The following is a 100,775-nucleotide window of genomic DNA, read 5'->3' as shown; positions in this document are numbered from 1 at the left end:
ATCGGCGCTTTTGGTGGAAGGGGTGGGGCGAGGTCTCCCACGGTCTGTACTGTTACAGCAGTCAGATGCGAACTGTTCGTCCCACCACCCCTTCAAGTCTAACCATACAAGCGAGCTTGCTCGCGAAGACTGACGCTGAGTCACCGCAGAAAATAGCTGAATGCTCCAGCCTCTTCGTGAGCAAGCTCACTCCCACGAGTGCAGTGGTGTACCTGAGATGTTGAGTCAGCCCAGATCCTGTGGGAGCGAGCTTGCTCGCGAAGACTGATGCTGAGTCACCACAGACAATAGCTGAATGCCCACAGATCTTAGTGAGCAACCTCTTCCCAACAAAAAGCGCAGCTAACTCTCAGGCTGCAAGCGGGCATTTCGAGATCAGCTGAACTGCGAGGCCAGTTCGCGCAACAGCACTTCGGCCTCCAGCACTTTCTTCACGACGTCCTGAGCTTTCTCGCGAGAGAGCTTCAGGCGCTCGAGCAGTTCGTCCGGAATACCTTCCAGAGGGCCGGAGCCGATGCCTTCCTTGCGCAGCAGCCTCACCGCCAGGCATACCAGGTTTGCATACTTGTGATGCTCACCTGCGTAGTGCGGGTCGTGCTGAAAGCGCAGGGCGATGACCAGCTCCTCCGGCATGTCCCAGTTGCGCATCAGCCAGGAGCCGATCTGCTCGCGGCTGATGCCCAGCAGATGCTGTTCGACATAGCTGTGATGCAGGTGCGGATTGACTTCGATCTGGCGGCAGATCAGCGAAAAGTGCGGCGGAAACACATGCGCCAGCAGCAGATAACCGAAGTTGTGCAGCAAACCGGCGAGGTAGGTCAGGCCACTTTCCGGGCGCTCGGCACGGGGCATCGCGCGGGTCAGGCCTTCGATGATCGCAGCCGTGTAGATCGACTGCTGCCAGTAAGGCGTCGCCTGCTGCGGATGATCCTTGGGCAACGCCAGGGTTTTGCCCAGCGCCAGACCGAGCGCCAGATTGATCACCAGATCAAAACCCAGCACGCGAACGATGGCGTCTTCCACCGAACGGATTTTGCCGGCTGAACCGTAATACGGAGAGGCCGCCCAGCTCACCACCTGGGCCGCCAATGCCGGATCGGTTTCGACTACGCCGGTGATGTCGTCGATGGTCGCGTCCGGGTCGACACGCAGCTTGATAATCTTCTGCGCCGTGTCGGCCAGCGGCGGGATTTCCACCGTGGACTCCAGGCGCTGCTGAATGCGTCGGGCGGTGAAGTTCTGAACGGCTTTGGTGATCTCCTCGCGGTCGTCATCGGGACGCGTGAGGTTAGGGGTGACCGACGTCACCGGTTCGCCAAAGCGGGCAGCGCTTGCCTTGGTCAACAGCGTTTTGAAATCCTCGCTGCTGATTTCCAGCAAGAGGCCCGGCTCGCCGGAGTCGATCAGCACGGCAGGGCCAGACAGAATTCGCTCCTCATACAGACAAGGCGAGCTGGTCAGTGCAGGCAGGCCGGGCAACGTGCCGAGCTTGTGTTTTTGCAGCATGAGCTCAAGCGACTCTTTCGGAACCGCTTTCAATTTGCGGCCGGTCAACTCGGTGATGCGGTTGAGGTCCAGCAATTGGTTTTGCGGAAACAGGATAAACAGCGCGCCAACGGAGTCATCGACCAGAATGGCCTGAACCTTCTGGGCAGGCGGCAGAGACTCATCGTCAGTTACTTCACGGAAGTTGAGTTTGCCCAGCAACTGCCGAATGACAGAAGGGCAGTGTGGGCTTGTGTCGATGTGGGCAACTTCTGTCATGGCCTGTATCCAGATTCCTACAATCGCTGAAGTATAACCAGCTTAGTTGTTATAGAGGTGAGACACCCTGTTATTGCGTTGACTGCTTCACACTTGCCCGTATTGCTGGCCATGGCGCAACCAGCGTTCCAGCAGGGGACTGACATGGTGCGGCCAGCGTTCAAGCAGTGCCTGGGCCGCGTCCCTGACCGCAGGCAGCAAATCTGCATCGCGCATCAGGTCAGCAACCTTGAACTGCAGCAGCCCTGTCTGACGCGTGCCGAGCATCTCGCCTGGCCCACGCAGCTCCAGATCTTTTTCAGCGATGACGAAGCCGTCGTTGGTTTCACGCATGATGCCCAGCCGCTGACGACCGATCTGCGAAAGTGGCGGGTGGTACAGCAGCACGCAATGGCTGGCCGCGCTGCCCCGGCCGACCCGACCGCGCAATTGATGCAGCTGCGCCAGGCCCAGGCGTTCCGGGTTTTCGATGATCATCAGGCTGGCATTGGGAACGTCCACGCCGACCTCGATCACCGTCGTTGCAATCAGCAGATTCAGATTGCCCTGCTTGAACTCGGCCATGACGGCGGCTTTTTCGGCGGGCTTCATGCGCCCGTGAATCAGGCCGACCTTGAGCTCGCCCAGCGCGCTGGTCAGTTCCTCGAACGTGGTTTCAGCGGCCTGGCATGTCAGCTCCTCGGACTCCTCGATCAGCGTGCACACCCAGTACGCCTGCCGGCCTTCGGCGCACGCATTGCGTACACGCTCGACGACTTCGATCCGTCGGCTGTCGACCACCAACACGGTGTTCACCGGCGTACGCCCAGGTGGCAGTTCGTCCAGGATCGACGTGTCGAGGTCGGCGTAGGCGCTCATCGCCAGCGTGCGTGGAATGGGGGTGGCGGTCATGATCAATTGGTGTGGGCACATCGAGCCGCCGACGCCTTTCTTGCGCAGGGCCAGACGTTGCTGAACACCGAAACGGTGCTGTTCGTCGATGATGACCAGCGCGAGATTCCTGAACTGCACTTCGTCCTGGAACAGCGCGTGGGTGCCGACCACCATCGGTGTGCCGCCGGCAATCTGCGCCAGGGATGCCGCCCGCGCCTTGCCCTTGAGTTTGCCCGCGAGCCAGGCCGTCTCTATGCCGAGAGGCTCCAGCCAGCGGGTGAAATTGATGAAATGCTGCTCGGCAAGAATCTCCGTGGGCGCCATCAGTGCAACCTGATAGCCAGCCTCCAGCGCCTGCAACGCCGCGAGTGCTGCAACGACCGTTTTGCCAGCGCCTACGTCGCCCTGAATCAGCCGCAGCATCGGCTCGTTCTGACTGAGGTCGTAGGCGATCTCATTGCCGACGCGCTGCTGCGCACCTGTGGGCGGGAATCCGAGGTTGGCGAGGAATTGCTTCGGCAGGCGTTTCGCCGGAGGCAATGCAGGCGCGCGTTGCGAGCGCAGGCTTTCACGCAGGCGTTGCTGGGAAAGCTGGTGCGTCAGCAACTCTTCAAATGCCAGTCGGTGCTGCGCCCAGTGATGGCCCAGCGCGAGCTCTTCGACGTCAGCATCGGCAGGCGGGTTGTGCAGGTAATGAATGGCCTCAGCCAGGGGCGCGAGTTGATAGTCGCGCGCCAGCTCATCCGGCAGCCAGTCAGGCAGGCTTTTCGGGCCGAGCATCGACAGGCTCTGCTGACACAATTGCCGCAGGCGCTGCTGGGTGAGGCCTTCGGTCGTGGGATAGATCGGTGTCAGCGTCTGCTCGACAGCCACCGGCTCATCGCCGGTGATCGCGCGGTATTCAGGGTGATAGATCTCAAGCCCCGAAGCGCCGGGCCGGGCTTCGCCGTAACAGCGCACATGGGTACCGCGCTTGAGGCCGTCCTTCTGCGCGTTGCTGAAGTGGTAAAAGCGCAGGCTCAACACGCCGGTGCCGTCGCCGATCCTGACCAGCAAACTGCGGCGCTTGCCCATCACCACGTCGGCGCCGCTGACCACGCCCTCGACCACCGCGTCCTGGCCCGGGCGCAATTCGCCGATGGGCACGACGCGAGTCCTGTCCTGATAACGCAACGGCAGGTGAAACAGCACGTCTTGAATGTTCTCAAGACCGACTTTCGCCAGCTTTTCAGCCATTGCCTCACCGACGCCTTTTAGCGCCGTGACCGAGACATGAGACAGCTCCGTCATACCGTCCCTTAACTCGCTTCAGCCTGAGCTTTCGGACGAGCGACGGAACACAGACGAATCGAATCAGCGAGGATTTCGATGGCTTTCGGACGCGGGAAGCTGGCACGCCAGGCGATTGCCACAGTGCGGAATGGTACTGGCGGCGACAGCGGACGGACTTCGATCACGCCGGGTGCGTAGTGATGGCTGTCGACAGCGGACATCGGCAGGATGGAAATACCCAGTCCTGAAGCGACCATGTGCCGAATGGTTTCCAGCGAGCTGGACTCCACCGTGGTGTGCTTGGCAGCATCGCCGCCCTTAACCAGCGTCGGACAGGCTTCGAGCACCTGATCGCGGAAGCAATGACCTTCGCCCAGCAACAGCAGGCTCTTGTCGTTCAGTGCCGAGGCATCAATGGTCTTTTTCTGGGTCCATGGATGATCGGCAGGCATCAGTACGTAGAACGGCTCGTCGTACAGTGACAGCGTCAGGACATCAGCCTCGTTGAACGGCAGGGCGATGATGATCGCGTCGAGCTCGCCATTGCGCAGCTTGTCGCGCAGCACGTGGGTGAAGTTTTCCTCGATGTACAACGGCATCTGCGGGGCGACCCGGTGCAGTTGGGGAATCAGGTGAGGAAAAAGATACGGGCCGACGGTGTAGATCGCGCCGACTTTAAGCGGCGCGGTCAGCTGGTTCTTGCCGGTCTGGGCCAGTTCACGAATGCCTTGGGCCTGTTCGAGGACTTTCTGCGCCTGAGCCACGATGCCCTCGCCAACCGGGGTCAGACGTACGGCACTCTTGCTGCGCTCGAAAATCAGCACACCGAGTTCATCTTCCAGCTTCTTGACGCCCACCGACAAGGTCGGCTGGCTGACGTGACAGCGTTCAGCGGCATGGCCGAAATGCTGCTCTTGAGCGAGGGTAACGATGTAGCGCAATTCTGTGAGGGTCATAACGTGCGTCCATGAAGTTGCGGCCCCAGCATAGCGGGTGCAATCGATAGACGCACGTTATCAACCCGTCGCGGCTGACAAAATTCTGGTTTCAGCGTTTATCCAGGGAATAAACGAAGGGAGCGACCACTTCCAGCGACCCGTTCTTCAGCAATTCCGGCGGCGGCTTGGGCAATGGCTGCGCGCGGCGGATCATTTCCAGCGTCGCTCGATCCAGTGATGCGCTGCCCGAGCCTCCGGCCAGTTCATAGGACAACACGCGGCCTTCGCCATCGACTACGAAGCGCAGACGACTGGTGCCCTGCATGCCCCGACGTCGAGCATCTTCCGGGTACCGCTTGAACTTGCTCAGGTGACTCAGCAATTCACCCTGCCAAGTAGGTAATGCATTGCTTGGCGGCGTGGGCGGAGCAGGTTGCGGCGACGCTGACTTCTCCGGCTTGGCGTTGGACGGCGGGGCGTCCAGCGGCTTGTCGTCGGCTGGCTTTTCTTCCTTCGGCGGCTCGACCTTTTTCACAGGTTTTGGCGGCTGTGGTTTGGGCTTGGGCTTGACCGGCTTGGGTACGGCGATCTCGGCCTTGGGCGCTTCGGCGACTGGCGGAATCGGCAGTTGTTCTTCAGGCGCAGGCGGCTGCGGCGGTTGCACGACTTTTGGCGGTGGCGGCGGGGCGGGCTCGGGAGCAGGCGCCAGCTCGACCATCATCGCGGCCGGCGGCAGCTCGATGGCCTGCGAGGAGGGCCAGCGCAATGCGACGACAATCGCCACGGCATGGACCGCCAGCACCAACAACAGGCTACCGCTATAGCGCGTCAGCTTTTGGCGCGTATTGATCATTTCTTGCCGACCGTCTCGAGACCCACCAGGCCCACCTTAAGGTAGCCAGCGCCGCGCAGGGCGTTCATGACGTCCATCAGGTCGCCGTAGTCGACGCCCTTGTCGGCCTGGAAGAAGATCGTGGTGTCTTTCTTGCCTTTGGTCTTGGCATCCAGCACCTGACCGATCTGCTCGCGGGCCACTTTTTCATCGCCCAGGTACAGGCTCTGGTCGGCTTTCACGCTCAGGAAAATCGGCTTCTCGGGTCGAGGCACCGGCTTGGCGGTAGAGGCAGGCAGGTCAACTTTGATGTCTACGGTTGCCAGCGGGGCGGCAACCATGAAGATGATCAGCAGGACCAGCATGACGTCGATGAACGGCGTCACGTTGATTTCGTGGTTCTCGGCGAGCTCGTCGTCGCCTTCCTTCAAATGCAGGCCCATGGTTTACCCCATCTTTACCATGTGCGGCGATTGGCTGCGCTCGACCGCAGGCTGGTGATCCAGATCGCGACTGACCAGCAATAGAACCTGCGCCGAAGCGTCGGACACTTGCGCCTTGTAGCCGGCAATGGAGCGGGCGAAGACGTTGTAGATGACGACGGCGGGAATCGCGGCAACCAGACCCAGTGCGGTGGCCAGCAAGGCCTCGGCGATGCCCGGCGCCACGACAGCCAGGTTGGTGGTCTGGGTTTTGGCTATGCCGATAAAGCTGTTCATGATCCCCCATACGGTGCCAAACAGGCCCACAAACGGCGCAGTCGAGCCGATGGTGGCCAACACGCCGGTGCCCATGCTCATGTTGCGGCCGCAGGCGGCGACCAGGCGTTCAAGGCGGAAAGCGACGCGCTCCTTGATGCCTTCCCGTTCGCGGGTGTTGACCGACAGGCGCATCTCTTCCAGTGCGTCGTGCACCAGCAAATGGGAAAGGGTGCCTTCTTTCTTCGACCCTGCGCTGGCTTCGTCCAGGTTGCGTGCACGTTTCAGCGCAGCGATTTCGCTCCGCAGACGACGCTTGGCGCCCAGCAGTTCGAAGCCCTTGGCGATCCAGATGGTCCAGGTAATGACCGATGCGATGGCCAGACCGATCATCACGGCTTTGACGATGATGTCCGCGTTCTTGTACATACCCCAGGGCGAGAGGTCGTGGGACATGCCCAGGCTGTTATCTTCCGCAGCGGCATCAAGCGACTCAGCCGGAGCAGATGCCGGGGTCAGTTCTTGAACGCCTGGCGTTGTCGCAGGGTCAACCGGAGTGGCGGTTGGCGCCTCGGCCTGTACGGCGGGCTTTTGTACGGGAGCGTTGGAGTCGGCGAGCGCTATGGGCGTCAACATCAGGCTGAACAGCAGCGCGGCAATGGCGCGTCCTGCGCGTGGCAGACCTCGGTTGGCAATGGACGAAGCGGGGGTTTGAATAGATGTCATGCTGGCCCGACCTGATATGAAAATAGGTGTTCGTTCTGAGAGCGTCACGCTGGCGCGAGGCGAGCGGAGGAGAACAAAGGGCCGTCATTATTGCAAGTAATTCTTGTTAACAAAAGTAAGAGCGTCTCTTTTTTCATGAGAATGCGTCCCAATGGTCGGTTTTACAGCCCGCTTTACAGGCTTAAATTCAACAAGTGATGTGGAGATTGGACATGTCAGCACCATCCGTTTTGATTGCTGGATGTGGCGATATCGGGAGCCGACTGGCCTCCCAACTTATGCCCGATGACTGGACCGTGTACGGCCTGCGCCGCTCGGTAGAGAAACTGCCCAGCGGCGTGCTAGGCGTCAGCGGCGATCTTTTCGACCCCCGCATTCCCGCTCACTGGCCGGAAGGGCGACTGGATTACCTGGTCTACTGCGCCACACCTACTGACCGGGATGAGGCGGGTTACCGCGCGGCTTATGTCGAAGGCCTTCGGCACGTGCTGGGCTGGAGCGAGCGCAGCGGACAGAGGCCGAAGCGGATGTTGTTCGTGTCCAGCAGCAGCGTCTATGGCCAGCAGCACGGCGAGTGGGTTGATGAAACGTCGCCTGTCGAAGCGACCGGGTACTCAGGCCAGGTCATGCGCGAAGCTGAACAAGTGGCGTTGGACAGCGGTGTGCCAGCTACCATCGTCAGGCTGACCGGGATTTACGGCCCGGGACGCAGTGATCTGATGAACCGTGTACGTCAGGGCTACAGTGTTGCAACTGATCCGCCCCTGTATGGCAACCGTATTCATGCTGATGACGCGGCCGGGCTGCTGGCGTTTTTGCTGCGTGCGGCTGCAGACGATGTAGCGCTGGAAGACTGTTATATCGGCGTTGACGATGCGCCCGCGCCGCTGGCCGAAGTGGTCGACTGGATGCGTCAGCGTCTGGGCGTCACAGAGTGGTCGGATGAGCACAACGTGCGCCGCGCCGGCAGCAAGCGCTGTAGCAACGCCCGCGCCAAAGCGCTGGGCTGGACGCTGCGTTATGCGACTTATAAAGAAGGGTATGAGGCGATGCTGGCAGACCAGCCGAACTAGCTCGCTTTGGCGCCGATTGGTAGGACCGGCTTTAGCCGGGAAGGCGTCAGGTTAACAACCGGAAAATTGAGGTTGTATGGACTGGCCTCTTCCCGGCTGAAGCCGGTCCTACCCTGCGTATGCGATAGTCAGTTCTTCTCAAGCACCCAGCGCTTCTCGCCCGGGCGCAGGTCAGGCATTTCAGTTGCCTGGGCGTTGTTCACCGCCTGGAACAACTCCAGCTGTTTGCCGTTGCGAACGAAAATCCACGGGTTACCGCGCTCGTTCTTCTCCAGCCACATGCTGTCGTATTCACCGCTCATGGCCGCGCAGTCGCCGGCCAGGCACAGTGCGTAGCGATCATTACCTGGCAGGCCGCTGACGCTGCCGTCTGGCAGGAATTCAACCGTGCTGCCCTGACCGTCGCCATTGACGATGGTCCACTTGCCACCAAGGTAGGCGGTGTAGAGCGCGCGCTCAAAGCTGGTGCCGGGTTGCGCGCCGGCCGGTGGGGCTTCTTTCGGCGAGCGGAAATGCTGCTCAGGCCCGGTGTCGCTGGCGCGTTGCACCAGCTCATCGCCCTTGATGGTCAGCTCATCAGACGCATTGCCGTAGAAGTCGACGCGCAGCTTGCCGTCGGCATTGCTGGCGATCTTGCCTTCACTCAGCTCGAAGCCGTTTGAAGCAGTGGCTTGTCCGGCCTTGGTGTTGATGTTCCATTCCAGATTCGGGCCGTAGGCCAGCAGCGCCTGACGCAGGTTGCCGCCTTGGGCTGCCGCGTCGATGGCCGCCTGGTTGATCCAGGTGCCGTCCGGGCTTTTGTCGGAGTGGCTGGCGCAGCCGCTGAGCAGTGCGACCAGCAGCGAGAGGGCAAACGCAACGCGCATGGGCGGAGTCCTTCCTTTTCTGAGGAGGCGGAGCGTGCTTGTGCTCCGCACCGGGATTTACTCGATGACCAGAATGGCGTCCATTTCGACTTGAGCGCCACGCGGCAGCGCAGCCACGCCAATGGCGGCGCGCGCCGGGTACGGCTGTTCGAAATATTTGCCCATGATCTCGTTGACCTTGGCGAAGTGGCTCAGGTCAGTGAGGAAGATATTCAGCTTGACGATGTCCTTGAACGAACCGCCTGCGGCTTCGGCCACCGCCTTCAGGTTTTCGAAGACCTGAACGGTCTGTGCTTCGAAGCCTTCGACCAGTTCCATGGTCTTCGGGTCCAGCGGAATCTGGCCCGACATGTAGACGGTGTTGCCCGCTTTGATTGCCTGGGAGTAGGTGCCGATGGCGGCGGGGGCTTTGTCGCTGGAGATGACGGTCTTGCTCATGAAAAACTCCTGTTTGCGGTTTGACTACGCGCGCATACGGGTGATGCGGATCACGCCGGCCAGGGCGCGCAGTTTCTTGATCACACGGGCCAGATGCACGCGGTCGTGCACGCTGACCACCAGTTGGACCACGCTGATGCGACCATCGCGTTCATCCATACTGATTTTTTCGATGTTGCCGTCCGCGGCGTTGACGCTGCTGGCAAGCAAGGCGATCAGGCCACGCTGGTGTTCCAGTTCGACGCGCAACTCAACGTTGAATTCGCCGGTGACGTCTTTGGCCCAGGACAGCTGAATGCACTTCTCGGGGTTGTGGCGGATTTCCGCGATGTTCCGACAGTTGTCCAGGTGCACGACCATGCCTTTGCCCGCGGACAGATGCCCGACGATCGGGTCGCCTGGAATCGGCGTGCAGCACTTGGCGTAGCTGAGGACGAGGCCCTCGGTGCCACGAATAGCCAGTGGACCTTCTGCGTTTGGCAGTTGATCGCCTTCACTGGCCAGCAATCGGCGAGCGACCACGTAAGCCATGCGGTTACCCAGGCCAATGTCTTCGAGCAGGTCTTCGATGACCTCGACCCGGTACTCGGCAAGGATCAGGCGCACCCGTTCGGCCGGAATTTTTTCCAGCGTGCTGTCGAAACCGTTGAGTACTTTGTTCAGCAGGCGTTCGCCGAGATTGATCGACTCCGATCGGCGCTGTAGTTTGAGCGCATGACGGATGTGCGTACGGGCCTTGCCGGTCACGACAAAGTTGAGCCAGGCCGGATTCGGACGTGCTCCCGGCGCACTCACAATCTCGACGGTCGAGCCGCTTTGCAGCGGTTCGGACAGCGGCGCCAGCCGGCGATTGATCCGGCAGGCGATGCAGCTGTTGCCAACGTCGGTGTGCACGGCATATGCGAAGTCCACCGCTGTGGAGCCTTTCGGCAGCTCCATGATTCGGCCCTTGGGCGTGAACACGTAGACCTCGTCCGGGAACAGGTCAATCTTCACACTTTCGATGAATTCCAGCGAGTTACCCGCACGCTGCTGCATTTCCAGCACGCCCTTGACCCACTGACGGGCCCGCGCGTGGGTGCTTTTCGGCTGTTCATCGCCAGATGATTTGTACAGCCAGTGCGCGGCGATGCCGTTGTTGGCCATCTCTTCCATTTCGCGGGTACGAATCTGGATTTCGATGGGCACGCCGTGCATCCCGAACAGGGTGGTGTGCAGCGATTGATAGCCGTTGGCTTTCGGGATCGCGATGTAATCCTTGAAGCGGCCGGGCAGCGGCTTGTACAAATTATGCACAGCGCCGAGCACGCGATAGCAGGTGTCGACCTTGTCAACGATGATCCTGAACGCGTAGACGTCCATGATCTCGTTGAAGGCTCGGCGCTTGCCGCGCATCTTTTTGTAGATGCCATACAGGTGCTTCTGACGACCGCTGACTTCGCCTTCGATGCCGTCAACGGCGAGGCAGTGGCTCAGCGACTCTTCGATTTTGTTGACCAGTTCCTTGCGGTTGCCGCGCGCGCGCTTGACCGCCTGGCCAATGCGCGAAGAGCGCATCGGGTACATCGCCTTGAAACCCAGGTCTTCGAATTCGATGCGCACGCTGTGCATGCCAAGACGATTGGCGATAGGGGCGTAGATTTCGAGGGTTTCTTTGGCGATGCGACGGCGCTTCTCTCCGGAAAGGACTTCCAGCGTGCGCATGTTGTGCAGGCGGTCGGCGAGCTTGACCAGAATCACACGGATGTCCCGCGCCATGGCCATCGCCATCTTCTGGAAGTTCTCGGCCTGAGCTTCGGCTTTGGTCTCGAAGTTCATCTGGGTCAGTTTGCTGACCCCGTCGACCAATTCGGCCACCGTTTCGCCAAACTGTGCGCAGAGCGCTTCTTTGGCGATGCCGGTGTCTTCGATCACGTCATGCAGCATGGCGGCCATCAGGCTCTGATGGTCCATGTGCATGTCGGCAAGAATATTGGCCACCGCCAGCGGATGCGTGACGTAGGCTTCGCCGCTGCGACGGCGTTGGCCGTCGTGGGCTTGTTCGGCGTAGAAGTACGCCCGGCGGACCAGATTGACCTGGTCTGCGCCGAGGTAGGTCGCGAGGCGATCGGCGAGGGCGTCTATGCTCGGCAAGATAAATCTCCTTGCCGAAGGCTGTGACCCTGCGCCTTGCTACGTCGACCAGGCATAGGCTTAGACGGCCTCGCTGGACTCGTCCTCGAATGCCGCGAACAGTGGTTCATCTTCAACGATTTCGGCTTCTGCGATAACAGCGTAATCCATCAGGCCTGCAGCGATTTCACGCAGGGCCACTACGGTAGGCTTGTCGTTTTCCCATGCCAGCTTTGGCTCTTTGCCACCGGTCGCCAGTTGACGCGAGCGCTTGGTGGCGAGCATGACCAGCTCAAAACGGTTATCTACATGTTCCAGGCAGTCTTCAACGGTCACGCGGGCCATGGGTATTCCTCGTAGCAAATGCGATATGCGCGGTGCCCGAATGGGCGAGCGGACTCGACAGTCTAAAAAATCACCAGCGTTTAGGGAAGCGCTGATTTCAATAGCCCGGTTTTGCCGGGCAAAAACCGATCAGGCCAACAGTTGCGACAACAGCTGACTATGACGCTGCTGTTGGTGCTCCTGGCTCAGCAAATTGGCGCGGAAGATCGCTTTCAGGTCTTCGAGCGCCGTGGCGAAATCGTCGTTGATCACAATGTAATCGTATTCGGCGTAGTGACTCATCTCGCTGACCGCCTCGCGCATGCGGCCCTCGATGATCTCGTCGCTGTCCTGGCCCCGGTTGGTCAAACGCTGGCGCAGCGCCTGCTGGGTCGGCGGCAGAATGAAGATCGAGCGGGCGTGGGGCATCAGTTTGCGAACCTGCTCTGCACCTTGCCAGTCGATCTCCAGAATCAGGTCATGACCTTCGTCCAGCGTCTGCTGCAAACGGCTTTGTGACGTCCCGTACATGTTGCCGAAGACCTCCGCCTGTTCGAGAAAATCGCCATGCTCGATCATGCGCACGAACTCGGCGCGGTCGACGAAGTGGTAATTCACGCCGTCCACTTCTCCCGGACGCATGGCCCGCGTGGTGTGGGACACCGACACGCGAATCTGCGGCTGAGCGTTGATCAGGGCGTTGACCAGGCTGGTCTTGCCCGCGCCCGATGGGGCGGAAATGATGTACAGGGTGCCGGTGCTGTGGGTCATGTCGGAGGTGGCCTTACTCAATGTTCTGCACTTGTTCGCGCATCTGCTCGATCAACACTTTGAGGTTGACGGCAGCTTGCGTGCTTCGAGGATCAAAGGCTTTGGAGCCCAGGGTGTTGGCTTCGCGGTTGAGCTCTTGCATCAGAAAATCCAGCCGACGCCCGGCTTGTCCGCCGGCTTTGAGCACGCGGCGAACCTCGGTGACGTGCGTGCTCAGGCGGTCGAGTTCTTCGGCGACGTCGCTTTTTTGCGCCAGCAGGACCATTTCCTGTTCCAGACGCTGCGGATCGAGCTCGGCCTTCATGTCGGCAAAGCGATCGAGCACCTTCTGGCGCTGGGCGGCGAGCATCTGCGGCACGAGCGTACGCAAGGTCGCGACTTCAGTCTTGATCGCGGTAAGCCGTTCGTCGAGAAGCCTGGCCAGATCGGCGCCTTCGCGGGCGCGCCCGGCCTTGAGTTCTTCAAGGGCTTCGTTGAACAAGGCCAGGGCATCATTGTTGAGCGCTTGCGGATCGGCAGCGTCGGCCACCAGCACACCGGGCCAGGCCAGCACTTCAAGCGGGTTCAGCGCAGCAGGTTGTTTGATCAGGCTGGCAACGATCTCCGCAGCCGCGACCAGTTGCCCTGCGCGCTCGCGATCAACCTGCAGCGGTTTGCCTGCGGTTTCTTCAGTAAAACGCAGGGTGCATTCGATTTTGCCCCGGGAAAGGCCCTGGCGCAGCGCTTCACGTACAGCGCCTTCGAGGTCACGGAAGGATTCCGGCAGGCGCAAATGGGGTTCGAGGTAACGGTGATTGACCGAGCGCATTTCCCAGCTCAGCGTGCCTTGTGGGCCGGCTCGTTCAGCGCGGGCAAAAGCCGTCATGCTGTGCACCATGGGAAGTACCTCTATAAATTCAGGCGTTTGCGGATAGCCGGTCCGGGATGAATCCCCGGCAAAGTGTCGTGGGGAAACGACTGGCTATAAAGGCGCAGGATTGTAGCTCAGTGCAGGGTGTGCGCCCAAATGTGGCATTGTCGCAAGCGATGCGCGGCGTCGTGATCCTGCTGTCCGGCAGTGCCCTTCAGCGGCGTTGGTTGTGAGCGATGTGTCATTAGATGTCCCAAGCCGTGCCTGCACCTCTATAATGCAGGCCAGTTTTCCGTCTCCCAGTACAGGTATCCCAGATGAAACGTCCAAGTGGTCGCGCTGCCGATCAGCTTCGCCCGATCCGCATCACCCGCAACTACACCAAGCACGCCGAGGGTTCTGTGCTGGTCGAGTTCGGTGATACCAAGGTGATCTGCACCGTCAGCGTTGAAAACGGCGTTCCGCGTTTTCTCAAGGGGCAGGGCCAGGGCTGGTTGACGGCTGAGTACGGCATGCTGCCTCGCGCAACGGGCGAGCGTAACCAGCGCGAAGCCAGCCGTGGCAAGCAGGGCGGCCGTACCCTCGAAATCCAGCGCCTGATCGGCCGCTCGCTGCGTGCGGCACTGGACATGTCCAAGCTGGGTGAAATCACCTTGTATGTCGACTGCGACGTGATCCAGGCAGACGGCGGGACACGCACTGCGTCGATCACCGGCTCCATGGTTGCGCTGATCGATGCACTCAAATCGATCAAAAAGCGTGGCGGCCTGAAGGGTGGCGATCCGCTGAAGCAGATGATCGCAGCCGTATCGGTGGGCATGTATCAGGGCGAGCCGGTCCTGGACCTGGATTATCTTGAAGACTCTGCGGCCGAGACCGACCTCAACGTGGTCATGACCAATGCGGGCGGTTTCATCGAAGTGCAGGGCACTGCCGAGGGCGCGCCGTTCCAGCCTGAAGACTTGAACGCGATGCTGGCACTGGCTCAAAAAGGCATGAACGAAATCTTCGAACTGCAGCAGGCGGCACTGGCCGACTGATCGGTTTCTACCTCAGAACACCATGTCAGAGCACTACATCAAAACAGGGAAAGCATGATGATCGAGAGTCAGTCGCCGTTGCCAACGCCGAGTAAAGAAGTCCGTCAGTGGGCAATGCTGTGCCACTTCGCGGCGTTCTTCGGCCTGATCTTCCCGTTCGGCAATTTGCTCGGGCCGCTGATCGTCTGGCAGCTCAAGAAAGAAGTCGACCCGTACATCGATGCCCAGGGCAAGGAAGCCCTCAATTTTCAGATCACCGTCGCCATCGCCGCGATGATCTGTTTTTTGCTGATGGTGGTGATTATCGGCTTTCCGCTGTTGATGCTGGTGGGCGTCGGCGCGCTGGTGCTGACGATCATCGCGGGCGTCAAGGTCAATGACGGCGTCGTCTACCGCTATCCGTTTACCTGGCGGTTGATCAAGTAAGACTTCACGGGGATCGGGCAAATGCCTGATCTGCGGACAAACAAAAGCCGACTTCACGTCGGCTTTTTTTGAGCAACTGAACGTCAGATGGTGAGCGTCCAGTCGTAATCCACGATCAGCGGCGCGTGTTGCGAGAAGCGCGGCTGGCGTGGAAGGCGCGCACTGCGTACGAAACGACGCAGGCCCGGGGTCAGCAGTTGATAATCGAAGCGCCAGCCCAGGTTGAGCATCTCGGCCTGTTCGTTATCCGGCCACCAGCTGTACTGATCGCCTTCACGGCTGACTTCGCGCAGGGCATCGACGTAACCCATGTTGCCAACGATCTCGTCCATCCATGCACGCTCTGGTGCCAGGAAGCCCGGAGATTGCTGGCTGTCACGCCAGTTCTTGATGTCCAGCTTCTGTTGCGCCACATACAACGAGCCACAGTAAATGTACTCGCGACGTTTGCGCCGCTGCTTGTCGAGGTACTTGCCGAAATCGTCCATGAGCTTGAATTTCTGATTCAAGTCTTCATCGCCGTTCATTCCGGAAGGAAGCAGCAAGGTAGCGATACTGACTTTGTCGAAATCTGCCTGCAGGTAACGCCCGTAACGGTCAGCCGTCTCGAAACCAAGACCGTTGATAACTGCCTTCGGCTGCAGCCGCGAGTAAAGCGCCACGCCACCCTGGGCAGGCACTTCGGCTTCGCAGGCATATAGGAAGTAGCCGTCCAGTTGGAAGGCTGGGTCGTCCAGTTCAAAGGCGGAGGCGCGGGTGTCCTGAAGGCAGATGACGTCGGCATTCTGGGCTTGCAGCCAACTGAGCAAACCACGCTCGACTGCAGCCTGAATACCATTAACGTTCACACTGATGATCCGCATAAATGGCCCCAAAAATCACGTGCGTGTATGATACCCGAGCTCTACCTAATTAGCTAAATCCGTGGTATTCGGGGCTTTTTTCATGCAGGCGTATCAACGCGATTTCATTCGTTTTGCCATCGATCGCGGAGTTTTGCGCTTCGGTGAGTTCACATTGAAGTCTGGGCGCACCAGTCCTTACTTCTTCAATGCCGGTCTTTTCAACAGTGGTTCGGCCCTCGCCCAACTGGGTAAGTTCTACGCCGCTGCCGTTGTTGAAAGCGGTATCTCCTTCGATGTTCTGTTCGGCCCGGCCTACAAGGGTATTCCCCTTGCAGCGGCGACTGCCGTGGCGCTGGCCGACCATCACAGCCTCGACCTACCCTGGTGCTTCAACCGCAAAGAGGCCAAGGCCCATGGCGAAGGCGGCAGCCTGGTGGGCGCGCCGCTGACCGGAAATGTGCTGATCATCGATGACGTAATAACTGCAGGTACCGCGATTCGCGAAGTCATGCAGATCATTCAGGCCCAGGGCGCGAACGCTGCCGGCGTGCTGATCGCGTTGAACCGCCAGGAGCGCGGCAATGGCGAGCTGTCTGCCATTCAGGAAGTCGAGCGTGATTTCGGCATTCCGGTGGTGAGCATCGTTTCGTTGAATCAGGTGCTGGAATTCCTGGCCGACGATCCTCAGCTCAAGCAGCACTTGCCTGCCGTCGAGGCTTACCGGGCTCAATACGGAATCTGAGCCTCCAAAAGGATGCGGTTTATGCTCAAGCTGGGCACGTTGGGTTTTTGTCTGTCGCTGGGTTTGGGTTGCATCGCGAGTGTTCAAGCGGACGACGCCCCGGGCATCGTGCTGTATCGCTACGTCGACAATCGCGGCGTGACCGTGCTCGATCGCCAGGGCGTGCCCCCGGAGTACGTCGGCAAGGGTTATGAAGTGCTGAATCAGCGCGGTCGCGTGGTGCAGACGATACCGCCTGCACCTTCGGCCGATGAACTGCGCGATGCCCAGGCGGCCAAGCTGCAGTCCGACGCCGATGCGCATCTGCTTCGGCTGTACACCAGCGTCGAAGACGTCGACCGAGCGAAGAATCGTCGGCTCGCTGAACTCGACGGCTTGATCATCGTGGCTCAAGGCAACATTCAGAACCTCGTCACGCAGCAGGGCGCACTTCAGACGCAGGCGGCTGATCAGGAGCGGGCAGGGCATCCTGTGCCCAAGACGCTGCTCGATCAGATGGACGACCTGCGCGATCAGCAGCAGAACCTGAAAGTCGACATCCTGCGCTATCAGACTGCGCGAACCCAGGCCGAAACCGAGTTCGCGCAAGATCGTGCGCGGTTGCAGAAGCTTTTGGGCCGCTAGCCTGCGCGCCCTCGCTTCGGATCAGACGATCAGCACCGGGACAGTCTCAAGCTGCATGTCGAGCGCAGCGGCAAGCCGATGATTGCCGTTGACCACCGGATAGGCGCCGTTTTCCAGCTCCCTGACGTGAATAGGCGGCAGGTATTGCCCCTCGGTAATGCCTGACTTGATGTCGTCCAGCCGCTTCTGAATCAACTCTCCTCGACCGGGATTCAGGCGCTGTGGGGCGACCTGCATGACATTAGCCTGAAGTGCAGGGTCTACACGCCATGTTTTCAGGGTGGCATGGTTATAAAACCTGAAAACGCTCACCCGCAAGTTGGTGAGGGCGTCCAGATATACCCCGTCGTACACATCATGGAGCGCGATGCTTTTGCTGCCGTTGGCGGTTTCGTAGATAAACAGCGGCGTTCCGTCCTCCATAGCTTCTCTGATGGCAGTAAGCTGCTCTGGCGTTGCACTGATGCCATTGACCTTCATCACGTCTGCCAGATCAGTAGTGGCATCGATCGCAGGGCCCAGCGTGCCGCTATTGGGTCCCGCGATGGGGTTTTTCATCGCGCCTCGGCCAGACAGGGGATAGCCCGGCCTGCCGTTGATGCGTTGCAGTGAATTCCCCATGGCTCGTCGCGCGATCAGCCGTGGGCCATATGCGCACCCCGAGGTAATCAGGTAATAGGCGCCCTGCGTGCGAGACACAGCGTTGGAGATTCTGCGCACAGGCACATTCTCAATGTCCCCGACTTTGGCGAGGACATCCATGGTGCTCGTGCCGTGCCATTGCGTGGGCGTTGTGATGGTGGGGATGCCAGAGACGTGGCGCAGGCCCTGGCTTATGCCTGCTGTTGACCTGGCGATGCCGTGCATTCGACGAGCCAGGGCATGAAAGGCGTTCATATTGAACGCCTTTGAAGCGAGCAGCTTGCCGATGGCCCCAGGCATGAAAGTGCTGGAAGCGCGTGTCGCTCGATACACATGAGCAGAGCTCAGAAATACGGCGGGCATCAACTGCGCGAATGTCGGCAGGGCCCGCATAACACTCAGCTTGCCCGCATTGAATGCCAGTCTGATTGCACCTCGTAAAAGCCTCAATGCCGGGATGCCGAAAGTGAGCGCGTCCAGCGTACAGGCAACGGCGGGTGACTCATCCGTCGCAATCGCATTGGTGCAGGCGAGCCCTGGAACGAACAGTTCAAGACTGCGCAAGAGTGGAGGGTAGTTGCTGGCCACCTCTTCCGATGCTGTCTGATGGCGGTGATAGAGGTAGGCGTCATGGGAGTAAAAAAACAGGTGGGTTGTCGCTACCTCGAATGAAAGGTCCTTCAGGCGTGCCGATGTCAAGGCAATGCCTGCATCGTCGGGCAGGGCGGCGAGCGGGGCGAGCTCGGCGACCATTTCGCTGATGACCACAGAGGTTTTGCCGGGTTGTGGCTTGGTAAGGTTGGCGTAGGCGTCCCAGTCGATACCCACGGCATTTCCGGACACGATTTCCAGCGCTGAGGGCAGTGCTGAAGGAAAGGGATGCGCGCGCCGGGTAGGAATTGCCAAACGGGTATGACGTACGGCAACGCCCACGAGAGGGAAAAGCTCGTAGTAAAAAGTGCTTTCCCGGTCCGCACATTCGAGGATAAAACCGTAGCGACCCCGCTTACGTTCTCTGTCTTGTGGCTCTTCGAAGCCTGCGAGCTTCCCCGTGGATGTGCGCACCGTATGAATCTTCACCCTCCCGCAGTGAAGCGCTCTTCGATCCTCGGCGGGCAACTGCGCCAGCAGCTCCTCGATGATAAATGCGTAGGCGGCTTTTGCTCGCGCTTCATAGAACCGGTATTGCGCTTCAAACATCCTCGGAATATCGATGCCGATAAGCGGGGTCGAGATCCTGTCAAACCCACCTCTGACTGGCGCTCGAGGCGTGACAGGTTTGAACGTGTCGGTCCCGTTCACCATTTCTCCCGCTGAAAAAACGTCCAGCAAGTAAAAACGAGAAGCGTCGCTTGAAGGGTCACTGCGCAATAAATGCTCAAGTCGCCTGCTGAAGGCGGCGGGATACATGAGCATTTTTTTGATGTCGTCGGCCTCGGCGCCAAAAATGTCGCGAAGCTTGCCCATCGCTAGTCGAACGCGATCAGGTACCTCACGGGTCATTCCCTCGGCCGCCTCCAACGCATTGGCAATGTAACCGTCCAGGGCGGCCGCTGCCGCGTCCATCTCCGACAGCGAAAAGTCGTGAGTGCCCTCACTGCGCGATAGTCCATTGGCGGTCGCCCACGTCAGGCTGGGAAGTGCGCGGGTGGTGGCAATCAAGGTCAGCTCTTCATAGCTCGCCTCCTTGCTCAAGTTCATGGGCAACTGAATCACTTCTTCGAACGTGAGCGTCGATGCCAACGCTGGAGCAAGCGTATTGCCGAGTGATACGCCATGAACGAAATTCACCCACGCCGCCGTGCCGTATCGCAGGTCTTCATCGATGCCCTCCACCACGAAGTCAGGAATGGCAGGCGAAAGGATGTACAGCGCCAGCTCAGGGGTGGCGGTCTTTGCTGCGAGCGCGTTGAGCAGCCGTGTCTGACGCTGCCGGTAGGTCAGGCCCCAATTCTGCGGCCCCTCCAGATCACAACCCGCAACGTGTCCTGGCCTTTGGTACTCGGGGAGATTGAGCTCCAGCATGAGCGCCGCCCATACCAGTTGCTGGCGAATGACCGGGGCGGTGACCTCACCATCCTCGCCGCCGTACCATTCCAGCGCTTTGAGCAGTTGACCGGCGAGCGTCTCGGCCGGCGCAGAGCTGAGCATCGAGTCGAGGACGATGCTCAGGGATTTTTGCGTTGGCCTGGCAGCGTTGGCGCCTGGCTTCAAGACGGCCAAATGGGGGGCTGCGAGGAGCGACAGCAGCGTCTGCGTACCTTGGGTGTCGTTCGGCTGTGGCGTGTTTTGCAACAGGAAACGCCCGACCGTGTCGTTGATGCTGACCAGATCCCCGGTCGTCAACAAAGCGTCGACCTGATGAGGCAGCGTCATGAGTCGGGCAGGCTCTACGGTGCTACTCACGCGTGAAGTGGCGGGTAAAAGCAACCATCTCTGGCTGCCGGCGAGGTAGGTCGGGTGCCAGCCGCGTAGAACCTGCTCCCGGTTCGCTGGCGCCGCGGCGCTTTCGTCCATCCCGTGATCAGGCGCCCGAGGTGCCACAAGGTTGAAGCGGAAGTTGTCGGTATCGAATTCCACTTCGTACGTGCGGCCGTCGAGTTCGATGAACAGCAGGCCGTCGACGTTGTAAACGCCACTGAATGGCGCGACGTCCTCAAGCGCGTCGTGCCCGGTCAGCGACTGCGCGCTGACGTAGGGCTCCAACACATCTGCCGGGGGCGCCAGCTCTACATTCGGCTGCTCGCCGGGCAAAAGGAGTTCCAATGAGGGTTCTGGCTGAACGGGTGGCGGGGTATTGCGATGCAGCGTGGACATAAGAGGTCTCGAAATAATGAGCGAGACCTACGGTGTTCAGTTCCTGAGGGTGTGACTGTCATCAGATGGCGCTTTAGCCGGTCGGATAAATCTGAAGCCTGTGTGGGCGCCACTAAAACCTGGCCGTAAAAAAGCCCTGACCGGCAGTGGGCCGGGCGGGGCTCTTTACAGCGGCAATCAGTGACGCTTGCGATTGCTGATCAAGGTGCCAACGCCGGTATCGGTAAAGATCTCCAGCAGCACGGCATTCGGCACACGGCCGTCGATGATGTGCGAGGTGTTCACGCCGCCCTGAACCGCTTCCAGTGCGCAACGGATCTTTGGGAGCATCCCGCCGTAAATAGTGCCGTCGGCGATCAGGCCATTGACCTGCTCGGTGGTCAGGCCGGTCAGCACCTTGCCTTCCTTGTCCATCAGGCCGGCGATGTTGGTCAGCAGCATCAGCTTTTCGGCCTTCAGGGCTTCAGCGACTTTGCCTGCGACCAGATCGGCGTTGATGTTGTAGGACTCGCCATCCGCGCCTACGCCAATGGGCGCAATCACCGGAATGAAATCGCCCTTCACCAGCATGTTCAGCAGGTCGGTGTTGATGCCGACAACTTCACCCACATGGCCGATGTCGATGATTTCCGGCTTGAGCATGTCCGGGGTCTGACGCGTGACGTTCATCTTCTTCGCACGAATCAGCTGCGCGTCTTTACCGGTCAGGCCGATGGCGCTGCCACCGTGGCGGTTGATCAGGTTGACGATGTCCTTGTTGACCTGGCCGCCCAGCACCATTTCCACCACGTCCATGGTTTCGGCGTCGGTCACGCGCATGCCGTCGATGAAATGGCTTTCGATGGACAGGCGCTTGAGCAGGTCGCCAATCTGAGGGCCACCGCCGTGAACCACGACCGGGTTGATACCCACCGCCTTCATCAGCACGATGTCGCGGGCGAAGCCGGTTTTCAGCTCGTCGCTCTCCATGGCGTTGCCGCCGTATTTGATGACAAGCGTCTTGCCAACAAAACGTCGGATGTAGGGCAACGCTTCGGAAAGGACCTTGGCGGCATTGGCTGCGGCATCATGTTCGAGGGTCATTTGGGCTCCACTCAAAATTGGGTCAAAAAGGAAGTTCTAGATCCGGTGCTACGTGTTTCAACTGGGTGTGGAAGACGTCCTTGATCCGCTGCAGCTCAAGCTCGGTTTCGGCCTCGAAGCGTAATACCAGCATGGGCGTGGTATTGGAAGCGCGAACCAGGCCCCAGCCTTTCGGATAATCGACCCGCACACCATCGATGCTGGTGAGGTTGGCGTTGCCCCATTGGGCGTCGCGCTCCAGCGCTTCCATGATGCTGAACTTGCGGGTCTCGGTGACTTTGATATTGATCTCGGGCGTGGACAGATCGTTTGGAAAGGTCTGGAAAAGCTCCTCGGCGCTGAATTTTTCCTGACTGAGGATTTCCAGCAGACGCGCTGCGCTGTAGATGCCGTCGTCGAAACCGAACCAGCGCTCCTTGAAGAAGATGTGTCCGCTCATCTCGCCTGCCAACAGTGCGCCGCTTTCCTTCATCTTCTTCTTGATCAGTGAATGACCCGTCTTCCACATAACCGGGCGGCCGCCGTATTCGTGGATCAACGGTATCAGGCGCCGCGTGCACTTGACGTCGAAGATCACGTCAGCGCCGGGATTGCGCTTGACCACATCCCGGGCAAACAGCATCAGCAGGCGGTCAGGGTAGATGATGGTGCCGGTATTGGTGACAACACCGACACGATCGGCATCACCGTCGAAGGCCAGTCCCAGATCGGCGCCGGTTTCCCGGACCTTGGCGATCAGGTCCTGAAGGTTCTCCGGCTTGCCCGGATCAGGGTGATGGTTGGGGAAATTGCCGTCGACCTCGCAATACAGCGGGATGACTTCGCAATTCAGCGCTTCGATCAATTGCGGGGCGATAACGCCACCTACACCGTTGCCGCAATCCACCACGACCTTCATACGCCGCGCGAGCACCACATCGCCAATGATCTCGCTGGCGTAACGGTCGAGGATATTGACCTTGATGATGCTGCCTTTGGCGGACGGCAGGTCGTTGGCCTTGATGCGTTCGTGCAGTGCCTGAATCTGCTCGTCTGCCAGCGTATCGCCGGCAATGACGATCTTGAAGCCGTTGTAATCCTTCGGGTTGTGGCTGCCCGTCAACATGACGCCGGTTTTCCCCGCCAGTACGTGGGTGGCGTAGTACAGCGCCGGCGTGGGCACCAGACCGATGTCGCTGACGTGGCAGCCACTGTCATGCAGCCCCTTGATCAAGTCCGCGACCAGCTCAGGCCCCGAGAGTCGACCGTCGCGGCCTACCGAAACATGCGGCTCGCCCTGCGAGAGACTTTCCGCACCGACGGCCCGGCCGATCCAGTAGGCGGTCTCGGCGTTCAGCGTATCGCCGACGATTCCGCGAATGTCATAAGCGCGGAAAATCGTCTCGGGAAATGGCGGGGCGATGGAAGCGTTGCTGCTCATGGCGCGGGATGGATCCGACTGCGGGGAGTCAGGGTGGTCATCGATCAGGTCGAGGTCGAGGATATCGGTGTCCTGGAACAGAGGGTCGGTCAGGTGGTCATCTTCTGACACAACCGGAAGGAGCGGTGCGGCGCCGTGCGGCGGTGTCCCGGCTGGCTGACCCTGTTCTGTCGACCCTGCTGACGCTGGATTATTGCGCAGCGAGAACCGCGCCATGCTCTGAGCGAGCCCGTTCAACGCGGGCAGGCTCAAGCTGAAGGCCTTGACGGCCTTGCCTCCGGAGAGTTCTTGCAGCAGTTGCTCAAGCTGCCGCGCGTCGGCAGCAACCCGGCGCTTGAGCGCACTCTCGTTCAGATACAACCCCAACAGCATCGCCCCGGCGGCAACCAGCAAGGCGAGCAGCAGCATCAGCCAGGGCGTCGAGCCTTGCAGCGCGGGGCCGGCCGCAAAGGTCAGTTTCCAGTTGGGGTAGCCGGTGGAAAATTCTTGTGGACGGCTGCCGTCGTCTTCGCCGCGCGTGAGAAAATTCTGCGCGGTGGCGTTACCAAACTGCTGAACGAGTACCACCTGACCCGCATCGGCGGGTGTCTCGGGGAGTGCATTGATCAGCCGCTGTGGGTTGAACGCCAGCAACAGGGTGCCGGTGATCGGCGCGTCTGGCGCCGTGCGCAAGGGCGCGGCGCTGTAGATCAGCCATGTGTCGCCGACCTTGCGCGCTTCGGGCGCAGGCGTTTCACCCTTGCCGGCCTTGGCCAGCATGTCCAGCGTGGCGAAGCTGATCGGCAGCGCGCTTTGGGTGTCTACGCTGTTGAATCCCACAGGGTTGAGCCGTGCGCCTACCACGCCGTCTCGATAACGCAATTGAGTCTGCGCGCTCTCGATGACCGACGAATTGTTGCTCAACAGGGCCTGGCTCAGCGCGGCGTCCATCGCGGCGGCCTGGGTGTCGGCGTTGATCTGGCGCAGGGCCTTGTTGACGGCCCCGGCTTGCGCGCTGCCCCACGCCTGAACCAACTGCTCCTGTTGCTGCGGCTGGCTTTGAATGGCAAGCCACACCAGCACCATTGCCGCGAGCAGGCCGATGAGCGAAGGAATGAGGCCGGGACTTGCCAGGCTCAGATTGGCGTCTTTGCCGGCCGGGGCACTTGTTTCCGGAACGGGGGTCGCTTTGGCTGTGCGTTTGATGCCTTTCAAACTAACTCTCCCTGCTGGGTCGTCCGGACGCGTTCTTGTTGTTTTCGCACCGCTCAAAGCCCGTCAGGCCAAAAGCGATGCGTTAGCCAAAGTGAGTATTTGTGACAGGATCAATGGCTGCCGGAGTGGCCGAAGCCGCCTGCGCCGCGCTGACTCTCGTCAAAGTCTTGGACGATTTCAAAGTGCGCCTGCACCACCGGCACCAGTACAAGCTGAGCCAGACGCTCGCCGATGGAGATCTTGAAAGCGGTCTGGCCACGGTTCCAGCAGGAGACCATCAGTTCGCCTTGATAATCGGAGTCGATCAGGCCCACCAGGTTGCCCAGCACGATGCCGTGTTTATGCCCCAGGCCCGAGCGCGGCAGAATCAGTGCAGCCAGGCCAGGGTCTGCGATGTATATCGACAGCCCGGTAGGAATCAGGAGGGTCTGACCCGGTTCGAGCAAAGTGTCTTCTTTCAGCATGGCGCGCAGGTCGAGGCCGGCCGAGCCAGAAGTGGCGTAAGCGGGAAGCGGGAATTCGCTGCCAATGCGAGGGTCGAGGATCTTGGCTTGTAGAGCGTGCATTTGTGATTAAACCTGGTTCATGCGATCGGCGATAAAAGTCACCAGCTGCCGCGCGATCTTGGCTTTGCTGGTCTGGGCGAAGAGCGTCGCTTGCAACGCTCGGTCGATCACGCTGCAGGCGTTTTCTTCGCTGTTGAAGCCAATGCTGGGATTGGCGACGTCATTGGCGACGATCAAATCAAGGTTCTTGTCTTTGAGCTTGCGTGCGGCGTAATCGAGCAGGTGTTCGGTTTCGGCCGCGAAGCCGACGCTGAACGGGCGATCCGGGCGCTGTGCAATGCTGGCGAGAATGTCCGGGTTACGGACCATCTGCAGCAGAAGACCATCACCGGTGGTGGGATCTTTCTTCAATTTCTGTGTGGCGACGACTTCCGGCCGGTAGTCCGCAACGGCTGCCGAGGCGATGAAGAGATCGCAAGGCATGGCATCTTCGCAGGCGGCGAGCATGTCCCGGGCACTGACAACGTCGATGCGCGACACCCGGTCAGGCGTCTGCAGGTTCACCGGGCCGGTGATCAGGGTGACCCGCGCGCCCGCTTCGGCAGCGGCTTCGGCCAAGGCGAAACCCATTTTTCCGGAGCTGTGGTTGGTGATATAGCGAACCGGATCGATGTTTTCCTGGGTAGGGCCGGCAGTGATCAGCACATGCTTGCCGGTCAGCGTCAGGCGTTGGAAACAATCGGCGGCAGATTGCGCCAGATCATTGGGTTCGAGCATGCGCCCGTAGCCCACATCACCACAGGCCTGACTGCCGCTGGCCGGGCCAAACATGCGAAAGCCGCGCTGTTCGAGCAGTTGCAGATTGGCCTGCACGGAGGGGTCGCGCCACATGGCCTGATTCATCGCGGGCGCGACGGCGACGATAGCGTCGGTCGCCAGCACCACGGTGGTCAGCAAATCGTTGGCAATGCCTTGGGCCAGACGGGCCATGAGGTCGGCGGTGCCCGGTGCGATAAGAATCATGTCGGCCCACTTGGCCAGCTCGATATGACCCATGGCGGCTTCCGCTGCGGGGTCGAGCAAATCCAGGTGGACGGGGTGGCCGGACAGGGCCTGCATGGTCAGCGGGGTGATGAATTCAGCGCCGCCTTTGGTCATGACGACGCGGACTTCCGCACCGTGGTCGCGCAAACGGCGGACCAGTTCGGCGCTCTTGTAGGCCGCGATGCCACCGCCGACGCCGAGAACGATGCGTTTTCGATACAGCCGCTGCATAGGCCTGCCTTTAGGTCGGTTAACACGCGGCAATCATTACGCCTCCCCAGGCCTGACTGTCGCGCAAAAAAGAGCGGCTAAGATAGCACAGCGACCGCACGGGAACAGCGGCGCCACATACAGGGAGCTGCTATGAGTATTCGCGATTGGCCGGCGGCAGAGCGTCCGCGGGAGAAGCTGCTGGAGCGGGGGGCGTCGAGTCTGTCGGACGCCGAATTGCTGGCGATTTTCTTGCGCACGGGCGTGTCGGGGAGAAGCGCCGTAGACCTGGCCCGACACCTTTTGCATCAGTTCGGCAGCCTGCGTGCGCTGCTCGAAGCCAACCTGACTGCATTCAGCAGCGAGCTGGGTCTGGGACCCGCCAAGTTCGCGCAGTTGCAGGCTGTCATGGAAATGGCCCGGCGCAACATGGGCGAGGATTTGAAGCGCGATTCTGTACTGGAAAACCCGACGCAGGTGCGTCGCTACCTCAAGGCGCTGTTACGGCACGAGCCCCATGAAGTCTTTGGTTGCCTGTTTCTGGACAGCAAGAACCGGGTTCAGACGTTCGAAGTGCTGTTTCACGGCTCGATCAACACGGCGCATGTCCACGCGCGGCAGGTGGTCAAGCGGGCACTGGCCCACAACTCGGCAGGCTTGATCCTTTGTCACAACCACCCCTCCGGCGTCAAAGACGCCAGCGAAGCCGATATCGACCTGACGCGGCATCTGAAACAGGCGCTGGCGCTGGTGGACGTGGTGGTGCTGGATCACTTGATCATCGGCGACGGCGATCCGCTGTCGATGGTTGAGTATGGGTTGATGTAGCGGCCAGGACTGGCTAATCACAGAGATTCTGGGGCTGGACACCGAACGAATGTAGGACCGGCTTTAGCCGGGAAAGCGTCGGTATTCACACCGCAAAATCGACGGTGTGCAGACGGGCCTCTTCCCGGCTGAAGCCGGTCCTACTAAGCATCGCGTGCATCCAGCGGGGGAGCGTATGAGCCCAGTTCCCGATCTCCCGCGAATTACTTCACGGTCACCTTTGAGAAATCCTGACGACCAAACGGGCTCACGCTATAACCCTCGACATTCTTGCGCAGCAGCGCATAGGCAGTTGGATGCGCAAGCGGCAGCCACAATGCCTGCTTCTGGATCTGCTCTTGAGCCTGGTGATACAGCTTGCTGCGTTGCGCCTGATCGGTCACCGCCTTGCCCTGGCTGATCAGCTTGTCCAGCCCCTCATCGCAGTAGCGCGCGAAGTTGGTGCCGGATTTGACCGCGGCGCAGGAGAACTGCGGCGTCAGGAAGTTATCCGGGTCGCCGTTATCCCCCGACCAGCCCATGAACAGCAGGTCGTGCTCGCCGGTCTTGGCGCGGCGGATCAGCTCGCCCCATTCAATAACTTTGATTTCCGCCTTGATCCCCACTGCGGCCAGATCGTTCTGCAGCAACTGCGCGCCGGCGTTCGGGTTGGGATTGAGCAAGCTGCCCGACGGCCGAGTCCAGATCGTCGTCTTGAAGCCGTCTTTCAGACCGGCCTTGGTCAGCAGTTCCTTTGCCTTCGCCACATCATGCTTGTAGCCAGGCAGGTCGCTGGCGTAGCCCCAGGTATTAGGCGGATACGGACCATTGGCCGGGCGCGCCGAGCCTTCGAATACCGCTTTCAGGTAAGTATCTTTGTCGAATGCCAGGTTGATCGCCTGACGCACTTCCGGTTTGTCCAGTGGCGGATGCTGGCTGTTGATCGCCAGGAAAGCGGTCATGAAGGCGTCAGTCTTTTCGACCTTCAGGTTCGAATCCTTGCCGGCTTCAGCAACATCCATCGGCTTGGGCGACAGGGCAACCTGGCACTCATTGCGGCGAATACGTTGCAGGCGAACATTGGCGTCCGGCGTAATCGCGTAGATCAACGCATCAACGGCCGGTTTCCCGGCGAAGTAATCCGGGTTCGCCTCGTAACGCACCACCGAGTCTTTCTGGAAGCGCTTGAAGATAAAAGGCCCGGTGCCAATCGGCTGGCTGTTAAGCTTCTCCGGCGTACCGGCCTTCAACAGCTGCGCGGTGTACTCCGCGGAATAAATAGAAGCGAAGCCCATGCTGAGCGTCGCCAGAAAGGTCGCATCCGGGTGGTCCAGGGTGATGCGCACTGTGGTGGCATCGGTCGCTTCGACTTTCTTGATCAGCGACGGCCATTGCATGGATTGCGCGTGGGGGAAGCCCTGCACAGCGACCTTATTCCACGGATTGGCCGGATCGAGCATGCGCTGGAAGCTGAACACCACGTCGTCAGCGTTGAGTTCGCGCGTGGGGGTGAAATAGTCGGTGTGATGGAATTTCACGCCGGCGCGAAGTTTGAAGTCGTAGGTCAGCCCGTCCGGCGACACACTCCAGCTCTGCGCCAGGCTCGGAACCAGCTTGGCGTCCTTGGCGTCATAGTCCACCAGGCGGTTCATCAGCACGTCGGCCGAGGCGTTGGTGGTGGTCAGCGAGTTGTACTGCACCACGTCAAAGCCTTCGGGGCTGGCTTCCGTGCAGACGCTCAGCGTCGTTGCCGCCTGGGCCAGCAGTGGTGTGGACAGGGACGCGAGCAACAGGGGTAGAACGGCTAGGCGCATGGCGATTTTCCTTTCAGAGAGAGCCCATCTGCCGGCGCAGTCTGGAGAGTCAGTAACCCTAGACCATCGATTGGCGCAGAACAATCGCTGCGGCGCGACGAGTGGTATATTTCCCGCCGCGCCTAACGCCGCTGGCGTTGCCGGGTGAAAGCCCTGGCTTTGTGACAGGCAATTCGTGGTTTGTGTTGTTGCACCGGGGGCTTTCTGGTATAAAGCAGCGCTCTTTTCTAGGGGCCCGCTGCCTTCACCTTAGGTGTGGCCGGTAAGACCCCTGAAGAAACGCGGCGCCTGGCGCCAAATGACTGAGAGATTAAGCGGCCAACCCATGCCGGGTTGGGCATGTGGTTTTAGAGGGCTGAGGCATGTCGAGAGTATGTCAAGTTACCGGTAAGGGTCCGGTAACCGGGAATAACATTTCCCACGCAAACAACAAAACCCGTCGTCGTTTCCTGCCAAACCTGCAGCATCACCGCTTCTGGGTTGAAGAAGAGAAACGCTTCGTACGTCTGCGCGTATCTGCTAAAGGCATGCGTATCATCGACAAGCGTGGTATCACGGTTGTTCTGGCCGAAATCCGCCGTGCTGGCGCGAAGGTCTAAGGGAGAAAATCATGCGTGAATTGATCCGTTTGGTGTCGACCGCTAACACCGGCCACTTCTACACCACCGACAAGAACAAGCGCACGACTCCGGACAAAATCGAAATTAAAAAATTCGATCCGGTTGTTCGTAAGCACGTGATCTACAAAGAAGCCAAAATCAAGTAATTGATTTCTGCCTCTTACAAAAAAGCCCGCAGCGATGCGGGCTTTTTTGTGGGTGAAATAAGGTGGGTCAACTAACAATCAGGCCTTCTGTTCAAACACCACATAGATCTTGCGGCAGGCCTCCAGCACCTCCCACGTGCCTGTGAACCCTGCAGGAATCACGAAGCGGTCACCCGCGCGCAGGGTTTTCGACTTGCCTGCTTCGTCACGGATGACCGAGACGCCCTGCACGATTTCACAGTACTCATGCTCGGTGTAATTTACCTTCCACTGACCGACTTCCCCTTCCCAGACGCCTGCATTCAGCTGCCCGCACGGGCTGTTGTAATGGTCGTAAACCGTCTGGTTCGGCTCGCCCTTGAGGATCTTTTCAGCAGCAGGGGTGAAACGCTCCGCTGCGGTAGTGGCTTCGCTGAAGTCGACGATGCTTTCGATGCTCATATCTGATTCCTGAAAGTAGGCGCTGCGTGATTGTTGCTTGCCGAGGGCCGGATGGAAAGCACAAGCAAGCCCGAACAGCTGTTGAATAAAATGCACGATCCGGCCAGATTTAGCCCGCTTCTGTCCAATATATTGGAAATCCGTCCAATGCTGGTTTAGGGTGGCGAATGCCTTCGGCCGATCCGATGACGCGTCAGGCCCTGCCCTGAAGCCCGATTCGAGTGCGAAGACGTGCCTATTTCATAAGAGGAGGACGTTTCATGACCACCCTGACTCATGCTGACTGGGAACAACGCGCCCAGGATCTGAAAATCGAAGGCCGTGCTTTCATCAACGGTGAATACACAGACGCCGCATCCGGCTCGACGTTCGACTGCATCAGTCCGGTCGATGGCCGCTTCCTCGCCCACGTCGCCAGCTGTGACGCCGCCGACGCGCAGCGCGCCGTTGAAAATGCCCGGGCTACGTTCAATTCCGGCGTCTGGTCGCGATTGGCGCCGGCCAAGCGCAAGGCAGCCATGCTTCGTCTGGCCGAGCTGATCAACGAGAACGTCGAAGAGCTGGCGCTGCTCGAAACCCTCGACATGGGCAAGCCGATCAGCGACTCCTATGGCATCGACATTCCCGGCTCCGCCCAGGCGTTGAGCTGGAGCGGCGAGGCCATCGACAAGCTGTACGACGAAGTGGCGCCGACCCCGCACGATCAATTGGGCTTGGTGACTCGTGAACCAATTGGCGTAGTGGCGGCCATCGTGCCGTGGAATTTCCCGCTGTTGATGGCGTCCTGGAAGCTGGGCCCTGCGCTGTCGAGCGGCAACTCGGTGATCCTCAAACCGTCGGAAAAATCCCCGCTGACCGCGATCCGCGTCGCCCAGCTCGCCATCGAAGCCGGTATTCCGGCTGGCGTGCTGAACGTGCTGCCGGGTTACGGCCACACCGTCGGTAAAGCGCTGGCGCTGCACATGGACGTCGACACGGCTGTGTTCACCGGTTCGACGAAGATTGCCAAGCAGTTGCTGATCTACTCCGGCGAATCGAACATGAAGCGCGTCTGGCTGGAAGCCGGCGGCAAGAGCCCGAACATCGTCTTCGCCGACGCGCCAGATCTGCAGGCTGCGGCGGAATCTGCGGCCAGCGCCATCGCCTTCAATCAGGGCGAAGTCTGCACGGCCGGCTCCCGTCTGTTGGTCGAGCGCTCAATCAAGGACAAATTCCTGCCGATGGTGATCGAAGCGCTGAAAGCCTGGAAGCCGGGCAACCCGCTTGATCCGGCAACCACCGTTGGCGCGCTGGTCGATACCCAGCAGATGAACACCGTACTGTCGTACATCGAAGCCGGCCACACCGACGGCGCCAAGCTCGTCGTCGGCGGCAAGCGCATTCTGCAAGAGACAGGTGGGACCTACGTTGAGCCGACGATCTTCGACGGCGTGACCAACGCGATGAAGATCGCTCAGGAAGAGATCTTCGGGCCAGTGCTCTCTGTGCTGACCTTCGATACCGCTGAAGAAGCCATTCAGATTGCCAACGACACGCCTTACGGCCTGGCCGCGGCGGTGTGGACGGCTGACTTGTCCAAGGCGCATCTGACCGCGAAGGCGTTGCGCGCTGGCAGCGTGTGGGTCAATCAGTACGATGGCGGCGACATGACTGCGCCGTTTGGTGGCTTTAAGCAGTCCGGCAACGGGCGAGACAAGTCGCTGCACGCGTTCGATAAATACACCGAGCTGAAAGCGACCTGGATCAAGCTGTAAGAGGCCGCGCGCGCTTCAACACTCAGTCGCTGTAAAAACCAACGCAGCCGGGCTTTCATCAAAGCCCGGCTGTTTTGTTTCGTCCTTTTGAGCCACAGGAGCGTGGTGATGCGTTGGGGTACTTATTTCGCTGTGCTGGCGTCGGTATTGAGCGTCGGTCTGGCGCTGGGCGTGAGCATGCCGCTGGTGTCCCTGCGGCTGGAGGCTTGGGGTTACGGTGCGTTTGCCATTGGCGTCATGGCTGCGATGCCGGCCATTGGCGTGCTGCTGGGTGCCAGCCTTGCCAGCCGGCTCGCTTCAAGACTCGGCACCGCCAACCTGATGCGGCTGTGCCTGTGGGCCGGGTCATTTTCAGTGGGTTTACTGGCGTTACTGCCCAATTACTGGATCTGGCTGGTATTGAGGCTGATGCTCGGGACGATCCTGACCATCGTCTTCGTGCTCGGCGAGAGCTGGATCAACCAGTTGGTGATCGAACGGCTGCGCGGCAAGCTGGTGGCGCTGTACGGCAGTTCCTACGCATTGAGTCAGCTGGGCGGGCCGGTGCTGCTGGGTTTCATTGGCACGGAAGCAGATTACGGGTTCTGGGTCGGGACCCTGTTGCTGGCGGTATCGCCGTTTCTATTGCTGGGCAGAACAGGCGCGCCGAGCGCGGAATCCAGCCATGTGACGCTGCGCGATCTCGGCGGCTTCTGTCGGAGTTTGCCGGCCATTGCGTGGGCCATCGCTTTATTCGCCGGGTTTGAAGCGATGATTCTGACCCTGCTGCCGGTGTATTGCCTGCAGCAAGGCTTCACGCCTGAAATCGCCTTGGCAATGGTCAGCACTGTGGTGGTGGGTGATGCGCTTCTGCAACTGCCGATTGGTGCGCTGGCCGACAGGGTCTCGCGTCGGCGGCTGTTTTCCGGGTGTGCGCTGGTGCTGATGGTGTCGAGCCTGGCGATCCCGCTGCTGGTCGACACAATCGCCATCTGGCCGCTGTGGGTACTGTTCGGCGCCAGTGCGGGCGGGTTGTTCACGCTGTCGCTGATTTTGATTGGCGAGCGCTACCGCGATGACGCTTTGGTGCGCGCCAATGCCCACGTCGCCCAGCTGTGGGGGATCGGTTGCCTGCTCGGCCCCTTGGCGGCAGGCGCTGGCAGCCAGTGGGTCAGCGGTCAGGCGCTGCCGTTGCTGATGGCGGCGGGGGCGCTGGGGTTGGTCATCCTGTCCCAGCGCCCCAAGGCCTTTGGAGCGCAGGCGGTGGCGGCTTAAAGCATCTTTTCCAGGCCGACCGCCGTGCTGAACCAGGCGTTCATCCGGCGCCACCAGTCGCCAGGCTCTTTGGACAGCGTGTGGATTTTGCCGTTGTCCTCGGTCACCCACACCAGCCGGTTGTTTTCCAGCTTGACCTGATAGCTGATGGCCGGCGCCATACCCTGAAGCGCCAGCTCGCGCAGGTATTCGGTCAGCTCGGGGCTGTCGACCAGCACGCCGACTTCGGTGTTCCACAGCACTGACCGTGGGTCGAAATTGAACGAACCCACGAACATCTTCTGCCGATCAAAGATCATCGCCTTGCTGTGCAGGCTCGATTCCGAGCCGCCCTTGATCAGGTTTGTGTGCAGAAATGCAGGTCCGCTGCCCTTGGCGTTGCTCGGATCGCCTGGCTGGCGGCGCAGTTCGAACAGCTTCACGCCGTGCTCCAGCAGTGCTCGGCGGTAGGGCGCGTAACCGCCGTGTACCGCCGGCACGTCGGTGGCCTCCAGCGAATTCGTCAGCAGGTTCACCGACACGCCTTTGTCCGAGAGTCCGGTCAGGTACACCAAGCCTTCCTGCCCGGGCACGAAGTAGGCTGAGATCAGCATCAGTTCCTTGTGCACGCCGCCCAGATCAGGACTCAATTGAGTCGCCAGCAGCAGATGCGGGTCGGGCTCGCCCCGTGACAGCACCTTGGTCGGCGCGTCCCACAACGCCTGGTTGTGCGCCCAGATCAGCTCATTGAGCCAGGTCTTCATGCGCGGGTGAGTCCGATAGTCCATCAGCCGTTCATACAGGGCCTTCTTCTCAACGTGGGCCTGATCCAGCGACTCGGCCAGCAGAGCGCGCGCTTTGGTCAGATCCTTACGATCGGGTGGCCAGTAGAGGAAGTCGTTGATCGGCTTGCTGAGCGCGCTGTTCCAGTACTGATCGAAGCTGTGACCCAGCTGTTCCGCCACCGGGCCCACGCTGAGCATGTCGATGTCGGTGAAATTCAGATTGGGTTCGGCGTCGAAATACTCGTCACCCAGATTGCGCCCGCCGACGATGGCCACGGCGCCGTCGGCCAGCCACAACTTGTTGTGCATGCGGCGATGCTGCTGGGACAGATTGAACAGCCGGCCCAGGTTACGGGTGGCGCCCATGCTGCGGCCCAGATTGAGCGGATTGAACAGGCGGATTTGAATGTTCGGGTGCGCAGCGAGTGTGGCGATGACTTCATCCAGCCCGTCGCTGGTGGTGTCGTCCAGCAGGATGCGCACGCGAACGCCGCGATCGGCAGCTTTGAGCAATTCGTCAACCAGTGCCCGCGTGCTCAGGCCGTCGTGAACGATGTAGTACTGTAGATCCAGGCTGGTTTTGGCGTTGCGAATCAGCTCGGCGCGGGCCATGAAGGCTTCGGTGCTGTTGGGCAGCAGGCGGAAGCCCGAACGGCCCTCGTGAGGCGCCGCCTGGGCCATGATCGAGCGGCCGAATGAAGACTGCGCCGCCGGCAGCGCCTGACTCGGTCCGTCAGGAGCGGGCGTGTGCGCACAACCGCTGAGGCCGAGGGCGAGAGCCAGGAGGAGGGGCACCGCCCGTAAGTTCGTCAACGCGGTCATCCGAAAATCAGTCATGGCGATATGACCGCGCTTTCTCCTAAAGGTTAAAAGCCGCAAAAGGTTAAAAGCTTCAAAAGGTTTAGCTGCAAAGGTCATGCAGGGTCGGTCCGCTGCATGAGCAGCGCCGTGGCAGCGCCGACCTTGCGCACCGCTTCCTCGATTTGCGCGGTCGGCTTGGCGGCGAAGTTCATGCGCAGGCAGTTTCTGTATTTGCCGGACGCCGAAAATATGCTGCCCACGGCGATCTGTACGCCTTGCCCCTGCAAGGCGCGGTTCAGGCGCAAGGAGTCGAAGTCTTCCGGCAGCTCGATCCACAGCATGAACCCGCCCTGGGGACGACTCACACGGGTGCCTTCCGGGAAGTAACGCGTGACCCAGCCGGTCATCAGGTCGCGACTGCGTTGGTACTGGCCGCGCATCCGGCGCATGTGCGGCTCGTAGTGCCCGGCCTTGAGAAAATCGGAAATCGCCAGTTGTGGCTGAGTCGCAGTGGAACCGGTGCTGATGTATTTCATGTGCAGCGCGCGATCAAGGTATCGGCCGGGCGCGACCCAACCGACGCGCAGGCCCGGCGCCAAGGTCTTGGAAAACGAGCTGCAGAGCAGGACGCGGCCGTCTTCGTCGAAGGATTTGATCGTGCGCGGGCGAGGGTAGGTGTAGGCCAGATCGCCATACACATCGTCTTCGATGATCGCCACATCGAAGCGTTGCGCCAGGGTCAGCAGTGCGCGTTTACGGTCCTCCGGCATGATGTAGCCCAGCGGGTTGTTGCAGCTCGGCGTCAGCTGTATGGCTTTGATCGGCCACTGTTCCAGCGCCAGCTCCAATGCGTCGAGGCTGATGCCGGTGAGCGGGTCGGTGGGGATTTCCAGGGCTTTCATGCCCAGCCCCTTGAGCGCCTGCATGGCGCCGTGAAAGCTGGGCGAGTCGACTGCGACGATGTCGCCCGGCTGGCACACCGAACGGATGCAGATGGCCAGTGCTTCCTGTGCGCCGGTGGTGATCACCAGATCGTCCGGATCGATGTTGGTGCCGGAATCCAGCAGCAGCCGCGCGACTTGCTCCCTCAGGCAGCGCCGACCGTGGATGTTGTCGTAATACAGCCCGGGCATGTCGGAGCGACGGCTGATTCTGCCCAGCGCCTGGGTCAGTGGCCGTAAGGTCGGGCTGGTGACGTCGGGCATGCCGCGACCCAGCTGAACCACGTCAGGGCTGGGTGCGGCTCGTGCCAGTTCCAGCACTTGATCCCACTGAGAGATTTCCACCGGGCGCTGGGCGGGGCGGCCTATCGCAGGCAGGGCGGGCGTCTTGCGGCCAGCCGGCACGAAATACCCGGACTTGGGCCGTGGCAGCGCGAGCCCGTTGTCTTCCAGCAATCGATACGCCTGCTGCACGGTGCTCAGGCTGACGCCGTGCTCAAGACTCAACGCACGCACCGAGGGCAGCCGGTCGCCGGGGCGATAAAAGCCGTTTTCGATGCGCGTGCCGAGCAATTCGGCGAGGTTGACGTAGAGGGTCATGGCGTACTCCCACAAGGTGATGCGATCGGTAGACCGATACAGATGTTGGGAAAATACAGCATTCAGCGCGAGAGGAAACCGATCTGTATGCAAAGAATAATAATTCTTTGGATCTGTAATGGTTTTCCATACAGACACATCATGAATCCACTCGAAACCCACCCTGAGGTGTCTGGAAATGAGCGGAATAAGTGATGTTCGGTTAACGCTGTATGCCGGTGAGCTGGTCCGGGAGCAGGACGGGAGCTCGCGCATTAGTGCGCCGGAAGGATTAGGGATATGGGGGCTGTTTCAGCATCGCCTGGCCAGTCGGCGCGCGTTATTAAAACTGACTGACGAGCAGTTGAAGGATATTGGCTTGAGCAGCGAGCAGGCGCGCCATGAAGGCCTCAAGCCGTTCTGGCGCGAATGAGGGCTGTGACGCAGTCAGCCTCACAGCGGCGAGTTTCGTTACACCAGTTCTTTGAAGCGGTGCCACAACATCCCCAGCGCCAATAGCGGCGAGCGCAAATGTTTACCGCCGGGGAAGGTGATGTGGGGGACTTTAGCAAAGAGCTCGAACCCGCCGCTGTGTTGGCCGCTGATGGCCTCAGCCAGCAACTTGCCCGCCAGATGCGTCGCGTTCAACCCGTGCCCCGCGTACGCCTGGGCGTAGAACACGTTTGGATGCGTGTGCAGTCGCCCGATCTGCGGCAAGCGATTGGCGCCGATGCCGATCATCCCGCCCCACTGAAAATCGATCTTCACGTCTTTGAGCTGAGGGAACACCTTGAGCATCTTCGGCTGCATGTACGCTGCAATGTCGCTCGGGTCGCGGCCTGAATAGTGACAGGCGCCGCCGAACAGCAAGCGTCGATCAGCCGACAGCCGAAAATAATCCACCGCCACACGCTGATCGCACATCGCGGTGTTGCGCGGAATCAGCTGGCTGGCGAGTTCTTCGCTCAGTGGCTCGGTGGCGATGACGTAACTGCCGGCGGGCAAGACCTTGCCGCTCAACTCCCCATCGAGCTCGTTGAGATACGCATTGCAGCCCAGCACCAGCGTGCTGGCGCGCACCCGCCCGTGGGCTGTATGAATGTTGACCTCTGTCCCGTATTCCAGCCGCGTCGCTGCCGAGTGTTCGAACACCTGCACGCCCAGTGACTGAGCGATGGCGGCTTCTGCCAGCGCCAGGTTCAGCGGATGCAGATGGCCCGAGCCCATGTCCAGCATCGCGCCGGCATAGTTGGGTGAGCCGATGACGCTGCTGAGGTTGCCCGCTTCAATCAGTTCAAGCGCGTGTCGGTAACCCAGGCTGCGCAGCTCTTCGGCGTCTTTGGCAAAGCCCTCGAATTCCTTGGGTTTGTTCGCCAGATCGCAGTAGCCCCAGGTCAGGTCGCAGTCGATCTGGTATTTGCTGACGCGCTCGCGGACGATTTCCACCGCTTCGAGGCCCATCAGCTTGAGCTGACGAACGCCGTCCTCGCCGATGACATTGCTGAACTGGTCCACGTCATGGCCGACGCCGCGGATCAACTGCCCGCCATTACGACCGCTCGCGCCCCAGCCGATCTTGTGTGCTTCCAGCAGCACCACCTTCAAGCCGCGTTCAGCCAGCTCGATCGCCGTGTTCAGCCCGGAAAACCCGCCACCGATGATGCAGACGTCGGTTTTGATCTCGCCGTGCAGGGCAGGGTGGTCAGGCTGAGCATGGCGGGTGGCGGCGTAGTAAGAGGCCGCGTGATCAGACAATCCGGGCTGGGGAGACCGAGCATTCATGTTGAATATCCCGAGAACACTGTTTGGAAAATTTTACGGAGGGTAGCGGGGTGAATGAATCCGGGCAAGAAAATGCCAGCGGACGATCACCCGGGTGTAAGTCCCGGAGGCGCTGGGGCACAATCAGCACCTTTCACAGGGGAAACTGCCGCGATGGGCTGCAACAGCGAGAAAATCCGCGATCTGCGGCGGCAGATTCCGTCGTTCGAATGCGTCCCGGGTTGCCACGATTGCTGTGGGCCGGTGACCACGTCGTCCGAAGAGATGTCGCGCTTGCCGCGCAAGACACCAGCCGAGCAGGAAGCGGCGCTCAACGAGCTGAACTGCGTACACCTGGGGCCCAATGGCTGCACCGTGTATGACGAACGGCCGCTGATTTGTCGCCTGTTCGGCACCACGAAAACCCTGCCATGCCCCAACGGTCGCCGCCCTGAGGTCCTGATTCACCCGCGCGCCGAGAAGCAGGTGCATGAGTTCATCGCCTCTACGCGGCAGGTCCTGGTGTAACGACGCCAGATGCCATCAATCTACTGCTAGTGTTCACTCCGGAATCGGCAGGCACAAACTTTCCTTCACCTCTTCCATCACGATGTAGCTCTTGGACTCCCGCACGTGGGGCAGCTTGAGCAGGATATCCCCCAGCAGCTTGCGGTACGACGCCATCTCGGAAATCCGCGCTTTCACCAGATAGTCGAAATCCCCTGACACCAGATGGCATTCCAGCACATGGGGCAGTTTGAGCACCGCGCGGCGGAATTCTTCAAAGGTGTCACCGGACTTGTAGTCCAGGCTGATCTCGACAAACACCAACAAGCTGGCTTTGAGGTTCTGCGGATTGAGGCGGGCGTTGTAGCCCATGATGATGCCTTCACGCTCCAGACGCCGGACCCGCTCCGTACACGGCGTGGTAGACAGCCCGACGCGTTCGCCCAGTTCGGTGAAGGAGATCCGGCCGTCGTTTTGCAGGATGCGCAGGATATTGCGGTCGATCTTGTCCAGCTCGCGTTTGGACTGGTGCTGGGTACGCATCGAAGAGCCCTCTGCCAAAGCGTCGGTTGCCGAGAAGAAATGCCGAATATAGGCGTTTATATAGTCAAAAGCACTGCTCACGCCTTTTTATACTGCGCACATCCTTGCTTAAAACTTGAAAACGTCAGCGGATATCCGCGATGAGGGAATCAACATGCGCGTTCTGGTCCTTGGAAGTGGCGTAATCGGTACCACCAGTGCGTATTACCTGGCGCGTGCGGGCTTCGAGGTGACGGTCGTTGACCGTCAGCCGGCCGCGGCCATGGAAACCAGTTTCGCCAACGCCGGGCAGGTGTCGCCGGGTTACGCCTCGCCATGGGCGGCGCCGGGTGTGCCGCTCAAGGCGCTTAAATGGTTGCTGCAGCGCCATGCGCCGCTGGCGATCAAGGCAACGGCCGATATCGATCAATACCTGTGGATGGCGCAGATGCTGCGCAACTGCACCCAGAACCGTTATGCGGTGAACAAAGAGCGCATGGTTCGCCTCTCCGAATACAGCCGCGACTGCCTTGATGAGCTGCGTGCCGAGACCGGCATTGCCTACGAAGGCCGCAGCCTGGGCACGACCCAGCTGTTCCGCACTCAGGAGCAACTGGACAACGCCGCCAAGGACATCGCCGTACTCGAACAGGCCGGCGTGCCCTATGAAGTGCTCGACCGTGAAGGCATTGCCCGGGTCGAGCCAGCCCTGGCCAGCGTCAGCAATATCCTCAGTGGGGCACTGCGTCTTCCGAACGATCAGACCGGCGACTGCCAGCTGTTCACCACGCGTCTGGCCGAAATGTGCGTGAAGCTGGGGGTTGAGTTCCGCTTCGGCCAGTCCATCGAGTCTATTGATTTCGCCGGCGACACCATCAAGGGCGTGCGCATCAACGGCACGCTCGAAACCGCTGACCGCTACGTGCTGGCGCTTGGCAGCTACTCGCCGCAACTGCTCAAGCCCCTCGGCATCAAGGCGCCGGTTTATCCGCTCAAGGGCTACTCGCTGACGGTGCCGATCACCGACCCAGCGATGGCGCCGACTTCGACCATTCTCGACGAGACCTACAAGGTCGCGATTACCCGCTTCGACAATCGTATTCGTGTGGGCGGGATGGCCGAGATCGCCGGTTTCGACCTGTCGCTTAATCCTCGTCGCCGCGAGACCCTGGAGATGATCGTCAACGACCTTTATCCTCACGGCGGCGACCTGCAGCAGGCCAGCTTCTGGACCGGTCTGCGCCCGACCACGCCGGACGGAACGCCGATCGTCGGCGCAACGCCTTACCGCAATCTGTTCCTCAACACCGGCCACGGCACGTTGGGTTGGACGATGGCCTGCGGTTCAGGCAGATTGCTGGCTGACCTGATCGCGCGCAAAACGCCGCAGATCAGCGCTGAAGGCCTCGATATTTCCCGTTACGGCAGTTCCAAGGAGATCGCAAAACATGTCCATTCAGCGCCAGCTCACCAATGAGCGCATGAGCCAGTTGGTCGTCCATAACGGCACCGTTTATCTTGCCGGGCAAGTGGCTGACGACATGGCAGCGGGGATTGAGCAGCAGACCCGCGAGACGCTTCACAGCATTGAGCGATTGCTGGACCTGGCCGGTACCGACAAAACCCGCATTTTGTCGGTGACGATCTACCTGAAAGACATCGATGCACACTTTGCCGGCATGAACAGCGTCTGGGACACCTGGCTGCCGAGGGGCCTTGCCCCTGCGCGTGCAACGGTTGAAGCCAAGCTGTGCGAGCCTGAGATTCTGGTTGAACTGTCGGTGGTTGCGGCGCTGCCGTAGTTCACCCACCTATATCCATCTATTGACCAACAAGAAGCCCCAGCATGCGTCCAGCCCGCGCCCTTATCGACCTTCAGGCCTTGCGCCACAACTACCAACTGGCGCGCGACACCGCTGGCGCCAAGGCGCTTGCTGTTATCAAGGCGGACGCCTACGGCCACGGCGCGGTGCAGGTTGCGCAGGCGCTGGAATCCGAGGCCGATGGTTTTGCCGTGGCGTGCATTGAAGAAGCGCTGGAGCTGCGTCAGGCCGGGATCAAAGCCCCGATTCTGCTGCTGGAGGGTTTTTTCGAGGCCGACGAACTGGCGCTGATCGTCGAGCATGATTTCTGGTGCGTGGTGCATTCCCTCTGGCAGCTCGATGCCATCGAGCAAACCGCCCTCGGCAAGCCGCTGAACGTGTGGCTGAAGATGGATTCGGGCATGCACCGCGTTGGCATTCACCCGGCGGATTTTCAGGCGGCCCATCAGCGGCTGCTGAACAGCGGCAAGGCCGCGAAGATTGTCTTGATGACCCACTTCGCCCGCGCCGACGAACTCGACAGCGCGCGCACCGATGAGCAAGTAGCCATTTTTCAATCGGCCCGTGCCGGTCTGACCGCCGAACTCAGCCTGCGCAATTCCCCAGCCGTCATGGGCTGGCCCAGCGTGCCGAGTGACTGGGTGCGTCCGGGCATCATGCTCTACGGCGCGACGCCGTTTGATCAGCCGCAATCGGTCGCCGATCGTTTGCAGCCGGTCATGACCCTGGAATCCCGCGTCATCTGCGTGCGTGACCTGCCCGTCGGTGAGCCAGTGGGCTACGGCGGTACATTCGTCGCCGAGCGAAACATGCGCATCGGTGTGGTCGCGATGGGCTATGCCGACGGCTATCCGCGGCAGGCGCCTACCGGTACCCCCGTGATGGTCGACGGTCAGCGCAGCCAGTTGCTCGGGCGTGTGTCGATGGACATGCTCTGTGTCGACCTCACCGACGTGCCGGGCGCAGGGCTGGGCAGCCGCGTCGAGCTGTGGGGCAAGAACATCCACATCAGCGACCTTGCGTCCAGCGCGGGCATGATTCCGTACCAGATTCTGTGCAATCTGAAACGCGTGCCAAGGCTCTATTCCAAGGCCTGACGGCCGCTCGCCAATCCTCGGCAAATCACCCCTTCGCGGCCTGTGATGGCCGCCAGTCCCTTTGCTGATCCGGCCATGGGCTCAAGTGTTGTAAATACTGAACGCTGTTGCCATGATGGCGGCCACTTGACCCAACTTGATCATCAGGAGGACTCCCGCATTGGACGTCGGTGAACGACTGCAATCCATTCGTAAACTCAAAGGTCTGTCCCAGCGTGAACTCGCCAAACGAGCGGGCGTGACCAACAGCACCATCTCCATGATCGAGAAGAACAGCGTCAGCCCCTCGATCAGCTCCCTGCGCAAGGTGCTGGGCGGCATACCGATGTCCATGGTGGAGTTCTTTTCCGAAGAGCTCGAACCCGAAAATCCGACCCAAGTGGTCTATAAAGCCAGCGAACTGATCGATATCTCGGACGGTGCCGTGACCATGAAACTGGTCGGCAAATCCCATCCGAGCCGCGCCATTGCGTTCCTTTCCGAAGTCTACCCGCCGGGTGCCGACACTGGCGTCGAGATGCTCGTGCACGAGGGCGAGGAGACCGGGATTCTGGTCGAGGGCCGTCTTGAGCTGGTGGTCGGTCTGGACACCTACGTGCTCGAAGAGGGCGACAGTTACTACTTCGAAAGCTCCCGACCCCATCGCTTTCGCAACCCGTTCGACGTTCCTGCGCGACTCATCAGCGCGGCCACGCCGGCGAATTTCTGATCAGCGACATGATTAACCGAAAACTGATCTTCATCGGGCTGGCCGTCTTGCTCTTCGCCGACACTGCTGACGCGACCATGCGCTGCGGCACGGCGCTTATCAGTCTGGGGGACACCGCCGACGTGGTCCGCCAGAAGTGCGGGGCGCCCGACAGCAGTGCTGATCAAATGCCCGCGCTCAGGAGCAACGGCGTCCCGAAGCTTGGTACTGCTAAAGTCAGCTTATGGGTGTATGGCCCTCGCAACGGCGCAAAACAACACCTGCGGTTCATCGAGGACAAGTTGGTGGAAATCGAGACGAAGCGGGATTGAGTGGCCGCGTGACAGTCGTTTTTTAAGGGCGCAAGCCGCGCAGTGCAGCAAATCCCCTGAAGGCCCGGTCCAACCGCTATCAAATAACAAAATCAGGAGAGGCCGGATGCCGCATTCCTGCTCGATCGAGCAAGCTGTCGATCACGTGTTGGCTGAATTGCCGGCACACATCCATATGGGTATGCCGCTGGGGTTGGGCAAGCCCAATCGCTTCGCCAACGCGTTGTACGCCCGAATCAAATCGCTGCCCGATCGGCATCTGACTATCTACACCGCGCTGTGCCTCGGGCGACCGGATGGCGGCGATGGTTTGCAGGGACGTTTTCTCGAACCCTTTCTGGAGCGCGTCTTCGACGATTACCCTGAACTGGATTTCCTCACCGATCTGCGCCGGGACGACCTCCCGCCCAACATTCACGTTCAGCAGTTCTTCATGCAGCCCGGCAGCCTGTTGGGCAGTGTCGAAGCGCAGCAGGATTACGTCAGCAGCAATTACAGCCACGCTGCGCGGGACATCAACGCCAATGGTCTGAATCTGATCGCGCAACTGATCGCCCGCGACTCCCAACGGCCCGATTACCTCAGCCTGAGCTGCAACCCCGACATCACCCTCGACCTGTTGCCCATGGTGGAAAAACGCCGTGGGTTGGGCGAGCGCATTCTGATACTCGGCCACGTCCACGCGGATCTGCCCTACATGCAGGGCGGTGCCGAGGTCAGCGCCGACACCTTCGACCTGCTGATCGAGCATGAAGAGCGCAGCACGCTGTTCTCGACGCCGAACATGCCGGTCGGTGTTCAGGATCATTTCATTGGCTTGTATGCGAGCACGCTGGTGCGCGATGGCGGCACGCTGCAGATCGGCATCGGCTCGATGGGCGACGCCCTGACCGCCGCCTTGCTTGCGCGCCAGGCCGATAACGAAACCTATCGCGCGTGCCTGGCCGAGCTGGACGGCATTTCCACCTGGAAGCCGTTGATCGAGGCGCAAGGCGGGGTGATGCCCTTCGCCACCGGGCTTTATGGCTGCAGCGAAATGCTGGTCAACGGGCTGCTGGTGCTGCTGGACGCGGGGATCATCCGCCGCAAGGTTTACGCCGACGTCGAGCTGCAGCAAATGGCCAACGACGGGGTTCTGGACGAATCGATTTATAGCGACGGCGTGTTGATTCACGGCGGCTTCTTTCTCGGGCCGCGCAGCTTCTACGAGCGGCTGCGGGAATTCACGCCGGCGCAGATCGCGCAGATCAACATGACTGCGATCAGTTACATCAACGAGCTATACGGCGACGAGACGCTCAAGCGCCTGCAACGGCGGGATGCGCGATTCATCAACAGTTGCTTCACCGTGACGTTGCTGGGCGCAGCGGTCTCCGATCAACTGGCCGATGGCCGTGTGGTCAGCGGTGTGGGCGGGCAGTACAACTTCGTCGCTCAGGGCCATGCGCTGGAAGGCGCACGTTCCGTGCTGATTCTGCGCAGCTGGCGTGAGTCGGGTGGAGAGGTCAATTCCAATATCGTCTGGGACTATGCGCACACGACGATCCCGAGGCATCTGCGCGATATCGTCGTCACTGAATATGGCATCGCCGACCTGCGCGGCAAAACCGACGCGGCGGTGATCGAGGCGCTGCTCAACATCAGCGATTCACGCTTCCAGCCGGGCCTGATCGATCAGGCGCAAAAAGCCGGCAAGCTGCCGAAGGATTTCCGCCTTGATCCGCTGTTCAGCCAGAACACGCCCGAGCGGCTGAAGGACATCCGCGACCAGTTCCCGTCGCTGTTCATCGAGTACCCGCTGGGCAGCGATTTTACGGCCGAGGAGCGCGATCTCCTGCGCGCGCTCAACTGGTTGAAAAGCAAGTTCAAGCTCACGGAAATCATCGAGCTGGGCAAGGCCACGCTGGAAGCGCCTGACGCGAGCGCCTATCCGGAGCACTTGCAGCGCATGGGCCTCGATCATCCGCAGGGGTTGCGAGAAGAGCTGTATCAGCGGCTGGTGCTGGCGGGGTTGCAGGCGACGGCTTAGGCCCGATGTTTCCCACGTTTACTGTGGCATCCGTTCAGCCGAGGGTTTTGATCACCAGTAGCACGGCAGCAAAGAAGCCGCTGACCGCAAACAGCTGCTGCAACCGCGGGCCGGCGAGGTAACGGCTGACCTGTCTGCCGACTACCAGTCCGGCGACGGCCCCTGCGGCGAACGGCAGTCCCACAGTCCAATGCATCGCGCCGCTGATGGTGGCGGTGATCACGCTGCCGGTCGAGACCAGGGCGATCACCGCCAGCGACGTGGCGACGATGCTCTTCATCTCAAGGTCGGTGTATCGGGTCAATGCCGGCACGATGACGAAGCCGCCACCCACACCGAGCAATCCTGACAACAGCCCGGCCAATGCACCGGTCGCCGCCAGTGACCGAGCGCAAGGCAGGGTCCAGCGCAGCCGGCCCACCAGCGGATTGACTACGCAGGGCCTGAATGCCCCACGATCCGGCGGCTTGCCGTGACGCAGTTCGTGAGCGGCTTTGCGGTAGATCCGCCCGCACACATAAAACAGAATCAGCGCAAACCCCAACGCCAGCGGCGCATTGGGCAGCTGGTGCGCCAGCCACAGCCCTACCGGCGACAGCGCGATGCCAATGATTGCGATGAAAATGGCCGCACGGTAACGGACGATACCTTGGCGCAGCCCAAGCGCTGCACCGACGGCCGAAGCCAGGCCGACCGCCAAAAGGCCCACCGGCGCGGCTTCGATCATCGTCAGGCCCAGCCCGAAAACCAGCAGCGGCACCGCAAGAATGCCGCCACCGGCGCCCGTCAATCCCAATACCGCGCCAATGATCGTACCGAGGCCGGCTCCGATCAGTTCGTGTTCATTCATCGTAAGTGAGCAAGCTCCGTGGGGGCTGTCAGGAGGTAGCTGTTCAGGGTGAGCGCGCCTGATCGGCGCGCTCGGCAGGGTTTACAGCGCATTGATCGGGACCTTCAGGTAGCGGACGCCGTTGTCCTCCGCTTCCGGCAGGTTGCCGCCGCGCATGTTGATTTGCACCGAAGGCAGGATCAGCATCGGCATGTCGAGGGTGGCATCGCGCTTCTCGCGCATCTCGACGAAAGCGTCCTCGTCGATGCCTTCGCGCACATGGATGTTGCTGGCGCGTTGCTCGGCGACGGTGGTCATGAACATCAGCTCACGGCCATTGGGCAGGTAGTCGTGGCACATGAACAGACGCGTCTGTGGCGGCAGGCCGAGAATTCGGCCGACCGAGCGATACAGCGTGCGCGCATCGGCGCCGGGGAAGTCGCAACGGGCGGTGCCGTAGTCGGGCATGAACAGCGTATCGCCGACAAACGCCACGGCTTCATCGCCTGCTTCAATCACGTACGTCATGCACGCCGGGGTGTGTCCGGGGGTGTGCATGGCTCTGGCCTGCAGCGTGCCGATCTGAAAGTGCGCGTCATCTTCCAGCAACCGGTCGAACTGGCTGCCGTCGCGGGCAAAGTCGCCTTTGGCGTTGAACAGCGTGCCGAAGACTTTCTGCACGCGAGTGATGTGGCTGCCAATGGCGACGGTGCCGCCGAGCTGTTCTTTCAGGTAAGCCGCTGCCGAAACGTGATCGGCGTGGACGTGGGTTTCCAGAATCCACTGCACCGACACGCCCAGCTCGCGAACCCTCTCGATCAGCTTGTCGGCGGACTGCGTGCTGGTGCGCCCGGATTTCGGGTCGTAATCCAGCACGCTGTCGATCAGCGCGGCTTGAAGCGTAGAGCGGTCAATGACCAGGTAACTGATGGTCGAGGTCTGCGGATCGAAGAACGCCTCTACGCTCAGTTTTTCGCCAATTTCCATAACGTGTCTCCTGTTCTACTGACCGCAAGAAATCTGTGGGAGTCGAGCTTGCTCGCGAAGGGGCCGGTACATTCACAGTGACCTCAGCGCCTGACAGTCTGTCTTCGTGAGCACGCTCACTCCCACGGGGTTACGCGTTTGCAGGGCCAAAGCGCGGCGTCAGCTGCATCACCCCAGAGGTGAATCCGGATCAAACGAACGTCACAACGCCATCTTTCAACGACTGTACGCGCGCCAGTGACTCTACACGATAGCCCTGGCCGTCCAGTTCAGCGCGGCCGCCCTGGAACGACTTCTCGATCACGATACCCAGGCCGGCGACGGTAGCGCCCGCTTGCTTGATGATCGAGATCAGCGCCTGGGACGCCTTACCGTTGGCCAGGAAGTCGTCGATGATCAACACCCGATCGCTGCTGTTCAGGTGACGGGTAGAAATGGCGATGGTGCTTTCGGTCTGCTTGGTGAACGAATACACCGACGCGGAAAACATGTTCTCGGTGAGGGTAAGCGACTGATGCTTGCGCGCGAAGATCACCGGGATACCCATCTTCAGACCGGTCATGACGGCAGGGGCGATGCCGGAAGCCTCGATGGTGACGATCTTGGTAATGCCGGAGCCCGCGAACAGCGCGGCGAATTCGTCACCGATCTGCTGCATCAGCACCGGGTCGATCTGATGGTTTAGAAACGCGTCGACCTTCAATACCTGATCGGAAAGCACGATGCCTTCTTCGCGAATTTTCTTGTGCAGTGCTTCCACGTGGGTGGTCCTCAGAGCGCGATGTGCGCGAAATGAACGTTATCTTTTCAGCATGGCGCGTATGTCCGCCAGGGCTGTATTGCCGCGTACGGCTTTGACTTCGACTGGCGTGTCATCGTTGCCTTCCCAGGCGAGATCGTCCGGCGGCAGTTCGTCGAGGAACCGGCTCGGCAGGCAATCGATGATTTCGCCGTACTGTTTGCGTTTTGCGGCGAAGGTGAACGCCAGCGTCTGCCGCGCGCGGGTGATGCCCACGTAGGCCAGGCGGCGTTCTTCTTCGATGGTGTCGGCCTCGATGCTGGAGCGGTGCGGGAGGATTTCCTCTTCCATGCCCATGATGAACACGTACGGAAACTCCAGCCCCTTGGAGGCGTGCAGGGTCATCATCTGCACGCCTTCGGCACCGTCTTCCTCTTCCTGCTGACGTTCGAGCATGTCGCGCAGGACCAGCTTGCCGATGGCCTCCTCGATGGTCATGCCGCCTTCTTCGTCTTTCTCCAGCGTGTTCTTCAGCGCCTCGATCAGGAACCACACGTTGCCCATGCGGTAGTCGGCGGCCTTGTCGCTGGAGCTGTTCTGACGAATCCAGTTTTCGTAATCGATGTCCATGACCATGCTGCGCAAGGCGGCGATCGGGTCCTGCGTCGCGCATTGCTGGCGCACGCCGTCCATCCAGTGCTTGAAGCGTCTGAGGCGATCGGTGAAGCGGGCGTCCAGATGTTCGCCCAGGCCGATCTCGTCGGTGGCGGCGTACATCGACACCTTGCGCTCGGTCGAGTAGTTGCCCAGCTTTTCAAGGGTGGTCGAGCCGATTTCCCGGCGCGGCACGTTGATCACGCGCAGGAAGGCGTTGTCGTCATCCGGGTTCACCAGCAAGCGGAAGTAGGCCATCAGGTCTTTCACTTCCTGACGTCCAAAGAAGCTGTTGCCCCCGGACAGCCGATACGGAATCTGATGGTGCTGCAGCTTCAGCTCGATCAGCTTGGCCTGATAGTTACCACGATAGAGGATCGCGAAGTCGCTGTACGGCCGGTCGGTGCGCAGGTGCAGGCTGAGGATTTCGATGGCCACGCGCTCGGCTTCGGCGTCTTCGTTCTTGCAGCGAATCACGCGGATTTCATCGCCGTGACCCATCTCGCTCCAGAGTTGTTTCTCGAACGCGTGAGGGTTGTTGGCGATCAGCACGTTGGCGCAGCGCAATATGCGGCTGGTGGAGCGGTAGTTCTGCTCCAGCATCACCACTTTCAACGACGGGTAATCGTCCTTGAGCAGCATCAGGTTTTCCGGCCGCGCGCCGCGCCAGGCGTAGATCGACTGGTCGTCGTCGCCCACAACGGTGAACTGGCAGCGCGTGCCGATGAGCATCTTCACCAGCAGGTACTGGCTGGCGTTGGTGTCCTGGTATTCGTCGACGAGCAGGTAGCGCACCTTGTGCTGCCACTTTTCCAGAATGTCGGCGTGCTCTTCGAACAGCTTCACCGGCAACAGAATCAGGTCGTCGAAATCCACCGCGTTGTACGCCTTCAGCGTGCGCTGGTAGTGGCTGTAGACGATGGCGGCGGTCTGCTCCTTGGGGTTGCGCGAATTGGCGAGGGCTTCGGGCGGCAGGATCAGTTCGTTTTTCCAGGCGCCGATCATGTTCTTGATCTCGTCGACGCCGTCGTCGCCCGAGTATTCCTTTTGCATGATGTCGGTCATCAGCGCTTTGACGTCGGTCTCGTCAAAGATCGAGAACCCAGGCTTGTAGCCCAGCCGGGCGTGCTCCTTGCGGATGATGTTCAGGCCCAGGTTGTGGAACGTCGAGACGGTCAGGCCGCGCCCCTCGCCAGCGCGCAAAAGGGTACCGACGCGCTCTTTCATCTCCCGCGCCGCCTTGTTGGTAAAGGTCATGGCGACGATGTACTGGGCACGGATGCCGCAGTTCTGGATGAGGTGGGCAATCTTGCGTGTGATCACGCTGGTCTTGCCGGAGCCAGCGCCGGCGAGCACCAAAAGAGGGCCGCCGACGTAGTTCACGGCTTCCTGTTGCCGGGGATTGAGTCGGGACATGGGGAAAAATGGGGTCGCCTGGAAAAGGGCGGGCATTTTAACAGGGTCAGCGGATTGTGCAGCCACCGTCCGACACTGTGATGCGCCGCGCTATCTATATTTCGCCGTTTTGTTACATTTGCGTATTGCGGATGATTCTCGCGTTTGACGACCCTCATTCGGGGGTGCGCCAAGGTCTTTACGTTTGTGTGGGGAGTTAGCTTGTCTACGCCTGTCGAACCCTTGCGCTTGCTGCTTCTGGCGGACACGCCCGAATGGCCGGCATCGTTGCGCGAGTGCCTGGCGCCGCTCGGAGACGCCGCTGTCCTTGACTGCGCGCCGAGCTGGGACGCTGTCAGCAATCAAACCGACTTCTCCACCTCCGGAATACTCTTTACCACCGAAGCCCTTCAGCCCGCCGCCGGCCAATGCCACTGGCCCACTGTATTGCTTTTCGACACCGAACCGGACGAAGAGCCCGTTGGTGTCAGCGACTGGCTGGTGCGCGACGCCCTCACAACGCAGGCGCTGCGCCGCTGTCTGCGTCACGTGCGCGAACGGGGCGTTCTGGAGACCACGCTCAATCGCCTCGCCGAGCAGGACCCTCTTACCGGCATCGCCAACCGTCAGGGCTTTCAGACCCTGTTGGCCGCCCGACTTGCCGAGTTCGACGGCCGCGGCCTGGCGCTGGGGCATCTGGACCTGGACAACTTCCGACGCGCCAATGACGCGCTAGGCCATCAGGCGGGCGATCGACTGATCCTGCAAGTGGTGGCGCGGCTGAAAGGCCAGCTGGAGGCGTGCGATCAACTGGCGCGACTGGGCAGCGATGAATTTGCCCTGCTGATCGACACACGACGCGCCCCCGAGCGCGCCGAATCCATCGCCGAGCGCATCACCGAAGCCTTGTCCGAACCGTATTGGGTCGATGGGGAAAGCCTGTTGATTGGTTGCAGCCTTGGTATCGCTTACGCCCGCCTCAACGGCGGCGCCGATCCGTTGATGTGGCACGCGCACATCGCCATGCAGCAGGCCAAGGGCACTCAGGGCTGTACCTTTCACGTCTTCAACGAACGCATCAACCGAAACGCGCGCAGCCTCGCCGATCTGGAAAGCGAACTGCGCCGTGCTTTGCGTCGCGATGAGCTGGAGCTGCATTACCAGCCACGCCTGTGCCTGAATACCGGGCACATTCTGGGGCTCGAGGCATTGGTGCGTTGGCGCCACGCTGAGCGTGGGTTGTTGCCGCCGAGTGAGTTCGTGCCGCTGGCTGAGCAAAGCGGGTTGATCGTGCCGCTGGGTTATTGGGTGATTGCCCGTGCCCTGCGCGACATGCAGGCCCTGCGCGAGAAAGGCGTGCCGCCGCTGCACATGGCGATCAACCTGTCATTCCGCCAGTTTCAGGACAACCAGTTGCTCGCGACACTCAGCCGGTTGATCGCTGATCGGGGTATCGATGCGCAATGGCTGGAATTCGAATTGACCGAGACGGCCGTCATGCGCCGCAGCGATCTAGTCAAACAGACCATGGATGCGCTGGGACGGCTGGGTGTGCGCTTCTCGCTGGACGATTTCGGCACCGGGTTCTCGTCCTTCGTGCACCTCAACAGCTTGCCGATCACACTGCTGAAGATCGACAAGAGCTTCGTCGGTGAAATGGAGCAGCGTGAGGAAAACCGCAAGCTGGTCCACGCGATGATCAACCTGGCCCACAACCTCAGCCTGGAAGTGGTAGCCGAAGGCGTTGAAACCCCTGAGCAACTGGCCTTGCTGCGTAGCTTCAACTGCGATCAGGCCCAGGGTTTTTTGATCAGTCACCCGCTGGCCTTGCCGGAGCTGATGGATTATCTGGCGATGGGCCAGAGCAAAGGTATTGCGCTGCAGAGCCAGTGAGCGGCGGCTCGTTCTTTGAACGCACCTCGGAGTGATTCTGTAGGAGTGAGCTTGCTCGCGAATGCATGGGGTCAGCCGACATGGATGTCACAGACCCACCGCCTTCGCGACCGTCGTAACCTCCGATTGCTCCTACAGTTGGGTTTGTGACCGCCCCGGATTGTGAATACCCGCAGAGGCCTATCCCATCACCACAACCCCCGTCGCCTCCTTGCGCAGCAGCCTCGCGGTCTTGCGCTCGAATGCCCAGGTCAGTGCGACCGCGGAGCAGAGCAGGCCGATCGCTAATCCCCACCACACGCCCACCGCGCCCTGGTTCGCCAGAAATCCGAGGCCCCAGGCCAGCGGCGCGCCGACCACCCAATAGCTCGCCAGTCCGATCAGGAACGTGGTTTTTGCGTCCTTGAACCCCCGGATCGCGCCCATGGCGATGGTCTGCGTGCCGTCGAGAATCTCGAACCAGGCAGCGATGGCCAGCAGCCTCACCGCCAGCTCGACCACGCCCTGGTATTTCGGATCGTTGAGGTCCACGAACAAACCGATGACGGCGTGGGGCGCAACCCAGAACAGAATGCCGAACGAAAGCATCAGCAGCCCGCCGAAGCCAATCCCCATGCGTCCGGCAGTGCGCGCCAGCAGCAGGTTTCCGGCCCCGTAGTGCAGACCGATGCGCATGGTCACCGCGTAGGAAATCCCGACCGGGACCATGAACGCCATCGACACCGATTGCAGAGCGATCTGGTGCGCTGCCATCTGGGTGCTGCCCATGGCGCCCATGCAGAATGCCGCAAAGGTGAACAGCCCGACTTCCACCGCATACGTGCCACCGATGGGCAGGCCCAGACGCCACAGCTCTTTCAGGCAACTGCGCGAGAGTTTCATGAGTTCTTTGTGAAGGGGATACGCCGCGTAGGCGCTGTGATAACGAATGTGCAGCGCGAGGGCCAGGGCCATGGCGTTGGTGACAATGGCCGTGACCAGACCAATGCCCATCAGGCCCCAGTGCGGCAGGCCGAACAGCCCGTGGATAAAGGCGTAATTGAGCCCGAAGTTCAGCGCCACGCCCACCAGACTGATCACCATTACCGGGGTCGCACGCCCCAATGCACTGGTGAAACCGCGCAGCGCCATGAAGCTCAACAGGCCGGGCAGCGCCAATGGCAAGGTGATCAGAAATTCGCTGGCCATGTGGACGTTGGCTTCGACCTGACCAAATTGCAGCAGGATCGGCTCGAGGTTCCATAGGATCAGCGCAGCAACCAAGGCCATGCCCCACGCCAGCCACAAACCGGCCTGGGTCAGGCGGGTGACGCCGGCGTGATCATTCGCGCCCTTGCGGATCGCGACCAAGGTGCCGACGGCGGCCATGACCCCCACGCAGAAGAACGACACGAAGTTGTAGCTCGCCGCCCCCAGCCCGCCACCGGCGAGGGATTCCGGGCCCAGCTTGCCCATCATCACAGTGTCGGTGAATACCATCAGCATGTGCGCCATCTGCGAAGCAATCAGCGGCCCGGCCAGACGCAGGATGATCCACAGTTCTTTGAAGGCGTGCTGGTGCATGGTCTTTGCGCTCGGGTGGCGGGTGTTGGCAGGCCGGTCATTGTGGGGATTCAAGTGAGGATGCACAAAGGGATAAATCCGATCACTCGCATGAGTAAAACTCATCCTGGGGTTTTCTGCGGTAGAGTGGCCTCGGTCGCCGTCCAGCCTGAGGAATCCTCGCCGATGTCTCGCACTCTTCCGCCTCTGTATGCCCTGCGCGCGTTTGAAGCCGCTGCGCGACACAGCTCGTTCACGCGCGCCGCTGAAGAGCTGTCGATCACCCAGAGCGCAGTCAGTCGGCATATCCGCACGCTGGAAGAGCACTTTGCCTGCCGTCTGTTTCGCCGCAATGGTCGCAATTTGCAGCTCACCGAAGCCGCGCGTGAATTGCTGCCGGGCGTGCGGGAAGGCTTTTCAGCGCTGGAGCGAGCGTGCAGCGCGTTGATGGCGGAGGAGGGCATCTTGCGCATGAAGGCCCCATCGACCCTGACCATGCGCTGGTTGCTGGCGCGGCTGAGTCGTTTTCGCCATCTGCAGGTGGGCAACGAAGTCCAGCTGACCAGCGCCTGGATGGACATCGACAGCGTCGACTTCACCCAGGAGCCGTTCGATTGCGCGGTGTTGCTCAGCCATGGGCATTTCCCGCCGGAGTGGGAGGCAACGTACCTGTTCCCGGAATGGCTGATTCCCGTGGGCGCGCCGACGCTGCTGGATGACGCGCCGTGGGACGCCGAGCGACTGGCCGGCGCCGAGCTGTTGCACCCTACGCCCGACCGCCGCGACTGGCGCCGATGGCTGGAGCGCATGGACTTGTCTGAGCGGGTCTCGCTCAAGGGAGGGCAGGTGTTCGACACGCTGGAGCTGGGCATGATTGCGGCGGCTAGGGGTTACGGCGTTTCCATGGGCGATCTGCTGATGGTGGCGGAGGACGTCGCTCAGGGCCGGCTCAGCCTGCCGTGGCGCACGGCGGTGGTCAGCGGCGAAAACTACTACCTCGTCTGGCCCAAGACCCGCCCTGGCGGCGAGCGTCTGCGGCGCCTGAGCGACTTCTTGCAAGGCGAAGTGCAGGCGATGGAATTGCCTGACGTGACGATTCTGGAATGAGTCGTAAAGCGCACCCCGACCGAAAGCGGACGCAGGACAGCCAAAAAGGGAATTAATTCCGTCCTGAAGCGACGTAGGACTCAAGTTTTTTGTCTGTCGGCCGAAGGTGTATTGCAGAGCCGGTTCACCTCAATCGACTCATCGATTCCCTCTATTAGAATTCGTCCGAATGGTGCTCCTGAATCAGGATGGTCCCGTCGTTCGGCAAGGAGCTCCAATGCCTCAGCCTCGCGCCCGAATTGCTTCGCAACTCGGCATCGCCCTGGCCGTTATTCTGGCCGTCGTCATCAGCGGCAGTACGCTGTTCGCCTTGCGCTCTCTTGATTCGGCGAACCTGGTCATCCGCGAAGAGCACATGAGCAGCGAAGCTCGGTTGCTGGCCGACCAGTTGAACACCTTCCACAACACCCTGCGCGACAGCACCCAGCGTCTGAGCGGTCTGTTCGAGAAGCGTTTTTCGGGCGGCCTGAGCCTGCAGGCTGATCAGCAGGTTGCGGTCGCGGGCGTGCAGACTCCGGCGCTGCTGCTGAACGGCGCCCCGCTGAACAACGACTTCACGCAAGTCGACGACTTCAAGAGCATGACGGCCGGCGTTGCGACCGTTTTTGTGCGCAGCGGCGACGACTTCGTGCGCGTTAGCACCTCGCTGAGCAAACAGGACGGCTCACGCGCCATCGGCACCTCGCTGGATCACAAACACCCGGCCTACGACAAGTTGCTCGCCGGACAGGGATATGTCGGTCGCGCGCTGTTGTTCGATCGCTTATACATGACGCAGTACAGCCCGGTGCGTGACGCCAGCGGCAAAGTCATCGCCGTGCTGTTCGTCGGCTTCGATTACACCGACGCGCAGAAGGCGCAGTTCGACAACCTGAAAAACTTCCGCATCGGTTCCACCGGTTCGCTGGCGTTGCTTGATGAGCAGAACAAATGGCTGGTGCCGCCTGCGGGCGTGAAGGACCTGGATCAGGCAAGCACCACGCTGGCCGAGTTCGCCAAGACGCCGAGCGTTGGGCATTTCTGGCAGGACGCCGGCGAAGATTTCTACACCGTCGGTGAGAAGTTTGCAGGCGGTCCGTGGACGGTTCTGGCGACGATGCCCGAAGATGAAATCAGCGCAGTCACCTGGAGCGTCGGCACGCAACTGGCCATCGGCAGCCTGCTGGCGATGCTGATCGCTGTCGGCTCCGCGATCTGGCTGTTACGCAGCAAGCTGCGGCCGCTGTCGGCGTTGGTCAGTCAGGCGGAAGCGTTGGGCGCTGGTGATCTGAGCGCACGTCTGAACGTGTCCAGCCATGACGAAATTGGTCAGCTGGCGGGCAGTTTCAACAAGATGGGCCAGGCGCTGGAAACCATGGTGTCCCACATCCGCACAGCAGCACTGGAAGTCAGCAGTCGTGCCAATGCGCTGTCCGGCTTGTCGGGCGGCGCTTATGAGGGGATGGAGCAGCAATCCGGCGAAATCACCAGCATGGCCGGCGCAGTGGAGGAGTTCAGCGCCACGGCCCTGACCATTGCCGACAACATGGGCACCACCGAACGCATGGCCCAGGGCAACGCCCAGCAGACGCGCATCGGTCGCACGTCCATGGAGGAGGCGTCTGCTTCGCTGGAGCAGATCGCCGGTTCGCTGAGCAGCACCGCGACGGTGATCGATACCTTGGGCCAACGCTCGCAGGAGATCGGCGGCATCGTCAGCGTCATCACCTCGATCGCCGAGCAGACCAACCTCCTGGCCCTCAACGCCGCGATCGAAGCCGCACGCGCCGGTGAACAAGGCCGTGGTTTTGCGGTGGTAGCGGATGAAGTCCGCAGCCTGGCATCACGTACGCGTCAGGCCACCGATGAAATCTCCGGCATGATCAGCAGCATTCAGCAAGAGACCAGCAATGCCATCAGCACCATGCAGCAAGGTAATGCGCTGATGCAGGAAGGCCTGTCGCGCAACGCCAAAGTGGCTGCAGCGCTGGCCCAGATCGACGAACAAAGCCGTTCCGCTGGTGAGCAGTTCACGTCCATCACCACCGCCACCCAGGAGCAGAGCAACACCGCAACGCTGCTCAGCGCCAACCTGCAAAGCATCGCCCTGGCGAACAGCGAGCAACGCGAAGTCGTGTCCAACCTGGCGATCACGGCTCAAGAGCTGAACGCTGTGGCGGCTGACTTGCAGAAGGAAGTGGATCGGTTTCGGTGAGGCTGGAGCGCTGCTGAGCCGCCAGAGCCAACCAGCGTAGGTGTGAGCAAGCCCAATCTCATCAAGCAACACCGCAGATGTATCTGGCAATACACGAGTTGTGGGAGCGAGCTTGCTCGCGAAGAGGCAAGAACATCCGCCAAATATTCAGCGGTTGAGATGCCGCCTTCGTGAGCAAGGTGGAGCGCCACCCCGGTCACTCCCACAGGTGTTGCACATTCTGCGCGACAGTGCGGTGCTGAACGAAGGGTTATCTCCCGCCGTGGCATGGTGTATGCGGTTTCAATTCGTCGAAGGCCGATACTGCAAAGCCTCGGCGATGTGGCATCGCGCGATGGCGTCCACCTTCTCCAGATCAGCCAGCGTGCGCGCCACTTTCAGCAGGCGGTGGGCAGCGCGCAGGGACAGGTTCAAGCGTTCACACGCATTCTCGAGCCAAGCTTCGTCTTCCGGCAGTAACGCGCAGTGTTGGCGCAGCGCGGGCAGGTCAAGAAATGCGTTGGCGCACCCTTGGCGTCGTTGTTGGCGCTGTCGGGCTTCGGAGACCACCTCCGCTGCGCTGGCGCTTTCACTCTTGCAGTCAGGCGTGGCAGCTAAAGATGTAGTTTCCCGAGCAACGGTCAGGTGCAAATCGATCCGGTCAAGCAACGGGCCCGACAGCTTGTTGCGGTAGCGCTGAATCTGATCGGTTGAGCAGCGGCAGCGCCCGGTCGGCTCTCCGTGATAACCGCACGGGCAGGGGTTCATCGCGGCGACCAGTTGAAAGCGCGCCGGAAAGCGCACCCGATCCCGCGCCCTGGAAATCACGATATGGCCAGATTCAAGGGGTTCGCGCAGCACCTCCAGCACACGCCGATCAAACTCCGGAAGCTCGTCCAGAAACAACACGCCGTGGTGCGCGAGGGTGATTTCGCCAGGTTGCGGGCGACTGCCACCCCCGACCAGCGCAGGACCCGACGCCGAGTGATGAGGCTGGCGGAAAGGACGCTGGGGCCAACTGGTCAGCGGGGCGTGACTGGCAACCGATTGAATCGCCGCCACCTCCAGCGCTTCGAGTTCATCCAGTGGTGGCAACAGCCCTGGCAAACGGCTCGCGAGCAGCGTTTTGCCGGTTCCGGGTGGGCCGCTGAAAAGCAGGTTATGCGCGCCCGCGGCGGCCACCAACAGAGCGCGTTTGGCCGCGGTCTGGCCCTGCACTTCACTCAAGTCGGGATAAGGCTGTGTCTGCAGAATCAGGCCATTGGATTTATAAGGCGCGATGACCGTGTGCCCATTCAGGTGGGACACCAGCTCCAGCAGATGACTGACCGCGATCACCTTCAGGCCTGACGCCAGACACGCTTCCTCGGCATTCACCGCCGGCACGATCAACGTGTGGCCCGCCTCCCGCGCAGCGAGTGCCGCCGGGAGCACGCCCTGTACGGGCCGAATCGCACCGGACAGCGCCAACTCCCCCAGACATTCAATGCCCTCCAGCGCGAGCGTTGGCACCTGCGCGCTGGCAGCCAGCAAGCCAAGTGCAATGGCGACATCGAAGCGTCCGCCGTCTTTGGGCAAATCGGCAGGGGCCAGATTCAGGGTGATCCGCCGCGCCGGGAATTCCAGCCGACAGTTGAGGATCGCACTGCGCACCCGATCCTTACTCTCCTTGACCGCGCCCTCCGGCAGACCCACCAGCGTCAGGCTCGGCAGCCCGTTGGCGAGATGGGTTTCGACGGTCACGGCAGGGGCTTCAACGCCAACTTGGGCACGGCTCAGAACGATCGCGAGGGACATGGCTTTCCTTGTAGGCAGCACCGCTTCCTGCGGCGAGCTGAAGGATAGTCATTGCTCCGGCGCGTGGCCCCGTGCATGTTCTACGGCATGTGTATGAATGGAAGGAAGGAGGAGTGATGACCAGTAATGGAGAGTGGCCTGTGTATCCAGGGGAAATTCCAAGCGAGGAGTTTCTCGAACCGCTGGCCACTACGGTCACCTTTGCCGGGGCACGAGCCTGTGACTTCGAAGCGCTCGTCGCCATCCGGATTGACGCCATGCGTGAGAGTCTTGGGCGCATTGGTCGCTTCGATCCCGTGCGCGCCCGCGAACGTTTCCGGGACGGCTTTTCCCCCGAATTTACTCGCCACATTGTGGTTGCCGGAAAGCGGGTGGGTTTTGTCGTGGTCAAACCGCGCGTTGACGGATTGTTGCTCGATCACCTCTACATCAAGCAAGGTGCACAAGGATCAGGAGTAGGTTCGATTGTCCTTCGTCAGATCTTCATGGAAGCGGATGCGGCGTCGCTGGACTTGTATGTCGGGGCTCTGAAAGAAAGCGCTTCAAACCGCTTTTATACTCGTCATGGTTTTCAGTTCTTCGAAGCGGGCGAATTTGATAACTATTATGTTCGGCACGCTGCTCAAGGCTGCCCGCCATTGGGTGGCTGAACAAAGCCTTCACAAGACCGTGCCGACATGGCGGTACGCTTGGCGGCGTGTTTTGAAACTACCCCGGAATTCTGGCTGAACTTTCAGCTCACCTACGACCTGCGCAAGACAGAGATCGAGCGAGGTGAGGCGATCAAGGCCCAGGTTCAGCGCATTGCGCACTGCGCCTGAGCACATTCAGCTTTTGAAGCTCAACCTTGTGGCTCAGCCCCTGACGCTTTCGGCTGCGTCGCCAACTGCGCTTCCATCTCCGCCATCTTCGCTTCCAGTGCCTCAAGTCGGGCGCGGGTGCGGGCGAGGACGATCATCTGGCTGTCGAATTCTTCCCGGCTGACCAGGTCCAGCTTGCTGAAGCCGCTCTGCAGCAGCGCCTTGAACTGGGTTTCGAATTCGCTGCGTGGAACCGGTGTTTCGCCGTTGAATAGGCGGGAAGCGTGGCCGCTCAGGGCGTCGAGAAAAGCTTTGGGGGCGAGCATGATGAAACTCCAGAATCAGAGGGCGCGAGTGTAGCACGCAGCTTTTGACCTTCCGCCGGACGCGATGCGCTGCACGCTTTTCGCGCATGGCTCCGGGCACGTGCGCACCGTTGTTGTGCGGCGATCGCAATCGACGACTACGCTAAAGCGTGAATTAACAGTCGAAGGGCCGAAATTCATGCCGATTCATGAGATGGCAAGCTTTCTGCTTAGTGGCTTGTAACCCATGCACTGATGCAGTCGCTGTGACGAATGCAGTGCGGCAGGCGGAGCGGGGAATGTTTCGTCAGAAGCGGTTTTCTGGAGTTGGTCAGGTCTGTTACGGACACGACGCGTTACAAAGCCAGACACTGCGCTTAGACTTGAGTCGGGTTTGTTTTCCTGGGGCAAGTCCACCAATTCGGGAGAAAGTTTCATGAAGCTAGTCACTGCCATCATCAAGCCGTTCAAGCTGGACGACGTACGCGAGTCGCTGTCCGAAATCGGCGTGCAGGGCATCACGGTCACTGAAGTCAAAGGCTTCGGACGTCAGAAAGGCCACACCGAGCTGTATCGCGGTGCGGAGTATGTAGTCGACTTCCTCCCCAAGGTGAAGATCGATGTTGCGATCGACGACAAGGATCTGGACCGCGTTATCGAAGCGATAACCAAAGCGGCCAACACCGGCAAGATCGGTGACGGCAAGATCTTCGTGGTCAATCTGGAACAGGCCATCCGCATCCGTACCGGCGAAACCGATACCGACGCAATCTAAGCCGCCAAACCCCAACGCCCCAGGAGAAAACAATATGACTCTGCGTCAATTCGCAGGGCTAGGAGCCCTGTTGTCCCTCGTAACCCCTGGCTTGGCCATGGCGGCAGACGAAGTGGCAGCCCCCGTACTCAATTCCGGCGACACCGCCTGGATGCTGACCTCCACCGCGCTGGTGCTGTTCATGACCATCCCCGGTCTGGCGCTGTTCTACGGCGGCATGGTCCGCTCGAAAAACATTCTTTCCGTGATGATGCAGTGCTTCGCCATTACCGGCTTGATCAGCATCCTGTGGGTCGTCTACGGCTACAGCATGGCGTTCGACACCACCGGGATGGAAGTCAACGTCGTCAACTTCAACTCCTTCGTCGGCGGTCTTTCGAAAGCGTTCCTGGCAGGCATCACCCCTGCAAGCATCACTGGCCCTGCGGCACTGTTCCCGGAAGCCGTCTTCGTGACCTTCCAGATGACCTTCGCCATCATCACCCCGGCCCTGATCGTCGGCGCTTTCGCGGAACGCATGAAGTTCTCCGCGATGCTGATCTTCATGGCGATCTGGTTCACCCTGGTTTATGCGCCGATTGCGCACATGGTCTGGAGCGGCGTCGGTGGTTTGTTGTGGGACTGGGGCGTTCTCGACTTCGCGGGCGGCACCGTTGTTCACATCAACGCCGGTGTGGCTGGCCTGGTAGCGTGCCTGGTACTCGGCAAGCGTAAAGGTTTCCCGACCACTCCAATGGCTCCGCACAACCTGGGTTACACCCTGGTCGGCGCGGCCATGCTCTGGGTGGGCTGGTTCGGTTTCAACGCAGGTTCCGCGGCTGCGGCCAACGGCACTGCCGGTATGGCCATGCTGGTAACTCAGATCGCCACCGCTGCTGCAGCGCTGGGCTGGATGTTCGCCGAATGGCTGACCCACGGTAAACCAAGCGCTCTGGGCATCGCTTCGGGTGTGGTTGCCGGTCTGGTTGCGGTCACTCCGGCCGCCGGTACTGTCGGCCCGATGGGCGGCCTGATCATTGGTCTGGCGGCAGGCGTGGTCTGCTTCTTCTGCGCCACCAGCCTGAAACGCAAAATGGGCTACGACGACTCCCTGGATGCCTTCGGCGTTCACGGTATCGGCGGTATCCTTGGCGCGATCCTGACCGGCGTGTTTGCAGCCCCTTCGCTGGGCGGCTTCGGCACCGTGACCGACATCGCGGCACAAGTCTGGATTCAGTGCAAAGGCGTCGGCTTCACGGTCATCTACACCGCGATCGTGACCTTCATCATCCTCAAGGTGCTCGACATGGTCATGGGCCTGCGTGTCACCGAGGAAGAAGAAGCGGTCGGCCTGGATCTGGCGCAACACAACGAACGTGGCTACAACTTGTAATCCACGCGTGAAAAAATGCCCGGGTCTCCGGGCATTTTTTTGTCTGAGGTTTGTCGATAGGGATGTCCGCACAGCGGGTGGGCGTTCCCGGCAGGAACATCCGCTGCAATGTTCGGCCTAACCTGACGATTCTCGATGCTTTAGAGGGCATAAATGCCCTTGTTCAGCGCTCCTGAAAATCGTCGCTCATTACGCACTTTGTTTTTTTTTCCAGCGCGTTAGAATGCGCGCCGAAGGGCGGAGAACGGTATGTGGCAACAGACCTTGGTCACGCTGCGGGCAAGGCCTCGTGGTTTCCATCTGGTGACTGACGAGATCGTCGCGGGCCTTCGCGAATTACGCGAATGCCGCATCGGCCTGCTGCATGTCTGGTTGCAACACACCTCGGCCTCGTTGACCGTCAACGAGAACGCCGACCCTGCGGTACGTCGCGATTTCGAGCGTTTCTTCAACCGTCTGGTGCCTCAGGGGCGCGACGGCTACGAGCATGACGACGAAGGGCCCGATGATCTGCCGGCGCACTTCAAAGCCAGTCTGCTTGGCTGCCAGCTTACATTGCCGGTTACAAATGGACGGCTGGCGTTGGGCACATGGCAAGGTATTTATCTGGGCGAGCACCGCGATGCAGGCGGTGCCCGTAAAGTCCTCGTCACGCTTCAGGGTGAGGGGCACGACCGCTGAACGTATGCGGTAGTTGAATTTTTCCGGCTGTCCAAGAAATCAAGCCCGGCTGGGCTATAACTAATCTGCTTTCGCAAGTCATGAGGTAGAACATGAGCGACGACGACATCGAAGAAGGTCTGGAAGACGATCTGGAAGAAGGGGAGGACGGTGAGGGGCTTGCAGCGGCGTCCGATGAAGATGTAGTGGAAGTCGACGACAGCGCTGAAGTCTCTGCGACTCCGGCCAAAGGCAAGGCCAAGGCCGCCGTCTCGGTTGATGAATTGCCGAGTGTGGAAGCCAAGAACAAGGAGCGTGATGCTCTGGCTCGCGCGATGGAAGAATTCCTCGCTCGTGGTGGCAAGGTCGTGGAAGTGGAGGCCAACGTGGTCGCCGATCCGCCCAAGAAGCCTGATAACAAGTACGGCAGCCGTCCCATCTAAGGGACCTGCTGCGCGATTGATGAAAAACCCGCTGTCGCTGCGGGTTTTTTATTGCCTGCGATTCGAGTTGCCGACGCAAAGGCCGGCGTTCACGCAGCGGGAAGCGCAGATCCAGCCCAGCGCGCCAGCACCTCGGGCAATTGCGTCAGGCTGTTGATTACGGCATCCGGCGCTTTTTCAGCCTCCCAGACCTTGCCGCCGGGGTTGTACCAGATCGCCCGCAGGCCGGCTTGTTGGGCGCCGGCGATGTCGTCACCCGGGTGATCGCCGACATGCACGGCCTGACTGGCATCTGCATTGCCGCGTTTCAGCGCCTCGACGAAGGGCGCAGGGTCCGGTTTGCCAATGCCCAGGTCCTCGGCGCATAGCGCGAAGGCGAAATAATCGGCCAGGCCTAGACGGCGGACATCGGCATTGCCGTTGGTCACGACACCCAGCGTGTAAGACTTGGTCAGGATCTCAAGCGTCGGCACCACTTCAGGGAAGATGTCCAGCTGGTGCCGCCCCTGAAGGAACACTTCAAAGCTCTGGTCCGCCAGCTCATGGGCTTCGGCGTGACCATACCCCGCATCCTCCAGCGCATGAAACAGCACCTTGCGGCGCAGCGCACTGATCCGGTGCTTGAACGTCGGATCCGCTTCGATGAGTCGCGAGCGGATTTCCCACAGATGCTCGACCGGGACCGGCCCGAGTTTTGGCGCGTTGGCAGCCAGCCACTCGCGCAGCTTGGCTTCAGCGCTGACAATCGCTGGTGCGGTTTCCCACAGCGTGTCGTCCAGGTCGAAGGTGATCAGCTTAATGCTCATTGTCGGCGTTACCTTTGCGCTTGGCCCGTGGATGGGCACTGTCGTACACCGTGGCCAGATGCTGGAAATCCAGATGGGTGTAGATCTGAGTGGTGGCGATGTCGGCGTGACCCAGCAGTTCCTGCACGGCGCGCAGGTCCTGGGACGACTCCAGCAAGTGACTGGCAAATGAATGGCGAAGCATGTGCGGGTGCAGGTTCTGGCCCAACTCACGTTCGCCGGCAGCCTTGACCCGCAGCTGGATCGAGCGCGGCCCCAGACGGCGGCCTTGCTGGCTGACAAACACGGCATCGTCCTTAGGATTGGCCAGCGCTCGTTGCTTGAGCCATTCCTCCAGTGCTTCCCGTGCCTTTCTGCCAACCGGTAAAACGCGGCTTTTGCTGCCTTTGCCGAGGACCTGCACAAGACCGTCCGCCAGATCCAGGTCTTCGCAGTTCAACCCGGTCAGTTCGGACAGCCGCAAGCCTGACGAGTAGAACAGTTCGAGAATCGCCTGATCACGCCGGGCCAGAAAATCGTCCTCGACGCCGCCTTCAAGCAGTTGCAGGGCGCGGTCGGCATCCAGGGTTTTGGGCAAGCGACGCTCGCCCTTGGGCGGTGACAGGCCATTGGCCGGATCGTGATCGCAAAGGCCTTCGCGGTTGAGGTAGTGATAAAAGCCGCGCACGGCTGACAGCAGTCTGGCCAGGCTGCGCGAGGATTGACCCTGCTGGTGAAGGCGAGCGACAAGGCTGCGCATGGCCTGAATATCCAGCGCTTTCCAGCTGTCGATGTGCTGCTTTTCGCAGAACGCCAAGACCTTGTTCAGGTCGCGACGATAGGCTTCAAGCGTATGGCTCGACACCTGGCGCTCACTGCGCAGGTGCGTGCAGTAGGCGTCCAGTTGCCGCTCCATGACTAGCGAACCGAACGCAGCGAGTTGGTGAAGCGTGGCAGCAGGCGGCTGAGCACGTCGGCGATGTAACTGAGAAACAGCGTCCCGACCGAGCTTTTGTAATGCTGCGGATCACGGCTGCCGATCGCCAGAACGCCGTGCAGGCCCTGGTGGCTGAGGGCGGCCAGGGCGGTTGAGCCTACTTCCTTGCTTTGCTCGCTGCCGAACAGGAACTCGAGTTCATGCTCACGCAGCGCGCCACACAGGGTCTTGCCGCCGGACATCAGCCCGCCGATAGCTTTCTGCGCGTCGGCGGCGCTCACCCAGCGGCCGACGGTCATCGGGTTGTCGCTGAACAGGATAAGGCTGACGAAGGGCACCTGAAATTCCTGGCGCAAGCTGTCTTCCACGCAGATGACAATCTCTTCAAGACTGGTCGCGTCCATCAGATCAAGAATCAGCCGGCGGGTTTTTTCGAACAGCCGGTCGTTGTCCCGGGCCACGTCCATCAGTTGCGAGAGCCGGTGACGCATCTCGATGTTGCGCTCGCGCAGCAGCTTGAGCTGGCGCTCGACCAGCGAGACGGTGTCGCCCCGTTGGTGCGGGACGCGCATCATCGCCAGCAGTTCGTCGTGCTCGGCGAAGAAATCAGGGTGTTGTTGCAGCCAGGCCGCGACTGCCTCGGCTTCAAGGGCAGGCACTGCGGTCTCGGCAGGGGGCTGGCCGGGCGTGTCGTTTGAAGTCTGAGGCTGGTCGGTCATTGGATACTCTCACTCATAGACGTACTTGGCCTTCGTAAACCCGGACAGCCGGGCCAGTCATCACCACTGAATGGCCGGGGCCGGCCCACTCGATGGACAGGCGTCCGCCCGGCAGGTCGATCAGCATCGGGGAATCCATCCAGCCCTGAGTAATGGCTGCCACCGCTGCCGCGCAGGCGCCGGTGCCACAGGCCTGGGTTTCCCCGGCGCCACGCTCCCACACCCGCAGTTGCGCGCGCTGACGGTCGACGACATGGAGAAAGCCCACGTTCACCCGGGCCGGAAAACGCGGATGGTTTTCAATCTTCGGCCCAAGCACATGCACGGGCGCATTGTTGATGTCGTAGACGCGCAGCACGGCATGGGGGTTGCCCATGGACACGGCGGCAAGCTCGACAGACTCGCCATCGACATCGAGCGAATAACTGGCGGCCTGTTCCGGTGCGTCGAACGGGATGTCCGCCGGCACCAGACGCGGCGCGCCCATATCAACGCTGATCTGGCCGTCGTTGCGGATGTCCAGCTCGATGATGCCGCCCTTGGTCTCGACGCGGATCTGCTTCTTGGCCGTCAGCCGCTTGTCCAGCACGAAACGGGCGAAGCAGCGCGCGCCATTGCCGCACTGCTCGACCTCGGAGCCGTCGGAATTGAAAATCCGGTAGCGAAAATCCACGTCCGGATTGTTCGGCGCCTCCACCAGCAGCAGCTGATCGAAACCGATACCCGTGTGGCGATCGCCCCATTGCTTGGCGTGCTTGGGCAAAATGTGGGCGTGTTGGCTCACAAGGTCCAGCACCATGAAGTCATTGCCCAGGCCATGCATCTTGGTAAAACGCAGCAGCATGGGATTACTCCGGCAGCAGGCTTTCGCCGGCAAACAGCTCAGTCACGGTTTCACGGCGACGCACTTCGAAGGCTTGCTCGCCATCCACAAGCACCTCGGCCGTACGTCCGCGGGTGTTGTAGTTGGAGCTCATCACGAAGCCATAGGCGCCCGCCGAATGCACCGCCAGCAGATCGCCCTCAGCCAGCGCGAGTTCACGCTCCTTGGCCAGGAAATCCCCGGTTTCGCAAATCGGGCCGACGATGTCGTAGGTGCGTTTGGCGCCGTCGCGGGATTTGACGGCCGTCACGTCCATCCACGCCTGATACAGGGCTGGACGAATCAGGTCGTTCATGGCGGCGTCGACGATGGCGAAGTCTTTGTGCTCGGTGTGCTTGAGGTACTCAACGCGGGTCAGCAGCACGCCGGCATTGGCGACGATGAAGCGGCCGGGCTCGAACATCAGCGCCAGATCGCGGCCATCGAGGCGTTCACGCACGGCCTTGATGTAGTCGCCCGCGAGGGGCGGCTCTTCGTCGCGATAACGCACGCCCAGACCGCCGCCCAGATCGATATGTTTCAGCAGAATGCCGCAATCGCCCAGTCGGTCGGCCAGATCGAGCAGGCGATCCAGCGCATCCACGAAAGGCGAAAGGGTGGTCAGTTGAGAGCCGATGTGGCAGTCGACGCCGATGACGTCGAGATTCGGCAGCTGCGCGGCGCGGATGTAAACGTCTTCGGCGTCCGCGATGGCGATGCCGAATTTGTTTTCCTTGAGGCCGGTGGAGATATAAGGGTGGGTGCCGGCGTCGACATCCGGGTTGACGCGCAACGAAACCGGAGCACGCACGCCCATTTCGGCGGCGACGACTTGCAGTCGTTCAAGCTCGTCGGTGGACTCGACGTTGAAGCAATGCACGCCGACTTCCAGCGCTCGGCGCATGTCATCGCGGGTCTTGCCGACGCCGGAGAAAACGATTTTGTCAGCCTGACCGCCCGCCGCCAGCACGCGCTCCAGCTCGCCACGGGACACGATGTCGAAACCGGCGCCCAGACGCGCGAGGACATTGAGAACGCCCAGGTTCGAGTTGGCTTTGACCGCAAAGCAGACCAGATGCGGCATGCCGCTCAAGGCGTCGGCGTAGGCGCGGTACTGCGCCTCGATGTGCGCGCGGGAATAGACGTATGTCGGCGTGCCGAAGCGTTCGGCGATGGCAGACAACGCCACTCCTTCCGCGAACAGCTCGCCGTCGCGGTAGTTGAAGGCGTCCATGACTGATTCCTAGTAGGTCGAAGTCTGATGCTTGTGCGAGTGCGATTTGGTCTGGCTGGTGCCGTCGGCGGACGAATCGTCGTCGGGCAGATACAGCGGACCTTTCTGACCGCAGGCAGAGACCAGACACGCAACTGCAAGCAGCGCGGCCAGGGAGGAAATCAGGCGCTTCATGGCGAAATCCTTTGTATAAGCATTAATTGCGCCCGAGTATACCGACCACCCGACAGATTGCCTATGCGCTGGAGTTCCCGTCCGGCGGGGGTTTGACGCCGCCGCGCAATTAGACTGCGCAGCACGTGCGGATTTCTGACGCGGTCTGTGGTGCAGGGTGATGCTCGATGCCGTCCCGACCAAAGCCGGTCCCACATTTGCACTTGGGCGGGTAGGCTTTGCATTTGCCGTGGAGCGACCGTATCGTGCGTCGCTGCGCCGTCCGCTGACACTTTTGAGGTTCATGCAATGAGTTTGACCGAAGCCCGTTTTCACGATCTGGTCGATGCCACCCAGGAAAAGCTCCAGGATATCTTCGACGAGAGCGGTCTGGATCTGGACCTTGAGGAGTCGGCCGGTGTGCTGACCGTGAAATTTGAAAACGGCTCGCAGTTCATTTTCAGCCGTCAGGAGCCTTTGCGTCAGCTGTGGCTGGCGGCTGCGTCGGGTGGTTTTCACTTTGATTACGACGAAGAAGCGAAGCACTGGATCTGCGACAAGAGCGAAGAGCTGTTGAGCGAGATGCTCTATCGTCTGGCGAAGGAGCAGGCGGGCGAAGAAATCGACTTCGACGCCCTCGACGGCAGCGATGGCAACCGCCAGTGACCGTTAGCGCAACCCCGGTCAAGCCGCCAAAGCCGCTGTTCAGCAACGTCAGCCCGGCTGTGCCGTCGCCCTGCATCAGCATCTGCCGGCTCGACGAAGACAAAGTCTGCACGGGCTGCCAGCGCCACGTCGAGGACATCCGCGAGTGGCGGGCGGCGACCGATGAGCGCCGACGGGAGATCGTGCGGCAGGCAGATTTGCGTCGCAGTGCGACTTCCGATCACGTGTAGGTCATGCCTCGTCCATCGCGGCATTCAGTGACTGTTCCAGCTGGGCTTTGTAGCGCAGGAACAGAATAGTCTGCCCGCGCGTGTCCCCCAGTATCCCGGACAGGTCCAGGTCGGTGATGTAGCAGCGATAACGTTGCGTCTCGCGGCGCTGGTCGAGGATCCGCCGCGCCACGACGCTGAACAACTGATCGCCAAACTCCAGCTCGGAAAACTCCATCCCGTCGCAATACAGCGTCACGCTGACCTGGCCGGGGGATGCTTCCTCGATAATCGCCTGCACGTCAAAGAACGATTTGTCGATGAGCATGGCCGGGCTCGGCCGATGCTCAACGCGGCGGGCCCGCCCTGAGCCATCGGGGGTTATGCGGTAATACAAAGCCTCCAGCGACGTTGATTCCAACGGGTTATCCAGCGGCAGCAACGTCACGCGCCGGTACGTCAACGATTCAAAAAAGCGCTCAAGCGGAACCAGCAGGCTGGGCTCACTGTGATAAGGCACCTGCTGATGCCATAACGCATTGCGCTCATCGAGCACGTACAGGTCGGCATTGGGTTCGTTGATCCGGTAAAACACCTGAATGCATTCGGGCTGACCGTACGGGATGAACAGCGACAGGTCCGAGTCGTCCAGTGCCTGCGGGTCCAGATGAAGCGGGCTGTAGGCGGAAAGCTCTTCTCCGAGATAGCTGAAGAGCGCCGGCACGTGTTCGAGCGTGACGTGGCTGACCTGGCCGGGGATCATTTCCAGAACGTGGTAACGCTGCTCGACCTGAATGAGATAGCGATGATTCAGGCGCCGGTCCAGCAGCAGTTGCGCAGTGCCGATGAGCTCCTCCACGCGCTGAGCGATGGCCTGCGCACGGTTGTGGCAAAAACAACGCACGCGGATGACAGGCCTGGCGGACTTTTCCGGTAGGCCGTTGAGCAATTCTGTCAGGCAGTCCAGCAGCGCTTGGGCGCCGTCGAAGCGATTGACCAGCACCTCGTTCCAGCTGTTGAGGGTGATCTGGTCGAAGGTCAGCACCAGATTTTCACGGACGCCGGCGTAGCTCAGCGAGTCGGTTCGCTCGGTCGTCATCAGGATGTTCAGGTCTTTATGGTGCCGGAGCGGATCGACGCCGACGTTGACCAACAGCAGAATCTCGCGGGGCACGCTCGGGCTTAGAAGTACGTCTTCATCGACCATGGCCAGCGGCAGCGCGATGCTCTGCTGCAACGCGCCTTGTAGATTAAACAGTTCAAATTCGGTCAGATCGCTGATGCCAGGGTGGAGCGCCAGGCGCGTGCTGTTGTCGATGACGTTGTTGCGATGGCACCACGTGAGCAGTTCCAGCAACTCGCGACTGCGCTTGATCGGCGCAAACGTCTCCAGCTCGTGGGCACTCAGGCTGCCGTTGTAGAGGCACCACTGATACCTGCCGGGCTCGCGCTTGTTCGGCAGTTGCGCCAGCGTCAGCGTGTCCTCGGCCAGATCCGGCGCGATGCCCGGGTTGAGAAATTCCACTTTGCCGGCTTTGCGTTCGAAGGCTGCATACAGACGACGCCCGAGCACATTCATGTCGCGCTTGGTGATCGAATTGACCGCTTTTTGCGCGCGAGCGAACTGGGTCAGGAAGCGGTAACTGTAGTTGAGCTCGCCGACCAGTGCGCGGCGTTCGCTGGCGACTTGACGCACTTTCCATTGGCTGCGGCTGTCGAGCAACGCCAGCTGACGCTCGTCCCAGTTCCACTCATTGACCAGCCGCTCCAGCAGCAGCCGTTGCCAGCCATTACTGCGGTGACGGGTGGAGCCGGTGAGTTTCTTGTTCACCTTCAGGTACAAGCTGCGGCGTACCAGTTCCAGTCGCTCGGGTTCACCCCGCGCCAACAGGTATTCCTCGATGCGCCGGTACACCATCACGTACGGGTCCAGCTCATCAAGGTCGGCGCGGTTGGCGAACACGGCTTTCTTGAAGCGCATGCTCAAGCACTGCACATGGGGGTGCTCGCTGGCATAAACCTCGGTCAACAGTAGCTTGAGCACCGATTTGTAAGGCGATTCGATGCCTTTGAACAGCTGCCAGAGCCCGGCGCCGATGAATTCCCCCGGCGGGATGTGCGACATGTTGCCGAGGTCCAGCACCTCGTCGGCGCGAATAAAGCGCTTCGACAGCAGGGTGTGGGTGTATTCGGCGTAGCGCGCTTCTTCATAGACCGGCACCAGCCACCACATCGGGGTGCGCCCGGCGAGCCAGATGGCGGTGCGATAAAACTCGTCCAGCAGCAAATAGTGCTGGGTTGTGCCGCAGTCCTCGCCACTCAGTTGCGCGTCACGTTCGCCGACGACAAAACGCTCAGGATCAACGAGAAAGAAGTGTGCCTCGGCGCCCATGCTGGCTGCCCAGCTTTCGAGGGACTGGCACTTCCTGCGCAACTCGTGGATTTCGTCGGCCGACAGCAGCGGGTCGTGGCAGATCCACACGTCCATGTCGCTCTGGTCGGCCTGGGCGAGGGTGCCAAGGCTGCCCATCAGGAAGATGCCGTGAATCGGCTGTGGCGGATTCACCCGGCGCGGTTTGTATGAGAACGACCGCGTCAGGCGTTGCGCTTCAGCGAGGGCCTGGGCGTCTGGCTCGTAATGGGACACGCCAGCGGGGGTCGAGCCCGACACATAGCCTGGCAGCAGCGGATGATTGACGTGGAAAAACAGCGGAAGCAGCGTGAGCACGCTTTGCTGACGGGTCGACAGACCTTCGTACGCACGCGCCAGGCGACTCTGGCTCAGGGCCAGAAAGCGGCTGCGCAACTGAGCGAGGACCTTGCGATCAATGCCCTCATCCAGATCCGGGCGAATTTCGGAACTACGCGTCATCGCGACTCGAAGCCGGCGGGCGGCACTGCATGAAGTGAGGGTATAGCGATAATAAAGACAGCTGGACGTCAGGCCGGTATGGCTCGATCACGGGTCTTTTTTATGGCGCCATTATTTTATCGGCGCAGCATCGTCGAAATGGAGGATTCGCGAAACCTTTATTTGATGCGTCCAGGCAAAGGTTTCGCGAGGGACGAAATCAGGCAGCTTCCTGGCTGGTAGCAAGAATAATCAGCAGCGATTGAGCGTGGTCAGCGGCATCCAGCCCCAGGCTGGTCAAATAGCCTCCGTCGTGTTGCGTGGTGAGGCCTTTGTCGAAAAGTCGTTGGGCAGCAGCGATGGCCGTGGGGGCCGCAGAGTGGTGGTGGACCTTCAGACCCTCTTTGGTGTTGCTCAGATTGAACAGCGACAGGATTTCCAGCTCGGCAACCAATTCAGGGGTAAACGACATAGGTGCTCCAGACTTTTTCCAGTGGATACACCGCGATCAGAATCGCAGGCGTGACGGCCCCGTCGCCATGCGGCAGCGAGGCTGTTGGAGTGTAGTCAGGTCTGGGGATTTTGCAGGAAGTATCTGGCCGGTCGTCAGGTCAGTTGAGCGACCGGCATGTGTGGCGGGTTTTACTCGTCTTCCGCCAGTCGCACGCCCGGTGGCATGTCGGGCAGTGCACGCAGGGCCGCTTCGTACCAGACGGTATTGAACGGGCGATCTTCGGCCAGGATCCCGTCGATCTCCAGCGCCAGAATGTGGGCCATCATCTGCAGAATCTCTTCACGCTCGATGCCCACCAGGGTCAGCTTGTTGTAGGTGGCTTTGGCCGCTGGCGGGTTGTCGCTTTCGATCTGATTTTCGATGGCTTCAATCAGCGTGGCTTCGGCAAACTCTTCGTCGTCGTTCTCGATGTTGTCGCTCATGTCGTTCTCGATGTCTTGCCAATTGATTGGAATCGCCCGTAACGGGCGACCCCTCCGATGCGTTTAGCGGGTGGCGAGCAAATGCTGTCCACGCACAACCGCGGCCTTGACCTGCTCCGGCGCCGTGCCGCCGATGTGATTACGCGCGTTGACCGAACCTTCGAGCGTCAGCACCTCGAAGACGTCCTGTTCGATCTGATCACTGAACTGACGCAGCTCGTCCAGCGTCATCTCGGCCAGGTCCTTGCCGGTCTCAACGCCATGCTTCACCGCGTGACCGACGATCTCGTGGCAATCACGGAATGGCAGGCCACGACGCACCAGGTAATCGGCAAGGTCGGTCGCGGTAGAGAAGCCGCGCAGCGCGGCTTCGCGCATGATGGCGTGCTTGGGCTTGATCGCCGGGATCATGTCAGCGAAGGCACGCAGCGAATCGCGCAGGGTGTCGGCGGCGTCGAACAGCGGTTCCTTGTCTTCCTGATTGTCCTTGTTGTAGGCCAGCGGCTGGCCTTTCATCAAGGTCAGCAGGCCCATCAAGGCGCCGAACACACGGCCGCTTTTGCCACGGACCAGCTCAGGGACATCAGGATTTTTCTTTTGCGGCATGATCGAACTGCCGGTGCAGAAGCGATCAGGCAGGTCGATGAACTGGAATTGCGCGCTGGTCCATAGCACCAGCTCTTCGGAGAAACGCGACAGGTGCATCATCGCGATGCTCGCGGCGGAGCAGAATTCAATGGCGAAGTCGCGATCGGAGACGCTGTCCAGCGAGTTGCCGCCAACGGCTTCGAAACCCAGCAGCTGGCAGGTCAGTTCGCGGTCGATCGGGTAGGTGGTGCCGGCCAGCGCGGCGCTGCCCAGGGGCATGCGGTTGGTGCGCTTGCGGCAATCGACCAGACGCTCGTAATCGCGGCTGAGCATTTCGAACCACGCCAGCATGTGGTGGCCGAAGGTCACAGGTTGCGCGGTCTGCAGGTGAGTGAAGCCCGGCATGATGGTGTCGGCTTCGCGCTCGGCCAGCCCCAGCAGGCCTTCTTGCAGGCGAGTGATCTCAGCCAGAATCAGGTCGATCTCATCACGCAGCCACAGGCGGATGTCGGTGGCGACCTGATCGTTGCGGCTACGACCGGTGTGCAGCTTTTTACCGGTGACGCCGATGCGATCGGTCAGGCGCGCTTCGATGTTCATGTGCACGTCTTCGAGGTCCACGCGCCAGTCGAACGTGCCGGCCTCGATCTCGCCCTGAATGCTCTTCAGCCCGTCGATGATGGTGTCGCGCTCGGCGTCGGTCAGCACGCCGACCTTGGCCAGCATCGTGGCGTGGGCGACGGAGCCCATGATGTCGTGGCGATAAAGGCGCTGATCGAAGGTGACGGAGGCGGTGAAGCGTGCGACGAAGGCGTCGACGGGTTCACTGAAGCGGCCGCCCCAGGACTGGTTGGTCTTGTCGGTGCTCATGATTCGCTCGCTGCTTTGCTGGTGGCTGAAACTGATGAAAAACCGGCGCCGGCCGATTCTAAAGACGCGGGCGATGATAACAGCATTGCCGTTTATTTATCCCCGGCGGCTTGCCCGCAACGGTATGAGCGAAGAGACTGGCGGCCATGCAAAACGAGCGCAAACACCCGGGGCAGAGCAGTGCGCCCGGCAAAGAGTTTTTCCTCCCGGAACTGTGTCTGCCCCAGGCGCTGCTGATGCTGGTCGTGCTGGCGGAGTTGCTGGTCTTCGTGCTTGTGCTCATCGAACCCATGCAGCCGGATTTCGACTGGGTGCGGTTGGCGCTGATTTCTCTTTTCGTGCAGTGGATCGTGCTGTTGTCCGCTGCGCTGCTGTGTGGCTTGCGCCCCTGGCTGGCACGGCTGCGTGCCGGGGTGGCCGGCTGCATCGGTTGTCTGCTGGTGGTGGCGGTGACGCTGATGTGCACCGCCGTGACGGACTACTACCAGGTGAATCCCCCGACCTCGTTCGATGGCGTCGTCGAGCGGTACCTGCGCTATGCCTTGATCGCCTTGATCATGTCCGCACTGATGCTGCGCTACTTTTACCTGCAGAGTCAGTGGCGCAAGCAGCAGCAGGCCGAACTCCAGGCCAGGATCGAGTCCTTGCAGGCACGTATCCGCCCGCATTTTCTCTTCAACACGCTCAACAGCATCGCCAGTCTGGTCACCAGCGATCCGGTCAAGGCGGAGCAGGCAGTGCTTGATCTGTCCGACCTGTTCCGGGCCAGTCTGGGCAAGCCCGGCAGCCTGACGACATGGCGTGAAGAACTTGATTTGGCGAAACGCTATTTATCGATTGAGCAATATCGACTTGGCGAGCGTCTACAGTTGGACTGGGCCGTTAGTGCAATTCCCGACGACTTGCCAATTCCCCAGCTAACCTTGCAGCCATTATTGGAAAACGCGTTGATTTACGGCATCGCGCCCCGTGTTGAAGGCGGCGTGGTCAGAGTTGAGGCGGACTACGAACGGGGAGTATTTATATTGCGCGTCAGTAATCCTTACGATGAGGTCGTCTTACAGCAAAATCCAGGCGGCACTCAGCAGGCCTTGGCAAACATCGGCGCTCGACTCACGGCACTTTTCGGCCCTCTCGCCAGTCTGAGCGTGGAGCGCCGAGACGGTCGTCACTTCACCTGTCTACGCTATCCTTGTGCGAGACTCACGCAGGAAGCCAGAGCAATATGAATGTCCTGATCGTTGATGACGAACCCCTAGCCCGAGACCGCCTGAGCCGTATGGTAAGTGAGCTCGAGGGTTACAAGGTTCTTGAACCCAGCGCCACCAATGGCGAAGAAGCATTGCAGCTGATTGAAAATTTGAAACCCGACGTGGTGTTGCTGGATATCCGCATGCCGGGCCTGGATGGACTTCAGGTCGCGGCTAAATTGTGCGAGCGCGACACCCCGCCTGCCGTCGTGTTTTGCACGGCCCACGATGAATTTGCGCTGGAGGCCTTTCAGGTCAGCGCCGTGGGTTATCTGGTCAAACCGGTTCGTCCCGAGCACCTGCTTGAGGCGTTGCGCAAGGCCGAGCGGCCGAATCGCGTGCAACTGGCGGCGATGACCCGACCTGCTGCCGAAAGCGGCACCGGCCCGCGCAGTCACATCAGCGCGCGTACCCGAAAGGGCATTGAGCTGATTCCGCTGGCCGAGGTGATCTATTTCATCGCCGATCACAAGTACGTGACCCTGCGCCATGAAGGCGGCGAAGTGCTGCTGGATGAACCGCTTAAAGCCCTGGAAGACGAATTCGGCGACCGTTTTGTGCGTATTCACCGCAACGCGCTGGTCGCCCGGGAACGTATCGAACGCCTGCAACGCACGCCGCTGGGCCATTTCCAGTTGTTCCTCAAGGGGCTCAACGGTGATGCGCTGATCGTCAGCCGCCGGCACGTTGCCGGTGTGCGCAAGATGATGCAGCAGTTGTAAGCGAGTGCCGCGAGGGCCATGCCGTGCGATGCGGGCGACACGCCGTCGCATGGCGTGCGCAGGTTGATTGAGATCATGATGCGCAACGATTGAATACAGTCATTCGGCCCGATCCGGCCGAGCTGTTATTATTCGCCGCATTCACTCAGTACGGACCGGTTCATGTCTTCTCGCGAAATCCGCATCGCCACCCGCAAAAGCGCCCTGGCCCTCTGGCAAGCCGAGTACGTCAAGGCGCGTCTGGAGCAGGCGCATCCCGGTCTGATCGTGACGCTGGTGCCAATGGTCAGTCGCGGCGACAAGCTGCTGGATTCACCGCTGTCGAAAATCGGTGGCAAGGGTCTGTTCGTCAAGGAGCTGGAAACAGCCCTGATGGAGCACACCGCCGACATCGCCGTCCACTCGATGAAAGACGTGCCGATGGACTTCCCTCAGGGGCTTGGCCTGTTCTGCATCTGCGAGCGCGAAGACCCGCGCGACGCCTTCGTGTCCAACACCTACGCCAGTCTCGATGAGCTGCCCGCCGGCGCCGTGGTGGGGACGTCGAGCCTGCGTCGGCAGGCTCAGTTGCTGGCGCGCCGGCCTGACCTGCAAATCCGGTTTCTGCGTGGCAACGTCAACACGCGCCTCGCCAAGCTGGACGCCGGTGAGTACGACGCGATCATCCTTGCCGCGGCCGGCCTGATCCGTCTGGGTTTCGAAGACCGCATCACCGCCCCCATCAGCATCGACCATAGCTTGCCGGCTGGCGGGCAGGGCGCAGTGGGCATTGAATGCCGCAGCGTCGACATCGAACTTCATGCCTTGCTGGCACCGCTGCACCATGACGATACGGCCGTGCGGGTCACCGCTGAGCGCGCGCTCAACAAGCACCTCAATGGTGGGTGCCAGGTGCCGATTGCCTGCTACGCCGTGCTGGAAGGCGAACAACTGTGGTTGCGCGGTCTGGTAGGCGATCCTTCCGGCACAGTGCTGCTCCACGCCGAAGCGCGTGCGCCCCAAGTGGATGCTCAAACGCTGGGTGTACAAGTGGCCGAAGCGCTGCTGGCTCAAGGTGCGGCGAAGATTCTCAAAGCGGTGTACGGCGAGGCAGGCGACGAGTGAAGGCCTGGCGTTTGCTGCTCACGCGTCCTGCTGAAGAATCGCAGGCCCTTGCGCAGACCCTGGCTGAGGTTGGCGTGTACAGCGCCAGCCTGCCGTTGCTGGAGATCGAGCCATTGCCGGTTTCAGAAGCGAACCGTTCGATCATCTATGACCTTGCGGCGTACTGCGCCGTCATCGTCGTCAGCAAGCCGGCCGCGCGGCTGGGCCTGGCGATGCTCGATGAAGTCTGGCCGCAGCCGCCGATGCAGAAGTGGTTCACCGTTGGTGCTGCCACTGCGCAAATTCTCGATGACTACGGCCTGCCAGTTTTCTTCCCAGAGCACGGCGATGACAGCGAAGCATTGCTCGACCTGCCGCAGTTTCAACAAGCCCTCTCGGGCTATGACCCCAAAGTGCTGATCATGCGCGGCGAAGACGGCCGCGAGCTGCTCGCCGAGCGATTGCGCGAGCGCGGTGTGGTGGTGGATTACCTGCCGCTGTATCGTCGCCACCTGCCGCAATACCCGGCTTTCGCATTGCCCGATACGGTAAAAGCGGAACGCTTGAATGGGCTGGTGGTCAGCAGTGGACAGGGTTTCGAGCATCTGCGCAAGTTGGCGGGCGACGCCTGGCCTACGCTTGCGCAGATGCCTTTGTTTGTACCGAGCCCGCGGGTCGCCGAAATGGCGCATGCTGCCGGAGCTCTTACCGTAGTGGACTGCCGTGGCGCCAGCGCCCCGGCCTTGCTGGCAGCATTGCGCGGATACACCGCGCCTGCCTCACAGGCGTAATGCTCGATCAGTCGGATTACGCGACGCCCAAAATGCAAAGGATGGACACGTGAGCGAAACAGTCTTGCCAAAAGATGACGTTGAACCGGTACTGGCCAAATCCGAGCCGCTGCCGGATCCAGCGTACAAAGAACCGTCGACTCGCCGGAGCAGCAACGGGCTCGCCATACTGGCCCTGTTGCTGGGCGCTGCGGGCGTTGCCGTTGGCGGCTGGAGCGTTTGGCAACTGCGCGCCATGCAGGCTGGTCATCAGGAGCAGTCGGGCCAGTTGCAGGACATCGGCTCCCAGACCCAGGCCCTCAAGCAGAGCGAGCAGCAGATCGCCGCGCGTCTGGCGCAATTGCCTCCCGCTCAGGAGCTTGAAGATCGCCGCCGCCTCGTCACGCAGTTGCAGGGTGATCAGCAGCGCCTGAGCCAGCGTGTAGAAACCGTGCTCGGCGCCAGCCGCAAGGATTGGCGTCTCGCCGAAGCGGAGCATTTGCTGCGCCTGGCGAGCCTGAGGCTGTCTGCGCTGCAAGACATCAACAGTGCTGCCGCACTGGTGCAGGGCGCCGACGAGATCCTGCGCGAGCAGGACGATCCCGGCGCATTTGCAGCCCGTGAGCAATTGGCCAAGAGCCTGACTGCGCTGCGCAGCGTCGATCAACCGGATCGCACGGGTCTGTTTCTGCAACTGGCAGCTGTGCGTGATCAAGTCGCGCAATTGAACGAGCTGGCGCCGGAATACCAAGACAAGGGCGACTCGCTGTTCGGTTTGACCGATGGCAGCGAGGACAGCTACTGGGCCAAGTGGTGGGACAAGATCTCCCAGTTCGTGCGAATCGACTTCCATGCAGATAAGAATATTCGTCCATTGCTGGCTGGCCAGAGCCTGACCCAGGTTCGTCTGGCGCTGAGCCTGGCGATCGAGCAGGCGCAATGGGCCGCGCTCAACGGCCAGGCCCCGGTCTACGAAAAAGCCATGGCCGAGGCGCGCAGCGTCCTGGACGACAATTTCAATCGCGATAACCAGCAGAGCAAAGCCCTCGGCCAGCGTCTGGATGAGTTGGGCAAACAGCCAGTTTCCGTGGCGACCCCTGACCTGACACAAAGCCTGGCGGCGGTTCAGGCGTATCTCGAGCAGAGTCATACGCCTGTTGGCGGTGCGCTGGAGAAGCGCACTGACGAGGCCCAGCCTGGGAAACAGCCATGAAGCGCGCTTACGTCGTCCTCTTCGTGCTGGTGCTGGCCGCGGCGCTGATCGGTGTCGCGATCTCTCGCCATGGGGGTTACGTGCTGATCTCCTACGACACTTTCCGCTACGAATCGAGCATCTGGGCAGCACTGGCGATACTGGTCGCCGTCCTGTTTATTCTTTGGCTGGTGCGGGTGCTGATCTCATTGCTGACGACCTCCGGTGGGGTGGTCAATCCCTGGTCGCGTCGCAACCGAAGCCGTCGTGTGCAAAACGCGATCGAGCAGGGCCAGTTGGACCTCGCCGAAGGGCGCTGGGCCAGCGCGCAACGCAACTTGCATCGCGCTGCCGAGGCGGAACGTCAGCCACTGCTTTACTACCTCGGCGCAGCCCGGGCCGCGAACGAGCAGGGCCGTTATGAGGAAAGCGACAATCTCCTCGAGCGCGCGCTGGAGCGTCAGCCTCACGCCGAACTGGCCATTGCGCTGAGCCACGCACAGTTGCAGGTGGACCGCAGCGATCTCGACGGCGCGCTGGTGACCCTGCAGGCCATGCAGGAACGCCATCCGCACAACCCGCAGGTGTTGCGCCAGCTGCAGCGCCTGTACCGCGAGCGCGGCGAGTGGGCGGAGTTGATTCGCTTGATGCCTGAGCTGCGCAAGGACAAAGTGCTCCCGGCGCAAGAGCTGGCTGAGCTTGAGAGCCGCGCCTGGGGCGAGAATCTCTCGTTGGCCGCCCATCGTGAATCCGACAGCGATACCGTAGCCACGGGCCTCCCGTCGCTGGAGAACGCCTGGCAGCAATTGACCTCGGCCCAGCGCCAAGAGCCTGCGCTGGTATTGGCGTACGCCGAACAGCTGCGACGTCTGGGCGCCGATGTGCAGGCCGAAGAGGTTTTGCGCACGGCCATGAAACGCGATTACAACACTCACCTTGCGCGTTTGTATGGACTGGTGCGCGGCGCTGATCCTGCCAAACAACTGCAGACCGCCGAAGGTTGGCTGAAAAGTCACACCGATGACCCAGGCTTGCTGTTGACCCTGGGCCGTCTGTGTCTGCAGAGCAGCCTGTGGGGTAAAGCGCGTGATTATCTTGAGTCGAGCTTGAGGTTGCAGCGCAACCCGGAAGCGTGTGCCGAACTGGCTCGCTTGCTCGCGCAGCTGGGCGAAACTGATCGCAGCAATCAGCTGTTTCAGGAAGGCCTGGGCCTGCTGGATGAGCGTTTGCTTGCACGTCCGTTGCCAGCGCTGACACGCGTTTAGACTGGGGCAAGGCGTCAACTCGAGGAGGCCCGATTGCGGGCCTTTTCAGTGTCTGCTTCCCTGATTCGTGTAGGACCTTTCCGTGCTTGGTGTGGCTTGTTGAGAAGATCTTCAAGCTACCGGTACAACGTCTTAAACACGGCGTCGGGATTTACCTACAGCAACAAAGAAATATCCTCCGTTGGGTGCCTTGAAAGCGACTCGCGCTTTCCTCTACCGTAGCCGCCTTCGTCTTTTGTTACGGATCTTCCATGCAGCTGGCTCGTACGCGCTCCTTGTTCTCTCTGGCGTTTGTGGCCTGCGCATCGATTGTGGGAGCGACGGTTTATCTCGGCCCTGTGGTTGATGCGGCGCCATGTCCGATGTGTCTGCTTCAGCGTGTGCTCATGGCGTTATCGGCGGGTGTTTGCCTGCTCGCCGCGCTGCACGCGCCTGGCAAATCCGGCTGGCGTGTCTACGCAGGCTTTCTTTTACTGTTTTCCGCTTTGGGGGCGAGCGTCGCGGCACGTCAGGTCTGGTTGCAGGCTTCGCCGCCCGAGAACATGGCGGCGTGCATTGAAAATCTTCACTACCTGTTGGAAACGCAAACCTACGTGAAGGTCATGCTGATGGTGTTGGCGGGAAGTGCGGGGTGCTCCGAGATCAACTGGTCGCTGTTCGGCATCAGCTTGCCGGAGTGGAGCCTGCTGGCATTTTCGGGGCTTTGCCTGTTCGCGCTGTACTACCTCTTTATCGAGTTTCGGCGATTCAGATCAATAGATGTAGGGCCTTCGGATTAAACACTTGTATGAACTTTGTGTCCTGCGTACCTTGATGGGCTAGTCATGCGGGCATAATCTGGGCCGCACGCATCATCGGATCAATGCTACTGTCGACGCTTGTCCAGGCCGGTACCGACCAATCTCGGACCGAACCGGAATGCGCTTGAAGCAGCATGCCCTGAAGGGAAGAGAGAACATCATGCTGGAAAGTTGTCAGAACGCTCAGGAACGCTGGGGTGGGGTTCACAAGCTGATTGACCGCTGGTTGCTGGAGCGCAACGAGCTGATCAAGGCTTACGATGCCATCGGTGCAGAGCCGGGAGCGTTCTCTGAAAAGCGCGTGCCCCTGCAGGACTTCTGCGGCACGCTGGTCGATTACGTTTCGGCCGGTCATTTCGAAATCTACGAGCAACTCACCAGCGAGGCCAAGGCATTCAACGATCAGCGTGGCCTCGAGCTGGCTGACACGATCTATCCTCGAATCGACGTCATCACTGAGAAGCTGCTGGCCTTCAACGATCTCTGCGACGAAGGCAAATGCGTCACCGAGACATTCAAGGAATTGGGCGGCCTGCTGCACGAGCGCTTTGAACTGGAAGACTGCCTGATCGAAGTGCTGCATAACGCGCACAAGGAACAGATTGAGGCAGAGGTCTGAGCAGACCGCTGATGAAAAAAGGGTGCCTTGGGCACCCTTTTTTATGGTCTGTCTTTAGGGCTGCCGCCTACGAGCCTGAGCCAGTTCCAGCGTTACTGCGACACCCCGAGTAGCTCGATTTCGAACACCAGCGGCGTGTAGGGATCGATCAGATCGCCTGCACCCTCTGCGCCGTACGCTTGGGCCGAGGGGATGACCAGCCGCCATTTGGCACCCACCGGCATGTCGGCGAGGGCTGTGGTCCAGCCAGCGATGACGCTGTCCAGGCGGAACCATTGTGGCTGCTGGCTCTGATCGAAGATCGTGCCATCAGGAAGACGGCCTACATACTTCACCTGCACACGGCCATTGATGTCGGGTTTGGCACCGTTGCCCGGCGTCAGCTCGGTCATCAGGATGCCGTCCGCGAGCTGGCGAACGCCCGGTTTGGCCTTCTCGGCGTCCATGAACTTGCGCTCATCCTTCAACGCCGCTTCAGTCTGCGGTTCGGTCTGGCCGGAGTTTTCAGCCTGGGCAAGGGCGGCGTCGTGGTCGCTGAGGATCTGCTCCATGCGTTCCTGTTTGATCGCCAGCGGCTTGCCTTGATACGCCGACTGCAGACCTTCAAGCAGCGCGGGCAACTGCAGGTCGGGTGCTTCCTGACGCAGGCGCTCACCCAGGCTCGCACCGAGGCTATAGGAAAGATCGTGGGTGTTGTCGGACGCCGGAGCATCGGTCGCGTGAGCAAGGGGTACCAAGAGGAACAACGACATAAACAGGTAGCGCGACATGAATGCTCTCCGGCCTGGGAAGTGAGCGATTATGCCAGCGCTGAGGCCCGAGCGTGACGGGTATTGCCGCGTTTTTCGGCGTCCTGCAACAGAGCGGGGATTGTAGTGTCAAGATGCCCTAGCGGCGGTGCGGGCGGAGGTCTAGTATGGCCGCACTCAAATCAGCCAGGAGGTAAGTCATGTCGGCCACCAAGAAGCCAGTAAACACTCCGTTGCATTTGCTCCAACAGCTCTCGAGCAGCCTGCTCGAACATCTCGAAGACGCTTGCTCTCAAGCATTGGCTGACGCTGAAAAACTGCTCGCCAAACTCGAGAAACAACGTGGCAAGGCGCAGGAAAAGCTGCACAAGTCGCGCACCAAATTGCAGGACGCTGCTGCCGCCGGTAAAGCCAAGGCGCAAGGCAAGGCCAAAGACAGCGTGTCCGAGCTCGAGTCGTTGCTCGACGCGTTGAAAGATCGTCAGACCGAAACCCGCAGCTATATCCTCAACCTCAAGCGTGATGCTCAGGAAAGCCTGAAGCTGGCCCAAGGCATTGGCCGCGTGAAGGAAGCCGTTGGCAAAGCGCTGAACGATCGCGCTGCAAAAGCCCCGGTGCAAGCGGCTGCCAAGCCTGCCGCCAAGCCTGTTCCTGCAAAAACACCTGCAAAACCTGCTGCTAAAGCGGCCCCGGCCAAGCCTGCCGCTAAAACTGCAGTCAAAGCCGTCGCTGAAAAAACCGTTGCCAAAGTGACTGCGAAAACCGTCGCCGCCAAGCCAGCTGCGAGCAAGGCGCCCGCTGCCAAGCCAGCTGTCAGCGCCGCAAGCAAGCCAGTCGCTAAAACTTCGACTGCCGCGAAGCCGGTCGCCAAGCCAGCCGCCAAGGCTACCGCTGCCAAACCGGCTGCCGTAAAGGCCGCTGCCAAACCTGCTCCGGCTAAAGCGCCTGCTGCAAAGCCGACTGCCAGTGCCGCTGCCAAGCCTGCTGCGAGCAAAGTAGCCGCCAAGCCTGCCGCGAAAGCGAGCCCGGTTGCCAAGCCAGCAGCATCGAAACCTGCCGCTGCCAAGCCAGTCGCAGCGAAGGCTGCAGCAAAACCGGCCGTCAAGCCTGCTGTCTCCGCAACCGCCAAGCCAGCACCTGCTGCTCCGGCAGCGTCCGCTGCGCCAGCCGCCCCGGCCGCGCCAGCTGCTGATTCGACCTCGAACAGCGCGTCCTAAGCGATATCGGTCCCGGCGCGAAGCAGAATCTGCAACGCGTCGGGACTGGCTTGAGCCGCACCTCCCGCCAGCGCTCCCAGCCAAACGCCTGTAGGTTCAGCATCTCGCTCAGGCCAGTCTTTGGTCAGCCGTTGCAGACGCACCAGCAGCTCACGCTCGGCATCGAGCTCCAGGGTTTTCAGTCTGTCGCGTAACGCCTTCAGCTCTTCGTCTTCAGCCGCGTCGGCCTTCCAGCGTGTCCGAACATCCCTCAATGGCCCCACCACCTTCTCGTGCCACGGGTCGGCCAATTGTCCGATTTGTCGCGCCCGCTCTGAGTTGAACTGCACACCACGCCGGTCCATCCAGACGCCGCACAGCAGCGCGCAGACATTGGCGCCACTGGCCTGCAGGGTGAGACATGCCTGCTCAACGCCTGGGCGAGCATAGAAATCGAGGGTGAAACTCCATAGGTCCGAAAGCATCGTCATCTACCTGTTTTGGGCGAAGCTGGTAGACTCCGCCGCCATTATGATCAGACTTCAAAGCCTTACCTTACAGCGTGGTCCGCAACGTCTGCTAGAAGACGCCGAGTTGACCCTGCACGCCGGCCAGAAAGCCGGCCTGATCGGCGCCAACGGCGCCGGTAAATCCAGCCTGTTCGCACTGTTGCGGGGTGAATTGACCCCCGACAACGGCGACTGTCTGCTGCCCGCCGATTGGCGCATCGCCCACATGCGTCAGGAGGTCGATACCCTCGATCGTGTGGCGGTGGATTATGTGCTCGACGGCGACCTGCGTCTGCGTCAGGTGCAGCATGACCTCGCGGCTGCCGAGGCCGCTCAGGACGGCGCCGCGCAAGCACGTCTGCATTCGGAGCTCGACAGTGCCGATGGCTACACGGCCGACGCGCGGGCGCGCAAGTTGCTGGCAGGTTTGGGTTTTACCAACGAGCAGATGGAGCGCCAGGTCAGCGATTTTTCCGGTGGCTGGCGGATGCGTCTCAACCTGGCGCAGGCTTTGATGTGTCCTTCGGACCTGTTGCTGCTCGATGAACCGACCAACCACCTGGATCTCGATGCCATTCTCTGGCTCGAAGACTGGCTCAAGAGCTACCAGGGCACGCTGCTGCTGATCTCCCACGACCGCGATTTTCTGGATGCGGTCGTCGATCATGTTGCCCACGTCGAGCAGAAAAAGATCACGCTTTATCGCGGCGGTTACAGCGCGTTCGAGCGCGCCCGTGCCGAACGTCTGGCCCAGCAACAACAGGCCTACGACAAGCAACAGGCCCAGCGCGCGCACATGGAGAAATTCATCACGCGCTTCAAGGCCCAGGCTACCAAGGCCAAGCAGGCCCAGAGCCGGATCAAGGCGCTTGAGCGAATGGAAGAGCTGTCGGCAGCCCACGTCGATTCTCCGTTCGACTTCACCTTCCGCGAATCGACCAAGATCTCCAGCCCGCTGATGGATCTGTCTGACGCGCGACTGGGCTACGGCGACAAAGCCATCCTGCAGAAGGTCAAACTGCAACTGACGCCGGGCGCACGCATCGGCTTGCTGGGCCCGAACGGGGCCGGTAAATCCACGCTGATCAAAAACCTCGCAGGCGAACTCGAGCCATTGAGCGGGCGCATGGTGCGTGGCGAAAACACGGTGGTCGGCTATTTCGCCCAGCATCAGCTTGACTCGCTGGACGCCAAGGCCAGTCCACTGCTGCACCTGCAACGCATTGCGCCCACCGAACGCGAGCAGGCGCTGCGGGATTTCCTCGGCGGTTTCGACTTCCGTGGTGCGCGCCTCGACGAGCCGGTGCTGAATTTCTCCGGCGGCGAAAAAGCGCGGCTGGCATTGGCCCTGATTGCCTGGGACAAACCCAACCTGCTGCTGCTCGACGAACCGACCAACCACCTGGATCTGGAAATGCGCCTGGCCCTGACCATGGCGCTTCAGGAGTTCAGTGGCGCGGTGCTGGTGGTGTCTCACGACCGGCATTTGCTCAAGAGCACGACGGACAACTTCCTCCTCGTCGCCGATGGCCTGGTTCAGGAGTTCGATGGCGACCTGGATGACTATGCCCGTTGGCTGGTGGACTATCGCCTGCGCAATGCACCGGCCAGCAATACGCCGGTCAATGTCGACAAGACTGACAAGAAAGCCCAGCGACAGCAGGCCGCCGCATTGCGCCAGCAACTCGCCCCGCATAAGCGCGAAGCCGACAAGCTTGAAAAAGAGCTCGGCACGTTGCACGAGAAACTGGCGAAGATCGAAGTCGCCCTGGGCGACAGCGGTATCTACGAAGCGGCCAACAGAGACAAATTGCGCGACCTGCTGGCCGATCAGGCCAAGCTGAAATCCCGTGAGTCCGAGCTTGAAGAAGCGTGGATGGAAGCACTGGAATTGCTGGAGTCGATGCAGGCCGAGCTGGAAGCGTTGTCCTGATGGCGTCACCTGCGTTGGCCGTATAACGCAGGCGACCGGAACAGCTGTCTGGCAAGTCGCCGCAACAGTCAGAAATGACTGGCGTTTAAAGGCCTGGAAACACTAGCTTAGACGCAGGTATTGGTTGGCTGAGGTGTGTAATGTCGCTCGAAACATGGTTGGGGTTCTTCGCCGCTTGCTGGGTTATCAGTCTGTCTCCTGGCGCGGGCGCTATTGCCTCGATGTCCAGCGGACTGCAATACGGCTTCTGGCGTGGATACTGGAACGCGCTTGGCCTGCAGATCGCCCTTGTCGTGCAGATTGCCGTGGTCGCCGTAGGGCTTGGCGCGGTTCTGGCCACTTCGGCGCTGGCGTTTACTCTGATCAAATGGTTCGGCGTCGCCTACCTGGTGTATCTGGGCATCAAGCAGTGGCGTGCGCTGCCAAGCGATCTGGCGGATGAGTCAGCTGTACGCCCGGTGGGCAAGCCGTTGGTGCTCATGGCCCGTGGCTTTCTGGTGAACATCAGCAACCCGAAGGCGCTGGTGTTCATCCTGGCGATCCTGCCGCAGTTCATCGACACGCACCTGCCGCTGCTGCCGCAATACCTGCTTATCGCCGCAACCATGGTCTGCGTGGATCTGATCGTCATGGCGGGCTACACCGGCCTGGCCTCGAAAGTGCTCCGCGCCCTCAAAACCCCCAAACAGCAACGCCGGATGAACCGCACCTTCGCCGGATTGTTCGTCAGTGCAGCGGCGTTCCTCGCCACCTTGCATCGGGCCTGATCCAACAAAAGCCCTTCTCACAGTTGAGTCACAGCCGGTCCCGCTGGCTGTGCTCGGCTGGGAAACCGGCTTAAACCCTCAATCGTAGGACTGGCTTCAGCCGGGAAGCGGCCCAGAGGCAGCACCCTCATTCTCGCGGCGTGACACCTGACGCCTTCCCGGCTAAAGCCGGTCCCACTAAAAGCATCGCGCTCGTCCAGTAGAAACGACAGTGCTTGCTTGCGAAAGCGGTGTGTCAGCCACCGTTGACGTCACAGGCCCACCGCGTTCGCGACCGTCGTAACCTCCGATTGCTCCTACAGGGATTCGCGTCCAGCGCGGAAGTCGGGCGCGCACACGAAATTGTAGGAGTGAGCTTGCTCGCGAACGCGCAGTGTCAGCAACCGTTGACGTCACAGGCCCACCGCGTTCGCGACCGTCGTAACCTCCGATTGCTCCTACGGGGGTTTGCGTCCAGCGCGGAGGTCGGGCGCGCACACGAAGTTGTAGGAGTGAGCTTGCTCGCGAACGCGGAGTGTCAGTCACCGTTGACGTCACAGGCCCACCGTGTTCGCGACCGTCGCAACCTCCGATTGCTCCTACAGGGGATTTGCGTCCAGCGCGGAAGTCGGGCGCGCACACGAAATTGTAGGAGTGAGCTTGCTCGCGAAGGCGGTGTGTCAGACAACATGGTTAAAACGGGACTGACGTCTTCCCGGCTAAAGCCGGTCCTGCAACTGAGTCAAAGCCATTAACGCAGCGCTTGAGTCCTCAGCGCCTAACATGAACAATGGCAACCCTTCGCATTCCTATTTGAGATCCACCCTCATGTTCCGCTCCCGCTTATTGACCTGCCTGAGCCTTGTGCTGTTGAGCGTGTTCAGCGTCGGGGCCTGCGCAGCGCCTGCCGAGGACGCTGCTCAGGCTTTACATTTGCTCGATTACGTCGGGGCGGACTACCCGGCGACGGTCGCGGATGGCAAGGTCGTGGATGACGCGGAGTACCGCGAGCAGGTGGAGTTTCTCGCGGCGCTGCAGGGCACGATCGCAACGCTGCCGGCAAAGCCGGAGCGCGCAGAGCTGGAGCAGGGCGTCACGGCGCTGTTGAATGCGGTCAACCTGAAGCAGGACGGCGCGCAGGTGGCTCGTCAGGCGCGTCAGCTCGGCGCGAAGCTGGCCGTGGCATACGAAGTCAGTCAGGCGCCGGTGATCACCCCGGATCCCGCACGTGGCGCGCCCTTGTATGCGCAGTATTGTTCGGTGTGCCACGGCGACGCGGGCGCAGGCGATGGCCCCGCCGGGATTGGCCTTTCACCACCGCCATCCAACCTGCGTGACGCAGCGCGGCTGGACCGCCTGAGTCTCTACGACCTCTACAATACCCTCGGTCTGGGCATTGAAGGCACTGAAATGCCTGCCTTCGCGGACCAGCTGGATGACCGTCAGCGTTGGGACGTCGCGACTTACATCGCAGGCTTCAGTGCGGATTCCGTTGCGAAGCAGGAAAAACCCTACAACCTCGCCGATCTGGCGCGGCAGACACCGGCTGAAGTCGGTGCCAGCGATGGGCCGCAAGCCGCTGCCAGCTTCCGTGCCCAGCGCGCGCAGCCGCCTCAGGTTCAGCGCGGCCCGGCTCAGTTGCTCGATTACACCAGCGCAACTCTGGACAAAAGTTTGGCCGCTTACCAATCCGGTGATCGCGAGCAGGCATATGACCTATCCGTCGCGGCGTATCTGGAGGGTTTCGAGCTGGTCGAAAGCTCACTCGACAACGTCGATGCCACCGTGCGCAAGGACACCGAAAAAGCGCTCATGGCCTACCGGCAGTCGCTTCAGGATGGCCTGCCCGCAGCCCAAGCGGCGCAGAAACTCGCTGATGCCAAGGTCAAGCTCAAGGAATCGGCCGATCTGCTTGGCAGCGATGGCCTGAGCACCTCATTGAGCTTCATCTCCGGTCTGCTGATCCTGCTGCGCGAAGGACTGGAAGCGATTCTTGTGCTCGCCGCCATTCTCGCGTTCCTGCGCAACAACGGTCAGCAATCAGCGGTGCGCAGCGTCAACGTCGGTTGGGGGCTGGCGTTGCTGGCAGGCTTGGGCACGTGGGCGCTGGCAGCGTACGTCATCGATGTGAGTGGTTCGCAGCGCGAGTTGCTGGAAGGCGCGACGGCGCTGTTCGCCAGCGTCATGGTGCTGTGGCTGGGTGTGTGGATGCACGACCGACGTCATGCCGCCGCCTGGCAGGACTACATCAAGAGCAGCCTGGTTGGCGGCGGTGGCCGTTTCGGTTTTGCGGTACTGGCGTTCTTCTCGGTCTATCGCGAGCTGTTCGAAGTCATTCTGTTCTACGAAACCCTGTGGCTGCAGGCGGGCCCCGCCGGTCACAACGCCGTATTGGCCGGGGGCGCCACGGCGCTGGTGCTGCTTGTCGGCCTGGCGTGGGTGATCCTGCGGGGTTCTGCGAAGCTGCCGCTGACGCTGTTCTTCGGCATCAATGCCGCGCTGCTGTGTGCGCTGTCGGTGGTGTTCGCCGGCCATGGCGTCAAGGCATTGCAGGAAGCCGGGATTTTCGGGACGCGTCCGGTGCCGTTCTTCGAATTCGACTGGCTGGGCATTCACGCCGACGCCTATTCCCTCGGCGCGCAAGCCATAGCGCTATTGGCGATTGTGGTGCTGTATGGCCGCAGCCGGATAGCCGAGAAGCGCCGGGCGGTCGCCGCATAAATTCATTTTCTGGAATTGGAGTCGCTTATGCGCGTCTGGATCGATGCCGACGCCTGTCCCAAGGCTGCCAAGGACCTCGTCATCAAGTTCGCCCTCAAGCGCAAGTATGAGGTGGTGCTGGTGGCGGGGCAGAGCCAGATCAAGCCGAGCCTCACCCTGGTGAAGTTGATCGTGGTACCCAGCGGGCCGGATGCGGCTGACGACTATCTGGTGGAGCACGCCGTGCCGGGCGAGCTGGTGATCTGCAGCGATGTGCCGTTGGCTGATCGGCTGGTCAAGAAGGGCGTTGCAGCGCTCGATCCCCGGGGCAAGGAGTTCGATGCGCAGAACATGGGTCAGCGCCTGGCGATGCGTAACCTCTTCACGGATCTGCGGGAGCAAGGCCAGGCCAGTGGCGGGCAGGGCGCCTACGGCGAGCGGGAGAAACAGGCGTTCGCCAACTGCCTCGACCGAATCCTGACGCGGCTGGCTCGCGAGTATCCCTCGCCGCCTGCAGGCGAGAACCCGTAGGGCTGGCGAGCGGTCAATCCGGCTTCCAGCCCCTTTTCCAGCATCAGTCCGGGAGGCGATCCTCGTTTTCCTGCACCAGCTCCAGCACCCGATCCACCAGCTTGTTGATCCCGGACGCTGCCTCGCCGATGGACGTGGCGACCATATAAGCCGGCGTGCTCACCAACTTGCGGTCCTTGTCCTCGACGATTTCCGTCACCTCGCATTCCTGGTGGGTGCCGCCCATTCGGGTGATCGCTGCAGCGGTATCGGCGTCGTTGCCGATCGTGCAGGTCACGCCCGGCCCATAGATTTTGGCGGCCAGCGCAGGCGAAACACAGATAAGCCCGATAGGTTTGCCGGCGGCGGCGAACGCTTCGGCCATCGCCAGCACTTCTGCCTGGACCTTGCAGCCAGCGCCTTGGGTAGAGAAGTTCGACAGGTTTTTCGCTGCACCGAAGCCGCCGGGGATGATCAGCGCATCGAACTCAGTGACGTCGGCTTCGCGAATGTCTTCGATGGCGCCACGGGCGATGCGGGCTGATTCGATCAGCACGTTGCGCGACTCGGGCATCTCTTCGCCGGTCAGGTGATTGATGACGTGGTGCTGAGGGATATTCGGTGCGAAGCACTTCACTGAGGCGCCGCGCTGATCAAGGCGCAGCAGCGTCAGCACGCTTTCGTGGATTTCCGCGCCGTCGTAAACGCCACAGCCAGAAAGAATAACGGCCACTTTTTTGGTCATTCGCGTGTTCCTCTCTCGGGCGCTCCGGTCAGTCACCGGTTACGCAGGTCAGCATTGCGCTGATTGTCGCAAGCCATGAACCTAGGACAACGCCGTCAGCGAATGTCTCCGGATTCATCGGCATGGGCCGAGGATTTACTCGTCGGGGGTGTTTCTGGCTTCTACATTGGCTTCGGCATTGGCCGCGACGGCCAGCTTCTCTTCTCGAGCGATGCGTGCGTTTTTGATGCGGCGGCGAATCCACAGCAGCACGCCAATTACCAGCAGGGCCCCAAGCACCCACAGCTCGTATTTCTTGACGTTGCCCAGCAGGCCTTCGAGCACCGAGCCGAACTTGTAGGCCGCTGCGCCCAACGCCGCCGCCCATACCGCCGCGCCGATGCCGTTGAGCAACAGGTAGCGCCCCGGTGGATAACCGGACAGGCCGATGGCAACCGGCATGACCGTGCGCAAGCCATACACAAAGCGGAAGCTCAGCACCCAGATGTCGGGGTGGCGGCGGATATGCTCCAGCGCACGGTCGCCCATCAACTGCCAGCGTGGCTTGCGCGCCAGGAGCTTGCGGCCATGCTTGCGCCCCATGAAATACCAGAGCTGGTCGCCTGCGTAGCTGCCGAAGAAGGCAACCACCACGACCAGATTGATATCCATGTATCCGCGGAACGCAAGAAAGCCGGCGAGCACCAGAATGGTCTCGCCTTCAAAAAAGGTCCCGAGGAAAAGGGCGAAGTAGCCAAATTCTTGTAAAAAATGCTGGAGCATTATTTAGGTGCTGGCGAAATGAACGCGCAGCCTAACGCGCCCAAGTCATTCAGGAAAGTATGCAAATGTGTCACCGCGTTAAAGTTTCCTACGTTCGGGAGCGATTATTCGCTTGGAGAGGGGGTTTGTATCGCACACGTTACGTCGCAATTACACCTGTCACGCGAGTGTCATAATCGCCGCTTATAAATGTCACGCTTGCCCGTCTGGATGGGCTCGGAGCCCCTCCTTGCACGTGCCTTCTACCTGGCACCACCCGAATGTTTGCAGGTCAGGGCTTGCACCGTACGGAGAAATCCGTAGCGTGGAGAGTCAAACCGCTCACAGCATCGAGCCTGACGCCGGTCGCCTCGCCGCACGACATTGAGTCAGGCTGCAAACATCTTCAGAACCGCCACGCCTTGGGCGTGACCGTTGTCCCACGCTGTACGTCACCACTGTTGTGGCGCAAGCGGCATTCCGACATCGGCCGTATGCGCGGCCCAACTGTTACAAGGCCAATTGCCTTACAGGATTATTCATGAGCACCGAAGGATCTACCGAAGCCGCAGTCGAGCTTGACCCTCAGCCTGTCAATCAGCCGCCCGTCAACCAAGAGGTCACTGCCGTGGTCGAGCCGACCATTGAAGTGGTCCCCGCGCTGGAACCGCATCATCCAGCCCCGCATGTCATCGCGGTGCCCAATCTGGATGACAGCAGTCTCTACATCCATCGGGAGCTGTCGCAGCTGCAGTTCAACATCCGCGTGTTGGAACAGGCGCTCGACGAGTCCTATCCGTTGCTTGAGCGGCTCAAGTTTCTGCTGATCTTCTCCAGCAACCTCGACGAATTCTTCGAAATCCGCGTTGCCGGGCTCAAGAAGCAAATCACCTTCGCTCGCGAACAGGCCGGCGCTGATGGTCTCCAGCCTCATCAGGCGCTGGCGCGCATCAGCGAGCTGGTCCACGGCCACGTGGATCGCCAGTACGCCATTCTCAACGACATCCTGTTGCCGGAGCTGGAGAAGCATCAGGTGCGCTTCATTCGCCGTCGCAACTGGAACGCCAAGATCAAGGCCTGGGTGCGCCGTTATTTCCGTGATGAGATCGCCCCGATCATCACGCCGATCGGTCTGGACCCGACGCACCCGTTCCCGTTGCTGGTGAACAAATCGCTGAACTTCATCGTTGAGCTGGAAGGCATTGACGCCTTCGGCCGTGACTCGGGTCTGGCGATCATCCCGGCACCGCGCCTGTTGCCGCGCATTATCAAAGTGCCGGAAGACGTGGGCGGCCCGGGGGACAACTATGTATTCCTGTCGTCGATGATCCACGCCCACGCCGATGACCTGTTCCAGGGCATGAAGGTCAAGGGCTGCTACCAGTTCCGTCTGACCCGTAACGCTGACCTGGCCCTCGATTCAGAGGACGTGGAAGACCTTGCTCGCGCGCTGCGTGGCGAGCTGTTCTCCCGGCGTTACGGCGATGCGGTGCGTCTGGAGGTGGCAGACACCTGCCCGAAACTGCTGTCGGACTACCTGCTCAAGCAGTTCAACCTGAGCGAGACCGAGCTGTATCAGGTCAATGGCCCGGTGAACCTGACGCGTTTGTTCAGCATCACGGGTCTGGACAGTCACCCCGAGCTGCAGTACATGCCGTTCACCCCGGCGATTCCGAAGCTGCTGCAGAACAGCGAAAACATTTTCAACGTCATCAGCAAGCAGGACATCCTGCTGCTGCACCCGTTCGAGTCCTTCACCCCGGTCGTCGATCTGCTGCGCCAGGCCGCGAAAGACCCTCACGTGCTGGCCGTGCGGCAGACGCTGTACCGCAGCGGCGCCAACTCTGAAATCGTCGATGCGCTGGTGGATGCCGCGCGCAACGGCAAGGAAGTCACTGCGGTTATCGAGCTGCGTGCGCGTTTTGACGAAGAGTCGAACCTGCAACTGGCCAGCCGCCTGCAAGCGGCCGGCGCCGTGGTGATCTATGGCGTGGTCGGCTACAAGACCCACGCCAAGATGATGCTGATCCTGCGCCGTGAAGCTGGTGAGATTGTGCGCTACGCGCATTTGGGCACCGGCAACTATCACGCCGGTAACGCGCGTCTCTATACCGACTACAGCCTGCTGACCTCGGACGATGCGTTGTGCGAAGACGTCGGCAAGCTGTTCAGCCAGTTGATCGGCATGGGTAAGACGCTGCGCATGAAGAAGCTGCTGCACGCGCCGTTCACCCTGAAGAAAGGCATGCTGGACATGATTGGCCGGGAGACGCAGTTCGCGTCCGAGGGCAAGCCTGCGCACATCATCGCCAAGTTCAACTCGTTGACCGATCCGAAGATCATTCGCGCGCTATACAAGGCCAGCCAGACCGGGGTCAAGATCGACCTCGTCGTGCGCGGCATGTGCTGCCTGCGTCCTGGCGTGCCGGGCGTGTCCCACAACATTCAGGTGCGCTCGATCATCGGTCGCTTCCTTGAGCACACGCGAGTGTTCTACTTCTTGAATGGCGGCGACGAGCAGATGTTCCTGTCCAGCGCCGACTGGATGGAGCGCAACCTCGACAAGCGCGTCGAGACTTGCTTCCCGGTGGAAGGCAAGAAGCTGATCTTGCGTGTGAAGAAAGAGCTGGAAGGGTACCTGACCGACAACACCCATAGCTGGCTGCTGCAGCCGGACGGGCGCTACATTCGCAGCACCCCGACCGGCAACCAGAACGCCCGCAATGTGCAGGCGAGTCTGTTGGAAAAACTCAGCAACCCGGTCCTCAGCGTACGTTAAGGATGATGCCGACTCGGGTCAGCCACTCCGCTTCGAGCGCGAAGTCGGCCTGAGTCAGCTGGTTGTTTTCCAGCCAGCCATCCGGGAACACGATGTCCAAGTGGTTATCGTTGGCGGTCAGCACAGGCTGCGGCATCTCTTGGGTGCCGCGAATGTGGTGAAACAGGATCGCGAAACGCAGCAACACGCACAGACGAATCAGCTTCACGCCTTCGTTGCCGAACTCGGCAAACTTGTCCTTGGGAATATTACGGCGGTGACCGCGCACTAGCAGGCCAAGCATTTGCTGGTCCTCGCGGGAAAAGCCGGCCAGGTCCGAGTGCTCGATCAGGTACGCGCCATGCTTGTGGTAGTGGTAGTGGGCGATGTCCAGGCCCACTTCATGCACTTTGGCGGCCCAGCTCAGTAACTCGCGGTACGAATTGTCCTCAAGCTCCCACGCCTTCGCCACTTGCTCCAGCGCCGACAGCGCCTTGCGCTCGACACGGGCGGCTTGCTCGAGATCAACGTGATAGCGCTCCATCAGCGAGCTGAGGGTGCGTTCGCGCACGTCTTCGTGATGATGACGGCCGAGCAGGTCGTAGAGCACGCCTTCCCGCAGGGCGCCTTCGCAGTGGTCCATGCGCTTGAGGTCGAGGGCGTCGAAGATGGCTTCGAGAATTGCGAGGCCCGCCGGGAAGATCGCCCGACGATCAGGCTTGAGGCCTTCGAAATCGATCTTGTCCACTTCGCCCAGCTTCATCAGCTTGCGCTTGAGCCACGCCAGCCCTTCGGCGTTGACCTCACCGTTGCCGTGGCCGCCGGCTTTCAGCGCCAGGCCGATGGCGCGAATGGTCCCGGACGAGCCGATTGCTTCATCCCAGGTCAGGCGATGCAGTGCGTGCTCGATGCTCATGATTTCCAGCCGCGCCGCGGTGTAAGCCTGGGCATAGCGCGCCGGGGTGATCTTGCCGTCCTTGAAATAACGCTGAGTGAAGCTGACGCAGCCCATCTGCAGGCTTTCGCGCAGCAGCGGCTCGAAGCGCTGGCCGATGATGAACTCGGTGCTGCCGCCGCCAATGTCGGCGACCAGGCGTTTGCCGGGCGTGTCGGCCAGGGTGTGGGAGACGCCCAGGTAGATCAAGCGCGCTTCTTCACGGCCGGAGATGACCTCGACCGGATGGCCGAGGATTTCTTCGGCGCGGTGAATGAATTCGTTGCGGTTGCGAGCTTCGCGCAGGGCGTTGGTGCCGACGATGCGCACGGCGCCGGGCGGCATACCGTTGATCAGCTGGGCGAAACGCTTGAGGCAGTCGAGCCCGCGCTGCATGGATTCTTCGCTGAGGCGGCGGTCGTCATCGATCCCCGCGGCCAGCTGCACTTTCTCACCGAGCCGCTCGAGGATGCGAATTTCGCCCTGATTGGCTTTGGCGACAACCATATGGAAGCTGTTGGAGCCCAGGTCGATCGCGGCGATCAGCGAGAGGTTTTTGGCTGTGGATAGCGGCATGGTCAAAAGATCTCGGTCGATAACTCCGACATCGTGCCACGATCCATCACCGTCGCCAAACCGGCAACGTATTTGCGCGGTATTAGCAGGATCGGCTTCAGCCGGGAAGGGGCCTGATTGTGCGCCATCAATGTTGCGGTGTGACACGTGACGCCTTCCCGGCTAAAGCCGGTCCTACAATTTGAGCCGAAGCCAGCCCCCACAGGATGCACGCGGTGTTTTAGTGGGACCGGCTTTAGCCGGGAAGAGGCCGGTGTGTACACCATCAGTTGTACGGTATGGCAGCTGACGCCTTCCCGCTAAAGCCGGTCCTACGATTTGAGCGAAAGCCGGTGCTGCACTCGGGCTCAAGCCTGCTCGACTGACCCAATGAAATTTGCCAGTTCGGGCGTTTTCGGGTTGGCCATCAACTCTTTCGGGTCGCCCACCTCATGCACCTTGCCCTGGTGCATGAACACCAGCTTGTCACCCACTTCCCGGGCGAAGCGCATTTCGTGGGTCACCATGATCAGCGTCATGCCGTCCTTGGCCAGCTCGCGAACAACGGCGAGTACCTCGTTGACCAGTTCCGGGTCGAGCGCCGAGGTGATTTCGTCGCACAGCAGCACTTTGGGCGACATCGCCAGCGCACGCGCAATCGCCACGCGCTGCTGCTGACCACCGGACAGCCGGTCAGGGAAGGCGTCGAATTTCTCGCCCAGGCCCACGCGATTGAGCATTTCCTTCGCCAGCCTGGTCGCTTCGGCTTTGGAAACCTTCTTCACCACCTGCGGCGCAAGCATCACGTTCTCGCCCACCGTCAGGTGAGGAAACAGGTTGAATTGCTGAAAGACCATGCCGACTTTCTGTCTCAGGCTGCGCAGGTCAGCCCGCGCTGCATCGAGGTATTCGCCGTCGACTTCGATCACGCCGTCATTGATCGACTCCAGCCCGTTGAGCGTGCGCAGCAGCGTGCTTTTGCCCGAACCGCTGCGCCCGATGATCGCCACGACCTGGCCTTCCTCGACGCTGAGGTCGATGCCCTTGAGCACATGGTGGTCGCCGTAATACTTGTGCAGGGCGGAAATTCTAAGCAGAGGCATGAAGTCTCCTTTCCAGGTAGCGCGCGCTGAGCGACAACGGATAGCAAAGCAGGAAGTAGCCCAGGGCGACGAAGCCGTAGACCATGAAGGGCTGGAACGTGGCGTTGGCGAGCATGCCGCCGGTTTTGGTCAGTTCGGTGAAGCCAATGATCGACGTCACCGCCGTGCCTTTGACCACTTGCACGGAGAACCCTACCGTCGGCGCCACCGCGATGCGCAATGCCTGGGGCAGAATCACGTAGCGCAGTTGCTCGAAGGGCGTCAGCGCCAAGCTCGCCGAAGCTTCCCATTGGCCGTTGGAAATCGACTCCACGCAGCCTCGCCAGATCTCAGCCAGGTACGCGCTGGTGAAAAGCGTCAACGCCAGCGCCGCCGCGAACCAGGGCGAAATGTCGATGCCCATCAGCGCCACGCCGAAGAACACCAGAAACAGCTGCATCAACAACGGCGTGCCTTGAAACAGCTCGATATAGCAGCGCGCGAGCCGGCGGGGCATTGCCTTCTCGGAGATGCGCAGGGTCATCACCAGCAACCCGATCACGCCGCCGCCGATGAATGCCACCAGCGACAACACCAGTGTCCATTGCAGCCCGGTCAGCAAGTTGCGCACGACGTCCCAGAGGGTGAAATCCATCAGCGGCTCCTCGCGATGTAACGTCGGCCGATCCACGCCAGCAACTGACGCACCAGCAGCGCCATGCACAGGTAGATCAGCGTGGTAATGATGTACGTCTCAAACGCGCGGAAGTTGCGCGACTGAATGAAGTTCGCCGCAAAGCTCAGCTCCTCGGTGGCAATCTGCGAACAGACTGCCGAGCCGAGCATCACGATGATGATCTGGCTGCTCAACGCCGGCCAGACCTTGCCCAGTGCCGGGACCAGCACGACGTGGCGGAAGGTCTCGAAGCGCGTCATTGCCAGCGCGGCCGAGGCTTCGATCTGGCCGCGCGGAATGGCCTGCACACCCGCGCGGATGATCTCCGTCGAATAGGCGCCGAGGTTGATGACCATCGCCAGCACGGCGGCCTGCCACTCGGATATCTGCAGCCCCAGGGACGGCAGCCCGAAGAAAATGAAAAACAGCTGCACCAGAAACGGCGTGTTGCGGATCAGCTCGACGTAGACACCGAAAATGGCCGAGAACGGCTGGATTTTCCACGCCCTGACAATCGCCCCGACGATGCCGACGCTGACGCCGAGCAACGTGCCGATGGCGGTCAGTTCCAGCGTGAACAGTGCGCCGCGCAGGAGCAGGTCAGTGCTTTGCAGGACCGGGATAAAGTCGAACTGATAAGCCATTTATGCGCCTCGGCAGTCGATGATCAGAGGTCGGCAGGCAATGGCTGCTTGAGCCAGGTCTGCGCGTTCTTCTCCAGCGCGCCGTCTTTCTTCGCCGCTTCGAGGATCTCGTTCACTTTGGCCAGCAACTCAGGCTGACCTTTGTTCACACCTACGTAGACCGGCGAGTCCTTGAGCTTCACCTTCAGTTCGGGGATGCGCTTGGGGTTTTTCTCGCTGATGGCGACCATGACCACGTTGCCGCTGGCGATCAGGTCGGTCTGCTTGGCCAGATAAGCCGCGATGGTCGAGTTGTTGTCTTCGAAGCGTTTGATCGTGGCTTCCTTCGGCGCAACGGCGGTCAGCTCGATGTCCTCGATGGCGCCACGGGTCACGCTGATGGTTTTGCCTTTCAGGTCGTCCACGGTTTTGATCGCGTCTTCAGGCGGGCCGAATACCGCGAGGTAGAACGGTGCGTAAGCGCGGGAGAAATCGATGACCTTTTCGCGGTCCGGGTTTTTGCCAAGGCTGGAGATGACCAGGTCAACCTTGCCAGTGGTCAGGTAAGGGATGCGATTGGTGCTGTTGACCGGCGTCAGCTCAAGCTTGACCTTCAATTGGTTGGCGATCAGCTGCGCGGTATCGATGTCCAGGCCGCGCGGCTTCATGTCGGGGCCGACCGAGCCGAAGGGCGGGAAGTCTTGCGGCACAGCGACTTTCAACGTGCCGCGGGCGGTTACATCATCCAGACCATTAGCGTGGGCGGGGGCCTGGCCGAGCATGAGGCTGGCAAACAGGGCGGCGAGCAGGGCGCTGTAACGCTGGGTCATGGGGTGTCTCCGAATCGATCAATGTGTAGGCGAAGCCCGGGTGATGGCCAAGCATCAGTGCACAGCCCATGCCAGCCGTTTGTTTGCAACCGTGGAATGCGGGCCCCAGGCCTGATCCGGTCTAACTGGTCTGAACAGTGAGTTGACGAGGCGCCCTGCTTTGGCGCGCCTGAAAGGCCCGGCGCCCCTCGCTTGGGCGTCACTTGCCGGATACCTCCGATGGCGATACAAGGGATTTTTCCTACGGTTTCCACACCTGATCGCTATGCATCCGAGCCCTGTCGCAGTGCCTGAAGCCGCCTTCCAGGCGATCCGCAAATTGATCGCCGAGCAGGGCTATGTGCCCGGCGACAGCCTGCCATCCCAGCGGGATCTGGCGATTCGTCTGGGCGTCAGTCGCGCTTCGTTGCGTGAAGCATTGTCATCGTTGAGCGCTCTGGGACTGGTCAGTGTGCAGCCCGGCAAGGGCGTCTTCGTGCAGGCGATTTCTGAACCACAACGGAGCACGAGTGGATTTTCCTGGCCGTATGCAGCGCACGCCTCGCCCGCAGAGACGTTTCAGTTGCGCTACGCCCTGGAGGGTTTTGCAGCCGGGCTTGCGGCAGTGACGTTGACGGCCGACGAGCGCGATGTACTGGAAGACAACGTCGAGGCGATGCGGCTTGAGCTCAAGGCCGGGGACTTTGAGTGCGCAGCCCGGCTCGACTTCGATTTTCATCGACGCATCCTTGTCGCCAGTGGCAATCAGGCGATTCTGGGGATCATCACCAGCAGCGCCGACATTTTTCTGGAAAGCCAGAAGCTGCCATTTATCCGGGCGGGCAGGGCGATGGAGACCTGGCAGGAGCACCGCAAGATCCTCCGGGCGTTGGCGCGAAACGCGTCTGGCCCGGCGCAGAAAGCCATGCAGGAGCACATCCGCGGCGCGGCGTTACGCACCGGCATTGTGTTCGTCGCACCCTCCGGCTGAGCTCCGTCGATTGAGGCAACCCTGTCGAGCCATAGCAAGAGACAATCAACCTCGGCTTCCTGTCACCGCGTGACACAGTTATGATGGCCCACGTTTTTTTGCCTATGACCTCGGAGAAATCTCATGAGTAACGACCTGATCAAGCATGTCAGCGATGCGAGCTTCGAAGCCGATGTCCTGAAGGCCAGCGGCCCTGTACTGGTCGATTACTGGGCTGAATGGTGTGGCCCGTGCAAGATGATTGCCCCGGTTCTGGATGACATCGCTACTCATTACGATGGCAAGCTGACCATTGCCAAGCTGAACATCGACGACAACCAGGAAACACCGGCCAAGCACGGCGTCCGTGGTATTCCGACTCTGATGCTGTTCAAGGACGGCGAAGTCGCCGCGACCAAGGTCGGCGCACTGTCCAAGTCCCAGCTGCAAGCGTTCCTCGACGCCAATATCTGATGACGTTAAAGCCCCGCAAATCGCGGGGTTTTTTTCTGGCGTCGTACTAGACGCTTAGAAAATCAAGTGGTACATTCGGCCCCGCAACGGCTTCTCCGTTGCCCCCTGCTAGCCGTCGCCGACCGTCTCCTTTCGATTTGCACGCGATCCTGTCGCCTTCTCTGCGGCGCGGCCTCATTAAGCCAAAAGCTTAATTTCCCCCTCCATACATGATTACGTCATTCCTATATGAACCTGACTGAACTCAAGCAAAAGCCTATTACCGATCTGCTCGAAATGGCCGAACAGATGGGCATAGAAAATATGGCCCGTTCGCGCAAGCAGGACGTGATTTTCTCCCTGCTGAAGAAGCACGCGAAGAGCGGCGAGGAAATCTCGGGTGACGGCGTGCTGGAGATCCTCCAGGATGGCTTCGGCTTCCTTCGTTCTGCAGACGCCTCCTACCTCGCCGGCCCAGACGACATTTACGTCTCGCCGAGCCAGATCCGCCGCTTCAACCTGCGCACGGGCGACACCATTGTCGGCAAGATCCGTCCGCCAAAGGAAGGCGAGCGTTACTTCGCACTGCTCAAGGTCGACACCATCAACTTCGACCGTCCAGAAAACGCGAAGAACAAGATTCTGTTCGAAAACCTGACGCCGCTGTTCCCGACCATTCGCATGAAGATGGAAGCCGGTAACGGTTCCACCGAAGACCTCACCGGTCGCGTTATCGATCTGTGTGCCCCGATCGGTAAAGGCCAGCGCGGCCTGATCGTTGCTCCGCCAAAGGCGGGCAAGACCATCATGCTGCAGAACATCGCGTCGAACATCACGCGTAACAACCCTGAAGTCCATCTGATCGTTCTGCTGATCGATGAGCGTCCTGAAGAAGTAACCGAAATGCAGCGCACCGTGCGCGGCGAAGTGGTTGCTTCCACTTTTGATGAGCCACCGACCCGTCACGTGCAGGTCGCCGAAATGGTGATCGAAAAGGCCAAGCGCCTGGTCGAGCACAAGAAAGACGTGGTCATCCTGCTTGACTCCATCACCCGTCTGGCTCGCGCCTACAACACCGTCATTCCGAGCTCCGGCAAGGTCCTGACCGGTGGTGTCGATGCGCACGCCCTCGAGAAGCCAAAGCGTTTCTTCGGTGCGGCACGTAACATCGAAGAAGGCGGCTCGCTGACCATCATCGCCACCGCGCTGGTTGAAACCGGCTCGAAGATGGATGAAGTGATCTACGAAGAATTCAAGGGTACCGGCAACATGGAGCTGCCTCTGGATCGCAAGA

At 60.8% G+C, this 100,775-nt stretch carries 95 protein-coding genes and 1 pseudogene (1 of these 96 cut by a window edge); 46 read left to right on the top strand and 50 right to left on the bottom strand.

Annotation, left to right across the window (positions count from 1 at the left end; translation table 11 throughout):
- Window positions 1–375 precede the first annotated feature (375 nt).
- The 6 genes from ABEH28_RS07630 to exbB all read right to left on the bottom strand — a co-directional run bounded on the left by ABEH28_RS07630 (window position 376) and on the right by exbB (window position 7,103).
- The gene (locus tag ABEH28_RS07630) at window positions 376–1,764 is read right to left on the bottom strand and encodes an HDOD domain-containing protein (protein WP_346629531.1); all 1,389 of its coding nucleotides are present in this window, start codon (window positions 1,762–1,764) and stop codon (window positions 376–378) included.
- A gap of 87 nt (window positions 1,765–1,851) precedes the next feature.
- Window positions 1,852–3,927, bottom strand: a complete 2,076-nt coding sequence (recG, locus tag ABEH28_RS07625; protein WP_192171468.1) for an ATP-dependent DNA helicase RecG — start codon at window positions 3,925–3,927, stop codon at window positions 1,852–1,854.
- 8 nt (window positions 3,928–3,935) lie between these two features.
- Window positions 3,936–4,865, bottom strand: a complete 930-nt coding sequence (locus ABEH28_RS07620) for a hydrogen peroxide-inducible genes activator (RefSeq protein ID WP_065988216.1) — start codon at window positions 4,863–4,865, stop codon at window positions 3,936–3,938.
- Window positions 4,866–4,956: 91 nt separating this feature from the next.
- A complete protein-coding gene (locus tag ABEH28_RS07615; RefSeq protein ID WP_192171467.1) occupies window positions 4,957–5,700 on the bottom strand; it encodes an energy transducer TonB in 744 nt (247 codons plus the stop codon).
- On the bottom strand, window positions 5,697–6,122 hold the full coding sequence (gene exbD, locus ABEH28_RS07610) for a TonB system transport protein ExbD (RefSeq protein ID WP_133773871.1): 426 nt from the start codon (window positions 6,120–6,122) through the stop codon (window positions 5,697–5,699). Before exbD ends, ABEH28_RS07615 begins: the two co-directional genes overlap by 4 nt.
- Before the next feature lie 3 nt (window positions 6,123–6,125).
- The gene (exbB, locus tag ABEH28_RS07605; RefSeq protein WP_282365385.1) at window positions 6,126–7,103 is read right to left on the bottom strand and encodes a tonB-system energizer ExbB; all 978 of its coding nucleotides are present in this window, start codon (window positions 7,101–7,103) and stop codon (window positions 6,126–6,128) included.
- 212 nt (window positions 7,104–7,315) lie between these two features.
- Here exbB and ABEH28_RS07600 point away from each other — a divergent pair, with 212 nt between their 5' ends.
- Entirely contained in the window at window positions 7,316–8,176 is an 861-nt protein-coding gene (locus ABEH28_RS07600) for an NAD-dependent epimerase/dehydratase family protein (RefSeq protein WP_346629530.1), read from the top strand.
- Between the two features lie 128 nt (window positions 8,177–8,304).
- On the opposite strand, the gene ABEH28_RS07595 is transcribed toward ABEH28_RS07600, so the two are convergent.
- From ABEH28_RS07595 to ABEH28_RS07570, 6 genes are all read right to left on the bottom strand, one after another.
- Window positions 8,305–9,042 carry a hypothetical protein gene (locus ABEH28_RS07595; RefSeq protein WP_192171464.1) on the bottom strand — a complete coding sequence of 246 codons (738 nt, stop codon included), beginning with the start codon at window positions 9,040–9,042 and terminating at the stop codon, window positions 8,305–8,307.
- A 57-nt stretch (window positions 9,043–9,099) separates the two neighbouring features.
- Window positions 9,100–9,480, bottom strand: a complete 381-nt coding sequence (locus ABEH28_RS07590) for a RidA family protein (protein ID WP_065988223.1) — start codon at window positions 9,478–9,480, stop codon at window positions 9,100–9,102.
- A 24-nt stretch (window positions 9,481–9,504) separates the two neighbouring features.
- Complete coding sequence (gene spoT / locus ABEH28_RS07585) at window positions 9,505–11,613, bottom strand: bifunctional GTP diphosphokinase/guanosine-3',5'-bis pyrophosphate 3'-pyrophosphohydrolase (protein ID WP_192171463.1); 2,109 nt, start codon at window positions 11,611–11,613, stop codon at window positions 9,505–9,507.
- A gap of 60 nt (window positions 11,614–11,673) precedes the next feature.
- Window positions 11,674–11,937, bottom strand: a complete 264-nt coding sequence (gene rpoZ, locus ABEH28_RS07580; RefSeq protein ID WP_025257879.1) for a DNA-directed RNA polymerase subunit omega — start codon at window positions 11,935–11,937, stop codon at window positions 11,674–11,676.
- A gap of 129 nt (window positions 11,938–12,066) precedes the next feature.
- Window positions 12,067–12,687, bottom strand: coding sequence for a guanylate kinase (gmk, locus tag ABEH28_RS07575; protein WP_192171487.1), 621 nt, complete (start codon window positions 12,685–12,687; stop codon window positions 12,067–12,069).
- Window positions 12,688–12,700: 13 nt separating this feature from the next.
- Window positions 12,701–13,564, bottom strand: coding sequence for a YicC/YloC family endoribonuclease (locus tag ABEH28_RS07570; RefSeq protein ID WP_192171462.1), 864 nt, complete (start codon window positions 13,562–13,564; stop codon window positions 12,701–12,703).
- A 290-nt stretch (window positions 13,565–13,854) separates the two neighbouring features.
- Here ABEH28_RS07570 and rph point away from each other — a divergent pair, with 290 nt between their 5' ends.
- A complete protein-coding gene (rph, locus tag ABEH28_RS07565) occupies window positions 13,855–14,577 on the top strand; it encodes a ribonuclease PH (protein ID WP_122534172.1) in 723 nt (240 codons plus the stop codon).
- 57 nt (window positions 14,578–14,634) lie between these two features.
- Window positions 14,635–15,003 carry a DUF4870 domain-containing protein gene (locus tag ABEH28_RS07560; protein ID WP_346629529.1) on the top strand — a complete coding sequence of 123 codons (369 nt, stop codon included), beginning with the start codon at window positions 14,635–14,637 and terminating at the stop codon, window positions 15,001–15,003.
- A gap of 83 nt (window positions 15,004–15,086) precedes the next feature.
- Here the strand turns inward: ABEH28_RS07560 and ABEH28_RS07555 are convergent, their stop codons facing one another.
- Window positions 15,087–15,866 carry an exodeoxyribonuclease III gene (locus tag ABEH28_RS07555; protein WP_065988229.1) on the bottom strand — a complete coding sequence of 260 codons (780 nt, stop codon included), beginning with the start codon at window positions 15,864–15,866 and terminating at the stop codon, window positions 15,087–15,089.
- An 82-nt stretch (window positions 15,867–15,948) separates the two neighbouring features.
- Between ABEH28_RS07555 and pyrE the strand changes: the two genes are divergently transcribed.
- Window positions 15,949–16,590 carry an orotate phosphoribosyltransferase gene (pyrE, locus tag ABEH28_RS07550; protein ID WP_192171459.1) on the top strand — a complete coding sequence of 214 codons (642 nt, stop codon included), beginning with the start codon at window positions 15,949–15,951 and terminating at the stop codon, window positions 16,588–16,590.
- 21 nt (window positions 16,591–16,611) lie between these two features.
- Complete coding sequence (locus ABEH28_RS07545) at window positions 16,612–17,214, top strand: DUF4124 domain-containing protein (RefSeq protein ID WP_346629528.1); 603 nt, start codon at window positions 16,612–16,614, stop codon at window positions 17,212–17,214.
- 21 nt (window positions 17,215–17,235) lie between these two features.
- Here the strand turns inward: ABEH28_RS07545 and ABEH28_RS07540 are convergent, their stop codons facing one another.
- The 5 genes from ABEH28_RS07540 to coaBC form a co-directional block, all read right to left on the bottom strand.
- Window positions 17,236–20,673: a ParB/RepB/Spo0J family partition protein gene (locus ABEH28_RS07540; RefSeq protein WP_346629527.1), complete on the bottom strand. Its 3,438-nt coding sequence runs from the start codon at window positions 20,671–20,673 to the stop codon at window positions 17,236–17,238.
- Between the two features lie 177 nt (window positions 20,674–20,850).
- Window positions 20,851–21,756, bottom strand: coding sequence for an acetylglutamate kinase (gene argB / locus ABEH28_RS07535; protein ID WP_192171456.1), 906 nt, complete (start codon window positions 21,754–21,756; stop codon window positions 20,851–20,853).
- Window positions 21,757–21,778: 22 nt separating this feature from the next.
- Window positions 21,779–23,176, bottom strand: a complete 1,398-nt coding sequence (locus ABEH28_RS07530; protein WP_346629550.1) for a phosphomannomutase/phosphoglucomutase — start codon at window positions 23,174–23,176, stop codon at window positions 21,779–21,781.
- A gap of 1,304 nt (window positions 23,177–24,480) precedes the next feature.
- A complete protein-coding gene (gene dut / locus ABEH28_RS07525; protein WP_192171455.1) occupies window positions 24,481–24,936 on the bottom strand; it encodes a dUTP diphosphatase in 456 nt (151 codons plus the stop codon).
- A 6-nt stretch (window positions 24,937–24,942) separates the two neighbouring features.
- Window positions 24,943–26,151: a bifunctional phosphopantothenoylcysteine decarboxylase/phosphopantothenate--cysteine ligase CoaBC gene (coaBC, locus tag ABEH28_RS07520; RefSeq protein WP_192171454.1), complete on the bottom strand. Its 1,209-nt coding sequence runs from the start codon at window positions 26,149–26,151 to the stop codon at window positions 24,943–24,945.
- A gap of 132 nt (window positions 26,152–26,283) precedes the next feature.
- Here coaBC and radC point away from each other — a divergent pair, with 132 nt between their 5' ends.
- A complete protein-coding gene (radC, locus tag ABEH28_RS07515) occupies window positions 26,284–26,958 on the top strand; it encodes a DNA repair protein RadC (protein WP_192171453.1) in 675 nt (224 codons plus the stop codon).
- Window positions 26,959–27,161: 203 nt separating this feature from the next.
- Here the strand turns inward: radC and ABEH28_RS07510 are convergent, their stop codons facing one another.
- Entirely contained in the window at window positions 27,162–28,751 is a 1,590-nt protein-coding gene (locus tag ABEH28_RS07510; protein WP_346629526.1) for an ABC transporter substrate-binding protein, read from the bottom strand.
- Window positions 28,752–29,113: 362 nt separating this feature from the next.
- On the opposite strand from ABEH28_RS07510, the gene rpmB reads away from it, so the two are divergent.
- Both rpmB and rpmG read left to right on the top strand, forming a co-directional pair.
- Entirely contained in the window at window positions 29,114–29,350 is a 237-nt protein-coding gene (gene rpmB, locus ABEH28_RS07505; RefSeq protein WP_037016669.1) for a 50S ribosomal protein L28, read from the top strand.
- Between the two features lie 11 nt (window positions 29,351–29,361).
- The gene (rpmG, locus tag ABEH28_RS07500; RefSeq protein ID WP_010225867.1) at window positions 29,362–29,517 is read left to right on the top strand and encodes a 50S ribosomal protein L33; all 156 of its coding nucleotides are present in this window, start codon (window positions 29,362–29,364) and stop codon (window positions 29,515–29,517) included.
- A 78-nt stretch (window positions 29,518–29,595) separates the two neighbouring features.
- On the opposite strand, the gene ABEH28_RS07495 is transcribed toward rpmG, so the two are convergent.
- Entirely contained in the window at window positions 29,596–29,958 is a 363-nt protein-coding gene (locus tag ABEH28_RS07495) for a cupin domain-containing protein (protein WP_346629525.1), read from the bottom strand.
- A gap of 260 nt (window positions 29,959–30,218) precedes the next feature.
- On the opposite strand from ABEH28_RS07495, the gene ABEH28_RS07490 reads away from it, so the two are divergent.
- Both ABEH28_RS07490 and ABEH28_RS07485 read left to right on the top strand, forming a co-directional pair.
- Complete coding sequence (locus ABEH28_RS07490; protein ID WP_282365378.1) at window positions 30,219–31,712, top strand: aldehyde dehydrogenase; 1,494 nt, start codon at window positions 30,219–30,221, stop codon at window positions 31,710–31,712.
- A gap of 108 nt (window positions 31,713–31,820) precedes the next feature.
- A complete protein-coding gene (locus ABEH28_RS07485; RefSeq protein WP_346629524.1) occupies window positions 31,821–32,966 on the top strand; it encodes an MFS transporter in 1,146 nt (381 codons plus the stop codon).
- On the opposite strand, the gene ABEH28_RS07480 is transcribed toward ABEH28_RS07485, so the two are convergent.
- Together ABEH28_RS07480 and ABEH28_RS07475 are read right to left on the bottom strand one after the other, a co-directional pair.
- Window positions 32,963–34,543, bottom strand: coding sequence for a phospholipase D family protein (locus ABEH28_RS07480; protein ID WP_346629549.1), 1,581 nt, complete (start codon window positions 34,541–34,543; stop codon window positions 32,963–32,965). The genes ABEH28_RS07485 and ABEH28_RS07480 overlap by 4 nt on opposite strands.
- Before the next feature lie 101 nt (window positions 34,544–34,644).
- Window positions 34,645–36,072 (bottom strand): PLP-dependent aminotransferase family protein, encoded by a 1,428-nt coding sequence (locus ABEH28_RS07475; RefSeq protein ID WP_192171448.1) that lies wholly within the window; start codon window positions 36,070–36,072, stop codon window positions 34,645–34,647.
- Between the two features lie 178 nt (window positions 36,073–36,250).
- Here ABEH28_RS07475 and ABEH28_RS07470 point away from each other — a divergent pair, with 178 nt between their 5' ends.
- Entirely contained in the window at window positions 36,251–36,484 is a 234-nt protein-coding gene (locus tag ABEH28_RS07470) for a DUF1127 domain-containing protein (protein ID WP_346629523.1), read from the top strand.
- A gap of 38 nt (window positions 36,485–36,522) precedes the next feature.
- Here ABEH28_RS07470 and ABEH28_RS07465 read toward each other — a convergent pair whose 3' ends face one another.
- Window positions 36,523–37,833 carry an FAD-binding oxidoreductase gene (locus ABEH28_RS07465; RefSeq protein ID WP_346629522.1) on the bottom strand — a complete coding sequence of 437 codons (1,311 nt, stop codon included), beginning with the start codon at window positions 37,831–37,833 and terminating at the stop codon, window positions 36,523–36,525.
- Window positions 37,834–37,986: 153 nt separating this feature from the next.
- On the opposite strand from ABEH28_RS07465, the gene ABEH28_RS07460 reads away from it, so the two are divergent.
- Window positions 37,987–38,340 (top strand): YkgJ family cysteine cluster protein, encoded by a 354-nt coding sequence (locus ABEH28_RS07460; RefSeq protein WP_346629521.1) that lies wholly within the window; start codon window positions 37,987–37,989, stop codon window positions 38,338–38,340.
- 33 nt (window positions 38,341–38,373) lie between these two features.
- On the opposite strand, the gene dadR is transcribed toward ABEH28_RS07460, so the two are convergent.
- Window positions 38,374–38,862: a transcriptional regulator DadR gene (gene dadR / locus ABEH28_RS07455; RefSeq protein ID WP_065988245.1), complete on the bottom strand. Its 489-nt coding sequence runs from the start codon at window positions 38,860–38,862 to the stop codon at window positions 38,374–38,376.
- Between the two features lie 154 nt (window positions 38,863–39,016).
- Here dadR and dadA point away from each other — a divergent pair, with 154 nt between their 5' ends.
- The 6 genes from dadA (at window position 39,017) to ABEH28_RS07425 (ending at window position 44,810) form a co-directional block, all read left to right on the top strand.
- Entirely contained in the window at window positions 39,017–40,318 is a 1,302-nt protein-coding gene (gene dadA / locus ABEH28_RS07450) for a D-amino acid dehydrogenase (protein ID WP_346629520.1), read from the top strand.
- Window positions 40,290–40,643 carry a RidA family protein gene (locus tag ABEH28_RS07445; protein ID WP_346629519.1) on the top strand — a complete coding sequence of 118 codons (354 nt, stop codon included), beginning with the start codon at window positions 40,290–40,292 and terminating at the stop codon, window positions 40,641–40,643. The genes dadA and ABEH28_RS07445 overlap by 29 nt, the downstream gene beginning before the upstream one ends.
- Before the next feature lie 44 nt (window positions 40,644–40,687).
- Complete coding sequence (alr, locus tag ABEH28_RS07440) at window positions 40,688–41,761, top strand: alanine racemase (RefSeq protein ID WP_346629518.1); 1,074 nt, start codon at window positions 40,688–40,690, stop codon at window positions 41,759–41,761.
- Between the two features lie 160 nt (window positions 41,762–41,921).
- A complete protein-coding gene (locus ABEH28_RS07435) occupies window positions 41,922–42,470 on the top strand; it encodes a cupin domain-containing protein (protein WP_037016647.1) in 549 nt (182 codons plus the stop codon).
- Window positions 42,471–42,478: 8 nt separating this feature from the next.
- The gene (locus ABEH28_RS07430; protein ID WP_346629517.1) at window positions 42,479–42,781 is read left to right on the top strand and encodes a DUF2845 domain-containing protein; all 303 of its coding nucleotides are present in this window, start codon (window positions 42,479–42,481) and stop codon (window positions 42,779–42,781) included.
- Between the two features lie 106 nt (window positions 42,782–42,887).
- Window positions 42,888–44,810, top strand: coding sequence for an acetyl-CoA hydrolase/transferase C-terminal domain-containing protein (locus tag ABEH28_RS07425; protein WP_346629516.1), 1,923 nt, complete (start codon window positions 42,888–42,890; stop codon window positions 44,808–44,810).
- 34 nt (window positions 44,811–44,844) lie between these two features.
- On the opposite strand, the gene ABEH28_RS07420 is transcribed toward ABEH28_RS07425, so the two are convergent.
- The 4 genes from ABEH28_RS07420 to rep all read right to left on the bottom strand — a co-directional run bounded on the left by ABEH28_RS07420 (window position 44,845) and on the right by rep (window position 49,435).
- Window positions 44,845–45,660, bottom strand: coding sequence for a sulfite exporter TauE/SafE family protein (locus tag ABEH28_RS07420; RefSeq protein ID WP_282365369.1), 816 nt, complete (start codon window positions 45,658–45,660; stop codon window positions 44,845–44,847).
- 81 nt (window positions 45,661–45,741) lie between these two features.
- Complete coding sequence (locus ABEH28_RS07415) at window positions 45,742–46,626, bottom strand: MBL fold metallo-hydrolase (RefSeq protein ID WP_346627412.1); 885 nt, start codon at window positions 46,624–46,626, stop codon at window positions 45,742–45,744.
- Between the two features lie 190 nt (window positions 46,627–46,816).
- On the bottom strand, window positions 46,817–47,386 hold the full coding sequence (locus ABEH28_RS07410) for a xanthine phosphoribosyltransferase (protein WP_122534147.1): 570 nt from the start codon (window positions 47,384–47,386) through the stop codon (window positions 46,817–46,819).
- 39 nt (window positions 47,387–47,425) lie between these two features.
- Window positions 47,426–49,435 carry a DNA helicase Rep gene (gene rep, locus ABEH28_RS07405; RefSeq protein WP_122534146.1) on the bottom strand — a complete coding sequence of 670 codons (2,010 nt, stop codon included), beginning with the start codon at window positions 49,433–49,435 and terminating at the stop codon, window positions 47,426–47,428.
- 201 nt (window positions 49,436–49,636) lie between these two features.
- Between rep and ABEH28_RS07400 the strand changes: the two genes are divergently transcribed.
- Window positions 49,637–51,307, top strand: a complete 1,671-nt coding sequence (locus ABEH28_RS07400) for a bifunctional diguanylate cyclase/phosphodiesterase (RefSeq protein ID WP_346629515.1) — start codon at window positions 49,637–49,639, stop codon at window positions 51,305–51,307.
- 180 nt (window positions 51,308–51,487) lie between these two features.
- Here ABEH28_RS07400 and ABEH28_RS07395 read toward each other — a convergent pair whose 3' ends face one another.
- A complete protein-coding gene (locus tag ABEH28_RS07395) occupies window positions 51,488–52,870 on the bottom strand; it encodes a NorM family multidrug efflux MATE transporter (RefSeq protein ID WP_346629514.1) in 1,383 nt (460 codons plus the stop codon).
- A gap of 165 nt (window positions 52,871–53,035) precedes the next feature.
- Between ABEH28_RS07395 and ABEH28_RS07390 the strand changes: the two genes are divergently transcribed.
- Window positions 53,036–53,956, top strand: a complete 921-nt coding sequence (locus ABEH28_RS07390) for a LysR substrate-binding domain-containing protein (RefSeq protein ID WP_346629513.1) — start codon at window positions 53,036–53,038, stop codon at window positions 53,954–53,956.
- A 217-nt stretch (window positions 53,957–54,173) separates the two neighbouring features.
- A complete protein-coding gene (locus tag ABEH28_RS07385; protein ID WP_346629512.1) occupies window positions 54,174–56,150 on the top strand; it encodes a methyl-accepting chemotaxis protein in 1,977 nt (658 codons plus the stop codon).
- Window positions 56,151–56,432: 282 nt separating this feature from the next.
- Here the strand turns inward: ABEH28_RS07385 and ABEH28_RS07380 are convergent, their stop codons facing one another.
- Window positions 56,433–57,926, bottom strand: coding sequence for a YifB family Mg chelatase-like AAA ATPase (locus ABEH28_RS07380; RefSeq protein ID WP_346629511.1), 1,494 nt, complete (start codon window positions 57,924–57,926; stop codon window positions 56,433–56,435).
- 116 nt (window positions 57,927–58,042) lie between these two features.
- On the opposite strand from ABEH28_RS07380, the gene ABEH28_RS07375 reads away from it, so the two are divergent.
- Window positions 58,043–58,576: a GNAT family N-acetyltransferase gene (locus tag ABEH28_RS07375; RefSeq protein ID WP_346629510.1), complete on the top strand. Its 534-nt coding sequence runs from the start codon at window positions 58,043–58,045 to the stop codon at window positions 58,574–58,576.
- A gap of 21 nt (window positions 58,577–58,597) precedes the next feature.
- Window positions 58,598–58,747 (top strand): annotated as a pseudogene (locus ABEH28_RS07370) (addiction module antidote protein, HigA family); the annotation flags it as partial.
- Between the two features lie 20 nt (window positions 58,748–58,767).
- Here the strand turns inward: ABEH28_RS07370 and ABEH28_RS07365 are convergent.
- Window positions 58,768–59,052: an accessory factor UbiK family protein gene (locus tag ABEH28_RS07365; protein ID WP_192171412.1), complete on the bottom strand. Its 285-nt coding sequence runs from the start codon at window positions 59,050–59,052 to the stop codon at window positions 58,768–58,770.
- Between the two features lie 415 nt (window positions 59,053–59,467).
- Between ABEH28_RS07365 and glnK the strand changes: the two genes are divergently transcribed.
- The 4 genes from glnK to ABEH28_RS07345 all read left to right on the top strand — a co-directional run bounded on the left by glnK (window position 59,468) and on the right by ABEH28_RS07345 (window position 62,281).
- Window positions 59,468–59,806, top strand: coding sequence for a P-II family nitrogen regulator (gene glnK, locus ABEH28_RS07360; protein WP_002555808.1), 339 nt, complete (start codon window positions 59,468–59,470; stop codon window positions 59,804–59,806).
- 34 nt (window positions 59,807–59,840) lie between these two features.
- Entirely contained in the window at window positions 59,841–61,178 is a 1,338-nt protein-coding gene (locus ABEH28_RS07355; protein WP_192171411.1) for an ammonium transporter, read from the top strand.
- Between the two features lie 249 nt (window positions 61,179–61,427).
- Entirely contained in the window at window positions 61,428–61,859 is a 432-nt protein-coding gene (locus ABEH28_RS07350; protein ID WP_346627429.1) for a secondary thiamine-phosphate synthase enzyme YjbQ, read from the top strand.
- 92 nt (window positions 61,860–61,951) lie between these two features.
- Window positions 61,952–62,281 carry a hypothetical protein gene (locus tag ABEH28_RS07345; protein WP_192171409.1) on the top strand — a complete coding sequence of 110 codons (330 nt, stop codon included), beginning with the start codon at window positions 61,952–61,954 and terminating at the stop codon, window positions 62,279–62,281.
- An 89-nt stretch (window positions 62,282–62,370) separates the two neighbouring features.
- Here the strand turns inward: ABEH28_RS07345 and ABEH28_RS07340 are convergent, their stop codons facing one another.
- Genes ABEH28_RS07340 through ABEH28_RS07315 form a run of 6 tightly spaced genes read right to left on the bottom strand, consistent with a single transcriptional unit; the run spans window position 62,371 to window position 66,992 of the window.
- Window positions 62,371–63,087 (bottom strand): HAD family hydrolase, encoded by a 717-nt coding sequence (locus ABEH28_RS07340; protein ID WP_346629509.1) that lies wholly within the window; start codon window positions 63,085–63,087, stop codon window positions 62,371–62,373.
- Entirely contained in the window at window positions 63,077–63,982 is a 906-nt protein-coding gene (gene xerC, locus ABEH28_RS07335) for a tyrosine recombinase XerC (protein WP_346627432.1), read from the bottom strand. The genes ABEH28_RS07340 and xerC overlap by 11 nt, the downstream gene beginning before the upstream one ends.
- A gap of 2 nt (window positions 63,983–63,984) precedes the next feature.
- Window positions 63,985–64,722, bottom strand: coding sequence for a DUF484 family protein (locus ABEH28_RS07330; protein WP_192171406.1), 738 nt, complete (start codon window positions 64,720–64,722; stop codon window positions 63,985–63,987).
- A gap of 13 nt (window positions 64,723–64,735) precedes the next feature.
- Window positions 64,736–65,566: a diaminopimelate epimerase gene (gene dapF, locus ABEH28_RS07325; RefSeq protein ID WP_192171405.1), complete on the bottom strand. Its 831-nt coding sequence runs from the start codon at window positions 65,564–65,566 to the stop codon at window positions 64,736–64,738.
- A 4-nt stretch (window positions 65,567–65,570) separates the two neighbouring features.
- The gene (lysA, locus tag ABEH28_RS07320; RefSeq protein WP_346629508.1) at window positions 65,571–66,818 is read right to left on the bottom strand and encodes a diaminopimelate decarboxylase; all 1,248 of its coding nucleotides are present in this window, start codon (window positions 66,816–66,818) and stop codon (window positions 65,571–65,573) included.
- Between the two features lie 9 nt (window positions 66,819–66,827).
- On the bottom strand, window positions 66,828–66,992 hold the full coding sequence (locus ABEH28_RS07315; protein ID WP_192171403.1) for a lipoprotein: 165 nt from the start codon (window positions 66,990–66,992) through the stop codon (window positions 66,828–66,830).
- A 288-nt stretch (window positions 66,993–67,280) separates the two neighbouring features.
- Here ABEH28_RS07315 and cyaY point away from each other — a divergent pair, with 288 nt between their 5' ends.
- Both cyaY and ABEH28_RS07305 read left to right on the top strand, forming a co-directional pair.
- The gene (cyaY, locus tag ABEH28_RS07310; RefSeq protein WP_192171402.1) at window positions 67,281–67,637 is read left to right on the top strand and encodes an iron donor protein CyaY; all 357 of its coding nucleotides are present in this window, start codon (window positions 67,281–67,283) and stop codon (window positions 67,635–67,637) included.
- A complete protein-coding gene (locus ABEH28_RS07305) occupies window positions 67,634–67,867 on the top strand; it encodes a DUF1289 domain-containing protein (RefSeq protein ID WP_282365883.1) in 234 nt (77 codons plus the stop codon). The genes cyaY and ABEH28_RS07305 overlap by 4 nt, the downstream gene beginning before the upstream one ends.
- Before the next feature lies 1 nt (window position 67,868).
- On the opposite strand, the gene ABEH28_RS07300 is transcribed toward ABEH28_RS07305, so the two are convergent.
- The 4 genes from ABEH28_RS07300 to argH all read right to left on the bottom strand — a co-directional run bounded on the left by ABEH28_RS07300 (window position 67,869) and on the right by argH (window position 73,091).
- Window positions 67,869–70,718: a class I adenylate cyclase gene (locus ABEH28_RS07300; RefSeq protein WP_346629507.1), complete on the bottom strand. Its 2,850-nt coding sequence runs from the start codon at window positions 70,716–70,718 to the stop codon at window positions 67,869–67,871.
- A gap of 199 nt (window positions 70,719–70,917) precedes the next feature.
- A complete protein-coding gene (locus ABEH28_RS07295; protein WP_074892677.1) occupies window positions 70,918–71,169 on the bottom strand; it encodes a TIGR02647 family protein in 252 nt (83 codons plus the stop codon).
- A gap of 170 nt (window positions 71,170–71,339) precedes the next feature.
- Window positions 71,340–71,633 carry a hypothetical protein gene (locus ABEH28_RS07290; RefSeq protein ID WP_282365877.1) on the bottom strand — a complete coding sequence of 98 codons (294 nt, stop codon included), beginning with the start codon at window positions 71,631–71,633 and terminating at the stop codon, window positions 71,340–71,342.
- Window positions 71,634–71,696: 63 nt separating this feature from the next.
- Entirely contained in the window at window positions 71,697–73,091 is a 1,395-nt protein-coding gene (gene argH, locus ABEH28_RS07285) for an argininosuccinate lyase (RefSeq protein WP_282365873.1), read from the bottom strand.
- A 146-nt stretch (window positions 73,092–73,237) separates the two neighbouring features.
- Between argH and ABEH28_RS07280 the strand changes: the two genes are divergently transcribed.
- From ABEH28_RS07280 to rsd, 8 genes are all read left to right on the top strand, one after another.
- The gene (locus tag ABEH28_RS07280; RefSeq protein WP_192171397.1) at window positions 73,238–74,320 is read left to right on the top strand and encodes a sensor histidine kinase; all 1,083 of its coding nucleotides are present in this window, start codon (window positions 73,238–73,240) and stop codon (window positions 74,318–74,320) included.
- Window positions 74,317–75,063 (top strand): LytTR family DNA-binding domain-containing protein, encoded by a 747-nt coding sequence (locus ABEH28_RS07275; RefSeq protein ID WP_074892681.1) that lies wholly within the window; start codon window positions 74,317–74,319, stop codon window positions 75,061–75,063. The genes ABEH28_RS07280 and ABEH28_RS07275 overlap by 4 nt, the downstream gene beginning before the upstream one ends.
- Before the next feature lie 162 nt (window positions 75,064–75,225).
- The gene (hemC, locus tag ABEH28_RS07270; protein ID WP_192171396.1) at window positions 75,226–76,167 is read left to right on the top strand and encodes a hydroxymethylbilane synthase; all 942 of its coding nucleotides are present in this window, start codon (window positions 75,226–75,228) and stop codon (window positions 76,165–76,167) included.
- Window positions 76,164–76,937, top strand: a complete 774-nt coding sequence (locus ABEH28_RS07265) for a uroporphyrinogen-III synthase (protein WP_346629506.1) — start codon at window positions 76,164–76,166, stop codon at window positions 76,935–76,937. Before hemC ends, ABEH28_RS07265 begins: the two co-directional genes overlap by 4 nt.
- A 49-nt stretch (window positions 76,938–76,986) precedes the next feature.
- The gene (locus tag ABEH28_RS07260) at window positions 76,987–78,129 is read left to right on the top strand and encodes a uroporphyrinogen-III C-methyltransferase (RefSeq protein ID WP_346629505.1); all 1,143 of its coding nucleotides are present in this window, start codon (window positions 76,987–76,989) and stop codon (window positions 78,127–78,129) included.
- Window positions 78,126–79,373, top strand: coding sequence for a heme biosynthesis protein HemY (locus ABEH28_RS07255; RefSeq protein ID WP_346629504.1), 1,248 nt, complete (start codon window positions 78,126–78,128; stop codon window positions 79,371–79,373). Before ABEH28_RS07260 ends, ABEH28_RS07255 begins: the two co-directional genes overlap by 4 nt.
- Window positions 79,374–79,624: 251 nt before the next feature.
- On the top strand, window positions 79,625–80,152 hold the full coding sequence (locus tag ABEH28_RS07250) for a disulfide bond formation protein B (RefSeq protein WP_346629503.1): 528 nt from the start codon (window positions 79,625–79,627) through the stop codon (window positions 80,150–80,152).
- A 181-nt stretch (window positions 80,153–80,333) separates the two neighbouring features.
- Window positions 80,334–80,792: a sigma D regulator gene (rsd, locus tag ABEH28_RS07245; protein WP_346627441.1), complete on the top strand. Its 459-nt coding sequence runs from the start codon at window positions 80,334–80,336 to the stop codon at window positions 80,790–80,792.
- A gap of 92 nt (window positions 80,793–80,884) precedes the next feature.
- Here the strand turns inward: rsd and ABEH28_RS07240 are convergent, their stop codons facing one another.
- On the bottom strand, window positions 80,885–81,562 hold the full coding sequence (locus ABEH28_RS07240; RefSeq protein WP_192171390.1) for an FKBP-type peptidyl-prolyl cis-trans isomerase: 678 nt from the start codon (window positions 81,560–81,562) through the stop codon (window positions 80,885–80,887).
- Window positions 81,563–81,741: 179 nt separating this feature from the next.
- Between ABEH28_RS07240 and ABEH28_RS07235 the strand changes: the two genes are divergently transcribed.
- Window positions 81,742–82,758, top strand: a complete 1,017-nt coding sequence (locus tag ABEH28_RS07235; protein WP_346629502.1) for an AlgP family protein — start codon at window positions 81,742–81,744, stop codon at window positions 82,756–82,758.
- Here the strand turns inward: ABEH28_RS07235 and ABEH28_RS07230 are convergent.
- A complete protein-coding gene (locus tag ABEH28_RS07230) occupies window positions 82,755–83,222 on the bottom strand; it encodes a TIGR02444 family protein (RefSeq protein ID WP_346629501.1) in 468 nt (155 codons plus the stop codon). The genes ABEH28_RS07235 and ABEH28_RS07230 overlap by 4 nt on opposite strands.
- A gap of 46 nt (window positions 83,223–83,268) precedes the next feature.
- On the opposite strand from ABEH28_RS07230, the gene ABEH28_RS07225 reads away from it, so the two are divergent.
- The 4 genes from ABEH28_RS07225 (at window position 83,269) to ABEH28_RS07210 (ending at window position 89,156) form a co-directional block, all read left to right on the top strand.
- Window positions 83,269–85,179 (top strand): ATP-binding cassette domain-containing protein, encoded by a 1,911-nt coding sequence (locus ABEH28_RS07225; RefSeq protein ID WP_346629500.1) that lies wholly within the window; start codon window positions 83,269–83,271, stop codon window positions 85,177–85,179.
- Window positions 85,180–85,319: 140 nt separating this feature from the next.
- Window positions 85,320–85,946, top strand: a complete 627-nt coding sequence (locus ABEH28_RS07220) for a LysE family transporter (protein WP_346629499.1) — start codon at window positions 85,320–85,322, stop codon at window positions 85,944–85,946.
- An 807-nt stretch (window positions 85,947–86,753) separates the two neighbouring features.
- Window positions 86,754–88,646, top strand: coding sequence for a cytochrome c/FTR1 family iron permease (locus ABEH28_RS07215; RefSeq protein ID WP_346629498.1), 1,893 nt, complete (start codon window positions 86,754–86,756; stop codon window positions 88,644–88,646).
- 27 nt (window positions 88,647–88,673) lie between these two features.
- A complete protein-coding gene (locus ABEH28_RS07210; RefSeq protein WP_192171384.1) occupies window positions 88,674–89,156 on the top strand; it encodes a YaiI/YqxD family protein in 483 nt (160 codons plus the stop codon).
- Between the two features lie 43 nt (window positions 89,157–89,199).
- On the opposite strand, the gene elbB is transcribed toward ABEH28_RS07210, so the two are convergent.
- Together elbB and ABEH28_RS07200 are read right to left on the bottom strand one after the other, a co-directional pair.
- Window positions 89,200–89,880 carry an isoprenoid biosynthesis glyoxalase ElbB gene (elbB, locus tag ABEH28_RS07205; protein ID WP_192171383.1) on the bottom strand — a complete coding sequence of 227 codons (681 nt, stop codon included), beginning with the start codon at window positions 89,878–89,880 and terminating at the stop codon, window positions 89,200–89,202.
- Window positions 89,881–90,015: 135 nt separating this feature from the next.
- Window positions 90,016–90,645 carry a DedA family protein gene (locus ABEH28_RS07200; RefSeq protein WP_346627456.1) on the bottom strand — a complete coding sequence of 210 codons (630 nt, stop codon included), beginning with the start codon at window positions 90,643–90,645 and terminating at the stop codon, window positions 90,016–90,018.
- A 517-nt stretch (window positions 90,646–91,162) separates the two neighbouring features.
- Between ABEH28_RS07200 and ppk1 the strand changes: the two genes are divergently transcribed.
- Window positions 91,163–93,400: a polyphosphate kinase 1 gene (gene ppk1, locus ABEH28_RS07195; protein ID WP_192171381.1), complete on the top strand. Its 2,238-nt coding sequence runs from the start codon at window positions 91,163–91,165 to the stop codon at window positions 93,398–93,400.
- Here the strand turns inward: ppk1 and ppx are convergent.
- The 5 genes from ppx to ABEH28_RS07170 all read right to left on the bottom strand — a co-directional run bounded on the left by ppx (window position 93,387) and on the right by ABEH28_RS07170 (window position 98,079).
- Window positions 93,387–94,889, bottom strand: a complete 1,503-nt coding sequence (gene ppx, locus ABEH28_RS07190; RefSeq protein WP_265387608.1) for an exopolyphosphatase — start codon at window positions 94,887–94,889, stop codon at window positions 93,387–93,389. The two genes, ppk1 and ppx, sit on opposite strands and share 14 nt — an antisense overlap.
- 347 nt (window positions 94,890–95,236) lie before the next feature.
- The gene (locus ABEH28_RS07185; RefSeq protein WP_122534109.1) at window positions 95,237–95,971 is read right to left on the bottom strand and encodes an amino acid ABC transporter ATP-binding protein; all 735 of its coding nucleotides are present in this window, start codon (window positions 95,969–95,971) and stop codon (window positions 95,237–95,239) included.
- The gene (locus ABEH28_RS07180; protein WP_192171485.1) at window positions 95,958–96,608 is read right to left on the bottom strand and encodes an amino acid ABC transporter permease; all 651 of its coding nucleotides are present in this window, start codon (window positions 96,606–96,608) and stop codon (window positions 95,958–95,960) included. The genes ABEH28_RS07185 and ABEH28_RS07180 overlap by 14 nt, the downstream gene beginning before the upstream one ends.
- Window positions 96,605–97,270 (bottom strand): amino acid ABC transporter permease, encoded by a 666-nt coding sequence (locus ABEH28_RS07175; RefSeq protein ID WP_192171379.1) that lies wholly within the window; start codon window positions 97,268–97,270, stop codon window positions 96,605–96,607. The genes ABEH28_RS07180 and ABEH28_RS07175 overlap by 4 nt, the downstream gene beginning before the upstream one ends.
- A gap of 23 nt (window positions 97,271–97,293) precedes the next feature.
- A complete protein-coding gene (locus ABEH28_RS07170; protein WP_192171378.1) occupies window positions 97,294–98,079 on the bottom strand; it encodes a transporter substrate-binding domain-containing protein in 786 nt (261 codons plus the stop codon).
- 265 nt (window positions 98,080–98,344) lie between these two features.
- Between ABEH28_RS07170 and ABEH28_RS07165 the strand changes: the two genes are divergently transcribed.
- The 3 genes from ABEH28_RS07165 to rho form a co-directional block, all read left to right on the top strand.
- Entirely contained in the window at window positions 98,345–99,049 is a 705-nt protein-coding gene (locus ABEH28_RS07165) for a FadR/GntR family transcriptional regulator (RefSeq protein ID WP_192171484.1), read from the top strand.
- Between the two features lie 123 nt (window positions 99,050–99,172).
- Window positions 99,173–99,502 (top strand): thioredoxin TrxA, encoded by a 330-nt coding sequence (gene trxA, locus ABEH28_RS07160; RefSeq protein WP_192171377.1) that lies wholly within the window; start codon window positions 99,173–99,175, stop codon window positions 99,500–99,502.
- Between the two features lie 228 nt (window positions 99,503–99,730).
- Window positions 99,731–100,775, top strand: partial view of a transcription termination factor Rho gene (gene rho / locus ABEH28_RS07155; protein ID WP_037016529.1) — the 5' portion only. The gene runs 215 nt beyond the window's last position; only the first 1,045 of its 1,260 coding nucleotides appear in the window; its start codon is at window positions 99,731–99,733; the stop codon falls past the right edge of the window.

It is taken from the genome of Pseudomonas sp. Ps21-P2 (genome assembly GCF_039672565.1).
GTDB lineage: Bacteria > Pseudomonadota > Gammaproteobacteria > Pseudomonadales > Pseudomonadaceae > Aquipseudomonas.
The sequence above is the reverse complement of the archived record's forward strand: the minus strand, read 5'-3'. Positions and strand labels throughout refer to the sequence as shown.

Excerpts from the sequence above, each read along its gene's own strand:
- ABEH28_RS07620 (WP_065988216.1), bottom strand. The coding sequence starts at position 4,865 with ATGACCCTCACAGAATTGCGCTACATCGTTACCCTCGCTCAAGAGCAG.
- coaBC (WP_192171454.1), bottom strand. The coding sequence starts at position 26,151 with ATGCAGCGGCTGTATCGAAAACGCATCGTTCTCGGCGTCGGCGGTGGC.
- glnK (WP_002555808.1), top strand. The coding sequence starts at position 59,468 with ATGAAGCTAGTCACTGCCATCATCAAGCCGTTCAAGCTGGACGACGTA.
- ABEH28_RS07495 (WP_346629525.1), bottom strand. The coding sequence starts at position 29,958 with ATGAGCATCGAAAGCATCGTCGACTTCAGCGAAGCCACTACCGCAGCG.
- ABEH28_RS07385 (WP_346629512.1), top strand. The coding sequence starts at position 54,174 with ATGCCTCAGCCTCGCGCCCGAATTGCTTCGCAACTCGGCATCGCCCTG.
- ABEH28_RS07460 (WP_346629521.1), top strand. The coding sequence starts at position 37,987 with ATGGGCTGCAACAGCGAGAAAATCCGCGATCTGCGGCGGCAGATTCCG.
- ABEH28_RS07530 (WP_346629550.1), bottom strand. The coding sequence starts at position 23,176 with ATGAGCAGCAACGCTTCCATCGCCCCGCCATTTCCCGAGACGATTTTC.
- ABEH28_RS07540 (WP_346629527.1), bottom strand. The coding sequence starts at position 20,673 with ATGTCCACGCTGCATCGCAATACCCCGCCACCCGTTCAGCCAGAACCC.
- rpmB (WP_037016669.1), top strand. The coding sequence starts at position 29,114 with ATGTCGAGAGTATGTCAAGTTACCGGTAAGGGTCCGGTAACCGGGAAT.
- ABEH28_RS07555 (WP_065988229.1), bottom strand. The coding sequence starts at position 15,866 with ATGCGGATCATCAGTGTGAACGTTAATGGTATTCAGGCTGCAGTCGAG.
- rpoZ (WP_025257879.1), bottom strand. The coding sequence starts at position 11,937 with ATGGCCCGCGTGACCGTTGAAGACTGCCTGGAACATGTAGATAACCGT.
- ABEH28_RS07475 (WP_192171448.1), bottom strand. The coding sequence starts at position 36,072 with ATGACCCTCTACGTCAACCTCGCCGAATTGCTCGGCACGCGCATCGAA.
- dut (WP_192171455.1), bottom strand. The coding sequence starts at position 24,936 with ATGCACGCTCTACAAGCCAAGATCCTCGACCCTCGCATTGGCAGCGAA.
- ABEH28_RS07490 (WP_282365378.1), top strand. The coding sequence starts at position 30,219 with ATGACCACCCTGACTCATGCTGACTGGGAACAACGCGCCCAGGATCTG.
- rsd (WP_346627441.1), top strand. The coding sequence starts at position 80,334 with ATGCTGGAAAGTTGTCAGAACGCTCAGGAACGCTGGGGTGGGGTTCAC.
- ABEH28_RS07395 (WP_346629514.1), bottom strand. The coding sequence starts at position 52,870 with ATGCACCAGCACGCCTTCAAAGAACTGTGGATCATCCTGCGTCTGGCC.
- lysA (WP_346629508.1), bottom strand. The coding sequence starts at position 66,818 with ATGGACGCCTTCAACTACCGCGACGGCGAGCTGTTCGCGGAAGGAGTG.
- ABEH28_RS07470 (WP_346629523.1), top strand. The coding sequence starts at position 36,251 with ATGAGCGGAATAAGTGATGTTCGGTTAACGCTGTATGCCGGTGAGCTG.
- dadA (WP_346629520.1), top strand. The coding sequence starts at position 39,017 with ATGCGCGTTCTGGTCCTTGGAAGTGGCGTAATCGGTACCACCAGTGCG.
- xerC (WP_346627432.1), bottom strand. The coding sequence starts at position 63,982 with ATGGAGCGGCAACTGGACGCCTACTGCACGCACCTGCGCAGTGAGCGC.
- ABEH28_RS07250 (WP_346629503.1), top strand. The coding sequence starts at position 79,625 with ATGCAGCTGGCTCGTACGCGCTCCTTGTTCTCTCTGGCGTTTGTGGCC.
- hemC (WP_192171396.1), top strand. The coding sequence starts at position 75,226 with ATGTCTTCTCGCGAAATCCGCATCGCCACCCGCAAAAGCGCCCTGGCC.
- ABEH28_RS07170 (WP_192171378.1), bottom strand. The coding sequence starts at position 98,079 with ATGACCCAGCGTTACAGCGCCCTGCTCGCCGCCCTGTTTGCCAGCCTC.
- alr (WP_346629518.1), top strand. The coding sequence starts at position 40,688 with ATGCGTCCAGCCCGCGCCCTTATCGACCTTCAGGCCTTGCGCCACAAC.
- ABEH28_RS07175 (WP_192171379.1), bottom strand. The coding sequence starts at position 97,270 with ATGGCTTATCAGTTCGACTTTATCCCGGTCCTGCAAAGCACTGACCTG.
- ABEH28_RS07630 (WP_346629531.1), bottom strand. The coding sequence starts at position 1,764 with ATGACAGAAGTTGCCCACATCGACACAAGCCCACACTGCCCTTCTGTC.
- ABEH28_RS07445 (WP_346629519.1), top strand. The coding sequence starts at position 40,290 with ATGTCCATTCAGCGCCAGCTCACCAATGAGCGCATGAGCCAGTTGGTC.
- ABEH28_RS07235 (WP_346629502.1), top strand. The coding sequence starts at position 81,742 with ATGTCGGCCACCAAGAAGCCAGTAAACACTCCGTTGCATTTGCTCCAA.
- ABEH28_RS07465 (WP_346629522.1), bottom strand. The coding sequence starts at position 37,833 with ATGAATGCTCGGTCTCCCCAGCCCGGATTGTCTGATCACGCGGCCTCT.
- ABEH28_RS07210 (WP_192171384.1), top strand. The coding sequence starts at position 88,674 with ATGCGCGTCTGGATCGATGCCGACGCCTGTCCCAAGGCTGCCAAGGAC.
- ABEH28_RS07165 (WP_192171484.1), top strand. The coding sequence starts at position 98,345 with ATGCATCCGAGCCCTGTCGCAGTGCCTGAAGCCGCCTTCCAGGCGATC.
- ABEH28_RS07570 (WP_192171462.1), bottom strand. The coding sequence starts at position 13,564 with ATGGTGCACAGCATGACGGCTTTTGCCCGCGCTGAACGAGCCGGCCCA.
- ABEH28_RS07225 (WP_346629500.1), top strand. The coding sequence starts at position 83,269 with ATGATCAGACTTCAAAGCCTTACCTTACAGCGTGGTCCGCAACGTCTG.
- trxA (WP_192171377.1), top strand. The coding sequence starts at position 99,173 with ATGAGTAACGACCTGATCAAGCATGTCAGCGATGCGAGCTTCGAAGCC.
- ABEH28_RS07355 (WP_192171411.1), top strand. The coding sequence starts at position 59,841 with ATGACTCTGCGTCAATTCGCAGGGCTAGGAGCCCTGTTGTCCCTCGTA.
- ABEH28_RS07275 (WP_074892681.1), top strand. The coding sequence starts at position 74,317 with ATGAATGTCCTGATCGTTGATGACGAACCCCTAGCCCGAGACCGCCTG.
- pyrE (WP_192171459.1), top strand. The coding sequence starts at position 15,949 with ATGCAGGCGTATCAACGCGATTTCATTCGTTTTGCCATCGATCGCGGA.
- ABEH28_RS07295 (WP_074892677.1), bottom strand. The coding sequence starts at position 71,169 with ATGTCGTTTACCCCTGAATTGGTTGCCGAGCTGGAAATCCTGTCGCTG.
- ABEH28_RS07510 (WP_346629526.1), bottom strand. The coding sequence starts at position 28,751 with ATGCGCCTAGCCGTTCTACCCCTGTTGCTCGCGTCCCTGTCCACACCA.
- gmk (WP_192171487.1), bottom strand. The coding sequence starts at position 12,687 with ATGACCCACAGCACCGGCACCCTGTACATCATTTCCGCCCCATCGGGC.
- ABEH28_RS07290 (WP_282365877.1), bottom strand. The coding sequence starts at position 71,633 with ATGAGCGACAACATCGAGAACGACGACGAAGAGTTTGCCGAAGCCACG.
- rpmG (WP_010225867.1), top strand. The coding sequence starts at position 29,362 with ATGCGTGAATTGATCCGTTTGGTGTCGACCGCTAACACCGGCCACTTC.
- ABEH28_RS07365 (WP_192171412.1), bottom strand. The coding sequence starts at position 59,052 with ATGCTCGCCCCCAAAGCTTTTCTCGACGCCCTGAGCGGCCACGCTTCC.
- rph (WP_122534172.1), top strand. The coding sequence starts at position 13,855 with ATGAAACGTCCAAGTGGTCGCGCTGCCGATCAGCTTCGCCCGATCCGC.
- ABEH28_RS07380 (WP_346629511.1), bottom strand. The coding sequence starts at position 57,926 with ATGTCCCTCGCGATCGTTCTGAGCCGTGCCCAAGTTGGCGTTGAAGCC.
- ABEH28_RS07390 (WP_346629513.1), top strand. The coding sequence starts at position 53,036 with ATGTCTCGCACTCTTCCGCCTCTGTATGCCCTGCGCGCGTTTGAAGCC.
- ABEH28_RS07330 (WP_192171406.1), bottom strand. The coding sequence starts at position 64,722 with ATGACCGACCAGCCTCAGACTTCAAACGACACGCCCGGCCAGCCCCCT.
- ABEH28_RS07560 (WP_346629529.1), top strand. The coding sequence starts at position 14,635 with ATGATCGAGAGTCAGTCGCCGTTGCCAACGCCGAGTAAAGAAGTCCGT.
- dapF (WP_192171405.1), bottom strand. The coding sequence starts at position 65,566 with ATGCTGCTGCGTTTTACCAAGATGCATGGCCTGGGCAATGACTTCATG.
- ABEH28_RS07420 (WP_282365369.1), bottom strand. The coding sequence starts at position 45,660 with ATGAATGAACACGAACTGATCGGAGCCGGCCTCGGTACGATCATTGGC.
- argB (WP_192171456.1), bottom strand. The coding sequence starts at position 21,756 with ATGACCCTCGAACATGATGCCGCAGCCAATGCCGCCAAGGTCCTTTCC.
- ABEH28_RS07545 (WP_346629528.1), top strand. The coding sequence starts at position 16,612 with ATGCTCAAGCTGGGCACGTTGGGTTTTTGTCTGTCGCTGGGTTTGGGT.
- ABEH28_RS07230 (WP_346629501.1), bottom strand. The coding sequence starts at position 83,222 with ATGCTTTCGGACCTATGGAGTTTCACCCTCGATTTCTATGCTCGCCCA.
- ppk1 (WP_192171381.1), top strand. The coding sequence starts at position 91,163 with ATGAGCACCGAAGGATCTACCGAAGCCGCAGTCGAGCTTGACCCTCAG.
- cyaY (WP_192171402.1), top strand. The coding sequence starts at position 67,281 with ATGAGTTTGACCGAAGCCCGTTTTCACGATCTGGTCGATGCCACCCAG.
- ABEH28_RS07595 (WP_192171464.1), bottom strand. The coding sequence starts at position 9,042 with ATGCGCGTTGCGTTTGCCCTCTCGCTGCTGGTCGCACTGCTCAGCGGC.
- ABEH28_RS07220 (WP_346629499.1), top strand. The coding sequence starts at position 85,320 with ATGTCGCTCGAAACATGGTTGGGGTTCTTCGCCGCTTGCTGGGTTATC.
- ABEH28_RS07485 (WP_346629524.1), top strand. The coding sequence starts at position 31,821 with ATGCGTTGGGGTACTTATTTCGCTGTGCTGGCGTCGGTATTGAGCGTC.
- ppx (WP_265387608.1), bottom strand. The coding sequence starts at position 94,889 with ATGCCGCTATCCACAGCCAAAAACCTCTCGCTGATCGCCGCGATCGAC.
- ABEH28_RS07280 (WP_192171397.1), top strand. The coding sequence starts at position 73,238 with ATGCAAAACGAGCGCAAACACCCGGGGCAGAGCAGTGCGCCCGGCAAA.
- ABEH28_RS07315 (WP_192171403.1), bottom strand. The coding sequence starts at position 66,992 with ATGAAGCGCCTGATTTCCTCCCTGGCCGCGCTGCTTGCAGTTGCGTGT.
- exbD (WP_133773871.1), bottom strand. The coding sequence starts at position 6,122 with ATGGGCCTGCATTTGAAGGAAGGCGACGACGAGCTCGCCGAGAACCAC.
- ABEH28_RS07415 (WP_346627412.1), bottom strand. The coding sequence starts at position 46,626 with ATGGAAATTGGCGAAAAACTGAGCGTAGAGGCGTTCTTCGATCCGCAG.
- argH (WP_282365873.1), bottom strand. The coding sequence starts at position 73,091 with ATGAGCACCGACAAGACCAACCAGTCCTGGGGCGGCCGCTTCAGTGAA.
- ABEH28_RS07345 (WP_192171409.1), top strand. The coding sequence starts at position 61,952 with ATGAGCGACGACGACATCGAAGAAGGTCTGGAAGACGATCTGGAAGAA.
- ABEH28_RS07600 (WP_346629530.1), top strand. The coding sequence starts at position 7,316 with ATGTCAGCACCATCCGTTTTGATTGCTGGATGTGGCGATATCGGGAGC.
- recG (WP_192171468.1), bottom strand. The coding sequence starts at position 3,927 with ATGACGGAGCTGTCTCATGTCTCGGTCACGGCGCTAAAAGGCGTCGGT.
- elbB (WP_192171383.1), bottom strand. The coding sequence starts at position 89,880 with ATGACCAAAAAAGTGGCCGTTATTCTTTCTGGCTGTGGCGTTTACGAC.
- dadR (WP_065988245.1), bottom strand. The coding sequence starts at position 38,862 with ATGCGTACCCAGCACCAGTCCAAACGCGAGCTGGACAAGATCGACCGC.
- ABEH28_RS07185 (WP_122534109.1), bottom strand. The coding sequence starts at position 95,971 with ATGCCTCTGCTTAGAATTTCCGCCCTGCACAAGTATTACGGCGACCAC.
- radC (WP_192171453.1), top strand. The coding sequence starts at position 26,284 with ATGAGTATTCGCGATTGGCCGGCGGCAGAGCGTCCGCGGGAGAAGCTG.
- ABEH28_RS07430 (WP_346629517.1), top strand. The coding sequence starts at position 42,479 with ATGATTAACCGAAAACTGATCTTCATCGGGCTGGCCGTCTTGCTCTTC.
- ABEH28_RS07350 (WP_346627429.1), top strand. The coding sequence starts at position 61,428 with ATGTGGCAACAGACCTTGGTCACGCTGCGGGCAAGGCCTCGTGGTTTC.
- ABEH28_RS07340 (WP_346629509.1), bottom strand. The coding sequence starts at position 63,087 with ATGAGCATTAAGCTGATCACCTTCGACCTGGACGACACGCTGTGGGAA.
- ABEH28_RS07300 (WP_346629507.1), bottom strand. The coding sequence starts at position 70,718 with ATGACGCGTAGTTCCGAAATTCGCCCGGATCTGGATGAGGGCATTGAT.
- ABEH28_RS07615 (WP_192171467.1), bottom strand. The coding sequence starts at position 5,700 with ATGATCAATACGCGCCAAAAGCTGACGCGCTATAGCGGTAGCCTGTTG.
- ABEH28_RS07375 (WP_346629510.1), top strand. The coding sequence starts at position 58,043 with ATGACCAGTAATGGAGAGTGGCCTGTGTATCCAGGGGAAATTCCAAGC.
- ABEH28_RS07215 (WP_346629498.1), top strand. The coding sequence starts at position 86,754 with ATGTTCCGCTCCCGCTTATTGACCTGCCTGAGCCTTGTGCTGTTGAGC.
- ABEH28_RS07255 (WP_346629504.1), top strand. The coding sequence starts at position 78,126 with ATGAAGCGCGCTTACGTCGTCCTCTTCGTGCTGGTGCTGGCCGCGGCG.
- exbB (WP_282365385.1), bottom strand. The coding sequence starts at position 7,103 with ATGACATCTATTCAAACCCCCGCTTCGTCCATTGCCAACCGAGGTCTG.
- ABEH28_RS07425 (WP_346629516.1), top strand. The coding sequence starts at position 42,888 with ATGCCGCATTCCTGCTCGATCGAGCAAGCTGTCGATCACGTGTTGGCT.
- ABEH28_RS07590 (WP_065988223.1), bottom strand. The coding sequence starts at position 9,480 with ATGAGCAAGACCGTCATCTCCAGCGACAAAGCCCCCGCCGCCATCGGC.
- rep (WP_122534146.1), bottom strand. The coding sequence starts at position 49,435 with ATGTCCCGACTCAATCCCCGGCAACAGGAAGCCGTGAACTACGTCGGC.
- ABEH28_RS07240 (WP_192171390.1), bottom strand. The coding sequence starts at position 81,562 with ATGTCGCGCTACCTGTTTATGTCGTTGTTCCTCTTGGTACCCCTTGCT.